General features: G+C 62.2%; 80 protein-coding genes and 2 tRNA genes (1 of these 82 only partly in view). 40 read left to right on the forward strand and 42 right to left on the reverse strand.

The features are described 5' to 3' along the window. The 3 genes from sbmA to HPQ62_RS14045 form a co-directional block, all read right to left on the reverse strand. On the reverse strand, nucleotides 1-881 hold the 5' portion of the coding sequence (gene sbmA / locus HPQ62_RS14035; RefSeq protein WP_174803191.1) for a peptide antibiotic transporter SbmA. Its footprint begins 394 nt before the window's first position; the window shows 881 of its 1,275 coding nt (coding positions 1-881); it begins with the start codon at nucleotides 879-881; the stop codon falls past the left edge of the window. Between the two features lie 337 nt (nucleotides 882-1,218). Next, nucleotides 1,219-1,974 (reverse strand): type I methionyl aminopeptidase, encoded by a 756-nt coding sequence (map, locus tag HPQ62_RS14040; protein WP_174803192.1) that lies wholly within the window; start codon nucleotides 1,972-1,974, stop codon nucleotides 1,219-1,221. A 24-nt stretch (nucleotides 1,975-1,998) separates the two neighbouring features. Further along, nucleotides 1,999-3,045 (reverse strand): LLM class flavin-dependent oxidoreductase, encoded by a 1,047-nt coding sequence (locus tag HPQ62_RS14045; protein ID WP_174803193.1) that lies wholly within the window; start codon nucleotides 3,043-3,045, stop codon nucleotides 1,999-2,001. 203 nt (nucleotides 3,046-3,248) lie between these two features. Between HPQ62_RS14045 and HPQ62_RS14050 the strand changes: the two genes are divergently transcribed. From HPQ62_RS14050 to HPQ62_RS14085, 8 genes are all read left to right on the forward strand, one after another. Further along, a complete protein-coding gene (locus tag HPQ62_RS14050) occupies nucleotides 3,249-3,767 on the forward strand; it encodes a hypothetical protein (protein WP_174803194.1) in 519 nt (172 codons plus the stop codon). Nucleotides 3,768-3,956: 189 nt separating this feature from the next. Further along, nucleotides 3,957-4,733: a 3-hydroxybutyrate dehydrogenase gene (locus tag HPQ62_RS14055; RefSeq protein ID WP_174803195.1), complete on the forward strand. Its 777-nt coding sequence runs from the start codon at nucleotides 3,957-3,959 to the stop codon at nucleotides 4,731-4,733. Between the two features lie 30 nt (nucleotides 4,734-4,763). Then, a complete protein-coding gene (gene xdhA / locus HPQ62_RS14060; protein WP_174803196.1) occupies nucleotides 4,764-6,227 on the forward strand; it encodes a xanthine dehydrogenase small subunit in 1,464 nt (487 codons plus the stop codon). 3 nt (nucleotides 6,228-6,230) lie between these two features. Next, the gene (gene xdhB, locus HPQ62_RS14065; protein WP_174803197.1) at nucleotides 6,231-8,576 is read left to right on the forward strand and encodes a xanthine dehydrogenase molybdopterin binding subunit; all 2,346 of its coding nucleotides are present in this window, start codon (nucleotides 6,231-6,233) and stop codon (nucleotides 8,574-8,576) included. A 3-nt stretch (nucleotides 8,577-8,579) separates the two neighbouring features. Then, nucleotides 8,580-9,419, forward strand: coding sequence for a xanthine dehydrogenase accessory protein XdhC (xdhC, locus tag HPQ62_RS14070; protein WP_174803198.1), 840 nt, complete (start codon nucleotides 8,580-8,582; stop codon nucleotides 9,417-9,419). A 97-nt stretch (nucleotides 9,420-9,516) separates the two neighbouring features. Then, the gene (locus HPQ62_RS14075; protein WP_174803199.1) at nucleotides 9,517-10,755 is read left to right on the forward strand and encodes a urate hydroxylase PuuD; all 1,239 of its coding nucleotides are present in this window, start codon (nucleotides 9,517-9,519) and stop codon (nucleotides 10,753-10,755) included. After that, nucleotides 10,752-12,059, forward strand: coding sequence for a guanine deaminase (gene guaD / locus HPQ62_RS14080; protein ID WP_174803200.1), 1,308 nt, complete (start codon nucleotides 10,752-10,754; stop codon nucleotides 12,057-12,059). Before HPQ62_RS14075 ends, guaD begins: the two co-directional genes overlap by 4 nt. Before the next feature lie 93 nt (nucleotides 12,060-12,152). Further along, nucleotides 12,153-13,301 (forward strand): alpha-hydroxy acid oxidase, encoded by a 1,149-nt coding sequence (locus HPQ62_RS14085; RefSeq protein WP_174803201.1) that lies wholly within the window; start codon nucleotides 12,153-12,155, stop codon nucleotides 13,299-13,301. A gap of 6 nt (nucleotides 13,302-13,307) precedes the next feature. Here HPQ62_RS14085 and HPQ62_RS14090 read toward each other — a convergent pair whose 3' ends face one another. The 8 genes from HPQ62_RS14090 to HPQ62_RS14125 form a co-directional block, all read right to left on the reverse strand. After that, nucleotides 13,308-14,048, reverse strand: coding sequence for a metallophosphoesterase family protein (locus HPQ62_RS14090; RefSeq protein WP_174803202.1), 741 nt, complete (start codon nucleotides 14,046-14,048; stop codon nucleotides 13,308-13,310). Beyond that, nucleotides 14,048-14,404, reverse strand: a complete 357-nt coding sequence (uraH, locus tag HPQ62_RS14095) for a hydroxyisourate hydrolase (RefSeq protein ID WP_174803203.1) — start codon at nucleotides 14,402-14,404, stop codon at nucleotides 14,048-14,050. The genes HPQ62_RS14090 and uraH overlap by 1 nt, the downstream gene beginning before the upstream one ends. Then, nucleotides 14,401-14,898: an ureidoglycolate lyase gene (locus tag HPQ62_RS14100; protein ID WP_174803204.1), complete on the reverse strand. Its 498-nt coding sequence runs from the start codon at nucleotides 14,896-14,898 to the stop codon at nucleotides 14,401-14,403. Before HPQ62_RS14100 ends, uraH begins: the two co-directional genes overlap by 4 nt. After that, the gene (alc, locus tag HPQ62_RS14105) at nucleotides 14,895-15,926 is read right to left on the reverse strand and encodes an allantoicase (RefSeq protein WP_174803205.1); all 1,032 of its coding nucleotides are present in this window, start codon (nucleotides 15,924-15,926) and stop codon (nucleotides 14,895-14,897) included. Before alc ends, HPQ62_RS14100 begins: the two co-directional genes overlap by 4 nt. A gap of 3 nt (nucleotides 15,927-15,929) precedes the next feature. Next, nucleotides 15,930-16,424, reverse strand: coding sequence for a 2-oxo-4-hydroxy-4-carboxy-5-ureidoimidazoline decarboxylase (uraD, locus tag HPQ62_RS14110; RefSeq protein WP_174803206.1), 495 nt, complete (start codon nucleotides 16,422-16,424; stop codon nucleotides 15,930-15,932). After that, the gene (gene puuE, locus HPQ62_RS14115) at nucleotides 16,421-17,356 is read right to left on the reverse strand and encodes an allantoinase PuuE (RefSeq protein WP_174803207.1); all 936 of its coding nucleotides are present in this window, start codon (nucleotides 17,354-17,356) and stop codon (nucleotides 16,421-16,423) included. The genes uraD and puuE overlap by 4 nt, the downstream gene beginning before the upstream one ends. 135 nt (nucleotides 17,357-17,491) lie before the next feature. Next, nucleotides 17,492-18,208: a DUF1045 domain-containing protein gene (locus HPQ62_RS14120; protein ID WP_174803208.1), complete on the reverse strand. Its 717-nt coding sequence runs from the start codon at nucleotides 18,206-18,208 to the stop codon at nucleotides 17,492-17,494. Between the two features lie 140 nt (nucleotides 18,209-18,348). Next, nucleotides 18,349-19,491, reverse strand: coding sequence for an NAD(P)/FAD-dependent oxidoreductase (locus tag HPQ62_RS14125; RefSeq protein ID WP_174803277.1), 1,143 nt, complete (start codon nucleotides 19,489-19,491; stop codon nucleotides 18,349-18,351). A 59-nt stretch (nucleotides 19,492-19,550) separates the two neighbouring features. Between HPQ62_RS14125 and mnmC2 the strand changes: the two genes are divergently transcribed. From mnmC2 to HPQ62_RS14150, 5 genes are all read left to right on the forward strand, one after another. After that, the gene (gene mnmC2 / locus HPQ62_RS14130; RefSeq protein ID WP_174803209.1) at nucleotides 19,551-20,255 is read left to right on the forward strand and encodes a tRNA (5-methylaminomethyl-2-thiouridine)(34)-methyltransferase MnmC2; all 705 of its coding nucleotides are present in this window, start codon (nucleotides 19,551-19,553) and stop codon (nucleotides 20,253-20,255) included. 279 nt (nucleotides 20,256-20,534) lie between these two features. Then, a complete protein-coding gene (locus HPQ62_RS14135) occupies nucleotides 20,535-21,893 on the forward strand; it encodes a DEAD/DEAH box helicase (protein WP_174803210.1) in 1,359 nt (452 codons plus the stop codon). Between the two features lie 485 nt (nucleotides 21,894-22,378). After that, entirely contained in the window at nucleotides 22,379-23,800 is a 1,422-nt protein-coding gene (locus tag HPQ62_RS14140) for a circularly permuted type 2 ATP-grasp protein (protein WP_174803211.1), read from the forward strand. 2 nt (nucleotides 23,801-23,802) lie between these two features. Beyond that, nucleotides 23,803-24,741, forward strand: coding sequence for an alpha-E domain-containing protein (locus tag HPQ62_RS14145; protein WP_174803212.1), 939 nt, complete (start codon nucleotides 23,803-23,805; stop codon nucleotides 24,739-24,741). A gap of 22 nt (nucleotides 24,742-24,763) precedes the next feature. Then, nucleotides 24,764-25,582 carry a transglutaminase family protein gene (locus HPQ62_RS14150; protein WP_174803213.1) on the forward strand — a complete coding sequence of 273 codons (819 nt, stop codon included), beginning with the start codon at nucleotides 24,764-24,766 and terminating at the stop codon, nucleotides 25,580-25,582. A gap of 5 nt (nucleotides 25,583-25,587) precedes the next feature. On the opposite strand, the gene HPQ62_RS14155 is transcribed toward HPQ62_RS14150, so the two are convergent. From HPQ62_RS14155 to HPQ62_RS14170, 4 genes are all read right to left on the reverse strand, one after another. After that, nucleotides 25,588-25,905 (reverse strand): addiction module antidote protein, encoded by a 318-nt coding sequence (locus HPQ62_RS14155; RefSeq protein WP_174803214.1) that lies wholly within the window; start codon nucleotides 25,903-25,905, stop codon nucleotides 25,588-25,590. After that, nucleotides 25,905-26,198, reverse strand: a complete 294-nt coding sequence (locus HPQ62_RS14160; RefSeq protein WP_174803215.1) for a type II toxin-antitoxin system RelE/ParE family toxin — start codon at nucleotides 26,196-26,198, stop codon at nucleotides 25,905-25,907. The genes HPQ62_RS14155 and HPQ62_RS14160 overlap by 1 nt, the downstream gene beginning before the upstream one ends. Before the next feature lie 106 nt (nucleotides 26,199-26,304). After that, nucleotides 26,305-27,807, reverse strand: coding sequence for an IMP dehydrogenase (gene guaB, locus HPQ62_RS14165; RefSeq protein WP_174803216.1), 1,503 nt, complete (start codon nucleotides 27,805-27,807; stop codon nucleotides 26,305-26,307). Nucleotides 27,808-27,989: 182 nt separating this feature from the next. Beyond that, nucleotides 27,990-28,976 carry an MBL fold metallo-hydrolase gene (locus HPQ62_RS14170; protein ID WP_174803217.1) on the reverse strand — a complete coding sequence of 329 codons (987 nt, stop codon included), beginning with the start codon at nucleotides 28,974-28,976 and terminating at the stop codon, nucleotides 27,990-27,992. Between the two features lie 190 nt (nucleotides 28,977-29,166). Here HPQ62_RS14170 and HPQ62_RS14175 point away from each other — a divergent pair, with 190 nt between their 5' ends. The 3 genes from HPQ62_RS14175 to glpK all read left to right on the forward strand — a co-directional run bounded on the left by HPQ62_RS14175 (nucleotide 29,167) and on the right by glpK (nucleotide 33,665). Continuing rightward, nucleotides 29,167-30,552 carry an MFS transporter gene (locus HPQ62_RS14175; RefSeq protein ID WP_174803218.1) on the forward strand — a complete coding sequence of 462 codons (1,386 nt, stop codon included), beginning with the start codon at nucleotides 29,167-29,169 and terminating at the stop codon, nucleotides 30,550-30,552. Between the two features lie 91 nt (nucleotides 30,553-30,643). After that, on the forward strand, nucleotides 30,644-32,146 hold the full coding sequence (gene glpD / locus HPQ62_RS14180; protein WP_174803219.1) for a glycerol-3-phosphate dehydrogenase: 1,503 nt from the start codon (nucleotides 30,644-30,646) through the stop codon (nucleotides 32,144-32,146). A gap of 28 nt (nucleotides 32,147-32,174) precedes the next feature. Further along, a complete protein-coding gene (gene glpK, locus HPQ62_RS14185; RefSeq protein ID WP_174803220.1) occupies nucleotides 32,175-33,665 on the forward strand; it encodes a glycerol kinase GlpK in 1,491 nt (496 codons plus the stop codon). 267 nt (nucleotides 33,666-33,932) lie between these two features. On the opposite strand, the gene HPQ62_RS14190 is transcribed toward glpK, so the two are convergent. The 6 genes from HPQ62_RS14190 to HPQ62_RS14215 all read right to left on the reverse strand — a co-directional run bounded on the left by HPQ62_RS14190 (nucleotide 33,933) and on the right by HPQ62_RS14215 (nucleotide 39,256). Further along, nucleotides 33,933-34,445 carry a GNAT family N-acetyltransferase gene (locus HPQ62_RS14190; RefSeq protein WP_174803221.1) on the reverse strand — a complete coding sequence of 171 codons (513 nt, stop codon included), beginning with the start codon at nucleotides 34,443-34,445 and terminating at the stop codon, nucleotides 33,933-33,935. A gap of 82 nt (nucleotides 34,446-34,527) precedes the next feature. After that, nucleotides 34,528-35,049: a lysozyme inhibitor LprI family protein gene (locus tag HPQ62_RS14195; protein ID WP_174803222.1), complete on the reverse strand. Its 522-nt coding sequence runs from the start codon at nucleotides 35,047-35,049 to the stop codon at nucleotides 34,528-34,530. 213 nt (nucleotides 35,050-35,262) lie between these two features. Beyond that, nucleotides 35,263-37,080, reverse strand: coding sequence for a DEAD/DEAH box helicase (locus tag HPQ62_RS14200; RefSeq protein WP_174803223.1), 1,818 nt, complete (start codon nucleotides 37,078-37,080; stop codon nucleotides 35,263-35,265). Between the two features lie 324 nt (nucleotides 37,081-37,404). Then, nucleotides 37,405-37,725: a TraR/DksA family transcriptional regulator gene (locus tag HPQ62_RS14205; protein ID WP_174803224.1), complete on the reverse strand. Its 321-nt coding sequence runs from the start codon at nucleotides 37,723-37,725 to the stop codon at nucleotides 37,405-37,407. A 31-nt stretch (nucleotides 37,726-37,756) separates the two neighbouring features. Then, on the reverse strand, nucleotides 37,757-38,167 hold the full coding sequence (locus HPQ62_RS14210; protein ID WP_174803225.1) for a universal stress protein: 411 nt from the start codon (nucleotides 38,165-38,167) through the stop codon (nucleotides 37,757-37,759). Between the two features lie 72 nt (nucleotides 38,168-38,239). Continuing rightward, nucleotides 38,240-39,256: a LysR family transcriptional regulator gene (locus HPQ62_RS14215; RefSeq protein ID WP_174803226.1), complete on the reverse strand. Its 1,017-nt coding sequence runs from the start codon at nucleotides 39,254-39,256 to the stop codon at nucleotides 38,240-38,242. 261 nt (nucleotides 39,257-39,517) lie between these two features. On the opposite strand from HPQ62_RS14215, the gene ytfQ reads away from it, so the two are divergent. The 8 genes from ytfQ (at nucleotide 39,518) to HPQ62_RS14255 (ending at nucleotide 49,130) form a co-directional block, all read left to right on the forward strand. Beyond that, nucleotides 39,518-40,468 carry a galactofuranose ABC transporter, galactofuranose-binding protein YtfQ gene (gene ytfQ / locus HPQ62_RS14220; RefSeq protein ID WP_174803227.1) on the forward strand — a complete coding sequence of 317 codons (951 nt, stop codon included), beginning with the start codon at nucleotides 39,518-39,520 and terminating at the stop codon, nucleotides 40,466-40,468. Nucleotides 40,469-40,612: 144 nt separating this feature from the next. Then, nucleotides 40,613-42,121 (forward strand): sugar ABC transporter ATP-binding protein, encoded by a 1,509-nt coding sequence (locus tag HPQ62_RS14225; RefSeq protein WP_174803228.1) that lies wholly within the window; start codon nucleotides 40,613-40,615, stop codon nucleotides 42,119-42,121. Next, nucleotides 42,121-43,134, forward strand: a complete 1,014-nt coding sequence (locus HPQ62_RS14230) for an ABC transporter permease (RefSeq protein ID WP_174803229.1) — start codon at nucleotides 42,121-42,123, stop codon at nucleotides 43,132-43,134. The genes HPQ62_RS14225 and HPQ62_RS14230 overlap by 1 nt, the downstream gene beginning before the upstream one ends. Then, nucleotides 43,131-44,102, forward strand: coding sequence for a galactofuranose ABC transporter, permease protein YjfF (gene yjfF, locus HPQ62_RS14235; RefSeq protein WP_174803230.1), 972 nt, complete (start codon nucleotides 43,131-43,133; stop codon nucleotides 44,100-44,102). The genes HPQ62_RS14230 and yjfF overlap by 4 nt, the downstream gene beginning before the upstream one ends. Before the next feature lie 65 nt (nucleotides 44,103-44,167). Then, nucleotides 44,168-45,829: a ribulokinase gene (locus HPQ62_RS14240; RefSeq protein WP_174803231.1), complete on the forward strand. Its 1,662-nt coding sequence runs from the start codon at nucleotides 44,168-44,170 to the stop codon at nucleotides 45,827-45,829. Between the two features lie 37 nt (nucleotides 45,830-45,866). Further along, nucleotides 45,867-47,375, forward strand: a complete 1,509-nt coding sequence (araA, locus tag HPQ62_RS14245; RefSeq protein WP_174803232.1) for an L-arabinose isomerase — start codon at nucleotides 45,867-45,869, stop codon at nucleotides 47,373-47,375. Continuing rightward, on the forward strand, nucleotides 47,372-48,073 hold the full coding sequence (araD, locus tag HPQ62_RS14250) for an L-ribulose-5-phosphate 4-epimerase AraD (RefSeq protein ID WP_174803233.1): 702 nt from the start codon (nucleotides 47,372-47,374) through the stop codon (nucleotides 48,071-48,073). The genes araA and araD overlap by 4 nt, the downstream gene beginning before the upstream one ends. A gap of 262 nt (nucleotides 48,074-48,335) precedes the next feature. After that, complete coding sequence (locus HPQ62_RS14255) at nucleotides 48,336-49,130, forward strand: metallophosphoesterase (protein WP_174803234.1); 795 nt, start codon at nucleotides 48,336-48,338, stop codon at nucleotides 49,128-49,130. A 30-nt stretch (nucleotides 49,131-49,160) separates the two neighbouring features. On the opposite strand, the gene HPQ62_RS14260 is transcribed toward HPQ62_RS14255, so the two are convergent. Further along, nucleotides 49,161-50,351 carry a surface lipoprotein assembly modifier gene (locus tag HPQ62_RS14260; protein WP_174803235.1) on the reverse strand — a complete coding sequence of 397 codons (1,191 nt, stop codon included), beginning with the start codon at nucleotides 50,349-50,351 and terminating at the stop codon, nucleotides 49,161-49,163. Between the two features lie 228 nt (nucleotides 50,352-50,579). Further along, complete coding sequence (locus HPQ62_RS14265) at nucleotides 50,580-51,392, reverse strand: transferrin-binding protein-like solute binding protein (RefSeq protein ID WP_174803236.1); 813 nt, start codon at nucleotides 51,390-51,392, stop codon at nucleotides 50,580-50,582. Nucleotides 51,393-51,570: 178 nt separating this feature from the next. Between HPQ62_RS14265 and HPQ62_RS14270 the strand changes: the two genes are divergently transcribed. After that, nucleotides 51,571-52,323, forward strand: coding sequence for a SapC family protein (locus HPQ62_RS14270; protein ID WP_174803237.1), 753 nt, complete (start codon nucleotides 51,571-51,573; stop codon nucleotides 52,321-52,323). Between the two features lie 8 nt (nucleotides 52,324-52,331). On the opposite strand, the gene HPQ62_RS14275 is transcribed toward HPQ62_RS14270, so the two are convergent. The 4 genes from HPQ62_RS14275 to HPQ62_RS14290 all read right to left on the reverse strand — a co-directional run bounded on the left by HPQ62_RS14275 (nucleotide 52,332) and on the right by HPQ62_RS14290 (nucleotide 54,657). Then, nucleotides 52,332-53,096, reverse strand: a complete 765-nt coding sequence (locus tag HPQ62_RS14275) for an SDR family NAD(P)-dependent oxidoreductase (RefSeq protein ID WP_174803238.1) — start codon at nucleotides 53,094-53,096, stop codon at nucleotides 52,332-52,334. A gap of 110 nt (nucleotides 53,097-53,206) precedes the next feature. After that, nucleotides 53,207-53,710: an invasion associated locus B family protein gene (locus tag HPQ62_RS14280; protein WP_174803239.1), complete on the reverse strand. Its 504-nt coding sequence runs from the start codon at nucleotides 53,708-53,710 to the stop codon at nucleotides 53,207-53,209. Nucleotides 53,711-53,933: 223 nt separating this feature from the next. Continuing rightward, complete coding sequence (locus HPQ62_RS14285) at nucleotides 53,934-54,311, reverse strand: YkvA family protein (RefSeq protein WP_174803240.1); 378 nt, start codon at nucleotides 54,309-54,311, stop codon at nucleotides 53,934-53,936. Nucleotides 54,312-54,351: 40 nt separating this feature from the next. Next, nucleotides 54,352-54,657 carry a 4a-hydroxytetrahydrobiopterin dehydratase gene (locus tag HPQ62_RS14290; RefSeq protein ID WP_174803241.1) on the reverse strand — a complete coding sequence of 102 codons (306 nt, stop codon included), beginning with the start codon at nucleotides 54,655-54,657 and terminating at the stop codon, nucleotides 54,352-54,354. A gap of 46 nt (nucleotides 54,658-54,703) precedes the next feature. On the opposite strand from HPQ62_RS14290, the gene HPQ62_RS14295 reads away from it, so the two are divergent. Next, nucleotides 54,704-55,174, forward strand: coding sequence for a low molecular weight protein-tyrosine-phosphatase (locus tag HPQ62_RS14295; RefSeq protein ID WP_174803242.1), 471 nt, complete (start codon nucleotides 54,704-54,706; stop codon nucleotides 55,172-55,174). On the opposite strand, the gene thpR is transcribed toward HPQ62_RS14295, so the two are convergent. Both thpR and HPQ62_RS14305 read right to left on the reverse strand, forming a co-directional pair. Further along, nucleotides 55,126-55,719: an RNA 2',3'-cyclic phosphodiesterase gene (gene thpR, locus HPQ62_RS14300; RefSeq protein WP_174803243.1), complete on the reverse strand. Its 594-nt coding sequence runs from the start codon at nucleotides 55,717-55,719 to the stop codon at nucleotides 55,126-55,128. The two genes, HPQ62_RS14295 and thpR, sit on opposite strands and share 49 nt — an antisense overlap. Nucleotides 55,720-55,784: 65 nt before the next feature. Continuing rightward, nucleotides 55,785-56,426 carry an arylesterase gene (locus tag HPQ62_RS14305; RefSeq protein WP_174803244.1) on the reverse strand — a complete coding sequence of 214 codons (642 nt, stop codon included), beginning with the start codon at nucleotides 56,424-56,426 and terminating at the stop codon, nucleotides 55,785-55,787. 111 nt (nucleotides 56,427-56,537) lie between these two features. Between HPQ62_RS14305 and HPQ62_RS14310 the strand changes: the two genes are divergently transcribed. Together HPQ62_RS14310 and HPQ62_RS14315 are read left to right on the forward strand one after the other, a co-directional pair. Then, nucleotides 56,538-57,230, forward strand: a complete 693-nt coding sequence (locus HPQ62_RS14310; protein WP_206678078.1) for an ABC transporter ATP-binding protein — start codon at nucleotides 56,538-56,540, stop codon at nucleotides 57,228-57,230. Next, entirely contained in the window at nucleotides 57,227-59,776 is a 2,550-nt protein-coding gene (locus tag HPQ62_RS14315; RefSeq protein ID WP_174803246.1) for an ABC transporter permease, read from the forward strand. Before HPQ62_RS14310 ends, HPQ62_RS14315 begins: the two co-directional genes overlap by 4 nt. A gap of 95 nt (nucleotides 59,777-59,871) precedes the next feature. Here the strand turns inward: HPQ62_RS14315 and HPQ62_RS14320 are convergent, their stop codons facing one another. Beyond that, complete coding sequence (locus HPQ62_RS14320; RefSeq protein WP_244629694.1) at nucleotides 59,872-60,102, reverse strand: YqaE/Pmp3 family membrane protein; 231 nt, start codon at nucleotides 60,100-60,102, stop codon at nucleotides 59,872-59,874. A gap of 240 nt (nucleotides 60,103-60,342) precedes the next feature. On the opposite strand from HPQ62_RS14320, the gene HPQ62_RS14325 reads away from it, so the two are divergent. After that, nucleotides 60,343-61,098, forward strand: a complete 756-nt coding sequence (locus HPQ62_RS14325) for a Bax inhibitor-1/YccA family protein (RefSeq protein WP_174803247.1) — start codon at nucleotides 60,343-60,345, stop codon at nucleotides 61,096-61,098. A gap of 144 nt (nucleotides 61,099-61,242) precedes the next feature. Further along, a complete protein-coding gene (locus HPQ62_RS14330) occupies nucleotides 61,243-61,776 on the forward strand; it encodes a GNAT family N-acetyltransferase (RefSeq protein WP_174803248.1) in 534 nt (177 codons plus the stop codon). Nucleotides 61,777-61,919: 143 nt separating this feature from the next. On the opposite strand, the gene dnaJ is transcribed toward HPQ62_RS14330, so the two are convergent. The 7 genes from dnaJ to HPQ62_RS14365 form a co-directional block, all read right to left on the reverse strand. Continuing rightward, on the reverse strand, nucleotides 61,920-63,065 hold the full coding sequence (dnaJ, locus tag HPQ62_RS14335; RefSeq protein WP_174803249.1) for a molecular chaperone DnaJ: 1,146 nt from the start codon (nucleotides 63,063-63,065) through the stop codon (nucleotides 61,920-61,922). Between the two features lie 87 nt (nucleotides 63,066-63,152). Then, nucleotides 63,153-65,081 carry a molecular chaperone DnaK gene (dnaK, locus tag HPQ62_RS14340; RefSeq protein ID WP_174803250.1) on the reverse strand — a complete coding sequence of 643 codons (1,929 nt, stop codon included), beginning with the start codon at nucleotides 65,079-65,081 and terminating at the stop codon, nucleotides 63,153-63,155. A gap of 293 nt (nucleotides 65,082-65,374) precedes the next feature. Then, nucleotides 65,375-66,574: a serine hydrolase domain-containing protein gene (locus HPQ62_RS14345; protein ID WP_244629695.1), complete on the reverse strand. Its 1,200-nt coding sequence runs from the start codon at nucleotides 66,572-66,574 to the stop codon at nucleotides 65,375-65,377. A 76-nt stretch (nucleotides 66,575-66,650) separates the two neighbouring features. After that, nucleotides 66,651-67,754 (reverse strand): adenosylhomocysteinase, encoded by a 1,104-nt coding sequence (locus HPQ62_RS14350; protein WP_174803251.1) that lies wholly within the window; start codon nucleotides 67,752-67,754, stop codon nucleotides 66,651-66,653. 22 nt (nucleotides 67,755-67,776) lie between these two features. Next, nucleotides 67,777-67,983: a hypothetical protein gene (locus HPQ62_RS14355; protein WP_174803252.1), complete on the reverse strand. Its 207-nt coding sequence runs from the start codon at nucleotides 67,981-67,983 to the stop codon at nucleotides 67,777-67,779. Further along, a complete protein-coding gene (locus HPQ62_RS14360; protein WP_174803253.1) occupies nucleotides 67,976-68,668 on the reverse strand; it encodes a GNAT family N-acetyltransferase in 693 nt (230 codons plus the stop codon). The genes HPQ62_RS14355 and HPQ62_RS14360 overlap by 8 nt, the downstream gene beginning before the upstream one ends. 59 nt (nucleotides 68,669-68,727) lie before the next feature. Continuing rightward, nucleotides 68,728-69,369, reverse strand: a complete 642-nt coding sequence (locus HPQ62_RS14365) for a 2-dehydro-3-deoxy-phosphogluconate aldolase (protein WP_174803254.1) — start codon at nucleotides 69,367-69,369, stop codon at nucleotides 68,728-68,730. Nucleotides 69,370-69,551: 182 nt separating this feature from the next. Here HPQ62_RS14365 and HPQ62_RS14370 point away from each other — a divergent pair, with 182 nt between their 5' ends. The 4 genes from HPQ62_RS14370 (at nucleotide 69,552) to HPQ62_RS14385 (ending at nucleotide 72,620) form a co-directional block, all read left to right on the forward strand. After that, the gene (locus tag HPQ62_RS14370; RefSeq protein ID WP_174803255.1) at nucleotides 69,552-70,028 is read left to right on the forward strand and encodes a CYTH domain-containing protein; all 477 of its coding nucleotides are present in this window, start codon (nucleotides 69,552-69,554) and stop codon (nucleotides 70,026-70,028) included. 1 nt (nucleotide 70,029) lies between these two features. Beyond that, nucleotides 70,030-70,944, forward strand: coding sequence for a CHAD domain-containing protein (locus HPQ62_RS14375; RefSeq protein ID WP_174803256.1), 915 nt, complete (start codon nucleotides 70,030-70,032; stop codon nucleotides 70,942-70,944). A gap of 81 nt (nucleotides 70,945-71,025) precedes the next feature. Further along, nucleotides 71,026-71,931 (forward strand): oxygen-dependent tRNA uridine(34) hydroxylase TrhO, encoded by a 906-nt coding sequence (gene trhO, locus HPQ62_RS14380; protein WP_174803257.1) that lies wholly within the window; start codon nucleotides 71,026-71,028, stop codon nucleotides 71,929-71,931. A 116-nt stretch (nucleotides 71,932-72,047) separates the two neighbouring features. After that, nucleotides 72,048-72,620 carry a hypothetical protein gene (locus HPQ62_RS14385; RefSeq protein ID WP_174803258.1) on the forward strand — a complete coding sequence of 191 codons (573 nt, stop codon included), beginning with the start codon at nucleotides 72,048-72,050 and terminating at the stop codon, nucleotides 72,618-72,620. Between the two features lie 201 nt (nucleotides 72,621-72,821). Here HPQ62_RS14385 and HPQ62_RS14390 read toward each other — a convergent pair whose 3' ends face one another. Further along, on the reverse strand, nucleotides 72,822-73,973 hold the full coding sequence (locus HPQ62_RS14390; RefSeq protein WP_174803259.1) for a GNAT family N-acetyltransferase: 1,152 nt from the start codon (nucleotides 73,971-73,973) through the stop codon (nucleotides 72,822-72,824). 250 nt (nucleotides 73,974-74,223) lie between these two features. Between HPQ62_RS14390 and HPQ62_RS14395 the strand changes: the two genes are divergently transcribed. The 3 genes from HPQ62_RS14395 to recF are packed head-to-tail and all read left to right on the forward strand — an operon-like array spanning nucleotide 74,224 to nucleotide 76,052. Then, nucleotides 74,224-74,613 (forward strand): DUF2794 domain-containing protein, encoded by a 390-nt coding sequence (locus tag HPQ62_RS14395; RefSeq protein ID WP_174803260.1) that lies wholly within the window; start codon nucleotides 74,224-74,226, stop codon nucleotides 74,611-74,613. A gap of 38 nt (nucleotides 74,614-74,651) precedes the next feature. Beyond that, complete coding sequence (locus tag HPQ62_RS14400) at nucleotides 74,652-74,885, forward strand: hypothetical protein (RefSeq protein ID WP_174803261.1); 234 nt, start codon at nucleotides 74,652-74,654, stop codon at nucleotides 74,883-74,885. 33 nt (nucleotides 74,886-74,918) lie between these two features. Beyond that, nucleotides 74,919-76,052 carry a DNA replication/repair protein RecF gene (gene recF / locus HPQ62_RS14405; protein ID WP_174803262.1) on the forward strand — a complete coding sequence of 378 codons (1,134 nt, stop codon included), beginning with the start codon at nucleotides 74,919-74,921 and terminating at the stop codon, nucleotides 76,050-76,052. On the opposite strand, the gene HPQ62_RS14410 is transcribed toward recF, so the two are convergent. After that, on the reverse strand, nucleotides 76,046-76,249 hold the full coding sequence (locus HPQ62_RS14410; RefSeq protein WP_174803263.1) for a SlyX family protein: 204 nt from the start codon (nucleotides 76,247-76,249) through the stop codon (nucleotides 76,046-76,048). The genes recF and HPQ62_RS14410 overlap by 7 nt on opposite strands. 66 nt (nucleotides 76,250-76,315) lie before the next feature. On the opposite strand from HPQ62_RS14410, the gene HPQ62_RS14415 reads away from it, so the two are divergent. Further along, on the forward strand, nucleotides 76,316-77,086 hold the full coding sequence (locus HPQ62_RS14415) for a molybdopterin-synthase adenylyltransferase MoeB (protein WP_174803264.1): 771 nt from the start codon (nucleotides 76,316-76,318) through the stop codon (nucleotides 77,084-77,086). On the opposite strand, the gene HPQ62_RS14420 is transcribed toward HPQ62_RS14415, so the two are convergent. Beyond that, nucleotides 77,072-78,847 (reverse strand): sugar phosphorylase, encoded by a 1,776-nt coding sequence (locus HPQ62_RS14420; RefSeq protein WP_206678079.1) that lies wholly within the window; start codon nucleotides 78,845-78,847, stop codon nucleotides 77,072-77,074. The two genes, HPQ62_RS14415 and HPQ62_RS14420, sit on opposite strands and share 15 nt — an antisense overlap. Before the next feature lie 523 nt (nucleotides 78,848-79,370). On the opposite strand from HPQ62_RS14420, the gene HPQ62_RS14425 reads away from it, so the two are divergent. Next, nucleotides 79,371-79,703, forward strand: coding sequence for an ArsR/SmtB family transcription factor (locus HPQ62_RS14425; RefSeq protein WP_174803265.1), 333 nt, complete (start codon nucleotides 79,371-79,373; stop codon nucleotides 79,701-79,703). 141 nt (nucleotides 79,704-79,844) lie between these two features. After that, a tRNA-Phe gene (locus tag HPQ62_RS14430) sits at nucleotides 79,845-79,920 on the forward strand. Between the two features lie 167 nt (nucleotides 79,921-80,087). Here the strand turns inward: HPQ62_RS14430 and HPQ62_RS14435 are convergent. Together HPQ62_RS14435 and HPQ62_RS14440 are read right to left on the reverse strand one after the other, a co-directional pair. Beyond that, nucleotides 80,088-80,765, reverse strand: a complete 678-nt coding sequence (locus tag HPQ62_RS14435) for a DUF2726 domain-containing protein (protein WP_174803266.1) — start codon at nucleotides 80,763-80,765, stop codon at nucleotides 80,088-80,090. 574 nt (nucleotides 80,766-81,339) lie between these two features. Beyond that, nucleotides 81,340-81,416: transfer RNA gene (locus HPQ62_RS14440), tRNA-Met, on the reverse strand. Between the last annotated feature and the right edge of the window lie 135 nt (nucleotides 81,417-81,551).

Here is an 81,551-nt window from a genome sequence, read left to right on the forward strand (position 1 = left end):
TCATGGTCCTCGCCATAGACGAGTTCCTTACGATAGGCGGCCTCGACGCGCTGGTTGCGGAATTCCAGCCCCGGCAGCTTGATCCCGACCACCACCATCAGCACCGTGCCGAACAGCGACCAGAAGATGGCCGCCGTGAACAGCGGCGCCGGCACCGCACCGATGATCGGCAGTTCGGTGACATATTGCGACAGCGAGAACAGCACCGGCAGGAACGCGATCAGCGTCATCACCGCATCGATCATCGAGACGCCGAGGCCTTCCATGATCGAGGCGAAGCGCATCGTGTCTTCCTGCACACGCTGGGAGGCGCCCTCGATATGGCGGACCCGATCCCACATGCCGGTGTAATAATCGTTCATCGCCGTGCGCCAGCGGAAGATATAATGGCTGATGAAGAAGCGGGTGACGATGAAGAGCGTCACGGAGAGGAACGCGATCTGAAGGAAGATCAGCATCAGCGTGTAGAAATTCTGCGCCGTGATCCCTTCTCCACCCTGAAGCGCGGCCTGCAGCGTATCACCGAAAGGTCGCCGCCAGTTGTTGATCGCGACAGAGATCTGCACCGAGAAATAGGTGATGAAGATGATCAGCTGCGAACCCCAGACCGACCAGCCCTGCCATTTGCGGTTATCGCCGACCACCCACCAGAACACGCCGAAGATCACCGAGAATACGGCGTAATAAAGATAGAACCAGAGGAAATCCGGCGTGATGAAGTGCGCAAGCCCGATCGGCTGGTCCCCTTCCGGATAGGGCGCGAAGCCCATCCCCACGCCGAGTTCGCGGACCACGCCGTACCATGCAGCGATCGCGACCAGCGTCCAGACGAGGGCGGACAGGAAAAACAGCTTCGGCCGGGGGAAGAATGACTGGAACAAGGGATCGCCTTCCGGATTGGTTGCGCTGACTGCGTTTTAAGGCATGAGACTTAGCAAAGAGAAATTAAAGATAATTAAGCTTGGTCACGATCCTGCGAGGGTGGTGGTGAATTGCGATGCGCTTTGGACAACGACGATGCCATGTTAGACCTCACCCCGCCCACAGACGTCATGCTCGGGCCCGTCCCGAGCATCTAACCACGAGAATGCGCGATAGGAGCCCACGGTGATGCGACATAGGTGGCGTTGCCCGCTCACGCCCGTGGAGATGATATGTGCTTAGATCCTCGGCACAAGGCCGAGGATGACGGAAGAGAAGGTGGAAACGCGTTGCTTCTCAAGCCCCCTCGCCCATCGTCAACACCAGCGGCCCGTTGCGGGTCGCGACAATAGTGTGTTCGAACTGGACGGTGAGCGCCGGGGGAACCGAATAGAGCACCCATTCCCGGTCCTCTTCCTCCGCCCATTCGCCGCCCAGCGACAGGAACGGTTCGACGGTAAAGACCTGGCCTTCGGCAATCACCCGCCTTTCGCTCCTGTCGGGCCATGTCGATAGCTCCGAAGGCTCTTCATGCAGTGAACGGCCGATGCCGTGGCTTGCAAGGTTCTGGATCAGCGAATAGCGGTTCTTGCGGGCGAAATCGCCGATGGCGTTGCCGATCGCGGCAAAGCCTGCGCCGGGCTTCACCTGATTGATGCCGGTCCACATCGCGCGCTTGCCATCGCGGCAAAGCCGCTTGACCTTGGCTGTGACCGGCGGCACGGCGAAGGAGGCGCCGGTATCGGAAAAGAAGCCGTTCTTTTCCGCCGAAACATCGATATTGACGAGATCCCCGGGGCCGATCACCCGGTCGCCCGGAATGCCGTGGGCGACCTCCTCATTGACGGAGATGCAGGTGGCGCCGGGAAACCGGTAGGTCACCTCCGGCGCCGATTGCGCGCCGTTCTCTTCCAGATAGGCGCGACCGATATTGTCGAGTTCCAGCGTGGTGATCCCGGGCTCAAGCGCCGCCGCCATCTTCTCGATGGCGGTCGCGCATATCCGGCCGATATCCTTCAGCGCCTCAAGCTCTTCTTCGGTTTCGACAATCATCGCAGCTCACTATCAGTTCGGCCGTCAGACCTTCTTGTCCGTGGCCAGCATGTCCTTCACCATCGGCGCAACCTTCGTGCCGAAGAGGTCGATGGCATGCAACACTTCCTCGTGCGGCACAAGCCCCACGGCGAACTGGATCATGAATCGATCAAGCTTCAGGATGCGCTGATGGGCAACGATCTTTTTCGCAAGCTCCTCGGGTCCGCCGACAAACAGCGCACCGTCCGGCGCCCTCGTCGCATCATACTGGGCCCGGCTCTGCGGGCCCCAGCCGCGCTCGCGGCCAATCCGGTCCATCACCGCCTTCTGCGGCTCGAAAAAGGCATCCGCGGCCTTTTCGGTCGTGTCCGACAGGAAGCCGTGAACCGAGATCGCGCGCTTCAGCTTCGCCGGGTCGTGACCGGCCTGCTCGCCTGCCTGGCGGTGGATATCGAAGAGCGGCGCGAAGCGTGCCGGCTGGCCGCCGAGAATGGCAATGATCAGCGGCAGGCCGAGGAAGCCCGCTCGCGCCATGGATTGCGGCGTGCCGCCAGCGGCGATCCAGACCGGCAGCGGGTCCTGCGCCGGGCGCGGATAGACCGGAAGATTGTTGATCGGCGCGCGGGTCTTGCCCGACCATGTAACTTTCTCGTTGTCGCGGATCTTCAGAAGCAGATCGAGCTTTTCGTCGAAAAGCTGGTCATAGGCTTCGAGCGGATAGCCGAACAGCGGAAAGCTTTCGATGAAGGAGCCGCGGCCCGCCATGATCTCGGCCCGGCCACCCGAGAGCAGATCGACGGAAGAAAACTGCTGGAACACCCGGACCGGATCGTCGGAGGAAAGGATGGTGACGGCGCTGGTAAGGCGGATCTTCTCGGTGATCGTCGCAGCACCCGCAAGCACGGTTGCAGGCGAGGACACGAGATAATCCACGCGGTGATGCTCGCCGACGCCGAAGACATCGAGCCCGACACTGTCGGCAAGCCTGATCTCCTCCATCAGGTTCTTCATCCGCTTTTCGGCCTCGCGGCCACGATCGATGCCATCGGCCGGATCGACATCGGCAAAGGTGAAAACGCCCAGTTCCATACTCATCCTTTCAAGCGCGTCGTGTCGCTTCAGCTTGGTTTCCCCAGCATATGGAGCAATCAGGGGCGAATGTCATGGCCCTGCGCGGGGTGACGGATTGTTCAGGCTTTGTGACCGCACACATCTCCGCGCCCCTTCAGGTTGCGCTGCCTGCCTTTCCGGCACAGGATGGCGAATGAGAGGGCTCTTCGGGAAAAATCGAAATGGCGTATACGGAGTGTCAGGCGTCTATGAGCTGCAGCAGCTTCATGGCGCCGATGTTCGGCCTGGTCGCGGGTGTGCTTTACATTATGTTTGTCGCCATCCTCGACATCGCACAGGCCAATCTGCATTCCTATTTCCGGGCCGTCATTGCCGCGCTATTGCCTTGGGTTGACGCGTCCAGGGATATTCCCGAAAAGCACGGCCACCTTCGCTACGCGCTTCGCCCTGTCCTGGGCGCGATCGCCATTATGGCAACGACCGCGACGACCCTGTTTCTATTCGGGTTGGATTCCGACAGAATAGCTTTGACCACCTTGCTCGCTGCCAGCCTGCTTGCCATTGGCACGCTGGCCAGTAGAAGAAAGCTTACAAGCTTCTCAGTTCAGCTAAAATGGCCTTCTCGCGGCTTCGAGTGGCGCATCTATCCAATAGAGTCCCTGGTCTGGCATTTACGGGCAGGAGTGTGGTGCGCACTCTTTTACGGGTTCATGCGGTTCGCTCAGGAGGTCGATCTCTAGGGGACGCACCGGCGACGACATGTGCATTATCCAAGCGCGGAATCCGGCTCAGACCTCTCGGCGACATTCTCGAACCGTTTGGTCAATTTTTTCCGGACCTGCTGCATTCACGCGGCTTCAGCCGATTGCATGGATTGCTGATTGCGCATAACCTTTCCGGCAAAACACCAAGAACGGGAACGGACATTTATGGCACGCACGGTCGTGATCACCGGCTCCACCAGCGGCATCGGGCTCGGTATCGCTGAAGGTTTTGCAGCGGCGGGCGACAATGTCGTCCTGAACGGCTTCGGAAAGCAGGAAGACATCGACGCAGCGGTGGAGCGGATCGGCGCACTCGGCAGCGGATCGGTGATCTACCATCCCGCCGACATGACGAAGCCGGAAGAGATCGAGGCGCTGATCGCGTCCGCCGCCGACACGTTCGGCAGCATCGACGTGCTCGTCAACAATGCCGGGATCCAGCATGTGGCAGCGATCGAAGATTTTCCGCCGGAGCGATGGGACCAGATCATCGCGATCAACCTGACAAGCGCATTCCACACCATCCGCCACACCGTGCCGGTGATGAAGACGGCGGGGCGCGGGCGCATCATCAATGTCGTTTCCGCCCACGGCCTTGTCGCCTCGCCCTACAAGTCCGCCTATGTTTCGGCCAAGCACGGCATGATGGGGCTGACCAAGACGGTGGCGCTGGAGCTTGCGGAACACAAGATCACCGTCAACGCCATCTGTCCCGGCTATGTGCTGACCCCGCTGGTGGAAGCGCAGATACCCGACACGGCAAAAGCCCGCGGCATGACCGAGGAGCAGGTGAAGACCGAGGTGCTGCTTGCTGCCCAGCCCACCAAGGAATTCGTGACCGTGGAGCAGATTGCCGCGACCGCGCTCTATCTGGCAAGCGATGCCGCGGCCCAGGTGACGGGCACCCATATTTCGATCGATGGCGGCTGGACCGCAAAGTGACGCCGCCCCTGAGCGGAATGAGGATAATTGATGACGCTACGGTTCATACTGAACGACCAGGAAATCGCGCTTGAAACCCTGTCGCCATCGCAGACGCTGCTCGATTATCTGAGGATCGGCCGGCGGCTGACCGGCTCCAAGGAGGGCTGCGCGGAAGGCGATTGCGGCGCATGCACCGTTCTGGTCGGAAGGCTCGCGCGCGGCAAGCTCGTCTATGAAACCGTCAATGCCTGTATCCGGTTCACCGCGTCGCTCAACGCCACCCATGTGGTGACGATCGAGCATCTGGCGGCAAGGGACGGCACGCTGCATCCCGTGCAGCAGGCCATGGTCGACCTCAACGGATCGCAGTGCGGCTTTTGCACCCCCGGTATCGTGATGTCGCTTTATGCGCTGTGGATGGAAAACGAAAAGCCGTCCCGGTTTGAGATCGAGAAGGCGCTGCAAGGCAATCTCTGTCGCTGCACCGGCTATGAACCGATCGTGAAGGCGGCGGAAAAAGCATCCGCGATCCGCCCCGATGCCGCCTTCGACGCGATTGCCCGCGAACGCGACCGGGTGATGGAAAAGCTTGCGGCGATGAAGACCGGCGAGACCATCACGATCGGCGATGCCGACAGCCGCGCGATCATTCCGGGTTCCGTCGCAGCGCTTGCCGATGTGCTGAAGGAGTACCGCGACGCGACCATCGTATCCGGCTCCACCGATGTCGGGCTCTGGGTCACCAAGCAGATGCGCAAGCTCAACCCGATGGTGTTCATCAACCATCTCGAAGAGCTGCAGACCCTGACCGAAACCGATACCGGCTTCATCATCGGCGCGGGCGTGACCTATACCGAGGCGCTGCCGGCGCTTGCCGAAGCGATCCCGGCCTTTTCCCGGCTGATCTTCCGCATCGGCGGCGAGCAGGTGCGCAATATGGGCACGATCGGCGGCAATGTCGCCAATGGCTCGCCGATCGGCGATACCCCGCCGGCGATGATCGCGCTTGGCGCAACGCTGACGCTGCAATCGGCGGACGGCACCCGCACCATCGCGCTGCAGGACTATTTCCGCGATTACGGCAAGCAGGACAGGAACCCCGGCGAATTCGTGCTGTCGCTGACGGTGCCCAAGCCCGTGCCCGGAAGCCATTTTGCCGTCTACAAGGTTGCCAAGCGCCGCGAGGAGGACATCTCCGCCGTCTGCGGCGCCTTCTATCTGAAACGGGCAGAGGACGGCACGGTCGATAGCATCCGCATCGCCTATGGCGGCATGGCGGGCATTCCCAAACGCGCCACCGCCGTCGAGGAAGCCCTTGCCGGCAAGCCGTGGAACGCCGACACGGTCGAGGCCGCACGCGCCGCCTTCGAGGAAGACTACAAGCCGATGACCGACATGCGCGCCACCGCCGCCTACCGGATGCTTGCGGCGAAGAACCTTCTGACCCGCTTCCTGCTCGAAACCATGGGCGACGCGCAGGAACTGCGCCGCTTTGCCGAAGAGGAGGCGTGAGCGATGGACCAGCGCACCCACGACAATATTGATCTTAAGTCCGAGATTTCCGGTGGCATCCACAAGCCGCGCGTTCATGATTCCGCCCACAAGCATGTGGCCGGCACCGCCGAATATATCGATGACATGCCCGAGCCCGCCGGCCTGCTCCACGCCGGCGCCGGCCTTTCCGACCGGCCGCATGCGAAGATCGTGGCGATGGACCTCTCCAAGGTCGAGGCAGCGCCCGGCGTCGTCTGCGTGCTGACCGGCAAGGATGTGCCCGGCGTCAACGACATCTCCTCGGGCGGACATCACGACGAGCCGCTGTTTGCAGACACCGTCGTCGAATATCACGGCCAGCTGATCTTTGCCGTGATCGCCGAGACCCGCCATCAGGCCCGCGCTGCGGCGAAACTGGCCGAGATCACCTATGAGGACCTGCCGTTCTGGACCAGCGTGCGCGATGCGCTTTCCCATAATGCGCCGGATGTGGTGACGCCGCTCAGGCTTCAGCGCGGCGATGCCAGGGCCGCGCTCGAGACCGCGAAAAACCGGATCACGGCGGAAATGGAGATCGGCGGCCAGGAGCATTTCTATCTCGAAGGCCAGATCGCGCTCGCCATTCCCGGCGAGGATGACGAGGTCGCCGTCTGGTCCTCCACCCAGCACCCGAGCGAGATCCAGCATATCGTCGGCCATGTGCTCGACATTCCGTCTAACGCCGTCACCGTCTACCAGCGCCGCATGGGCGGCGGCTTTGGCGGCAAGGAGACGCAGGGCAATGGCTTTGCAGCCGTCGCGGCACTTGCGGCCAAGAAGCTGAACCGCGCGATCAAGTTCCGCCCGGACCGCGACGAGGACATGATCATGACCGGCAAGCGGCATGATTTCGTGGCCTTCTACGATATCGGCTACGATGATGACGGCGTCATCGAGGCCGTCGATGCCACCTTTGCCGCGCGCTGCGGCTTTTCCGCCGATCTTTCGGGCCCGGTCACCGACCGGACGCTGTTTCACGCCGACAGTTCCTATTTCTATCCGAACGTCCATCTGGTGACGCGGCCGCTCAAAACCCACACCTGCTCCAACACCGCCTATCGCGGTTTCGGCGGGCCGCAGGGCATGCTGGCAGCCGAGCGCATGATCGAGGAGATCGCCTACGCCCTCGGCAAGGATCCGCTCGATATCCGCAAGGCGAATTTCTACGGGCCTGCCGGCTCCGGCCGCGATGTCACGCCCTATCACCAGACGGTGGAGGACAACATCATCCTGCGCGTCGTCGAGGAGCTGGAGGAGAGTGCGGACTACCGCGCCCGCCGCCAGGCGATCGTCGACTTCAACAAGACGAGCCCGATCATCAAGAAGGGCATCGCGCTGACGCCGGTGAAATTCGGCATCTCCTTCACCATGACCGCCTTCAACCAGGCCGGCGCGCTCGTCCATGTCTATCAGGATGGTTCTGTGCAGCTGAACCATGGCGGCACGGAGATGGGCCAGGGGCTTTACATCAAGGTGGCGCAGGTGGTGGCCGATGTGTTCCAGATCGACCTGGAACGGGTGAAGATCACCGCGACGACCACCGGCAAGGTGCCCAACACCTCGGCGACCGCCGCCTCCTCCGGCTCCGACCTCAACGGCATGGCGGCCTATAATGCGGCGAAGGAAATCAGGGACCGGCTGATTGCCTTTGCGGCGAGCCACTATCAGGTGGACGCCGGCGACATCGCATTCCTGCCCAATCGCGTGCGGATCGGCACCCGGGAAGTCCCCTTCCCCGAACTGGTCAAGGCCGCTTATTTCGGGCGTATCCAGCTTTCGGCGGCGGGCTTCTACAAGACACCGAAAATCCACTGGGACCGGGCGGCGGGCAAGGGCAGGCCCTTCTACTACTTCGCCTATGGCGCGGCCTGCACCGAGGTGTCTATCGATACGCTGACGGGCGAATATATTTTCGATCGCACCGACATTCTCCACGATGCCGGCCGCTCGCTGAACCCGACCATCGATATCGGCCAGATCGAGGGCGGCTTCATCCAGGGCATGGGCTGGCTGACGACGGAGGAGCTCTGGTGGAACGACAAGGGCGTCCTGCGCACCCACGCGCCATCCACCTACAAGATCCCGCTCGCCTCCGACCGGCCCAAGATCTTCAATGTCCGGCTCACCGATTTTTCCGAAAACCGGGAACCCACCATCGGCCGTTCCAAGGCCGTGGGCGAGCCGCCCTTCATGCTGGCGATCTCGGCTCTCGAAGCAATCTCGATGGCGGTCGCGAGCGTTGCCGACTATCGCATCTGCCCCCGCCTTGATGCACCGGCGACGCCGGAACGCGTGCTGATGGCGGTGGAGCGGATGAAAAAGGCCTGAGCGATGGACGAGGCGACGCGCTACCGGCGTTTCTTCGAGAGCCATGACCGCGCGGTGATCGTCTCCGTTTCGGCGGTCAAGGGCTCGACGCCGCGCGAGGAAGGCGCGGCGATCGCCGTTTCGGCAAGCGCCACCTGCGGCACGGTGGGCGGCGGACAGCTGGAATTCATGGCGATCGACCATGCCCGTGCGCTGCTTTCCGGAAACACGGACACGATGCGGCTCGACATTCCGCTCGGGCCGGACATCGGCCAGTGCTGCGGCGGGCGCACAGAACTTTCCTTCGAGATCGCGGACGCCTCTGCAATCGCCGCCTTCCTCGCAAGGCTTGACGCCGAGGCGGAGAGCGCGCCGTCCGTCTTCATCTTCGGCGGCGGCCATGTCGGTTCGGCGCTTTCGGCAGCGCTTGCGCCGCTGCCCTTCAACACCGTGCTGATCGAAACCCGCAGCGACATGGTGGAAGCGCTGGCAGACGGCGTCAGCCTTCGCCTTACCCCCATGCCGGAGGCCGAGATTGCCGGCCTTCCTTCCGGAAGCGCCGTCGTCATTCTTACCCACGACCACGCGCTCGATTTCCTGATCGCGACCGAAGCCCTCAAACGGGCCGATCTCAGCTATTGCGGCATGATCGGCTCGAAAACCAAACGCGCCACCTTCTTGAATTATGCCCGAAGGCAGCGGCTGACGGAGCGGGAATGCGCGCGCCTCATCATGCCGATCGGCGGCACTCCGGTCGCCGACAAGCGCCCCGCCATCATTGCCGCCCTGGTTGCAGCTGAACTGATTTCAGTCATTCATGCCGCAAAAGCGGGCAGGCTGCACACCGCCGATGCAGCCCGGTGACAACTTCCTATCTATTTGCGATCATTTGCAAAACATCTCTTTTTTTTCGCGCGGAAATTGCGCATCATCACGCTGATTTTAGTTTTGGGGACACTTTATGTTTGAACTCGCCATCATGTGGGAGTGGGCGCAATTTGCCGTGCGCTGGCTACATGTCATCACCGCCATCGCCTGGATCGGCTCCTCCTTTTATTTCATCGCGCTCGATCTCGGCCTGGTATCGCGCCCCGGACTGCCGGAAGGCGTTTCGGGCGAGGAGTGGCAGGTCCATGGCGGCGGGTTCTACAATATCCAGAAATATATGGTTGCGCCTGCGCACATGCCGGAGCACCTGATCTGGTTCAAGTGGGAATCCTATTTCGCCTGGATGTCCGGCTTCCTGATGCTGGTGCTGGTCTATTACGGCGGCGCCGATCTTTTCCTGGTCAACCGCAGCGTGCTCGACGTCTCGGCCCCGGTCGCCATCCTGATCTCGCTCGCCTCGCTGTCGGTCGGCTGGCTGTTCTACCACTATCTCTGCAAGTCCCCGCTCGGCAAGCATACCGTCGGGCTGATGCTGCTGCTCTACATCCTGCTGGTGTTCATGGCCTGGGGCTATTCGCACCTCTTCACCGGCCGCGCCGCCTTCCTGCATATGGGCGCGTTCACGGCGACGATCATGACCGCCAACGTGTTCTTCGTGATCATTCCCAACCAGAAGATCGTGGTCGCCGACCTGAAGGCCGGCAAGACGCCGGATCCGAAGCTCGGCAAGGAAGCCAAGCAGCGCTCGCTCCACAACAACTACCTGACGCTGCCGGTCATCTTCTTCATGCTGTCGAACCACTATCCTCTGGCGTTTGCGACCACATACAGCTGGATCATCGCCTCGCTGGTGTTCCTGATGGGCGTCACGATCCGGCACTATTTCAACACCGTCCATGCCCGCAAGGGCGAGCCGAACTGGACCTGGCTGCTGACAGCGCTCATCTTCATCGTGATCATGTGGCTTTCCACCTCGCCGCAGCTCTTCAAGGCGGAAAACCCCGACATGGCGGTGGCGCCGGCATTCGAGAAGTTTGCGCAGGACCCCCATTTCGCCGATGCCAAGCAGGTGGTCTCCACGCGCTGCTCGATGTGCCACGCGGCCGAGCCGGTCTATGAAGGCATCCACCGCCCGCCGCTCAATGTGCGCTTCGAGACCGACGCCGAAATCGCGTCCCGCGCCAACCAGATTTACTTGCAGGCCGGGCGCAGCCATGCCATGCCTCCGGGGAATGTGACCGGCATGACGCCGGACGAACGTGCAAAGCTGGTGGCATGGTACAGATCGAGCATCCAGACGAAGGCGGAATGACGAGACTTCTGCGCGGACGGCTTTTGTCGTTCAACCGCCGCCCCGACAGCCTTTCGGATACGGCGAGCTACAACTACGAGGACGATGGCGGCCTGCTGCTTGAGAACGGTCGCATCGTCGCGATGGGCGCCTATACTGATATCAGAGCCAAAGCGCCGCGGGACTGCGTGACCGTCGATCACCGCCCGCATCTGATCCTGCCGGGGCTGATCGATACCCATCTGCATTTCCCGCAAATGCAGGTGATCGGCTCCTACGCCGCAAACCTGCTTGAATGGCTCAACACCTACACCTTCGTTGAAGAGCAGCGCTTTGCCGATCCCGCCCATGGCGCGCGGATCGCGGTTTCGCTGTTCGATGAGCTGATCCGCAACGGCACGACCACGGCGGTGGCCTATTGCTCCGTTCACAAGGCCTCCGCAGACGCCTATTTCGCCGAGGCGGAGCGCCGCCACATGCTGATGCTTGGCGGCAAGGTGATGATGGACCGCAATGCGCCGGACGCGCTCACCGATACGCCGCAATCGGGCTATGACGACACGAAGGCCGTGATCGACACCTGGCATGGCAGGGGCCGCAACCACGTGGTGATTTCGCCGCGCTTTGCGATCACCTCGACGCCGGAGCAGATGGAGATGGCGGGGGCGCTTGCCCGCGAACACCCCGACCTGCACATCCAGACCCACCTGTCGGAGAACCTCGCGGAGATCGAATTCGCCTGCTCGCTTTATCCTGCGGCGAAAGACTATACCGATATCTATGCGCATTATGGCCTGCTCAGGGACAATATGCTGCTGGGCCACGCGATCCACCTATCCGAGCGCGAGCGCGACGCGCTGTCTGAAACCGGGGCGGTTGCCGTCCATTGCCCGACATCGAACCTGTTTCTGGGCTCCGGCCTGTTTCCGCTCAAGGAACTTGAACGGCGGGAAAAGCCGGTTCGCATCGCGGTTGCCACCGATATCGGCGGCGGCACAAGCTATTCGATGCTGAAGACCATGGACGAGGCTTACAAGATCCAGCAATTGCGCGGCGAACGGCTGACGCCGCTGGAGAGCTTCTTCCTGATGACGCTCGGCAACGCCGATGCCCTTGGGCTTGCACACCGGATCGGCACACTCTCGCCCGGCAGCGACGCAGATCTGGTGGTGTTGGATGCGCGCGCCACGCCTGCCATGGCGCTGAAGATGGAGGCGGTTACCTCGCTTTCCGAAGAGCTGTTCCTGCTGCAGACGCTTGGCGACGACCGGACGATCGCAGAAACCTATATCGCCGGCAAGCCCGCGAAGTCAGCTCTGCGATGACTGCGGCGCACCCGATTCCGCCTGCGCTTTTTTCAGGCTTGGCGCGGGCAAGCGGATTTGCCATAAGCGAAAACATGTTGACGGGAGAGGCCTATGTTTTCTGAGCCACTGACGATTGCCGACCTGAAGCGGCGTGCGAAATGGCGGGTGCCGAAGATGTTCTACGACTACGCCGACAGCGGCGCGTGGACGCAAAGCACCTACAAGGCGAACGAGGCCGATTTCGCAAAGGTTCACCTGCGCCAGCGGGTTCTGGTCGACATGTCGGATCGCTCGCTTGCAAGCACCATGGTCGGCCAGGATGTTTCGATGCCGGTCGCACTCGCGCCCACCGGGCTTTGCGGCATGCAGCATGCCGATGGCGAGATCCTGGCGGCACAGGCGGCTGAGGATGCGGGCGTGCCCTTCACGCTCTCGACCATGAGCGTCTGCTCGATCGAGGATGTGGCGGAAAACACCTCGAAGCCCTTCTGGTTTCAGCTCTATGTGATGAAGGACCGCGGCTTCGTCGAAAGCCTCATTGGCCGCGCCAAGGCTGCCGGCTGCTCGGCGCTGGTGCTGACGCTCGACCTGCAGATCCTCGGCCAGCGCCACAAGGACATCGTCAACGGCCTGTCGACGCCGCCGAAATTCACGCCGAAACATGTCTGGCAGGTCGGCACCCGCCCCTTCTGGGCGCTGGAAATGCTGCAGACCAAGCGCCGATCATTCCGCAATATCGTCGGCCACGCGCCAGCCTCCTCCGATCTCTCCTCGCTTGCCGTCTGGACCGCCGAGCAGTTCGACACGCGGCTTTCCTGGTCGGATGTGGAATGGATCCGCGAACGCTGGGACGGCAAGCTGATCCTCAAGGGCGTGCTCGACGTCGAAGACGCGGAAATGGCTGCGAAGACGAGCGCCGACGCGATCATCGTTTCCAATCACGGCGGCCGCCAGCTCGATGGCGCGCTGTCGTCGATTGCGATGCTGCCGAAGATCGTCGATGCCGTCGGCAATGACGTCGAAGTACACATGGATGGCGGCATCCGCTCCGGACAGGACGTGCTGAAGGCCCGCGCGCTCGGCGCCAGGGGCACCTATATCGGCCGGCCCTATCTCTACGGCCTCGGCGCCATGGGCAAGAAGGGCGTCACCCGCGCCCTCGACATCCTCCGCAAGGAACTCGACGTCACCATGGCACTCTGCGGCAAACGCGACATCGAGGAGATCGACCGGAGCATTCTTGCTAAGGTCGATTTCTGACTGGCCTCACCCCACCCGCCCGGTCGCAAGCACACGCGCCCAGTCCGCATAGCCCCGTTCGTCCGCCATTCCAACCATGCGCTGCGTGTCATAGCGGACCTGGTGGAATGTCGGCGTCCAGCCGATATCGGTCTTTTCGATGATCGCATAGCAGGCAAACGGCGTTGCGATTTCCAGCTTGTGGTCGATGGGAAGGTGGTAGGCAAAGCCCGGACAGCCGACGGAGCCCGGATTGACGATCAGCCGGCCATCGCCAAGCATCACCGAGCGGGCAACATGGCTGTGACCGCACAGGATCAGCGGGTAGGAAATGCCGGCGGCAAACGCTTCTATTTCGGCCTGGGAGCGGAGCGCGAAATGGCCATTGTCCATCAGCGTCTCCAGCCACATCACCTCATCATTCTTCGGCGTGGCATGGCAGAGATAGGCCTCATGCGCCACCACTGCTGCGGTCGGCATGTCGCGGATCCACTGGAGGTGGTCAGCCGAGAGCGCGCCGAAGACCGGTCGCTCCCAGTCGCCCATCTCCTCGAACGGGCGATCGACGAGCGCGCGGTCGTGATTGCCGCGCACCGTGGTGAGATCGAGCGCCAGGAGGCGGTCAGCGGTTTCGGCGCCGGCAAGCGGGCCCGAGAGACTGTCGCCGAGATTGACGATCATATCCGGCTGATGCCGTCCGATGTCGGCAAGCACGGCTTCCAGCGCATCGATATTGCCATGAATGTCGGCAATCGCGGCGAGCTTCATCAGCTGCCCCGATAGGTGGAGTAGGCATGCGCCGAGATCAGAAGCGGCACATGGTAATGCGCGCTCACATCGGAGATCGCAAAGCGCAGCGGTATATCCTCGAGGAAAGCCGGTTCCGTCAGCGTTGCCCCGGTTCTGCGCAGATAATCGCCGGCAAAGAAGACGAGTTCGTACTGGCCCGGCTCGACGTCAGCAGCCGTGAGGATGGCGCCGCCGTCGATCCGGCCGTCCTCATTGGTGTAGACCGTCTTGAGGAAGACGCGCTCCGCGCCGTTGAGGCGGTAGAGGTCGATCTTCATGTCCGAGGCCGGCTGGCCAAGGGCGGTGTCGAGAACATGGGTGGTCAGGCCGGTCATGGATAAGCCTCCTCGATGACGAACGGGGTCGGATAAAAATACTCGTCCAGATTGTTGCCCGGTCCGGCGCGATCCACAACCAGAAAATCGCTCGCCTCACCCAGCGTCATCAGCGGATGGTGCCAGACATTGGCGCGGTAATTCACCCCCTGGCCGCTCTCGGCGAAGAACACGCGCGGCGTTGCTGGCACGCCTGCGTCATCTTCGGCCACGATCACGAGAAACGGCCGGCCCGACAGCGGCGAGAAACTCTGGCTGCCGAAGGGGTGTCGCTCCATCATGTCGACCTTGTAGGGAAAGCGGCGCGCCTCGCCCCGGAAGATATTGATGATTACGCTTGCCCCCTCGCCCAGCGCTTCCGCCCGGGCGAGTTCATGAAAGCGCGTCGTGGTGCCGCCATTGATCAGCCGCGCTGTCGCAGGATCCGGCGCAATCACGTCGCCGAAGGGCGCAAAGGCTTCCGGCGTCAGCGGCTCGGGCTGAAGGCGGATCACGCCTTGACCCCGTAGAGGCGCAGCCGGCTGACCCCGCCATCCGGGAAGATCGCAAGCCGGACATGGGTCACGGGGCCGATATCGCTGACGGCGTCGCCGCTGAATTCGTGAATATTATCGGCCTGCAGCTTGGTCTGCACGAGCAGTGGCTGCCATTTTTCGGAAGCCTCGATCTCTTCCATGCTGAACACATCGTTCTGGTCCGGCAGGTTGGCGCCGAGCAGCATGCAGGTATCGGGATAATTGCCCTTGAAGTGTGCGGTATCGGCGACGACGCGACGGATGATGCCGGGATGGCCGAGCTTGAAGATCACCCAGTCGTGACCCGGGCCACGCCGGCGCGCTGTTTCCCAGCCATCGCCCATATTGATGCCGCGACCGGGCGCCAGCATGCGGTCGGGATGGCCGTAATGGGCATCCGACCAGTGCAGCGCATGGGTGCCGCCGAAGATATAGGCAAGATCGATCTCCTCGTTGGCGCCGACCTTTTCCCAGTTGAAATAAGCAGAGCCATAGACCCTGAGACGCGCAACGCCGCCATCGGGGAAGATGTGCAGCCTCAGATGGGTAAACACCTTCTGCCGCGTGTCCTGGTCCATCTCGAAATAATGATGGCGGTCGGGGCCGAGATCGGAGCGCGACAACACTTCCTGCCAGTCGGCGGTCTCATCCGGATCGCCGCTTTCCATAAAACAGCCCTCGATCGAGCACTGCGGCGGATAATTGCCGGTAAAATGCGAGGTATCGACATCGAAACCGCGAATGCGGCCGGGCATGGCAAGGCGGATGATCGCGAAATCATGGCCCGGCACGCGCTTGCGCCGGCTTTCCCAGCCGTCCATCCACTTGCCGTGCTCATCATATTCGCCGGGCAGGAACACGGCGGCATCGTCCTTCAGCATCCGGGAAAGCGGCGCGAAGAACTGGTCGGTTGCATAAATGGCCCGGGCGCCGAGGCGGGCGGAGGCGAGGTTGATTGCGCCGACCGCGAAATCCGGCAGGGCAACAGACTTTTCTTGTTCTGACATAAATTACTCCGCGAGCATGTGAGCGAGCCTGAGACCGGCGATCTTCTCGACCTGGGCACAGGCTGTTTCAAGCTCCTCGGCAGCGGAATTTCCGATCCGTAGCCTGAAGGCGGAGAGAATATCGTCCTTGTTTAGGCCGGCGACCGCAATGATAAAGGGAAACCGGAATTTTTCTATATAATCAGAATTGAGCTTCGTAAACTCCGCATGCTCTTCGGGCGAGAGCCTGTCGAGGCCGGCGCCGGCCTGTTCCCGGCGGCTTTCCTCCGTCAACTCTCCGGCAATCGCAAGCTTGCCGGCAAGATCGGGATGGGCTCTGAGCACGCCGAGACGCTCGGCTTCGCTTGCATCGCGAAACACGGTGCGGAAGGCCTTGCCCACGCCGTCAGCCGTCAGCGGCTCTGAGACCATCCCGCGATCAAGGGCGCGCTCTGCGATGAAGGGGGAATGTTCATAGACGCCGCCGAAGCGGTTGACGAAATGTTGGCGGTCGATCATCGCTGAGCCTCCTCGGGCAGGTGGTTTTCATACCAGTGGCGGGCGATCTCGATGCGCTTTGCAAGCCACACCTTGTCGTGGTTCTGCACGTAATCGAGGAACCGCTTGAGACCGGCCAACCGGCCCGGCTTGCCGACGAGCCTGCAATGCAGCCCGATCGACATCATCTTGGGCGCGCCGTTCAGCCCTTCGTCATAGAGCGTATCGAAGGCGTCCTTCAGATAGGTGAAGAACTGTTCGCCGGAGTTGAAGCCCTGCGGGGTGGCAAAGCGCATGTCATTATTGTCGAGCGTGTAGGGTATGAGCAGGAAAGGCTTGCCGTCGGGGGTATGCGTCCAGTAGGGCAGATCGTCGGCATAGGTGTCGGAGGAATAGAGGAAACCGCCCTCTTCCATCACCAGATCGAGCGTGTTGTCGGACGGCTTGCCCTGATAGAGCCCGTAGGGGCGCTCGCCCGCGACTTCTTCATGAAGCCGCACCGCCTCGCGAATATGGGCGCGTTCGGTCTCAACGTCGAAATCCTTGTATTCGAGCCATCGGAGGCCGTGGCTGGCGATCTCCCAGCCGGCCTCCTTCATCGCGGCAACGGCCTCCGGATTGCGCGCCATCGCCTGCGTGACGCCGTAGACGGTGACCGGGATGTCCATGCGGGTGAAGAGCCGCCACAGCCGCCAGAAGCCCGCACGCGAACCATACTCATAGAGCGATTCCATGTTGCGGTTGCGCTGGCCGGGCCAGGCTTCAGCACCGACGATTTCCGACAACAGCCGTTCGGAGGCCGGGTCGCCATCGAGAATGCAGCTCTCGCCGCCCTCTTCGTAATTGATGACGAACTGCACCGCGATCCGGGCGTCGTTCGGCCATTTCGGATCAGGCGGGTTGCGGCCATAGCCCACAAGGTCGCGCGGGTAATCGCTTGTCTCGGCAGTCATGCTTCCCTCATTTCATGTATCGCCAGACGGTAGACCACCTCTGGTGACGCGAAAAGAGGAAAGGCGGCAACTCACAGGAAACGGTTGACGCGATCGCGGCATGCAAGGCAAAGGCGAGACGCCGGTTTCAGCCCCTCAGGCCGACCTGCGCGCCCGCAGCTCTCCCATCGGATGCAGCGAATGGACGCAGAAGGGCGCGCCGGGCTCTTCCTCGATGAACAGTGCAATGTGATCGACCTCAACGGGCTCCAGCAGGATCGGCCCGAAGAAGGCGGCGAGGAAGCGTTCCATGCGCGGCACTTCGCGCGCTGTCAAAGGGCCGGTCAGCGGCATGTGGAAGGAGAAGGCCGACAGCACATCCGGCTCGCCCCAGCGGTGCAGATTGGCAAACTGCTCCGGCGTCAGGCTGCCGGTATCGCGCCGTTCGATCTCGGCCTCGGACAGGGGCGCGCGCAGATGATCGAATTCGATGACGATGCTCTCGGCAAGCTGATTGAGCGAGGGCACCGAAACCATGGTGGCAAGCGCCAGCGTATCGCGGCGCTGGACGATCTTCAGCGGCGGCAGGGTGAAGGGCGCAAACCGCGCGGCAAAGCGCATCAGCTGCTTCAGAAGCAGCGACTCGCTGACACCATCGGCGAGATGGAACGGCGATTTCAGCATGCCGTGAAAGCCGTAGCGGCGCGGAACGGCGGTGTGAAACGCGATCTCGGAGAGCGGCAGGCCGACGATCGTCGGCGGCTCTACCGGCGCGCCTGAAAATGCATTGCGGCCGATCCAGTTCGCGCCCACGATCGCAAGCCCGTCATGCGGCGACGGCGTAAAGCAGATGGCATAGCGTTCGGCTGGCATCGGGTGTCACTTATCGCCGTCTATCGGCGTCCTCGCCCATGCGATATCCGATTCCGATGACACTGGTACGACGCATCCGGAGCGGACCGGATTTAGGCACGCGCGGCGGTCAGCCGGGATCCGGACGACATCGCATGTCTTCAGCGTGTGCCGCCGTGGGCGCGGCGAATATAAATGCCGAGATCGTAGATCTCCGGAAGCCGTTCGACCGGCTTCGCGGCGGCAAGGGCGACCGCATGCCGTGCAAGCCGGGCGGCAATGCCAAAACTGGTCTTGAAACCGCCGCCAAGCGCAATGATGGAAGGATGCTGATCCACGACGCCGATCATCGGCTCGCGGTGGACGCCGCGGGGCCTGAGGCCCGCCCACCGCTCCACCACCGGTGCATCGGCAAGCGCGGGCACCCGTCTGCGGGCTTCCTCGACCAGAGCATCGATCTGATGATCGGTCGAGAAGGGATCGTCATAGGCATCTTCGGTGGTGGACCCGATCGCCACCCGTTCGCCTTCATGGGCGACCACGTAGAGCCCGTTGTCAAAGATCAGCGGCCATGACGGATCGCAATCGGCTGCAAGCAGCGCCGCCTGGCCCTTGACCGGCCGCCCAAGCGGCTTGCCCTCGGGCGCAAGCAGCGGCTGCAGCAGGGGAAAGGCGCCTGCGCCGGCTGCAACGATGAGCCTGCCAAAACCGAACTTTCCGCCATCGGCGAGCCTGAGAGCGGAGCCCGCGGCATCGATGGCCGCGACCCCTGCCTCGTGCCTGCGCACATGGCGCGCGCCCTTCAGGAAGGCTTCGAGTGCCGACATGACGCCGCGCGGGAAGACATGGGCCGCGAAGGTTTCGTGGACATAGGCAAGCGCTGCGGGATCGGCCGCCGGCCAGTTCTCAAGCGGCGGCCGATCGACCACGCGCCAGTGATAGCGCGTCGCGCCATCGCGCCAGTTGAGCGCCGCAGCCTCTGCGCGCCGCCGTGCCGTCTCCACCTGCTGTTCGCTTGAAAGCGGCATCACCCTTCCGGAGCGGCGATAGCCGGTCGAGATGCCGGTTTCCGCCTCCAGCGTGCCGATCTCGGCTTCAAGGGCCGAAAGCGCCTCGAACTGGAACTGCTTCTTTTCGTCCCACTGGTCCGGCATATAGGCCATCAGCGCGCCGAGCAGGCCATTGCTGGTGGCAGGCGCGCCGCTGTCGATCAGCACCGTGTCGATGCCGGCCTTTTCCGCATGATAGGCAGCCCAAAGGCCCATGATGCCGCCGCCGACGATGGCGAGATCGGCATTCATCATTTGACGGAGAGTGGTCGGCGCGTCATTCATGCCCGCGATGGACCACAAATGGCGGACGCATGCAACAGCCTCTCAACGACGCGATCACCTGGCAGGACGGCGAAAGGCCGTTTTCTGAAGCCTTTCAGGACCATTTCTTCTCGATCGCCGACGGCCGCGCCGAATGCGGCCATGTCTTCATCGACGCCAACAGGCTTGCCGAACGCTTTCCGGCTTGCGGGCGCTTCAGCATCGGCGAGCTGGGCTTCGGCACGGGGCTCAATTTCTGCGAGACGTTCCGGCAATGGAAGACCTGCCGCAAGCGGGATGGGCATCTCAGCTTCACCTCCTTCGAGCTTTATCCGATGACACGGGACGACATCGTCCGCGCGCTGGCGCACTGGCCGGAAATCGAAGCGGAGCGGCAGGCGCTCGTCGCGGCATGGCCGGACCGCCCGGACGGCATCATCACGCTTGCGCTCGACCCGCAGACCAGCCTCACCGTCATCTGCGGCGATGCGCTCGCCTCGCTTGCGGCGCTGCACGATACATTCGACGCCTGGTATCTCGACGGTTTCGCGCCGGCGCGCAATCCCGACATGTGGTCGGAAAGCCTGATGCGGGCGGTGTTTGACCACACCGGTCCCGGCGGCACCTTCGGCACCTACACGGCCGCCGGCTTCGTGCGCCGCAATCTCCAGGCCGCCGGATTCTTGGTCGAGCGCCGTCCGGGCTTTGCCGGAAAGCGCGAAATGCTCGCCGGTTACCGACCTGGCGAAAGGTAACGCTTGACTTTTGATGGTTCGCGCATCATGTAGTGCCCAGCTTTCCACCTGTTCGCATGCCGCGTGAGCATGCCTGTCGCAGATGTCCCGAACTTGGGCGCGGCAAGTCCAGGGCAAGCGCCTGTTGATAAGACCGGGTTTCCCGCCCGGCGCGCGGAAGGCAATTTCCACCGATAAGTTCCCACTTCACGCGGGGTTCTTGAAACCGAAAACACCGGCATCTGCGATTTGCGCAGAGGCGCGGAGTGCTTTCGGCATGCCTTGAAAGGCGCTTTAGATTTGACCGACTTCAATACACTTGGACTTTCCGAACAGCTCGTTGCCCGCATTGCCAGCGAAGGCTACGAAACCCCGACGCCGATCCAGGCGAAGGCGATCCCGCTGGTTCTCGAAGGCCGTGACATCATGGGCCTTGCCCAGACCGGCACCGGCAAGACCGCCGCGTTCGGCCTGCCGATCATCGACATGCTGCTTGCCAATGGCGGCAAGCCCGCCCCCAAGGCCGTCAAGACGCTGATTCTCGCGCCGACGCGCGAACTGGTGAACCAGATTGCAGAAAACCTGCGCATCTTTGCCCGCAAGACGCCGCTCAAGGTCAACATCGTCGTCGGCGGCGCTTCCATCAACCGCCAGCAGCATCAGCTTTCCGGGGGCACCGATATTCTCGTCGCCACCCCCGGCCGTCTGCTGGACCTGCTCGACCGCAAGGCGCTGAACCTTTCGGCCGTGCGCTACCTCGTGCTCGACGAAGCCGACCAGATGCTCGACCTCGGTTTCATCCATGACCTGAAGAAGATCGCTTCGATGGTCCCGGACGAGCGTCAGACCATGCTGTTTTCGGCCACCATGCCGAAAACCATCGCCGAGCTTTCCAAGCGCTTCCTGACCAATCCGGAGCGCGTCGAAGTGAGCCCGCCCGGCAAGACCGCAGACAAGGTCGAACAGGCCGTCCACTTCGTCTCCGGCAAGAACGACAAGGTCGAGATCCTGCGCCAGGAACTCACCAACAATCCGGAAGGCCGTGCGATCGTATTCCTGCGCACCAAGCACGGCGCCGAGAAGCTGATGAAGCATCTCGAAAGCCGCGGCTTCGCCACCGCCTCGATCCATGGCAACAAGAGCCAGGGTCAGCGCGAGCGCGCGTTGAAGGCATTCAAGACCGGCGAGATCAACGTTCTGGTTGCAACCGACGTTGCCGCACGCGGCATCGACGTGCCCGGCGTGACCCATGTCTACAACTACGACCTGCCGGAAGTGGCCGACGCCTATGTGCACCGTATCGGCCGTACCGCACGCGCCGGCAAGGAAGGCAAGGCGATTGCATTCTGCACGCCGGAAGAAACCGCGCTGCTGCGTGACATCCAGAAGCTGACGGGCATCGAGATTACGATCGCCAGCGGCGAGCCTCATGCCACCATGGAGCGCCCCGCACGCGGCAACAGCCGCGGCCGTGGCCGTCCCGGTGCAAGCGGCAAGCCTGCACGCCGTGCACGGCCTTCGGCCAATGGCGCGCCGCGTGACAACGGTCAACGCGATGGCCAGCGCGACGGCCAGCCGCGCGATGCGGCAAACCGCAGCCGTCCGGCCAAGAACCGCCGCCCGCGCAACCGCCAAGGCGACCGTCGCCAGAGCGCGTAACACCCTTTGATGACCCGCCGCTTCGGCGGCGGGTCATCTATCTGCCGGCCCTTTTCCGGGCTTGCGCCCACTCCCTTCCCGTCCCTGACAAGAACGCGCCCCCCCCCCGAAACGCCTCTGCAAACCGGGGATGGCCCATGCCGCTGATGATGGCGAAGCATCGCCAGCACAATCGACGAGCAGCCATCTCGAATGCGATCGCGCCGCGCGCTCCTTGTACCGCCGGCCCCGGCCTGCGGCATGTTTCCGCACCGATTATGCCGCAACATCGGCTGACCGCGTGCACAAACTCCCGATCGAAAAACCTGAGATTGCACCCCCCACCATCGCAGGCTGCATATTAAAGCGGCGCAGTTTCTACGGAACTGCCTGTTTTTCAGCGCGTTCCTCTCATCAAGGACCGTAAAAAACAATATCGTTCGGACAGGCATGCCGCTTGCATTACTGTCGATGTTGTATTGATATGAGAGAATAACAATCGGGGGATGAACGCTTTGGCATTCGATGAAATGATGAACGCGGGAAACCAACCGCGCGAGCCCTACAAGGACTATTACGACTGGTACAGCCAGCAAAACCCGGCCTCATTGATCGCCAAATCCAGAGATGCCGAGAACATATTCCGCAAGACCGGCATCACCTTTGCCGTTTATGGCCATGCGGACTCGTCTGAGAAGCTCATTCCTTTCGACATTGTGCCGCGCATCATCGCCGGCAAGGAATGGCGCAAGCTCGCCGCCGGCATCGAACAGCGCGTGATTGCGCTGAACGCCTTCCTGAAGGACATCTACCACAAGCAGGAAATCATCAAGGCTGGCCGGCTTCCGCGCCGCCTGATCGAGGAAAACGACGCCTTCCTGCCGCAGATGATTGGCTTCGAGCCGCCCGGCGGCGTCTACACCCACATCGTCGGCACCGATATCGTGCGCACCGGCGAGGACCAGTTCTACGTTCTGGAAGACAATGCCCGCACCCCGTCCGGCGTTTCCTACATGCTGGAAAACCGGGAAACCATGATGCAGATGTTTCCCGAACTGTTTTACAAGAACCGCGTGCGCAGGGTGGAAGACTATCCGCAGCTTCTGCGCCAGAGCCTTGCCACGCTTGCCCCTCCCGGCTTTTCCGGCACAAGGCCGCGCGTGGCGGTGCTCACCCCCGGCATCTACAATTCCGCCTATTACGAGCACTCCTTCCTGGCCGACATGATGGGCGTGGAACTGGTCGAGGGCTCCGACCTGCGCGTCATCGACGGCAAGGTGAAGATGCGCACCACCCGCGGCTACGAGGCGATCGACGTGATCTATCGCCGCGTCGACGACGACTTCCTCGACCCGCTCACCTTCCGACCCGACTCCGCGCTCGGCGTCCCGGGCATCATGGACGTCTACCGCGCCGGCAACATCACGATCGCCAACGCGCCCGGCACCGGCATTTCCGACGACAAGGCGATCTATTCCTACATGCCGGAAATCGTCGAATTCTACACTGGCCAGAAACCGCTTCTGGAAAACGTGCCGACCTGGCGCTGCTCCGAGCCGGACAGCCTTGCCTATGTGCTCGACAACATCGCCGATCTGGTGGTCAAGGAAGTGCACGGCTCCGGCGGCTACGGCATGCTGGTGGGTCCGGCGGCAAGCAAGAAGGAGCTGGAGGATTTCACGGCCAAGCTGCGCGCGCGGCCTGCCAACTACATCGCCCAGCCGACGCTTTCGCTGTCGACCGTTCCGATCCTCGTCAAGAAGGGCATTGCGCCCCGCCATGTCGACCTTCGACCCTATGTTCTGGTCTCCGACCGCGTCAGGATCATGCCCGGAGGGCTTACCCGCGTCGCGATCAAGGAGGGCTCCCTGGTGGTGAATTCCAGCCAGGGCGGCGGAACCAAGGACACCTGGGTGCTGGAGGACTGATCATGCTCGGAAAAACCGCCAATGGCCTGTTCTGGATGTTCCGCTACATCGAGCGCGCCGAAAACATTGCCCGCCTGATCGATGCCGGCCAGCGCGTGTCGCTGACCCGATCCAAGGGGGCCGACGACTGGGACGGCATTCTGCAGAGCGCCGGCGTCCAGGAAGCCTATTTCGAGGTCTACGACAAGCTGACCGCGGAAAACGCGATCGACTTCCTTCTGCGCGATCGCCGCAATCCGTCGAGCGTCGTCTCCTGCATCGATGCGGGCCGCAACAATGCCCGCCTGGTGCGCACCGCGCTGACGCGCGAGACATGGGAGGCGACCAATGAGTGCTGGATCGAGACGCGCGCCCTTCTCGGCGCCAAGGTGAAGCCCGCGGATCTGCCGAAGGCGATCGACGCGATCAAGCTCCGCACCGCGCTGATCCGCGGCACCTTCCATGGGTCGATGCTGCGAAACGAGATCTACAATTTCGCCCATATCGGCACCTTCATCGAGCGTGCGGACAATACCAGCCGCATTCTCGACGTGAAATATTACGTGCTCCTGCCCTCGGTGCATCATGTCGGCACCTCGCTCGACAATCTGCAGTGGGAGTCGATCCTGCGCTCGGTCTCGGCCCATCGCGCCTATGGCTGGGTGCACAATGGCGAGTACAAGCCGAGCCAAATTGCCGAATTCCTGATCCTCGATGTGCAGCTGCCCCGCTCGCTTGCCTATTGCTACGAGAAAGTTGCGCTCAATCTCGACTATCTGGCCGCCGATTACGGCGTGCGGGTGCAGGCACACGAGACCGCCCACGCGATCCGCAACACGCTCAGAAGCCAGAAGATCAAAACCATCATGGATAATGGTCTGCACGAGTTCCTAGAGGATTTTGTCACGCGCAACAACACGGTGAGCCAGCAAATCAGCGAGGGGTATCGCTTCTACGTCTGAAGCGAAGAGAGGACAGAAGACGATGCTTTTGAACATCAATCATGTGACTGAATACAGCTATGACGAGCCGGTTCAGTTTTCGCTGCAGCGGCTGCGCCTCACGCCCGTGGACTCCAGCGGCCAGACCGTGCGCGACTGGACCGTCTCCATCGAGGGGGCCAAAAGCGAGGTCGCCTATGTGGACCAGTACGAGAACCATGTGCGGCTGGTCTCGGTCGAGGGCGAACAGAACACGGTGCGCCTGACAGCCACCGGCACGGTGGAAACGCGCGATACCGACGGCATCTTCGGCCCGGCTTCGCCGGACATTCCGCTCTGGCTATTCCTGCGGCCAACGCCGCTGACGGTTGCCGAGGAGCCGATCAGGGAACTCGTGGAACGGCTCGAGGGCGATTCTGAACTTGCGCGCCTGCACGATCTGATGGCGATCATGGACAAGACCATGACCTTCAAGCCGGGCTCCACCTCCGTGGCAACGACTGCAGCCGAAGCGCTCGAAAACAAGGCGGGCGTGTGCCAGGATTACGCCCACATCGTCATCGCCTGCGCCCGCGCGATGAAGGTGCCGGCACGCTACATCTCGGGCTACCTCTTCATGGAGGATATGCCGAACCAGACCGCGAGCCACGCCTGGGCCGAATGCTATCTGGAAGGCCTCGGCTGGGTGGGTTTCGACGCCGCCAACAAGGTCTGCCCCGACGAACGCTATGTCCGCGTGGCATCCGGCCTCGACTACAAGGACGCCGCTCCCGTCTCAGGCATGACGATCGGCGGCGGTCGCGAGACGCTGGAAGTCAGGTTGAAGGTCGCCGGCCAGAGCCAGTCGCAGAGCCAGAGCTGAGGGCCTTATGCCGCATCGTCATGCGGCATCACCGACTTGACCGAGAGGTGCAGGCCGAGCGCCTTGAGAACCCCAAGCAATGTCGAAAGCTTGGGGTCGCCCTTCTCGCTCAATGCCTTGTAGAGCGCTTCGCGCGTCACCCCGGCCTCGCGCGCAACCGCCGTCATGCCCTTGGAACGCGCCACATCCCCCAGCGCCACAGCAATGAGCGCGGCGTCCCCCTCCTCCAGAACGGCATCAAGGTAGAGCGCAATGTCTTCCGGCGTTTCGAGGTAGTCCGCAGCATCAAACGGCATGAGTGCGCCGGTCTTTTCAGTTTCCATTACGCCAATCCCTTCATCAACGCGCGCGCCTTGCCGATATCTCTCTGCTGCGTGGATTTGTCGCCGCCGCACAAGAGGATAACGATGGTTTCGCCATCGCGCGAAAAATAAATGCGATAACCGGGTCCATGGTGAATGCGGATTTCCGAAAGCCCCTGACCGAGATGTTTCACGTCACCCAGGTTGTCCTGCTCGATACGGCGGATGCGTGCGATAATCCTTGCGCGCGCCGGTCGGTCCCGGAGCTGCGACAGCCATTCGGAGAATGTTTCCGTTTGCAGCACGTTCGCCATATGTGAACTATAGTTCACAGTCCTGTCTGGTCAAGATGCAGCTTTGCCCAAAAGCAAATCGGCGGGATTTCCATCCCGCCGATCCGACTTTCCTACCGCAATAAAATCAAACGCCGCCCGGATAATTCGGGCTTTCGCGCGTGATCGTCACGTCGTGGGCGTGGCTTTCGCGCAGGCCTGCGTTCGAGATCTGCACGAAGGTCGCCTTTTCCTGAAAGTCGATGATGTTCTTGCCGCCGACATAGCCCATGGCGGCGCGCAGGCCGCCGCCGAGCTGGTGCAGCACAGCACCCGCCGGGCCCTTATAGGGCACCTGTCCTTCGATGCCTTCCGGCACCAGCTTCAGCGTATCGCGCACTTCCGCCTGGAAATAACGGTCGGCCGAGCCGCGCGCCATGGCGCCAACGGAGCCCATGCCGCGATAGGCCTTGAAGGAGCGGCCCTGATAGAGGAACACTTCGCCCGGGCTTTCATCCGTGCCGGCCAGCAGCGAGCCGACCATGACGGCGGAGGCGCCCGCGGCAATCGCCTTGGCCAGATCGCCCGAGAACTTGATGCCGCCATCGGCGATCACCGGAATGCCGGCGGCGCGCGCGGCATCAGCGGCTGCCATCACGGCTGCCAGCTGCGGCACGCCGACGCCTGCGACGATGCGGGTGGTGCAGATCGAGCCCGGCCCGATCCCGACCTTGACAGCATCGGCACCGACATCGATCAGCGCCTTGGTGCCATCCGCCGTCGCCACATTGCCCGCCATGATGCGCACCGAATTCGACAGCGTCTTCACCCGGCCGACGGCGTCCAGCACCTTCTGGGAGTGGCCATGCGCGGTATCGATGACGATCAGGTCAACGCCGGCATCGACCAGCATCTCGGCGCGCTGATAGCCGTCATCGCCGACCGAGATCGCCGCAGCAGCACGGAGCCTTCCCTGCGCATCCTTCGAGGCATTCGGGTTCAGCTGCGACTTTTCCATGTCCTTGACGGTGATCAGCCCCACGCAGTGGCCGCGATCATCGACGACGAGCAGCTTTTCGATGCGATGGCGGTGCAGCAGGCGCTTGGCTTCCTGCTGGTCGACTGTTTCGCGGACCGTGATGAGGTTCTCGCGCGTCATCAGCTCATAGATGCGCTGCTCGGGCTTGGAGGCGAAACGGACATCGCGGTTGGTGAGAATGCCGACGAGACGGCCGGAGCTGTTGCCGTCGCTGGTGCCCTGCTCGACCACCGGAATACCGGAAATCTTGTGCGCCTTCATCAGCGCCAGCGCTTCGGCGAGCGTTGAATCGGGGCCGATCGTCACCGGATTGACGACCATGCCGCTTTCGAACTTCTTGACCTGGCGAACCTGATCGGCCTGTTCGAAGGGGGACAGGTTGCGGTGGATGACGCCGATGCCGCCAGCCTGCGCCATGGCAATGGCAAGCCGGGCCTCGGTGACGGTATCCATTGCGGAGGAAAGGATCGGAAGGTTGAGGTGGATGTCCTGGGCGATCGTGGTGGAAACATCCACCTGCCCCGGCATGACCTCCGAATGACCCGGCTGCAGCAGCACGTCATCGAAGGTGAGTGCCTGCACGCCGGTCGCGGCCTGAATAATCTGCGCCATGGCCAATTTCCTTTTCAAAATACGAAATGGCCCGGATGGCTTTTTGCCGCCCGGTCCCTTGCAAGATAATCCTGGAAGTTGGCGAGTGCTCGTAACACGAAGATGACGGGATGGAAATAGCAATCCGCAACGATCGCTGCGGATTGCAGCTTTTTCCAACGATGCTCTCCGGCGGGCCGGGATCAGAGCCTGAACTGATAGGTCTTCGGCATGAAAACGTAGCCCTGATCAGTCTTTTCGACATAGCCGACCGAGGGGAACGGCATGTGATAGCCGAGGAACGGGATCCTTTCTTCCGCAACCATGTCGAACACCTGTTTTCGTGTCGCGGCGGCCATGTCCTTGTCCATGTCGAAACGCACCTGCCAGTCCGGCCGCTGCAGCGAGAGCACGTAGTGGTTGGCGGTGTCGGCCGTCAGCAGCAGCTTGCGGCCGCCGGATTCGAGCATGAACACCATGTGCCCCGGCGTGTGGCCAAAGGCCTCGATCGCCGTGATGCCCGGCGCCACCGTGTCCCCGCCCTTGATGAAGGTCGCCTTGTCGACAAGCGGCACGATCAGCTTCTTGACGCTCTCGTGCCCGCCTTCGGCAGGCGTGCCCATCCGCGACTCGTCGCTCCAGAAGGCATATTCCTTGTCGCCGAACACATAGCGTGCATTGGGAAAGGCCGGGCCGACTTCTTCCATCAGCCCGTTGATATGGTCGCCATGCATGTGGGTGATGACGACGACGTCGATATCGCCCGGCTGATAGCCATTGGCCTTCAGCCCCTCGATCAGCCGGCCGGCGCCCCAGGAGCGGCCTGCGGGGCCCATCCCGGTGTCGAACAGGATCGTCTGTTCGCCCGTATCCACCAGCACCGGCGCAAAGCCGTTGACCATCTTGTCTGCGGGCAGGAAGTTCTCTTCGAGAAGCGCGCCGACGGCTTCGGGCGCCTGGCCCGTGCCGAAGGTCTCGCCGGGATTTTCCATGACCCGGCTGCCATCCTCAACCACGACGAGCTTGAAATCGCCAAGCGGGAAGCTGTCGGTGCGCGGCCCCTCGGCCTGCGCCATCGTCTCATCATCGGCCGCGTGCGCGCTGCCGCGCGCTGCAAAGGGCGCGGCAAGTGCGGTCAGACCTGCTGTCGCCATCAGGCGGCGGCGGTGGATACCCTTCATTTCTGCCATGATCGTCCTCTCTTCAAACAAACACCTGACCTTGGGCAGATTCGGGACGTTTCAAGCGCATCGGCTCGATTTCACGCCGTCACGGGTCTCACTTTTACGTGAGGCCCTGGGGAGAATGACCATTGGCAATTGCAGCCAAGGGGTTTAAGAAACATGCCTTTCGCACATGATTTCGAGAAAAGCGCATTCCATGAATCCCGTCGTACCGCTCATCATGGCCGTAGCCCTGTTCATGGAGAACATGGATTCGACGGTGATCTCCACCGCCCTTCCCGCCATTGCGAAAGACCTAGATGTCGGACCGATCACGCTGAAGCTGGCGCTGACGACCTACATGGTGGCACTTGCGATCTTCATTCCGGTCTCGGGCTGGATGGCGGACCGTTTCGGGGCGGCACGGGTATTCCGCTCGGCGATCGTGGTCTTCCTTGCAGGCTCGATCTGCTGCGCGATCTCCGGCAACCTGCTGGAATTCGTGGGCGCCCGCTTCCTGCAGGGCATGGGCGGGGCGATGATGACGCCCGTCGGCCGCCTCGTGATCCTGCGCACGACCGACCGGTCCCAGCTTGTGCGGGCAATGGCGCTTCTGACGATCCCCGCTCTGGTCGGGCCGATGGCGGGGCCGCCCGTCGGCGGCTTCATCACCACCTATTTCTCCTGGCACTGGATCTTCCTGATCAATGTGCCGATCGGCATTCTCGGGCTGATCATGTCCGCCATCTTCCTGCCGGTGATCAAGGACGAGCCGCCCTCCAACCTCGACTGGATGGGCTTCTTCCTGGTGGCGACGGCGGCCGCCGGGCTGGTCTTCGGCCTGTCGGTGATCTCGCTTCCGGCGCTGCCGCCGGCGACCGGCCTCATCACCACGCTGATCGGTGTCGCTGCCGCCATCACCTATCTTTTTCACGCGCGCCGCAAGCAGAACCCGCTCCTGAACCTCAACCTGTTCCGGACGGCAAGCTACCGCGCGGGCGTCAGCGCCTCCGCCTTCTTCCGCATGGCAACCGGCGCGTTCCCGTTTCTGATGCCGCTGATGCTGCAGCTCGGCTTCGGCCTCAACCCGTTCCAGTCCGGCATGATCACCTTTGTGGGGGCCGCAGGCGCCTTGATGATGAAGTTCATCGCGCCGCGCGTCTTTGCCGCCTACGGTTTTCGCAACGTGCTCATCACGGCCGCGATCGGCACCTCGGTGCTCACCGTGAGCTTTGCGTTTTTCGAGGCGACCACGCCACGCGTGATCATTCTTCTGATCCTGTTCGGCACCGGCCTTTGCCGATCCTTCTTCTTCACCGGCGTCAATGCGCTCGGCTATGCCGATATCGAGCCTGCCCAGGCAAGCCAGGCCACCGCCTCGACCTCGATGTACCAGCAGGTGAGCCTTGCCCTTGGCGTCGCCTTTGCCGCCACCATCCTGGAAGTGACCGGCTGGATCAGCGGCGAACAGCTGACCGTCCAGCACTTCCACATCGCCTTTGTGGTCGTGTCCTTCGTCTCGCTCGCCGCCGTCCTGCCGTTGCTGCGGCTCAGCGCAGACAGCGGCGCAGCGGTCTCCGGGCACAAGCAGCCAGCGGAATAGCAAAAACTCAAAACGAATAATTACGAACATTACCTTTGACAAAACGAAAATGAAGGCGCAGGATCACGCTTTACAAAAGCGGGAGACTTGCATGTCAGAACCTGTCGACATTTTCGTCATCGGCGGTGGCGTCAACGGTGTTGGCGTCGCCAGAGATGCTGCCGGGCGCGGGCTGTCGGTGGCACTTGCCGAGATGCACGATCTGGCATCGGCAACCTCTTCCGCCTCCACCAAGCTCTATCACGGCGGCTTGCGTTATCTGGAATATTACGAGTTCCGGCTGGTGCGCGAAGCGTTGATCGAGCGTGAGGTGCTGTTGAAGGCGATGCCGCACATCTCCTGGCCGATGCGCTTCGTGCTCCCGCACCACAAGGGCCTGCGTCCCTGGTGGCTGCTCCGGCTCGGCCTGTTTCTCTACGATCATCTCGGCGGCCGCAAGATCCTGCCGGCGACCAGCACGCTCGACCTTGCGCGCGAAAACGCCGGAAAACCGCTCAAAAGCGAATATCGCCGCGCCTTCGAATATTCGGACTGCTGGATCCAGGATGCCCGTCTGGTCTCGCTGATGGCCCGCGATGCGGCCTCCCGCGGCGCGACGATCATGACGCGCACCCGCGTGACCGGCGCCGAACAGGTGAAGGGCGAAGATGGCAAGACGCTGTGGAAGGTCGCGCTCGAGGGCGCTTCCGGTCCGCTTCCGCCGGTCCACGCCCGGGCGCTGGTGAATGCCGGTGGTCCCTGGGTTGCCGATCTGCTGAAGGGCCAGCTCGACGTCAACACCAAGGAAAAGGTGCGGCTGGTGCGCGGCAGCCATATCGTCACCCGCAAGCTCTACGACCACGACCGCTGCTATTTTTTCCAGGGCTCGGACGGGCGGATCATCTTCACCATTCCCTACGAGCAGGATTTCACGCTGATCGGCACCACCGATCAGGATCATCACGGGCCTGCAAGCGAAGCAAAGTGCACGCCGGAGGAGGCAGACTATCTCTGCCGCTTCGCCTCGGAATATTTCGAGACGCCGGTGACGGCCGACGATATCGTCTGGACCTATTCGGGCGTGCGCCCGCTCTATGATGACGGCGCCTCTTCCGCCACCGCCGCCACGCGCGACTACGTGCTTTCGCTGCGCGATGACGGCGCGCCGCTGCTCAGCGTCTTCGGCGGCAAGATCACCACCCACCGCAAACTGGCGGAAGCCGTTATCCACAAGTTGTCCCGCTATTTTCCACAGGCTGGCGGCGACTGGACCGCTACCTCAACGCTTCCGGGCGGCGACTTTGCCGTTTCGCAAACGTCTGCCATGCCGGGAAAGCTTGCGGCCGACTACCCCTTCCTCGATCACGCTGCCGCGCTGCGCCTGATCCGCACCTATGGCAGCGAGTGCTGGGCGCTTCTGGGCGATGCCCGGACCGCAGCCGATCTCGGCCGCGATTTCGGCGCAGGCCTTTATGAAGCAGAAGTGCGCTGGTTGATGGAGAAGGAATTTGCGCAGACGGCCGAGGATATCGTCTTCCGCCGCACCAAGCGCGGCCTTAGGATGAGCGCCGAAGAAATTGCAGCGCTTGATGCCTTCATGCGGGGCGAAGGCTGACAAGACAATAAAAGCGGGAGGAAAAAGCATGGGCCATATTCTGGCAATCGATCAGGGCACGACGTCGAGCCGCGCCATCGTCTTCGACGATCAGATGCGGATCGTCGCGTCCGCTCAGGAGGAATTTCCGCAGCATTACCCGGCCTCCGGCCATGTCGAGCACGATCCGGCCGATATCTGGTCGACGGTGGCGGCGACCTGCCGCGAGGCGATCGAGCGCGCGGAGATCGCCGCCAGCTCGATTGCCGCCATCGGCATCGCCAACCAGCGCGAAACCGTGATCGTCTGGGATCGCGACACCGGCCGGCCGATCCACAACGCCATCGTCTGGCAGGACCGGCGCACCGCAGACCACTGCGCGAGGCTCCGCGAGGAGGGCCATGAGGGCTTCATCACCGAGGCCACCGGCCTGCTGCTGGACCCCTATTTCTCCGCCACAAAGCTTTCCTGGCTGCTCGACAATGTCGAGGGCGCGCGCGAAAAGGCCGAGGACGGCAAGCTCGCCTTCGGCACGGTCGATACCTATCTGATCTGGCGGCTTACCGGCGGAAGGTCGCATGTGACCGACGCCACCAATGCCGCGCGCACCATGCTCTACAATATCGCGCGCGGCGAATGGGATCAGGACATCTGCAAGCTTTTGAAGATTCCGCAGGCGATCCTGCCGGAGGTGAAGGACTGCGCGGCCGATTTCGGCATGACCCGCGCGGACCTGTTCGGCAAGGAGCTTCCGATCTTTGGCGTTGCCGGCGACCAGCAGGCGGCCACCATCGGTCAGGCCTGTTTCGAACCCGGCATGCTGAAATCAACCTATGGCACGGGCTGTTTCGCGCTGCTCAACACCGGCGACAAGATGGTGAAGAGCCGCAACCGGATGCTGACCACGATCGCCTATCAGTTCGATGGCACGCCCACCTATGCGCTGGAAGGTTCGATCTTCATCGCCGGCGCCGTGGTGCAATGGCTGCGGGACGGCCTCAAGGTGATCCGCCACGCCCGCGAGACCGATGCGCTGGCAAAATCCGCCGACACGAAGCAGACGCTCTACATGGTTCCCGCCTTCACCGGCCTTGGCGCGCCCTACTGGGATGCGGAAAGCCGCGGCGCGATCTACGGCCTCACCCGCAATTCTGGCCCGGCGGAATTTGCCCGCGCGGCTCTCCAAAGCGTCGGCTACCAGACCCGCGACCTGCTGGAAGCCATGCATGACGACTGGGGCGGATCGGACAGCGCCAATATCCTGCGTGTCGATGGCGGCATGAGCGCCAATGACTGGACCATGCAGTTCCTTTCCGACATCCTGGGCGTGAAGGTCGACCGTCCCGAAGTGGTTGAAACCACCACGCTCGGCGTCGCATGGCTTGCCGGAAGCCGCGCCGGGCTCTATCCGGATCGCGCCGAATTCGCCCGCACCTGGGCGCTTGAGCGCCAATTCACGCCGGCAATGGACGCAGACACCCGCGAACGGCTCTACAAGGGCTGGAAAAACGCCGTGAACCGGACGCTCGGCGCAATCTGAGGTCAGTCATCGGGCTTCGCCAGAACCGGAAGCCGGAAGCCGGAAGCCGGAAGCCGGAAGCCGGATGAGAACCCAGTTTTCATCAAAGAACCAGCCCATATTATGGGTCATCCTCGGGCTTGACCCGAGGGTCCAGGCCGCCCGGCAAGGCCGTTCCGGATCAACCATCCTGCATCGCCGATACGCCCGGGCCTGGCCGACAGCACGACGCCTACCGCCCGGTGCTGCGGGACCGGCAACACGCTCGGAATGACCGAGCCAAAACCCTCAGCCGGCCGCGCCAGTCTTTTCCGCAAACCGGTACTGCATCGTCACCAGATCCAGCCAGCGGCCGAACTTGGTGCCGACTTCGGGATAGCGGCCCGTATGGAAGAAACCAAGTTTTTCGTGCAGCGCGATCGAGCCTGTATTGCCAGCCTCGATCGCGGCGATCATCGCATGAACGCCCGCCTCTTGCGCCCTGGCGAGCAGCGCTTGCATCAGCGCCCGGCCGATGCCGCCGCCACGCACGTCGCTCCTGACATAGACCGAATGCTCCACCGTGTGACGATAGCCATCAAAGGCGCGCCAGTCGCCATAGCTTGCGTAGCCGAGAACGGCGCCGTCGCGCTCGGCCACCAGCACCGGAAAGCCCTTGTCCCGGCGCGCGGCAAGCCATGCCTTGCGGTTGTCCAAATCGACGACGATCTCGTTCCAGATCGCCGTCGAATGGATCACGGCGTCGTTGTAGATCTCGAGCACGGCCGGAAGATCGGCCTCAACGGCATCGCGTATCATCATGGGCACACCTGTCTTTCAAAAATGCCGCAATCGCACGCAGCACGGCAGGCGAGCCATTACAATGCCGCAACCGGATCGTCCATCAGTTTCCAAGCGGCTCCCAGGCATGCGTCAGATAGATGAACTGCTCGGCCGTCATGTCGAGTTGGCAATGGGAGGCGAGCGTCGAGGCGATCGTGCCGCCCATGCCGAGCGAATACTGGAAGGTGCAGGTGGCATCGCGATAGGGGATCCAGGCGCGCTGCATGGCGCGCAGGCTGTCGGCGATCTTTTCGACAATGCGTGGATCATCCGCATTCATCTTGTCGAACTTTTCGGCGCGCGCCATCAGATCTTTATAGGTCGCATTCAGCTTGCCATCCCAGAAGGCCGTTTCCTTCTCGGCGCATTGCATCATGCCGATGGTCGTCGAGCCGTAATCCGAGGCATCGACGCATTTCGCCGTCGCAAGCCCGATGCAGGCGCGCATTGCCTCCGCCGTCTCCGCGCCGGCAAGACAGTCTGCCGTCGGCGCGTCGGAATACTGGACCTGCTCATCCTCAGCCAACACCGGCCCGGCCATCATCAGCGCCGCAGCCAAACCCAGACCCAATAGTCTCACCATAAAATCCTCCTCGGTTTTCTAGTCGCACCATAGTGGGCGAGCGCCAGGCGCGTGTCAAAGCGGGTTTCGCAGGGAACCGGCTTTGAGCGGCATGACTTCGGCGACGAGCGCCCGTTCCCGCTTGGAAAGTATTCCTGAGAGTATGACCTGCTGCCGGCAACGCGGCCTGGACCGTTCGGTGGTCCAGGGCAGCGTACAGCCGATCCGCCCGGATCAGGCGGGACGCTTCGGTTTGCGGCTCTTGTTCTTCGGCGGCTTGCCGCGATCGGCAGAAGGGGCCTTGTGTTTGCGGTTGGGCTTGCCGTCCTGCTTGAATTTCGGCTTCGCCTGACCCGGCTTCGCTTGTCTCGGCTTCTCGCGCATTTCGCCGGAAGGCGCAATCATGATGCCTTTCTCAAGGCTGCCGGGCTGCCTGATCTGCTTTGCAAAGGCACTGGCCTTTTCGGCCGAAATCTCGAAACGGGTTTCGGTATCATCGATCCTGATTGCACCGACATCGCGTTTGGTCACGCCGCCGGCATTGCAGATCATCGGCAGCAGGAATTTCGGATCGGCGCGCTGCTTGCGCCCGAGCGAGATGGTGAACCATACGCCGTCCGGCATGTCCGTGGGGCGCGGCTCGCGAACCGACGCGTTTCGGTCTGCGGAGCGGCGGTCACGCCCGGATGTCCGGTTTTCAAGCGCATCGGCGCGAAGCGGCACGAGCTCCTCGGGGACCGGGTTTGCAGCCACTTGCTGGCGCAGGAACGCTGCGGCGATGCGCTCGGGCCCCACCCGCTCCAGCAGCTCGGCCACGAATTGCGCCTCCGCGTCTTCCGGGGGTGCTGCAGAAGCTGCGGCATCGATGATCCGCCGGCGATAGCGCGCCTCGATATCGGCAATGCCGGGCGCGGCACGAACGGTCGCCGTCAGCTTCGCCAATGCCAGCACACGCTGGGCAGCGCCTCGCCGGTTTTCCGGCACGATCAGCACGCAGACGCCCTTTCGACCGGCACGGCCGGTTCGGCCGGAGCGATGCAGCAGGGTCTCCGGGTTGCTCGGCACATCGGCATGGACCACGAGGTCGAGGTTCGGAAGGTCGATGCCGCGCGCTGCGACATCGGTCGCCACGCAGACCCGCGCGCGTCCGTCGCGCATCGATTGCAGCGCATTCGAGCGCTCCGATTGCGCCATCTCGCCCGAAAGCGAAACCACCGCGAAGCCGCGATTGGCGAGCCGGGCCGTCAGATGACGAACCGCTTCGCGCGTGTGGCAGAACACCAGCGCGCTCGCGCTGTCAGTATCGAGAAGCGTATTGATGATGGCATGTTCGCGCTCGTCGCGCCGCACCAGCATCAGCTGGTATTCGATGTCGGCATGCTGGGCGGTCGGCGCCGTCGTCTCGATGCGCACCGCGTTCTTCTGCACGGTCCTCGCAAGCTCGGCGATGCCGCGCCGTACGGTCGCCGAAAACAGCAATGTGCGGCGTTCCTGCGGCGCGGCGCCGAGGATGAATTCCAGGTCGTCGCGAAAGCCGAGATCCAGCATCTCGTCGGCTTCGTCGAGAACAACGGCGCGGATGGCGCCAAGGTCCAGCGCGCCGCGCATGATGTGATCGCGCAGCCGCCCGGGCGTGCCGACGACGAGATGGGCGCCGCGCTCAAGCGCCCGGCGTTCGTTGCGCATGTCCATGCCGCCGACGCAGGTTGCGATCCTGACATCCGCGCCTGCGTAGAGCCACTCGAGTTCCTTCTGGACCTGGACGGCAAGTTCGCGCGTGGGCGCGATGACAAGACCGAGCGGCGCGGCAGCGGCGTCGAAACGCGCGCCGTTTCCAAGCAGCGTCGGCGCGATGGCGATGCCGAAGGCAACCGTCTTTCCCGATCCCGTCTGCGCCGAGACCAGCAGGTCGGCGTCGGCGTGATCTTCATCCGTCATCGCCATTTGCACCGGCGTAAGCGTGCTGTAGCCTTTCGCCGCGAGGGCGGAGGCGAGCGCCGGATGTATGGCGGCGATCGCGGATTGGGCATTGAATTCGGTATTCGGCGTCATGGTTACCACCTTTGCTGGTCGCCGAATATCATCATGTGTGCGCTCTGGATAGCGATAGTTTGCCCGGATCGACGCCCCCGAAATGCTTGGCTGACACCGGGGTCCGGCGAAACTGAAGGGATGCGGCGCAGGCGCGCGCCCGGGCAGCGGCCGGATATACCGGCCATAAAAGGCGGCGAACGGATTGATGGGACAATCATCGCGCCATCCGCCACCCCGGACATGAACGCCCAGACCGGCCTTTCCGCTGCTGGCCGCTCAGTCGCCCTGCGCGCGCTTTCCGCCGGCTGAGGAGCCCTCGAAAGCGCCCGCGATCAGCCTTCGTCAATGTGCCGTAGCACATGCCTTGCAGAACGGCGTCTGCGGCACGGCCTCAAGCCGCTCCTTCGAGATCTGCGCGCCGCAGCTGACGCAGATGCCGTAGGTGCCGTCCTCGATGCGCTTGAGCGCAGCGGTGATCGCCTTCATTTCATCGGAGCCGACATGGCCGAATTCTTCGAGAACCTCGTCGTTTTCCGATTCGGTTGCCCGTTCCGCGCTGTCGGGATTGCGGGCGCGACCGAGGTCGCCGTCGATCCGGCGGAGCCGGTCCATGATCTCGGCCTCGCGGCCTTCAAGCATTGTCTTGTAACGGTTGACGTCCATTTCATCCTCCATAAGCTTCAGTTGGCAGCGCTTATCTGCGGACCAGGACCGAGCATTTGGCATGGCGCACGACGCGATCGGCCGTAGAGCCGATCAGATAATTCGAGAAATCAGGCCGATGCGAGGCGATGATGATGAGGTCTGCGCCCTGCTCCTCGGCGCAGGCAAGGATTTCGCGCGCAGGCGGGCCGATCCGAAGTTCGATCGTCGCGTCGATGCCGGTGCGGGCACGCAGCTCTGTCAGCCGGTCCTGCGCCTCGTTCGCGGCGTTTTCGATCATGTCGACAGGAATGTCGATCGCGAGATATGTGGGCACTTCCTCGACCACGTGAAGCAGCACGATCTGGCCGCCCTCATCCATGAGACTTGCGGCCTTGGTGAAAATGTCGAGGCCTTTTTCGGGCGTTGCGATATCGACCGGCACGATGATCTTCTTGAACATCTGTTGTTCCTCCTGTGTGCAGGATTGATGGGGTCAGTCTGCGCTTTTCGGATCAGCGCGCATTGACCATGATCAAGTCTGCTTGCGAAGAGGGACCCCGCTTTGGGGAAATGCCTCCGGATCGAGCGCCACCTGCCGCTCGATCAGCGCCAGCACCCGTTTGACCGGCGGCGGCTGCACGGCGGTCACCCGCTGGATGATCGAATAGGCGCTGACCTCGATACGCTCACGCACCGGAAGCTGGCAGATGGCGGCGCCGAGCTTGCCGTCCTTGTGGAAGAAATCGGCGACCGGCTGTGCGACAGGCGTCACCGCATCGGTCTCGGCGATGATGGCAAGCGACAGAAGCGGCGATGTCGTCACGAAAACGTGGCGGGGAAGCTGGAAGCCATGGGCCATCAGATAGGCTTCGACCGAGCGGCGCATCAGCGCGCCCACGGGCTGGAGCACCCAGTCGTAATCGAGGCAGTCGCCGATCGAGACCGTCTCCCTGCCGGCAAGCGGGTGGTTCAGGCCCGCAATCATGGTGACCGGTTCGACGCCAAGCGGGCGCATGGTCACGGATTTGGCATCCATATCCTCGGGCAGACGGCCGATGTAGAAGTCAATGTCATGCGAGAACAGGGCCTCGGCAAGCTTGTCGGATGTATCGACCAGCACCGAGACCTCGATCTCCGGATAATGCTCGCGCAACTGCCGGATGACAGGCATCATCAGCTGCAGCGACGGCCCGGTCACCGCGCCCATGCGCACCAGACCGCGCGCGCCCTCGACGATCTGGGCGATTTCCCGGTGGGCATTGTCGAGCTGGTTGAGGATCAGCAGCGCCTGCTCCGCCATCGCCTGGCCGGCTTCCGTCAGTTCCACGCCGCGGCCATGGCGCTCGTAGAGCTTGGCGCCGACGGTATGCTCCAGTTCCGACAGCAGGCGCGAGGCCGCCGACTGGGTCATGCCGAGCTGGGCGGCGGCCGAAGAAATCTGGCCCTTGCGGTCGAGAAGCGCGATCAGGCGCATCTGCGAAAACCGCAGTCCTCGCCGGATGAATTCGTCCTGTCCGCTATACCGCTCGCCGCTGCGCATCATATCCATACCATTTCTGCTATATCAGAAACACGATTATTCATTTGTCTCTATCACGGTAAATTGCAACACTCTCCCAATCGCAAGGATAAATTTGCTGGCAACCAAAACGGGAAACCCTGAGGCGGCCTTCAAAACCAAACAGCCGTGGCGGGAGGACATGCCCCCGGCTCGATGGTTCATCTCGGCGATTTTCCGGGCGGCGCGATCACGCGCCATCCGTGCATGCGGCTGCCTTGCCGCAATGATGTAAACGGGAGGACATAATACATGAAAAAGCTACTTCTTACGACTGTGGCCGCACTCACGATGACGGCTGCTGCCGCTTCGGCCCAGACCGTCGGCTTCTCGCAGATCGGCTCGGAATCGGGCTGGCGCGCGGCTGAAACCACGCTCACCAAGCAGCAGGCTGAAGAGCGCGGCATCGACCTGAAATTCTCCGATGCCCAGCAGAAGCAGGAAAACCAGATCGCCGCCATCCGCGCCTTCGTGGCCCAGGGCGTCGACGCCATTCTTCTGGCACCGGTCGTCGCAACCGGCTGGGACAGCGCTCTGGAAGAAGCCAAGGACGCCGACATTCCGGTGATCCTGCTCGACCGTTCGGTCGACAGCTCCGACGACCTTTATCTGACGGCAGTCGGCTCCAACCTCGTGCATGAAGGCGAAGTGGCTGGCGGCTGGCTGGTCGATACGGTCGGCGACAAGCCGTGCCGCGTCGTCGAGCTGCAGGGCACCACCGGTTCGTCGCCTGCGATCGACCGCGCCACCGGCTTCCGCAACGCGATCGATGGCCATTCCAACATCGAGATCGTCCGCAGCCAGACGGGTGACTTCACCCGCTCGCAGGGCAAGGAAGTCATGGAGAGCTTCCTCCAGGCTGAAAACGGCGGTGCAGACATCTGCGCACTCTATGCCCACAATGACGACATGGCCGTCGGCGCCATCCAGGCGATCAAGGAAGCAGGCCTGAAGCCCGGCACGGACATCCTGATCGTCGCGATCGACGCGGTTCCGGACTACTTCCAGGCCATGGCTGCCGGCGAGGCAAATGCCACGGTGGAACTGACGCCGAACATGGCAGGCCCGGCCTTTGATGCGCTCGAAGCCTACATGAAGGACGGCACGATGCCGCCGAAGTTCATCCAGACGGAATCGAAGCTTTATACCCAGGCTGACGATCCGCAGGGTGAGGCAGAGCGCCGCAAGAGCCTCGGCTACTAAGCCTTCCTCCCGGGTGCGGTCGGGGTCATCGGGGCTCCGGCCGCCTCGGCATGCCTAGCGCATATCGCAATCGGGCACGCGCCCGGTTCCGCGATGATGCGCGTTGACAACAGGCGCCGCGCGTTCGTTCCAAGGTGCTCGATAATGCTTCTGACAATTCAAAATCTCACCAAGAGCTTCATCGGCATGAAGGCGCTCGACAATGTCGATTTCGAGCTCGCAGCCGGCGAAGTCCACGCCCTTCTCGGCGAAAACGGCGCAGGAAAATCCACGCTGATCAAATGCCTGACCGGCGCCTACAACCGCGACGACGGCATCATCAGGCTGGATGGCGAAACCATTTCTCCCCAATCGACGCTGGAGGCCCAGGATCTGGGCATCGGCACCGTCTATCAGGAAGTGAACCTGCTTTCGAACCTGACGGTCGCCCAGAACCTGACCTTCGGGCGCGAACCGCGCCGGTTCGGGATCATCAACGGCGCGGCCATGCGGCGCGAGGCCGAGGCGATGATTGCAGGCTACGGCCTCGATATCGACGTCTCGCGCGATCTCGGCAGCTATTCCGTCGCCGTCCAGCAGATCGTCGCCATCGCCCGCGCAGTTGCCCTTTCCGGCAAGGTGCTGATCCTGGACGAGCCGACCGCAAGCCTTGATGCGCGTGAAGTCGAAATGCTGTTCGACGTCGTGCGCAAGCTGCGCGACCAAGGTCTCGGGATCATCTTCGTCTCCCACTTCCTCGATCAGGTATTCTCGCTGACGGACCGCGTTACCGTGCTCCGCAATGGCTGCAAGATCACCACCGAGAAGACCGCCGAACTCGACCGGGTGCGGCTGATTTCCCATATGCTGGGCCGCGAACTTGACGAGGCCGAAACCGATGGCGAACGGCGCGGCACCGAAGGCCGGGTCAGTGCCGAACCGGTGCTGACGGTACGCGGTCTCGGCAAGCGCAATGTCGTCGAACCCTTCGATCTTGATATCCGCAGCGGCGAGGTCATCGGCCTTGCCGGTCTTCTCGGCTCGGGCCGCACAGAAACTGCCGAACTGATGTTCGGCGTGCGCAGCGCCAGCAGCGGCTCTGTTTCGGACAAGAATGGCAAGGTCAGCCTTTCAAGCCCGCGCGATGCGATTGCGGCAGGCTTCGGCTTTGCCCCGGAAGACCGCAAGACCGACGGCATCATCGCCGATCTCTCCGTGCGCGAGAACATTGCGCTTGCGCTTCAGGCGCGGCGCGGCTGGGCGCGGCCGATCAGCCGGACGGAACAGGACCGGCTCGCAGCCGAATACATCAAGAAACTCGATATCCGGACCTCGAGCGCGGAAAAGCCGATCGGCGAACTGTCCGGCGGCAACCAGCAGAAAGTCGTGCTTGCCCGCTGGCTCGCCATGAACCCGCGCTTCCTGATCCTCGACGAACCGACGCGCGGCATCGATGTCGGCGCGCACGCCGAAATTCTGAACCTGATCCAGGACATCACCAAGGAGGGCATGGCGATCCTCATCATCTCATCCGAACTTGACGAGCTGATTGCAGCGTCGGACCGCGTGATCGTGGTGCGCGACCGCCGTCATGTCGCAGAACTGACCGGAGCCCAGATCGCCACCGAAAACATCGTCAAGGCGATCGCCTCCGACGAGCGGGAGGCCGTGTAATGCCTAAGGGTCTGAAACGCGTCATTCCCCAGCTGATCACGCTGGCGGTGCTGGTCGCTCTGGTCAGCCTGTTCTTTCCGAGCTTCCTGCAGATCGACTATTCCGGCGGCCGCTTCGTCGGCCCGGTGATCGACGTCTTGAAACGCGGCGCGCCGGTCGCACTTCTGGCGATCGGCATGACGCTGGTGGTTGCCACGCGCGGCATCGACCTTTCGGTCGGCACCGTGATCGCGATTGCGGGCGCCATGGCGGCGGCCACGATCGGCGCCGGCTACGGCCTTGCGGCAGCGATTGCCATGGCCATCATCGTCGGTCTTATCGCAGGCCTCTTCAATGGCGTGCTCGTTGCCTTCATCGGCATCCAGCCGATCGTGGCAACGCTGATCCTGATGATCTCCGGCCGCGGCATCGCGCAGTTGATCACCGAAGGCCGCATCCTCACCTTCAACCTGCCGAGCTTTGCCTATCTCGGCTCCGGTTCGCTTCTCGGCATTCCGGTTCCGGTCTGGATCTGGGTCCTGGCCGCAGCGCTCGTCATCCTGCTGGTGCGACGCACTGCACTCGGCCTGCTGATCGAGGCGATCGGCGTCAACCGCAAGGCATCGGCGCTGGCCGGTATCAACGCGCACGTGCTCTTGATCGCCGTCTACATGGCGTCCGGCTTCTGCGCGGCGCTTGCCGGCATCATCATTACCGCCGATATTCGCGGCGCCGACGCCAACAATGCCGGGCTCTGGCTCGAGCTTGATGCCGTGCTCGCCACCGTCATCGGCGGCAACTCGCTGATGGGCGGACGGTTCTCGATCTCGGCGGCCGTGATTGGTGCGATGATCATCCAGACCATCGATACCGGCATCCTGCTGGCGGGCTTCCCCTCCGAATACAATCTCGTGATCAAGGCTGTTCTGGTGGTCTTCATTCTGGTTCTGCAATCGCCGAACATCACCGGCGATCTGAAATACATGCGGCGCAATCTGTTTGGCGGCAAGCAGGCAGGGGAGGCAGGCAAGTGAAAAATCCGCGCCTCTACCCGCTCTATGCCACGATCGCGATCTTCATCGTCGCCTATGCGATATGCTACATCCAGTTCCCGTTCATGCTGTCGACACGGGTTGCCGGTAACCTTCTGACGGACAATGCCTATCTCGGCATCGTGGCCGTCGGCATGACGGTGGTGATCCTGTCGGGCGGCATCGACCTGTCGGTCGGTTCGGTGATCGCCTTTGCGGGCGTGTTCATCTCCGTGCTGCTGCGCGATACCGGGCTTCACCCGCTTGTGGTCTTCGTGCTGCTGCTGGTCATTACAACCGTCTTCGGCGCAGCCATGGGCTGGCTGATCCACACGCTCGGCATGCCTGCCTTCATCGTGACGCTCGCCGGCATGTTCCTGGCGCGCGGCGTCGCCTACATGATGACCATCGATTCCGTGCCGATCAACAACGACTTCTTTGCCATGCTGCAGAAGACCTATTGGGTTCTGCCCGGCAAGGGTCGTCTGACGCTGATCGGCGTGGTGATGCTTCTCTGCTTCGTCGCCGGCCACTTCGTCGCGCACAAGACCCGCTTCGGCACCAATGTCTTCGCGCTTGGCGGCGGCGAGCAGACGGCGCGCCTGATGGGATCGCGGATCGGACGCACCACGGTATCGATCTACGCCTTTTCGGGCTTGATGGCGGGGCTTTCCGGGATCGTGTTCGCGATCTATACCGGATCCGGTTATCCACTCGCGACCGTCGGGACGGAGCTTACGGCCATCGCCACCGTCGTCATCGGGGGCACGCTTTTGACCGGTGGCGCAGGCTATGTGTTTGGAACGCTGTTCGGTGTGCTGACAATGGGCCTGATCCAGACCTATATCGTGTTCGATGGCACACTTTCGAGTTGGTGGACCAAGATTGCAATCGGTGTTCTGCTGCTCCTGTTCATCGTGCTGCAGAAGGGACTTCTGCGATTGACCATGGACCGTGCCACGGCGCATTGAAAAACATAAAGGTTGCCGGTCGAACGCCGGCAACCCAATACGAATTGGAATAGGGCGAAGCACTCATGTTCTCCATCGGAATCGATTACGGCACAAACACCGTCCGCGCGCTCGTCGTCGGCTGCGATGACGGCTTTGAATACGGCACCCATGTCTTCGCCTATCCGAGCGGCGAAGATGGCGTTCTTCTGGATTCCGGCGACCCGTTGCTTGCCCGCCAGAGCCCGGCCGATTATCTCAAGGGTCTTGAAGCCAGCATCCGCGGCGCGCTGGAACAGGCCGCCCGCCACGAGAAATTCGATGTTTCGAAGGTCATCGGGATCGGCGTCGATACCACCGGCTCGAGCCCCCTTCCCGTCAATACCCAGAACGGCGCCCTTTCCATGGACGCAGGCTTCGAGGACAATCTGAACGCCTATTGCTGGCTCTGGAAGGACCATACCAGCTGGCGCGAGGCGGAGAAGATCACCGCGCTCGGCAAGGCCGAACGCCCGCATTACCTCGCCATGGTCGGCGATACCTACTCGTCGGAATGGTGGTGGTCGAAGATCTGGCACTGCCTCAATGTCGACCGCAAGGTCTTCGATGCCGCCCATTCCTGGGTCGAACTTGCCGACTGGATTCCCTCCGTTCTTGCCGGCGTGAAATCGCCCGCCGACATCAAGCGCGGCGTCTGCGCTGCCGGCCACAAGGGGCTTTACAATCCGAAATGGGGCGGCCTGCCGGACAAGGAGTTCCTCTCAAGCCTCGATCCGGCGCTCGCCGATCTGCGCGACCGGCTTTATGACACCGCCCAGGACATCTCCGTTCCCGCCGGCAAGCTTTGCCCCGAATGGGCCGAAAGGCTCGGCCTGCCGGAAGGCATCGCGATTGCCACCGGCGCCTTCGACAACCACCTGGGCTCGATCGGCTGCGGCATCGAGGAGGGCATGCTGGTCAAGGTCATCGGCACCTCCACATGCGATTGCGCGATCGTCGATCTTTCGAAGTCCGACACCATTCCCGGCGTCTGCGGCATCGTCGAAGGCTCGATCCTGCCCGGCTATTACGGCATCGAGGCCGGCCAGTCGGCGGTCGGCGACATCTTCAAATGGTGGGTTGAACGCGTCTGCCAGGGCGGCGCGGCGCTCCATGAGGAACTGACGCGCGAAGCGACCACGATGAAACCCGGCCAGAGCGGCCTTTTGGCGCTCGACTGGAACAACGGCAACCGCACCATTCTGGTCGACCAGCGCCTGACCGGGCTGATCCTCGGCCAGACGCTCTATTCCAGCCGCGCCGAGATCTATCGCGCACTGGTGGAGGCGACCGCCTTCGGCGCGCGCGCCATCGTCGAGCGCATGACCGATTACGGCGTGCCGATCGACAAGGTGGTCTGCGCCGGCGGCATTGCCGAGAAGAACCCGATGCTGATGCAGGTCTATGCCGACGTGATGAACCGCACCATGCTGGTGACCCGTTCGGCCCAGACCTGCGCGCTCGGCGCGGCGGTGGCTGCAGCCGCCGTCGGCGGCGCCCATGCCGATATCAAGACCACGACCCGCGCCATGACCGGGCTCAAAGACATCCGCTATGACCCCATCCCGGAAAACGTCGCGGTCTACGAGGAACTCTATGGTCTCTATCTGACGCTCCATGACGGCTTTGGCGGCATCACCCGCGATGCCGACCTGTCGCGCGTCATGAAAGACCTGATCGACATCCGCGACAAGGTTCGCGGCGCATAACAGACGGCGCAACGTCGCCACTCCCAGGAGGATACACATGATCGGCCTCAAGCCCCTCAAGATCTGGTTCGTCTGCGGCTCGCAGCATCTTTATGGTCCGGAAACGCTCGCCCAGGTGGATGCGCAGTTCAGCGAAATCACCGCTGCACTTTCCAAGGATGGCAAGCTGCCGCTTGAAATCGTGCAGCAGCCGGTGGTGAAGAGCCCGGCAGAAGCCACCGAGCTCGCGGTCCGCGCCAATTCCGACCCTGAATGCGGCGGCCTGATCCTGTGGATGCACACATTCTCGCCGTCGAAAATGTGGATCCGTGGCCTGTCGCAGCTCAACAAGCCGTTCCTGCATCTCCACACCCAGTATGCCCGCGAATTGCCGTGGGATACGATCGACATGGATTACATGAACCTCAACCAGGCCGCCCATGGCGACCGCGAGGCAGGCTTCATCCACACCCGCATGCGCCTTGGCCGCAAGGTCGTGGCCGGCCACTGGTCGGACCCGGAAGTCCACGCCCGCATCGACGCCTGGATGCGCGCTGCCCGCGCCTGGGACGACTGGCAGGGCGCCCGCTTCTGCCGCTTCGGCGACAATATGCGTGAAGTGGCCGTCACCGACGGCGACAAGGTGGCCGCCGAAATGAAGCTCGGCTTCTCGGTCAACGGCTACGGCATCATGGATCTCGTCGATGTCATGGAAACGCTCGCAGACAGCGACGTCGCCGATCTCGCCGCAAGCTACGAGAACGAATACAATGTCGTCGACGCGCTGAAAAAGGGCGGGGACCGCCATGACAGCCTGCTGAATGCGGCGCGCCAGGAACTCGGCCTCAAGACCTTCCTCGAGGCCGGCGGCTTCAAGGGCTTTACCGACACCTTCGAGGATCTGCACGGCATGGAGACCCTGCCGGGCATGGCGACCCAGCGGATGATGGCCGCCGGCTACGGCTTTGCCGGTGAAGGCGACTGGAAGACGGTGGCGCTGGTGCGCGCGCTCAAGGTGATGGGCCACGGCATGAGCGGGGCGACCTCGTTCATGGAGGACTATACCTATCACATGGCGCCCGGCCAGGAGCAGGTGCTGGGCTCCCACATGCTGGAAATCTGCCCGACGATCGCAGACGGCAAGCCGAACATTGAGATCCATCCCCTCGGCATCGGCGGCAAGGCCGATCCGGTGCGCATGGTCTTCAACGCGAAGCTTGGCCCGGCGCTGAATGCCAGCCTGATGGATATGGGCAACCGCTTCCGCCTGCTCGTCAACGAAGTCACGTCCGTCGAACATCCCGACCTGCCGAAGCTTCCTGTTGCCCGCGCCGTCTGGGAATGCAAGCCGGACTTCAAGACCGCGCTTTCGGCCTGGATTCTGGCGGGCGGCGCCCACCACACCGCCTATTCCAACGATGTGACGACCGAGATGCTGGAAGATTTCGCCACCATGGCCGGGATCGAACTTGCCGTCATCAATGACGACACCAGGCTCGACCGCTTCAAGCAGGATCTCAGGACCAACGAGATCTACTGGCATCTGGCGCTTGGAGTGAAGGCGTGAGCGGACTTTACGACGACATCCGCCGCCAGGCTTACGAGGCCAATATCGCGCTGCCGAAACAGGGGCTGATCAACCTCACCTTCGGCAATGCAAGCGCGGTCGACCGCGACCGGGCCGTGTTCGCGATCAAGCCGAGCGGCGTCGATTATGGCGACCTGTCGCCCGAAAACATGGTGATCGTGGATTTCGAGGGCAAGATCGTGGAGGGCAATCTGCGCCCCTCCTCCGATACCCCCACCCACCGCCGCCTGTTCCTCGCCTTCGAGGAGATCGGCGGCGTGGTCCACACCCATTCGACCCGCGCGACTTCCTTCGCACAGGCCGGCCGTGCGATCCCGAATTTCGGCACCACCCATGCGGACTATTTCTACGGCGAAATCCCCGTAACCCGGAAGATGACGCCGGAGGAGATCGCATCCGCCTATGAATGGGAAACCGGCAATGTCATCGTCGAGCGCTTCAAGGATCTGAACCCGCTCGATTTTCCGGCCGTGCTGGTCAACCGCCACGCGCCGTTTACCTGGGGCAAGACGGTTGCGAAGGCGGTCGAAGTCGCCGTTGCCGTCGAATGCATCGCCGACATGGCGCTGATGTCGCTGCAGCTGGAGCCGGGACTGAAGCCGATCGAACAGGAGCTGCTCGACAAGCACTTTCTGCGCAAGCATGGCGCCGGCGCCTATTACGGCCAGCCCGAATAGGAAAATCGTCCTCTCTCCCGGCCATCTTGCTCTGGCCGGGAGCCGCCTTCCCGCCAGCGCTTGCGCGCAACAGGCTGCCCGCCCTTCGGTCGTGGGGAAGATGTCAAGGGAGCACGCCAAGGGAACCAGCGGTCCGTCCCTTGCGTTTGCGTGTGGCCACAAACTGCTTTAGCTTCGCCCGAACCATCACGCTGCCTGCTCCCGCGCGATGCTGGAGCCATGAACCACGCAGGCGCAGAGCGCCCTGGCATTGGAGCCGCCGATGAGATCTTTGCGAAGCCTTTTTACCAGCCCCAAACCGGAAGCGCGGGACGAGGAAGCGCCAGCTCCGTTTCGCGGTGGCCTGCCGGCACCAGAGCAAGGCTTCGTGGCGATCGGCGACATCCACGGCTGTTCCGAAGCCCTTGCCCTGATGTGGGAAAAGATCGCTGCCGCCGCTCCCGGCCTCACCATCGTGCATGTCGGCGACTATATCGACCGTGGCCCCGATTCGGCCGGCGTGTTGCGGATGCTTTCCGAACGCCAGGCGAAAGCCGGCGATATCGTCTGCCTCAAGGGCAACCATGAGGACATGTTTCTCGACTTTCTTGAGGCGCCGGAAGAAAAGGGCGAACGCTTCCTGCGGTATGGCGGACTGCAGACGCTTGAAAGCTTCAAGGGAATGGCGCTTTCGGGCGTTCGCGGCCCGGAGGAACTGCGCAAGACGCGCGACGCGGTGGTCGAACAGATCGGCCCCGAAACCCGCCAGATGCTGGGCGCGATGCAGACGCTCTGGAAAAGCGGCAATGTTGCCGTGGTCCATGCCGGCGCCGATCCGCGCAAGCCCATCGAAGGCCAGCGCGCCAGCAATCTCACCTGGGGCCATCCGGCCTTCGGAAAGCTCGCCCGCGCGGATGGCATCTGGATCGTCCACGGCCACACCATCGTGGACCGGCCGACCATGGCCAACGGCATGATCTCGATCGATACCGGCGCCTATGCCAATGGCAGGCTCACCGCCGCCATCATCCGCCCCGACCAGGAGGTCGAGTTCCTGCAGGTTGCAGCCGGCAAATGATATCCGGACGCACTTGCGTCCACCACGCCGTCAGAACTCCTTGGTGATGAACAGCGAAATCGTGCTCTTGTTGTACTCGTAGAGCTCGACATTCGAGAAGTTCTGCGAATAGGCATATTCGAGCCGCGGCGCGAAACCCTTGGCCGCGAGCGTGCGGAAGGTGGCGCCGACCTCGACATCGATCCGCCGGTCGAGACGCGGCTTGGTCATCAGCGGAAAATCGCCGACATAATCGCGCAGCGTGCCCGACACGGCGATATCCGTGAGAATTCCGCCCGACCATTCCCGGGCATATTTGGCATTCACATTGTAGCCGTCATAGGAGTTGATGTCGTTTTCGGCATGGACATGATTGTAGCCGCCGCCGAAACGGATGCTGCTGGCTGCCGTCAGCGCATAGCGGTGATTGAGGCTGAAGCCCGCCTCATAGCCGTCAAAGGCGTCGATCTCGTCATAATCGAGCAGCTGATAGGACACGCTTGCCGAGGTGACGCCGAACGGGCCGAAGGAACGGCGCACGGAAAACACCGGGCCATAGCCGGTGCGGTAGGGCTCGTTGCCGATGAGCACGCGCTCGGCGGCAATGCCGCCGCTGAAGATCCACGGATCCATGCGCCAGGACAATTGGGAGAAACCGCCGAACTGGGTCTGGTTGTACTGGGTTTCCCTGTAGGCAAGACCGGTTACCGAGCCGCCGAAGGTCAGCGACAGGTCGTCGACGAGTTCAAATGTGTAGGTACCGTTCGCGCCGTAATTCAGACCGACGCCGCTTTCGGCCTTTTCGCCGGGCGCAAGCGCCACGCCGCCGACATGAACCAGATCCTCGTCGGTCGCATCGGAAATGTTCGAGCTCGGCGCAATCGCCACATAGCCGCCCAGCGTCCAGGGCCGGTCGAGGTTCACCCGGTCGATGAAATCCTCATAGAAGGAGCGGAGCGATTCGCTTGGCGCGGTGTCGGCCAGAAGCGAGAAATGATAGATCGCCGCCTTTTTCTCTCCCATGAGCGACAGCGTGTGGGCAAGTTCCTGGCGCACGCGCGTCAGATCGGGCTTCTGGGTGAGGATTTCACGCATGATGGCGGCCGCCTGCGTCAGCTTCCCCTGGCGCTTCAGGATCAGCGCATAGGTAAACTGCTGCGAGATCACCGACATCTCGGGATCGCTGGTGAGATGGGCCGAGAGCGCCATCGCCTTGTCGTATTGTCCCGATTCGATCAGCATCTTGATCTCGGGAAAGGGATTGGCCGCATGCGCCTGACCAGCGCCAAGCCCAGCACAAATCACAGCGTAAAACACAGCGAAAAAAGCGACGTCAGCCGCCAGTTTCGACCAACAGGAGAACAAACGCGCGATCTGCATGCGATTACCAGTCACTCATTACATTTTCGGCCGGGCAGCACCCGGCATTGGCAATCACGGGCCGGCGGCCGGCCCGTGATAACGCGTTCTTCATCGGTCGGCAATGAATGTACCAACGGCGCCGGATCCTGTCAGATCGCCTGCACCATTCAGCAGATAGGTACCCGCCATGCCGGCCGCCGCCGGGCCGTAAAACCCGCCTTCAACCCCGGAAGCACCCTGATTGATCAAACCATAATCATTGGCGATCGCAATCGAATTGGGGTTGGAGTTGAATTCCGAGCCCTGGATCGTGGCATCGAAGGTAATGTCGCCCATATCGCTCTGCATCGCGCCGGCGAGCTGGCCGGTCCCGAAGTTCACGTTCGCCTGGAAGCCGCCCTCGATATAGTCGAGCGTGGATGGCGGGAAGGGCAGCGAATAGTCGGTGACCGCTGCGCCGCCGAGATGGTTGCCGCGATAAACGGCCGTGCCGGTCAAGGGCATCTGGGAAGCGGGCGTCATGCCGTTGGTCGAGCGCACCGCCGTGAAGGTCAGGTCATCCCCACCCGGCTCCACCTCGATCAGCGCGACAACGGGCCCTTCCTTGATCGCCGGATTGTTGAAATAGCCAAGCTGCAGATAGGCGTCGGCGTCGTCGCTGACAAAGCCGCCGGAGCCATCGGCATAGAAATTCGCCGATTGGCCGGCATCCGGCCCTTCCGTCATCACGACGGTAACCGTATCATCGCCATTGACGCTGATATTGGCGGCGGCGCCGCCAGAGCCGGTGACCTGCGCCGTGCGCATGTTGACGTCCCCAAAATAGCCAACGGCATTGGTCGAAATCACATCATTGCTGTCACTGCCACAGCCGGCAACGACTGCGGCCGCGCCAAGCACGGCCACGCTCAAATACTTCATCGTCCCCACTCCCCCTTGCCGAAAAATTAACAAGTAGTTAACTGTTGCAACGGCAGCGGATCGTGTCAACGGGATCGAAAGTATATTAGCTTAATATTTCAAGAGATTGCCAAACCCCTGCAACCGATCGGGCAGGGCGAGCGTTTTAGGTCACAGTGCCTTTAGGAGACCGGAATATATGACGACCCAGACTCAATTGCCGCTTTTTTACAAGAAACCCGAGGTCCTGCGATTTGAAGACCACAAGGGAATGGGGCTTGCGAAAGAGCGCGACTTTTCGTTCACGGCCGAGGCGACCGCCATTCCCCTTTCCGTCAGCGAATTCATGCCGGCCATCCGTCACTATCCGATCGTGTTTGTCGGCGAAAAGGATCCGTCCCCGGTCGCGATCGTCGGCTTGAAGCAGGGGCACAATCTCATGCTTGAAGAGAACGGCGGCTGGGCGGCGCAGACCTATGTGCCGGCCTATATTCGCCGTTATCCCTTCATTCTGGTGCAGTCGCAGGACCAGGACACGCGCTATCTGGCCTATGACAGCGGCAGCGACATGGTAAAACCGCTCGAAGAGGCCCCCGATGCCGCGCCGATCTTCAACGAGGACGGGACCGCGAGCAAGGTGGTCGAGCCGATGCTCAATCTCTGCGAGGCCTATCACCAGCACCGGGCGCAGGACACGGCGTTCCTGAAGGCCGTTGCCGAAGCAGACCTGCTGGTCGCCCGCCATGTCGACATGGATTTCCCCGACAAGTCGCGCTACCGCCTGGATGGCTTCCGCGTGATCGACATCGAGCGCTATCGCGCGCTGTCGGCCAAGACGCTGAAGCACTGGACGGAAAAGGGCTGGGCAGACGCGATTGCGCTCCACCTTGCCTCCGCCCAGAACTGGGGTCTGCTGATGGAGCGCAACCAGCGCTTTCTCAAAAGCGCCTGATCGCGGCCTTACGGCATATATTGCCCGCCATTGATATCGATGACCTGTCCGGTGATGTAGCCGGACATGGTCGGCGAGGCGAGAAACGCAAAACTCCAGGCGCAATCCTGAGCCGTTCCGAGCCTGCCGAGCGGGATCGTGTTGAGGGCGGCATTCATGGCTGCATGCGGGGTTTCATCGTGGAACGGCGTTTCGATCACGCCGGGCGCCAGCGCATTGACCCGGATCCCGTCACCGGCAAGTTCCTTCGCGAGCGAACGGGTCAGCGAATGCGCCGCCGATTTCGCCGCTGCGTAAATGCCTGATCCCATCGCGCCGCCATTGCGTGCCGCGATCGAACCGACATTGATGACGGAGGCCCGGTCGCTCGCCTTCAGGGCGGGCAGCGCCTGGCGCACAAGCCTCAGGATCGAACGGGTGTTGAGATCGAACACCTGTTCGTAGACGGCCTCGTCGAATGCGCCAACGCTGGTGCGGCCGATCGCGCCGGCATTGTTGATCAGACAGTCGAGACCGCCCATGATCGCGACCGCCTCGTCCACGATGCGCTGCGCCTCGTCGGCCTTTGCGACATCGCCGCCCACTACATGCGCCTTTCCGCCTGCCCTCTTCAGCCGGTCGGCAAGCGCTGCCGCCGCCTCCTTGCCGCTGTAATAATGCACGCACACCTCGGCACCACAGCGCGAGAGCGCCTCGGCAGCCGCGGCACCGATACCGGAGCTTGCCCCGGTCACGAGAACCTTCATTCCAACGAGATCATCTACGGGGATCATGGACCTGCCCTCTTTGTTTCTGGCCGTGTTTTCATACACAGCTTGTCTTCACCGCGCACGCGAAAAACCCGGCCGGAGCCGGGTTTGGAAACTTGGAACCTGACTGAGGTTTACTTGCAGGTGCTGATCTTGTTCAGCGCCGCAGTAACGCCGATCAGCGAATAAGTATGGCTGGTGACCGTACCGCGCGCCGAGGTTGCCTTGACTTCCATGGTGCGACCCGCCTTCAGAGCTGCAACCAGCGTCGGCTCCTGGGCCGCATTTTCAAGCCAGCCGCCCTTGCCCTTGTGATACATCGCGAAGCTCTTGCCGTCGACGATCACGTTGATGGTCGAGCCTTCCTTCAGCGTGAAACCCATCATCGCCTGCGGCTCGAGCGAAACGCTCTGGCCCGGATATTTCGTGACCACGAAGAAGTTGTCGCCGTGATCCACATTGGCCGGCTCCTTCTTTGCCGGCACGGAAAGGGCGTAGCACACCTTGCCTGCATCCGACTGGTAGGAATAGGCGACCCATGCATCGAATTTCTGGATGGGTGTCGGCGTCTGCGCGGAAGCGATCGAGGCGCCGGTGAATAGAAGTACCAGTACGAGGACGATTCTTTTTGCAAACATGTGATCCTGCCGATTTTCTCTGCTTGGTGCCGGGCGCGCGACCTTGCCTCGGCGCGTCCCGCTACTTTGAGATTGAGCCAATTACATACGCAATCGAGGTTACCAAAATCTCAACGTTGGAACGGTTAAGGCCCGGCCGCCCATTTCAGTGGCTCATTGATTATGAGACAGACAAATGCCGCCAATCACGGCGAGAATGCGGCAAGAGCGTCCGAAAACCAAATCAGCCCTTCCGGATCGCCGTCAGCGCCGCATCTGCGCGATCATAATGGTCGTCGCTGACATTGCGCCGGATCATCGTCAGCGCGGCAGTGAGCACCGCCAGGTCGTCGGTAAAGCCAACGAACAGGAAGATGTCGGGGATCAGATCTGCCGGCATGATGAAATAGGCAAGCGCCGAATAGAGCACGACCTTTGCGCCGAGCGGCGTATCCCTGTCGGTCGCGCAGTAATAGGCTGCCACCGCATCGCGGGCGAACGGAATGCGCGCGGCCGTCTTGGTCAGCTTGTGCCAGAAGCCAGCGCGCACGATCCGTTCATTTTCAGCCCGGGTCTCGTCGTCTTCGGGCTCCAGAATGTCACCATATTTGATGTCGCTCATGAAAAACTCCCTGTTACCCCGCGATATAGGGCGTCAGCACTCAAATACCATAGCGGCCGGCTGCCTTGTCCATGATCTCGCCGAGTGCGAGATCGCGGGCGCTGACGCCTCCGGACGAATGGGTGGTTAGCGACACGCCGACCCGGTTATAGACATTGTTCCAGACCGGATGATGATCGAGCCGCTCGGCTGCCAGCGCGCATTCGCTCATGAAGGCGAAGGCCTCGCGAAAATCGGCAAACCTGAAATCGCGGGTGATCGCCGTGCCGTCTTCGGCAAGCGACCAGCCGGCGCGCTCGCCAAGCGCCCGGTCGAGCGCTTCGGGTTCCAGTCGGGCGTCATCCATGGCATCCTCCCTCGCACTCATACCGTCAGAAAATTGCGAATACATCATGGCACAACCCGAAAAACCCGCAATCCTGTTCGTCTGCAGCGGCAATATCTGCCGTTCGCCGCTGGCCGAAGGGGTGTTTGCGCACCTTGCCGGCGAGGCCGGCCGCGGCGATGACTTCCTCCTTGATTCAGCGGGCATCGGCAACTGGCACGCGGGAGAACGCGCAGACCCGCGCTCAAGGGCGACAGCGAAACGCCACGGCTTCGACATCGACCACCAGCGCGCCCGTCAGATCAGGCCGGCGGATTTCGACCGGTTTTCCCTGATCCTGGGCATGGATTTCAACAATGTCACGGCGCTCAAACGCCTCGGAGGTCACAGCCCGAAAGCTGAAATCGCCCTGTTTTCAGACTACACGCTCGGCCGGCACGAAGAGGTGCCCGATCCCTATTATGACGAGGATGACGGGTTCGAGACCGTCTACCACATGCTGTTGGCGGGCTGCCAGTCGCTGCTGTCGAAGCTGTAGGCGTCCATCGGATCGTAAAGGTCGAACGCCTCTTCGACCTTGTAGGGTCCGCCGCCAACGGAATCGCGCGATGACAGCAGAACGAAGCGGCCCGCCGTAAATGGCAGCGTCTGGAAATTTCCGCGTGCGGAAAGATAATCCACCACATCCGGCACCTTGGTGCCGCGCAGCCGCGCGAGCGTGACATGCGGCATGAACTTGCGTGGATCGGCGCGCAGCCCGAGCCGCTGGCACATGCGGTCGATATCGCCCTGCAGCGCGAAAAGATCGGGCGCGGGCGAAACGCCGGCCCAGATCGCATGGGGTTTCTTGGAGCCGAAATGACCGGTTCCGGACAGCGAGAGCTGGAAGGCGGGACGATCGATCCGGTCGAGCCATTGCACGACTTCGTCGGCTGTGCGGAAGTCGACATCGCCGATGAACCGCAAGGTGATGTGGTAGTTCTCCACATCGATCCAGCGGGCCCCGGGCAGGCCGCCGCGCAGAAGCGAAAGACTTAACGCCTGTTCGCGCGGGATTTCGAGGGCGGTGAAAATTCTCGGCATGGCGAGCTCCCCGAATCTGCTTGTCGTACCCTCAGCGAATCACTTAACCCGGTTTCTGGCAAGCGTTATTTTGTTTCTCCCCTGATGGATTGGAGGAAGGCCTCCACGCTCGGGAGCGTTTTCTCCACCATCACCTCAACGCCCCTGGCATTGGGATGCATGCCGTCGGCAAGCTGCAGATCGGCGTGTGTGGCAACGCCGTCGAGAAAGAACGGATAGAGCTCCAGCCCGTATTCGCTCGCAAGTTCCGGATAGATCGGATTGAACTCGGCACCATAGGATGCCCCCATGTTCGGCGGCGCCATCATGCCCATCAGCATCACCGGGATCTCGCGATCCTCCAGACGCTCGATGATGGTCGAAAGGTTTTTAGCCGCCTCTTGCGGTGCAATACCGCGCAACGCATCATTGGCGCCGAGTTCCAGAATCACGCCATTGGTGCCATCCGGCACCGACCAGTCGAGCCGTGCAAGCCCGCCGCTGGTGGTGTCGCCCGACACGCCGGCATTGGCGATCTTCACATCGTAGCCGGCTTCGGTCAGTGCAGCCTGCAGCTTTGACGGATAATCCTCGCCCGGTCCGAGCTCGTAGCCAGCCACCAGGCTGTCGCCGAGCACGACGATCTCGAGCGGCGTTTCCGCCCGGACGGCCCCGCCTGCCAACATGGAAATTGCAAAAACAATCGGCAGTGTCGCTTTCAATCGCATGGTCGAACTCCTAAATCGGGTTTTCTGCCGCAAGATCGGTCCACTGGTGCGGAAACGGCGTAGTCCCTTATGTGTTGCGCCGACCTCATGATTTCAAAGCGGGAAACAAATTTGTCTGAAAACCTGATTGCACTTGAAGACGCCCATCTGACGCTCGGACGCGGCTCTGCCGCCGTACATGTGCTGAAGGGCATGTCGCTTGAAATCGGCCGCGCGGAATCCGTCGGCATTCTCGGCCCCTCCGGCTCCGGCAAGTCCACGCTGCTGATGGTGATCGCAGGGCTTGAACGGCTCGACAGCGGCGAGATCACGATCAACGGCACCGCGCTTTCAAAACTCACGGAAGATGCGCTTGCGGCGTTCCGCGGCGAAAATGTCGGGATCGTTTTCCAGTCGTTCCACCTGATCGCGAACATGACCGCGCTCGAAAATGCCGCGATCCCGTTGGAGCTTGCCGGCCGCGCCGATGCCTTCGAGCGTGCCCGTGCGGCGCTGGAAAGCGTCGGCCTCGGCCACCGCCTCACCCATTATCCGGGTCAGCTTTCCGGCGGCGAACAGCAGCGCGTGGCGATTGCCCGCGCACTTGCCCCCGAGCCCTCGGTTCTGATCGCGGACGAGCCGACCGGCAATCTCGATGGCGAAACCGGCAGCCAGATCGCCGACCTGCTGTTTGCCCGTCAGCGCGAAATGGGCACGACGCTGGTGCTCGTCACCCATGATCCGGCGCTTGCCGCGCGCTGCGACCGGCAGGTGCATGTGCGCTCCGGTGAGATCGTCGCGCCTTCGGAAACGCCTGTCCGATGAAAGCAAACCGTCTCAACCTTCCCCTCGCGCTGAAATTTGCGCTGCGCGAAATGCGCGGCGGGCTTTCCGGCTTCTACATCTTTCTCGCCTGCATCGCGCTTGGCGTTGCCGCGATCGCCGCCGTCAACTCGGTCTCCACCGCCGTCAATGACGGCATTGCAGAGCGCGGCCGCGAAATCTTGGCCGGCGATATCCGCTTCGAACGTGATAACCAGCCGCTTGACGGCGCGGCGCTTGCCTATATCGAAACCCTGGGGCCGATGTCGCAATCGGTGACGATGCGCTCCATGACGCGGCTTCCAGATGGCTCCGACCAGGCACTTGCCGAGGTGAAGGCCGTTGACGACGCCTATCCGCTCTACGGCACGGTGATCTCCGATCCGGCCATGCCCGTCGACATGGCGATCGCCGAAAAGGACGGCCGATATGGCGTGCTGCTGGCGCCGCTGCTGGCGGAACGGCTGAAGCTTTCGCCCGGCGACACGCTGCTCCTCGGCAATACCGAACTCGTGGTATCCGGCACGCTGGTTCAGGAGCCGGATGCGCTCTCGGAAGGCTTTGCCTTCGCGCCCCGCATCATGATCAGCCGCGCCGCCCTCGATGCTTCCGGCCTTGTCCAGACCGGAAGCCTCACCGAATACGGCTATCGCATCCGGCTTGCAGATCCGGCGGCCAGCCCGGACGCGGTGAAAACCGAGGCGGAAACGAAATTCCCCGATACAGGCTGGCAGATCCGCACCAGCGACCGCGCCGCGCCATCGCTGTCTGAAAATGTCGACCGGCTTTCGGAATTCCTGACGCTTGTGGGGCTTGCAACGCTGATTACCGGCGGCGTCGGCATCGCCAACGCCGTCAGCGCCTATCTCGAAAGCCGCCGCCGGGCGATCGCCGCCTTCAAATGCATGGGCGCGCCTGCCGATATGGTGGTCGCGATCTACTTCCTGCAGATCATGCTGGTTGCCCTGATCGGGATTGCGATCGGCGTGGTCTTCGGCGCGATCATTCCGCTGATCGCGCTGCCTTTGCTCTCCTCGCTGCTGGATATCGCGATCCCCGCCGGCATCTTTCCACTGGCGCTTGCGCTTGCGGCCCTTTTCGGCCTCCTGACCGCGCTCGCCTTTGCAATCCTGCCGCTTGCCTCCGCCCGCAATGTTCCGGCGACAGCACTGCTGCGCGAGCATGGCTTTGACGAGGGCCGCCGGCCGTCCTGGCCGTTTCTGGCGGCAACCGCAGCGACCCTCGCCATTCTGTCTGCGCTGGCGATCGTCACCGCGGAGGAAAAATTCGTGGCGGGCGTGTTCCTCGCCGCGGTCGCCGGCGCCTTCGTGGTTCTCAGGCTCGTGGCGGTAGCAATCAAATGGGCGGCGGCAAGGGCGCCGCATCCGCGCGCGCCATCGCTGCGGCTTGCTCTCGGCAACATCCACAGGCCCGGCGCGCTGACCGGCTCGGTCGTGCTCTCGCTCGGTCTTGGCCTCACGCTTCTGGTCGGCCTTGCCCTCATCGACGGCAATCTCAATCGCGAGCTTTCGCGCTCCCTGCCGGAGCGTGCCCCCGACTTCTTCTTCATCGATATCCAGGGCAATGAGGTCAATGACTTCAAGGCGCTGATCGGCGAGCAGGCGCCGGATGGCGAACTGACGCTGGTGCCGATGCTGCGCGGCAGGATACTGGCGCTCAACGACATCCGGACCAGCGAGTGGAAGGCGCCCACCGAGGACGCCAAATGGGTGCTGCGCGGCGACCGCGGCATCACCTATGACGCGACGTTGCCAGAAAACGCCAAGCTTGCGGAAGGCGAATGGTGGCCTGAGAATTACAGCGGCAAGCCCCTGGTCTCGTTTTCCGCCGATGAGGGCCGCGAACTCGGCCTGAAGCTTGGCGATACGGTGACCATCAGCGTGCTCGGCCGCGACATCACCGCGACCATCGCCAATTTCAGGACGGTGGAATGGGATTCGCTGGCGATCAACTTCGTGATGGTATTTTCGCCCAACACCTTTGCCGGGGCGCCGCATAGCTGGCTCGCCACGCTTTCCGACCCCGGCTCCGACAACGCCAGGAATGCCGGGATCCTCGGCGCCGTGACCCGCACCTTCCCGACCGTCACGACGATCGAGGTCAAGGCGGCGCTGGAGGTTGCGGGCGATCTTGTCAGCCAGCTTGCGACCGCGATCCGGGCGGCCGCCGCAATCGCGCTCATCGCCTCGGTCCTGGTGCTTTCCGGTGCGCTTGCCGCAGGCAACCGCAGGCGCGGCCATGATGCGGTGATCATGAAGACGCTCGGCGCGACGCGCCCGGCGCTGATCCGGGCCTTCGTCTACGAATATCTTCTCTTGGGCTTTGCCACCGGCGTGTTCGCGCTTGCGGCTGGCTCGGCGGCGTCATGGTATGCGTTGACAAAGATCATGATGCTGCCCTTCGCGCTGCTGCCAACCGTGGCGATCGGGACGATCTGCGGCGCCGTGATCGTGACGGTTGCGATCGGCCTTGCAGGAACCTGGCATCTGCTTGGCCAGAAGCCCGCGCTTTATCTGCGCGAGCTGTAAAGCAATTCGAGGCGAACCGGTTTTCCGTCTGGAACCGCGAAACAAATAGCTTTGGAGCGGCGCGTTGAAAAACGGAGCCGCTCCGGGAGCCACCATCACTTGTCGCGGCGAAGCGCGTCCATCAACTCGTTGTTGCGGCGATCGGCCCAATAGTTCTGGACCGCAAAAAGCGCCCAGAGCGCCGCGATCGGCCAGCCGATAAGGGTAATCTGCAGGATCAGGCAGAGGACGCCGGAAAAGGGTTTGCCGATGGTGAAAAACGACAGCCACGGCAAGATGACGGCAATGAAATAGCGCATGAGTATCCTCGCTGCTTGCGACCGCATCTGCGGCCTCCTGGCAATAAAGATGGTGAAGCGCTTGATGGTTTTGCAGGTCAGGGCATGCGATTCTTACGAAAATTTGAGCAATAGGTGACGGATTTCAACCGGATATGCCTTGTATCGCCTGTCCGTTCCCATCATATTGAAGGCAGGCTTGCTGGAGCCCCCCAGCGGCGCCTGGATGTCCGCCCCATGGCGATTTCCGACACCGTGAACCACGAGGGGCTTTTTTAGAGGAACTCAATGGCTGATCTTCGCAATTATCAGAATCGCGCGCATGCAGGAGCGCAAGCGAGTGCTGAAATCGATCAGGGCCTGCGCGCTTACATGCTGCGCGTTTACAATCTGATGGCTCTTGGCCTCGTGATTACCGGCATCGCGGCCTATGGAATCTTTACCCTGTCGGTTGCCGGCGACGCCAGCGGCCAGGTGCAGCTGACCGAATTCGGTCAGGTCATGTATGCCTCGCCGCTGAAATGGCTGGTGATGTTTGCCCCGCTGATCGCCTTCTTCTTCCTGGCGTTCCGCATCAACAAGATGTCCGTTGCCGCAGCCCAGACCGCTTTCTGGGTGTATGCCGCACTGACGGGCATTTCGCTCTCGACCATCTTCCTGGTCTATACCGGTCAGAGCGTCGTCCAGACCTTCTTCATCACCGCGGCGTCCTTCGGTGCGCTGTCGCTCTACGGCTACACCACCAAGCGTGACCTGTCGGCGATGGGTTCGTTCATGGTCATCGGCCTGTTCGGCGTCATCATCGCCATGGTCGTCAACATCTTCCTGCAGTCGAGCGCGCTCGGCTTCGCGATCTCGGTCCTCGGCGTGCTGATCTTCGCTGGCCTGACCGCCTGGGATACCCAGAAGATCAAGGAAATGTACTATGAGGGCGATGGCCATGAAGTGGCTGGCCGCAAGGCCGTCATGGGTGCGCTGACGCTGTACCTCGACTTCATCAACATGTTCCTGTTCATGCTGCGTCTGCTCGGCAACCGGAACTGATTCCTTCGTGGATGAACGTGCTCAAGGCGGCCTTCGGGCCGCCTTTTTTTGTGAGGATGGGCTTCGAAACAAGGCCCTTGCCTTTTTGGGGAAAAGCGCGCTTCGATTGCGGTGTTCCAGAGCCTGACGAAGCACCACCCGACGATGACCATCACCCTCAGACCTGCCACCCCCGGCGATATCGCCGCCATTACCGAGATCTATGCCGAAAGCGTGCTGAATGGCGTTGCAAGCTATGAGCTTGACCCGCCGGACCGGGCCGAAATGGAAAGGCGCATGGAGACGATCACCGCTGGCGGCTATCCCTATCTTGCGGCAATCGAGGATGGCGCGCTGGTCGGCTATGCCTATGCCAGTGCCTTCCGCACCCGCCCGGCCTACCGCTTCCTCGTCGAAAACTCCGTCTATCTGTCGCCGCTCGCGCGCGGCAGGGGTGTCGGAAAGCTGCTGCTTGCAGCGCTTGTTCGCGAATGTGAACAGCGCGGCTTCCGCCAGATGGTCGCCGTCATCGGCGGCGCAAGCCCCGCCTCGGTCGCGCTGCACAAGGCCATCGGCTTCTCGGAGGCGGGGCGATTGACAGGCACCGGCTTCAAGCATGGCCGCTGGCTCGATACCGTGTTCATGCAACTGAGCCTCGGCGAGGGCAACACCAGCGATCCGCTGCCGCTTTCGGTGTGATTGCACGAGAAAGGCTACAGAGTTGGCCCGAGAATGACATTCGTGGACAAGGCCAGAGGATCCCCAAAGCTTTGATACCCAGCAGCAGCAAAAAGGCGCCGGGTTGCCCCGACGCCTCTTGGATAGCCTGCGATTTTCAAACCTCATTCCGTCCCGAAGAAATCCTTCATCTTCGAGAAGAACCCGTTCGATTCCGGATTGTTCTCGTTCGATGACAGCTCTTCGAATTCCTGCAGCAGCTCGCGCTGGCGCTTGGTGAGCTTCTGCGGGGTTTCGACCCGGACCTGGATATAAAGGTCGCCGCGATGGGAGGAACGCAGCACCGGCATGCCCTTGCCCTTCAGACGGAACTGCTTGCCGGTCTGGGTGCCTTCCGGCACCGATACCCGCGATTTCGCGCCTTCAAGCGTGGTCACTTCGAACTTGCCGCCGAGCGAGGCCTGCGTCATCGAGATCGGAACGGAACAATGCAGGTCCGCGCCGTCACGCTGGAAGAACGGATGCGGCTTTACCGACAGGAAAATATAAAGATCGCCCGAAGGCCCGCCGCGCAGACCCGCCTCGCCTTCGCCCTGAAGACGGATTCGGGTGCCATCCTCGATGCCGGCGGGAATGTTGACCGACAGCGACCGCTCCTCGATGACGCGACCTTCGCCGCGGCATTTCGGGCACGGGTCGGAGATGGTCTCGCCGCGACCGTGACAGGTCGGGCAGGTGCGCTCCACCGAGAAGAAACCCTGGGCCGCACGCACGCGGCCGGCGCCGTGACAGGTCGCACAGGTCGTCGGCGAAGAGCCGGGTTTCGCACCCGAGCCCGTGCATTCGTCACAAACGACGGAGCTAGGCACGCGGATCTGGGCGGTCTTGCCATGGAACGCCTCTTCCAGCGTGATTTCCATGTTGTAGCGCAGATCGGCGCCGCGTTCGCGACCGTTCGGCTGACGCCGCCCACGGGCGCCGCCCATCATCTCGCCAAAGATGTCCTCGAAGATGTCGGAGAAACCACCGGCGCCGCCGAAACCTTGGGCACCACCGCCGAAGCCGCCGGCACCCGGCCCGCCATTCTCGAACGCGGCATGGCCGAAACGGTCATAGGCCGCGCGCTTCTGGGGATCCTTCAGCGTCTCATAGGCTTCGTTGATTTCCTTGAACTTCTTCTCGGCGTCGGCATTATCCGGATTGCGGTCCGGGTGATACTTCATCGCAAGCTTGCGGAAGGCGCTTTTCAGCTCCTTTTCGTCAGCCGAGCGACCGACGCCGAGTGTCTCGTAATAATCCGCTTTTGCCATGGAGTTGCCAAACCTCTTCAAAAAGAGTGGTCCGGCCGCCAGGAGACGGCCGGAATCGTGTCAGTTCAGGGATGCTCGATCGTCAGATCAGGCCGACTTCTTCTTGTCGTCGTCATCGCTGACGTCTTCGAAGTCGGCATCAACAACGTCATCCGCCTTGGCGTCGCGGGCCGCATCCGCCGAGGCCTGCTCGGTTTCGTCGGCCTGCTGGGCCTCATAGATCGCCTGACCGAGCTTCATGGAGGCTTCCATCAGCGTCTGGGTCTTGGCCTGGATGTCGTCGGCGTCCGGCGTCTCTGCGGCAACGGCTGCCTTGAGATCGTCGATCGCGGTCTGGATCGCCGTACGGTCCGCCTCGGAAACCTTGTCGCCATGCTCCTTGAGCGACTGCTCGGAGGAGTGGATCAGGCTTTCGGCCTGGTTCTTGGCTTCCACGCCGGCACGACGCTTCTTGTCGGCTTCGGCGTTGGCTTCGGCATCCTTCACCATCTGGTCGATATCGGCGTCGGAAAGACCACCCGAAGCCTGGATACGGATCTGGTGCTCCTTGCCGGTGCCCTTGTCCTTGGCCGACACGTTGACGATGCCGTTGGCGTCGATGTCGAAGGTGACTTCGATCTGCGGCACGCCGCGCGGGGCCGGCGGAATGCCGACGAGGTCGAACTGGCCGAGCATCTTGTTGTCGGCCGCCATTTCGCGCTCGCCCTGGGCGACGCGGATGGTCACGGCGGACTGGTTGTCCTCGGCTGTCGAGAAGGTCTGGCTCTTCTTCGTCGGAATCGTCGTATTGCGGTCGATCAGGCGGGTGAACACGCCACCGAGCGTTTCGATACCGAGCGACAGCGGCGTCACGTCGAGCAGCAGAACGTCCTTGACGTCGCCCTGCAGCACGCCGCCCTGGATCGCAGCGCCGAGTGCCACGACTTCATCCGGGTTGACGCCCTTGTGCGGGTCCTTGCCGAACAGCTGCTTGACGGTTTCCTGCACCTTCGGCATGCGGCTCATGCCGCCGACGAGAACGACTTCATCGATCTCGCTTGCCGAAACGCCGGCATCCTTCAGAGCGGCCTTGCACGGACCGACGGTGCGCTTGACCAGATCGTCGACCAGGTTTTCGAACTTGGCACGGGTCAATTTCAGCGTCAGGTGCTTCGGGCCGGAAGCATCCGCCGTGATGAACGGCAGGTTGATTTCGGTCTGCTGCGAGGACGAGAGCTCGATCTTGGCCTTTTCCGCAGCTTCCTTCAGGCGCTGCAGGGCAAGCTTGTCGGAGCGCAGGTCAATGCCGTTTTCCTTCTTGAACTCATCGGCAAGGTATTCGACGAGACGCATGTCGAAGTCTTCACCGCCGAGGAAGGTGTCGCCATTGGTCGACTTCACTTCGAAGACGCCATCGCCGATCTCGAGGATCGACACGTCGAAGGTGCCGCCGCCAAGGTCGTATACGGCAATGGTCTTGCCGTCGTTCTTGTCAAGACCATAGGCAAGGGCAGCAGCCGTCGGCTCGTTGATGATGCGCAGGACTTCAAGACCCGCGATCTTGCCGGCATCCTTGGTCGCCTGGCGCTGGGCGTCGTTGAAGTAGGCGGGCACCGTGATCACGGCCTGCTCAACCTTTTCGCCGAGATAGGCTTCGGCGGTTTCCTTCATCTTCTGAAGCACCATGGCCGAGACCTGCGAAGGGGAATAGGACTTGTCGTTGGCCTTCACCCACGCATCGCCATTGTCGCCCTTGACGATCTCGAAGGGAACGAGGCCCTTGTCCTTGGTCACGGTCGGATCATCGAAGCGGCGGCCGATCAGGCGCTTCACTGCGAACAGCGTATTGGTGGGGTTGGTGACGGCCTGGCGCTTGGCGGGCTGGCCGACGAGGCGCTCGCCATCTTCGGAGAAGGCCACCATCGACGGGGTCGTGCGCGCGCCTTCGGCGTTTTCAATCACCTTTGCATCCTTGCCATCCATGATGGCGATGCAGGAGTTGGTGGTTCCCAGGTCGATACCGATTACTTTAGCCATTTTACTTCTCTCCTTTTAAGCAGGCCATCAGAACCCTTCAGGCATTCCTTGACGGCCCCTTGAGCATGGTCTTGATTTGATTTCCGAACCGGCGATAACGCCGTTGTGATCGGTATATAATAAGCACCAAAACGCTCTGCAAGGCGCTGTTTCACCCTTATCTGAGCATTTTGGAGCCAATTTTCGGGCTTTTTGCCGGGTGGTTTACGATTTCCACCCCGGCCTTCCCGCGCATGCCCAAGACGCCGGCACTGCGGGGCACCGGCGCTGATATAAGCGCGATCGCGAAGCGATCAATCGGGCGTCGAATATTCGGTATAGAGCTTTTCAAGAACCGCTCCGCCCGCTTCCTGCGCGGCCTGACCCGGACGGTTGAGGAGAACCGCGATCGCGAGGTCCTGCTCGGGATCGATGATGATCCGCGCAAGGTTCATCGAATTGGAGCCGTTATGGGTCACCAGCGGCTCAGGCGCGAAGTCAAACGGAACCACGCCCCAGCCAAGCGCATAGGCACCGGTGGTGGGCGTTCCGGGCGGCGCGTTTTCCAGAACCGGCGTTTCGACCTGCGGCTGATGCAGGAATTTCAGCGTCTCGGCCGAAACCAGCGCAGGCCCGCGCTTTCCCTCGCCGGCATTCCAGCCCGCCCATTGGGCATAGTCGCCGATCGACATATGCGCATTGCCGGCGGGTCCGATTACCGGCGGCACATCTGAGGCAGGCCCCCAGTAGATCGGCTTCAGCGATCCGTCCTCTCGAAGACGGTGGCTGACCGGCGCGTCGATGACGCCAAAGGTCGCCTGTGGACCGAGGCCCGCCGTCTCAAGGCCGAGCGGCGCGAAGATCCGCTCGTTGATCATGGTTTCCCAATGCGCGCCGGAGACCTTTTCCACCATCATCGCGGCGATGACGTAACCGAAGTTCGAATACTGGAAGGGCGAGCCTTCCGGCACAGTGATCTCATGCGCCTTCCAGGTGTCGAGCAGGTTATGGCGGCGTTCCCACGGATTGTAATCAAAGGTTTCTGCCGAGAAATAGAGGTCGACCAGTTCGGCATCGTCAGAGGGAATGCCGCTTGAATGCGACAGCAATTCGACAAGGGTCGCGTTGCGGAGGCTTTCGCTCATGCCCGGAAAGTCTTCGCCGAGCACGTCGCCGACGGTGACATCCCAGTCGAGCTTGCCCTCTTCCACCATCATCGCCGCAAGCGTCGCGGTCATCGCCTTGGTGTTTGAGCCGAGATGAAAGCGGTCATCGATTGCGACCGGAATATCCTCGCCCGCGACCCGTGTGCCGACAGCGGCAATGGCGACGGTCTCGCCATTCTTGACGACCGCAGCCGCAATGGCGGGGACATCATAGTCCGCCCGGATGGTCTGGAGGTATGCCGGAAGATCGAAGGCTGCGGCAGGCATTGCTGCAAGCGCGAGCGGCAGGCCCGCAAGCATGGCTCTGCCATTGCGCCCCAGAAGGCGTGCGAAAAATCCGTTCAGCATCATGTTTCCCCTGTTTCCGGCCAGGCCGGGTTTCATCTGCCGCCCGCAGACGGCATGAGGTCCGGATACGCGCCGATCAGGCGCAGGCGCGTTCCCAGACAGAACGCGGCAGAAGATGCACACCGGACGCGGCGTCTTCTCCCGCCCCGACAATGTGGCCGATCCCCTCGGCCATCACCGCAAGCGTCATGTCGAATGCGTTCAGACTGTCGCCCTCGCCGCCCACCAGATTGGCCATGGCGCCATTCACGAACAGATGGATGCTGTTGCCGGAGACAAGCCTGTAGGTCGTGACGGCCGGCAGTGCATCGACCTTTTCAAGCCCCGCAAGCGGCGACAGCTCGATCTCGTCGATCCGATGCCCGGCATTCAGCAGGAAACAGCCATCCTTCAGGTCTTCGATTACCGAATACGGCACGACATGATGTGCGCCGGTACCGGTCACGATCACATCCGCAAGCGGCGCGACGTCCGGCACCGACCCTGCAAGGAAACCATCATAGCGCGCCTGCAGAAGCCGCGCAGGATCAACTTCGGCCACCATCACCGTGCCGCCGAAGGCCCGCGCGCTTGCCGCAAGGCCCTGGCCCACAGAGCCGTAGCCGACCACAAGCACGTTCTTTTCATGGAGGCTCAGCAGCGTGCGGGTGAAGAAGGCGTTCCAGGTGGTCAGGCCCACCATGTGGCGGTTGTGGAGCCCTTCCTTCACCGGCAGGTCGTCCCAGTTGAAGATCGGCCAGGGCGGCAGCGCGCCCTTGAGGCGGTTGATCCCCGATCCGGTTGCCTCAAGCCCAGCCCTGATCGGCGGCATGTCCATGCCTTCCGACAGCAGCATATGGGTGAAGTCCGAGCCCATCTCGCAAAGATGCGTCGGCTGCCAGTCGAGGCCGGTGCGGATCGCCGTCATCCAGTCGTCTTCCGGCATGTTCTTGTAGGCATCGACCCGGGCGCCGGCGGCGCGCATCGCATCGACGACCTCGTTGCGCACGGTTGCAGGATTGCAGGTGGTCACGAAAAGCTCCGCGCCCCGGCCTGCAAGCCCTTTCACCAGCGGCAGCATCTTCATGTCGAGATGCATGCTCATGGCGAGCCTTACGCCCGTCATGTCCGGCAGTGCGGCCACCGCGCGCGCGGTGCGCGGCATGTGGGCCGCGGCCCAGTTCGCTGTAATCTCGGTCATCGCCTCGCCTTTTCTGAGCCCTTTATCCGTGGCGCTTCTGGTAGCGGGCGCGCAGCCAGAATATCATGAAGACCGCAAGCACGAACAGAACGCCGACGCCGATGGCAAGCCACACTGAAAACTGTGAGAGATAGAGCACCGCATCGGGCAGGAAATAGCCCCCGATCAGGAGGCCGAGAAAGATCACCGCTGCGGCTATGATCGCGGAGCGGTTGTTCGATTCAGCCATGGACGGCTCCCTCCCGGATCGCTGCAAGCGAACGGATCTGGCCGCCACCCGCATCGAAATTCGCCGGTGACAGAAAGGCCTCGAATGCCGCCTTCAGCCCCGGCCAGTCGCTGTCGATCATTGCATACCATGCCGTGTCGCGGTTCTTGCCCTTGGCCACCATATGCTGGCGGAACACGCCTTCATAGGCAAAGCCGAGCCGCTTCGCGCTCGCATGGCTTTTTGCGTTGTCGTTGTTGAGCTTCCACTCATAGCGCCGGTAGCCGAGATCGTCGAAGACGTGGCGCGCCATCAGGTAATGGACTTCGGTGGACATGGTCGAGCGCTGCATCGCCGGGCCGTGGGCAACCGCGCCGACCTCGATCACCCCGTTCTTCTCGTCGAGCCGCATATAGCTCGCCATGCCAACGAGCTTGCCGCTGTCCACGGAACGGAAGACGCGGGTCACGTAGCTGCCGGACGCGTTTTCGCGGTCGAGCCAGGCGCGGAAATCCGAGACCCCCTCGAACGGCCCGTTCGGAAAATAAAGCAGGAGCGCATTGATCGCATCCGCCGTACCACCAAGCCCCTCGAAGAGCTCTTCCCCGTGGCGGGCCCCGTCATAAGGCTCCACGGCAACGCTTGCGCCGTTCTGGACGATCGGCTGCGGACGCGCGCGCGGCGGAAAATCGGACAGATCCTGCATTGCATCCCCTTATGCAAGGGCCCCGACCGCAAGGCCGGGGCCGGAAAAAGCCGGTGGCCTCAGACCTTCAGCTTGGCGCAGGCCTCTTCGGCGAGCCTGCGGATCCCGTCCCAGTCACCACGCGCGACCATGTCCTTCGGCGCAACCCAAGAGCCGCCGACGCAGACGACGTTCGGAAGCTTCAGGTAATCCGCCGCATTCTCGAGCGATACGCCGCCGGTGGGGCAGAACTTGATATCGGGCAGAGGCGAAGCAAGCGCCTTCAGATAGGGCGCGCCGCCGGCCTGTTCGGCGGGGAAGAACTTCATCACCCGGTAGCCTTCCTCGCGCAGCGACAGCACTTCGCTTGCCGTTGCCGTGCCGGGCAAGAGCGGCACTTCGCTGTCGTCTGCGGCGTCGAGGATATCGCCGTTGATGCCGGGCGAGACGATGAACTGTGCACCGGCCTTTTCGGCTGCGGCATAATCGCGCGCAGACAGGATGGTGCCGGCGCCGATAACCGCGCCTTCGATCTCGTCCGTCATGGCCCTGATGGCATCAAGGGCCGCATCGGTGCGCAGGGTAATCTCGAGGGTCTTCAAGCCGCCTTCGACCAGTGCGCGCGCCAGCGGCACGGCATGTTCGATCGATTCGACGATCATGACCGGGATCACGGGCTGCGCCGTCAGCGCCTTGAGGAGGGTTTGTGTTTTCGCTTCCATCTTCCAACCGGTGCCTTCATTGATAGTGTGTCTGGGATACCGCGCCGACGGCTGCAAGTCGAGCCCCGAAGCGGGCATAATCGAAGCGGGCCATTGCCTGCGGACGAAGACATCTCCATAACGTGTGTTCATGTGCGCAGAATGACTGCTGCGCGCCGTCTCGACAGATGCGGAAAGGGACGATGGCCAAGGAAATCGAACGCAAGTTTCTGGTCGATGGAGATGGCTGGAAACACCATGCGACAAAAGGCGCAAGGCTGACCCAGGCCTATCTGATGAGCGGCCCGGAACGCTCTGCGCGCGTGCGCATCACCGATGGCGCGACCGCGCGGCTGACGATGAAGTTCGGCGGCGCCGGCCTTTCCCGCGACGAATACGAATACGACATTCCCCTTGCGGATGCGAAGGAACTCGCCTCCCATGCGCTCGGCGCTGTCATAGACAAGACCCGCTACCGCGTCCCGGACGGCGATTTCGTCTGGGAAATCGATGTTTATCATGGCGCTCATGCCGGCCTTGTGGTGGCCGAGGTGGAACTGCCGGACGAAGCGGCGATCCCCGCCCTGCCGGAATGGCTCGGCCGCGAGGTGACCGGCGATCCGCGCTATCTCAACCAGACGCTCTCGCAGACCGGCACGCTACCGACGGAGACAGACTGACATGGCCTTCACGCTCGACCCCGACCGTCCTTTCGACGAAGCCGTCAGGAAGGTGGCGATCTCCCAGCTCGAAGATGCCATGCGGGCGCTGAAGAAGCAGCCGGACGGCATCCATGAGGCGATCCACGACGCGCGCAAGAAATTCAAGCGGGTCCGCGGCCTCTACCGCCTGATACGCCCTGCCGCCAAGGCGTTTGCGCGCGAGGAGAATGCCCGCATCCGCGAACTTGCACGAACCCTGTCCGCCGACCGCGATGCCGCCGCCATGATCGAATGCCTGCATTATCTGAGGCAGAAGGCGGCCGATGGCGATACCGACATGGCGCTGGCCCGCCTTGAGGCAGCGCTTGCAGCACGCCGCGACCGGATGGCATCGGGCGACGATGCGCTTCAGAAGAAGGCGAAGGATGCGATCACCGTCTGCCGCGATGCGATCGCGGCGGTGGAGAGGCAGGATTTCGATGACGTGAAACCGCAAAAGGCGCTCGCAAAGGCCTGGGAGAAGCAGCTTGACGCCGCCCATGTCGCCGTGATGGCGGTGCGCGCGGAAGAAAGCGACGAGCACTTCCACGAGTTGCGCAAGGAGGCCCAGACCTACTGGATGTTCTGCGCGCTGGTTTCGCCGCTCTGGCCGTCCGCGCTGAAGGCGAAGCGCGCCGATGCCAAGGCGCTTGCCGATCTCGTCGGCCACGAGCACGACCTCAGCGGATTGATCGCGCTGCTTGAAAGCCAGGATGCACCCGACATGCCGCTTGACGTTCTCGGCCTATGCCGCAAGGCAGCCCTTGCCGAACGGGCTCTGCTGCGCCGCCGTGCGGTAAAATCCGCCCGCAAGGTGTTCGACGATGATGCCGACATGGAGGCAGCGGTGATCCGCACGCTCTGGAAGAAGCACCAGGCGCGGGACGAGGCCTGAGAATTGCAAAGCCCTGCCAATGGGTGTATTGGGCGGGCCACCAATTTACCTGATAGACCGAACGAACCGCGGAGGCAGACCATGTCATATCTGGTCGCAGCGCTTTATCATTTCGCCCGTTTTCCCGATTTCGCATCGTTTCGCGCGCCGCTGCAGGCTGTCGCCGACGAAAACGGCGTGAAGGGCACGCTGCTGCTTGCCCATGAAGGCATCAACGGCACGATCGCCGGCACGCCGGAAGGCATTGCCAATGTGCTCGCCTTCATCCGCGCGCGGCCTGAGCTTGCCGGTACCGAGCACAAGGAAAGCACCGCTTCGAAAATGCCTTTCATCCGCATGAAGGTGCGGCTGAAGAAGGAAATCGTCACCATGGGCGTGGAGACGGTCGATCCGCTGCAATCGGTCGGCACCTATGTCGAGGCGAAGGACTGGAACGCGCTGATCTCCGATCCGGATACGATCGTGATCGACACCCGCAATGATTACGAAACTGCGATCGGCACCTTCCGCGGCGCCGTCGACCCCAAGACCAGGACCTTTCGCGAGTTTCCGGCCTGGGTCGCGGAAAACCAGGGCCTGCACAACAAGCCGAAGATCGCGATGTACTGCACCGGCGGCATTCGCTGCGAAAAGGCAACCGCCTTCATGAAGCAGCAGGGCTTCGATGAGGTCTACCACCTGAAGGGCGGCATCCTGAAATATCTCGAAGAGGTTCCGGAAGAAAACAGCCTCTGGGACGGCGCCTGCTTCGTGTTCGACGAGCGCGTTTCCGTGACCCACGGGCTCAAGGAAGGCGAGCATGAGCTCTGCCACGCCTGCCGCCATCCGGTGACGCCGGAAGACAAGCTTTCGGCCGATTACGAGGCAGGGGTTTCCTGCCCGCATTGCGCCGAGACCTACTCGGAAACCGACCGCGCCCGCTTCCGCGAACGCCAGCACCAGATTGCGCTGGCAAAGGCCCGCGGCGAACGGCATCTCGGCGCCTGAAGGCGGATTGTCGCGCCTGGATTGAAAGCGTCTGTACGCGACACCGATTTTACCCGGCATTAATCCTGCTCGGGTAAGTTCGCCGTCACCGAACTTCAAGCAGGACGACCGGCCTCATGCGTTTTCTGGCAACTTCCCTGGTAATTTCCGCAGCAGCGCTGCTTTCGGCCTGTTCGACCTTTTCGTTCATGCCCGGTGGCAGCGATCCGATCCCCACACCGATCGCCGCCAATCCGGCATCGCTCCGGATTGCGGTGCTCGCGCCGGAGGAATTCAGCCTCCCGAAAAACCAGATCGAGCTCACCGTCTATCAGCGGGGTGCAGGCGGCGATATCAGCCAGAACTACATGCTGGTCGACGCAGCGCCTGAAAATGCCTCGAGCGCCGTTGCCGAGTTCCGCAAGCCCGGCCAGGTCGTGACGCTCCTGCGCCTTGCGCCGGCCGATGCGTTGCGCCTGCGCGATCAGCAGGAGCTGATGGCGGCCGCGCGCGACGCCGGCAGCGCCAAGCCGGGCTTCGAAGTCGACCTCGATGCCGCCTGCTGGAAGGGTGCCATGGTGGCGCCGGTGGTTCCGCTCGAAGTGCTGATCCGGGCGGATTCCGAGCAGGACTTCCACCCGCTCCTTTCCGACATCGACATCTTCACCCTGATGAACCGCCCGGAAGGCTCGCGCCTGAAGGCGTGCTGACGAGACGGCCAGCCTCTCCGGTCCCCATCCGGATGTCACGCCGGCCTACAGCCGGCGTCTCCGCTTGTTGACAGGACGCTTCGCCCAAACTCTGGTCATCCTCGGGCTTGGCCCGAGGATCCAGGCAGATCGGCACTGCCAAAGAAAAGCGATTCACATAATCAAAAAACGCGATCGGAAAGCGCGCACCGCCCGGGAAATCTACCCGCGATGGTCGCGCGCAAGGGCGTCGAGCGCGCGTTCCATGCCGGGGCGGATCGCGACCATCAGCGTCGCATAGCCTTCATCGACCGGCCAGAAACGTTCGGCGAGATAGGGCCCGGCGCCGGGCGCCGTGCGGGTGATTGCGATATTGGCATCGCGGCCGTTCCATTCCGTCAGCCGCATGATCAGCTGCTCGTCGACGGCGTCCTGCGCCATGTCGGGCCGCACGAAGACCTGCCAGATCCAGGCCTCGCCATTGGTGAGCGGCTGGACAGCAGCCGCGATCATGTCGCCGTCGAGATAGAGCGCATGGATCCGGAGCTGATCGTTCAGCGCGAGCTTTCGCGCCGTTGGCAACAAGGCTCTAAACCGGGCGCGGTCCTCGTCGACGACTTCGGTCAGCGCCGAAAGGTCCTCGAGCATTCCGGCCGCTTCCGAGGGATTGCGGGCAATCCGGTAGCCGACCTTTCCGCGCCTGTTGAGCGCTTCCCACTTTTGGAGATGCTCCTGCCACAACGCGCGCTCCGATGCGGAAAGCCCGGCATTGGGCTGAAGCGTTCCGGAAAGCGCACGGCGGCGGCGGGCATGGGTCACGCGAAAGGCAAGGCCGCGGGCGGCAGCGACCGCTCGGGCAAACCGCATGAAGGCGCCATCGGCAAGCAGATGCGGGAACACCGCTATGCCCGGCAGGTTGACGAGCGAGCCGGCCAGCGCCTCGAACAGCTGGTCGAGCGTTGCCATCGGCCGATGCCGGGAGATCAGCGGCGCGTGATAGCCGATATCGCCAATGGCATGAGCAAGCAGGTGCGAGCCGTTGCCGCGCACCGAAAACGTCATCAGCGCGGTCAGGCTGTCATCGCTGTCGCTGCCATCTTCCATCAGCGCGACGCGCAGCAGCGAATGGCTTTCGCCAAGGGCGGGCAGCAGAAAGGCGGGCGTCTGGAAGATGTTGCGCTCGATGGCGGTCTCGGCGAGACGATCCATCGCCGCTTCCATATGATCGGGCGCCTGCGAATAGAGCGAGAACTCACCACCGCTTCTGACCTCCAGACGGATATCGGGAACGGCCTTGCCGGGCTGGACGACGGAGAGCTTGGATTTGAGGCGGGCGGGCGGGCGTTGACCGAGGTCCTTGCGAATGATGCTCATCGCCACCCCGCTCTCAAAAGCGCGAGATTGTACGCCGCCGTTACCCAAGGCTTTGCCGGCATGCCGGAAACGGACGGCTTTGAGGGACCATGACGCATGGATACTGAACTCTTACAAACGCACTTAACAAGGGATAACCCGTTTCAGTTAACAAAGCGTTGGCCGGACCATGCCGCGAAACCGGTCTTGCAATTTTACCTGATAAGGGCAGACTGTCTTTCAACTGTCATGTTTGCGAAGCGGAGACGCTATGGCCGAGAAGCCGGAAACGCAACGCGGTCGGGGCGATGCCAACATCGTGGATATCACCCAGTATCGCGCGGGTCAGAAGAACGAAACCCTGCCGATCACATTCCATCGACGCGAACTCGATGCAATCCTCTGGATCTACGGACGTATGGTCGGCGAAGGCGAGTGGCGCGATTACGCCCTCGATCACATGAAGGACAAGGCCGTATTCTCGGTGTTCAAGCGCGCCGGCGAACTGCCGCTTTACCGGATCGAGAAGAACCCGAAACTTGCCGCCAAGCAGGGCGCATTTTGCGTGACCAACACCGCCGGCATGGTGCTGAAACGCGGCCATGACCTTCGACAGGTGCTGAAGGTCTTCGACCGGAACCTGAAACTGGTCGAGAAATAGCGCACGTTTTCCAAGGCCGCCAGACTGCTGACATCCTGTTGAATGAGCAGGACGATTTCGCTGACACGCTCACAGGGGTCATGCTCGGACCGAGCATCCAGGCGGCCAAGGCTGTTGAATTTCAGAAAGCGCATTGCAAACCCTTGCCGCGCTGCAGTTTTTTCAACGAACTGACGGCTTTCGAAAACGACCCGCCCTGCTCCCGGCTGATGCCACTGGCTTCGGAAAGCAATGCCCGACAGGCTTTCGCCGTCGTGTCTTTTGGCCCATAAGGGGCGGACCGATGATTTGAGCCGAACCGCATCATGCTGCCCCTGATCTTCCTGACATCGCTGAAGCTGACCGACTTCCGCAATTACGCGCATGCAGCGCTCTCCTTCGACGGGCGGCATGTGGTGCTGACGGGCGACAACGGTTCGGGCAAGACCAATCTTCTGGAAGCCGTCTCCTTCCTGTCGCCCGGCAGGGGGCTGAGGCGCGCGGCCTATGGACAGGTGGTCCGCAAGGAGGCTTCAGCCGGTTTCACCGTCTTTACCGAGCTCGAAGGCATGGAAGGCGGCGTCGCGATTGGCACCGGGACCGATGGCGCGGAAGGGGCGGCCCGCAAGGTACGCATCAACGGCACCCAGGCGGCAAGCGGCGACGAACTGCTCGACCACGCCCGCGTGATCTGGCTGACGCCTGCGATGGACGGGCTCTTTACCGGTTCGGCCTCCGACCGGCGCCGCTTCGTCGATCGCATGGTGTTGTCGATCGACCCCGCCCACGGACGCCGCGTCGCCGATTTCGAACGCGCCATGCGCTCGCGCAACCGGCTCCTGTCGGAGCGGCGAATGGAACCCGCCTGGCTTTCCGGGCTCGAAGCGCAGATGGCAAGCCTCGGCGTGGCGATGGCGCTGGCGCGGCGCGAACTGGTATCGCTTCTCGCCGCGCTGATTGCCGAGACCGCCGGCGGCTCGCCCTTCCCGATCCCCGAAATCAATCTTTCCGGCTTCTTCGCCGATCACGCCGAAGCCCCTTCGATCGATCTCGAGGACCGCTACCGCGCGCTTCTGGAGGAAGAACGCTACCGCGATGCAGGCGCCGGGCGCACGCTCGACGGCCCGCACAGGAGCGACCTCGACGTGCGCCATGCGGCAAAACAGATGGAGGCGGCGCTCTGTTCGACCGGAGAGCAGAAGGCGCTACTGATCGGGCTGGTGCTGGCGCATGCGGAGTTGACGCGCCGGATCAGCGGATATCCGCCGATCATGCTGTTTGACGAGGTGGCGGCCCATCTCGATGCCGGCAGGCGCAAGGCGCTGTTCGAGCGGATCGACGATATCGGCGGACAGGCCTTCATGACCGGCACGGACCGTGCGCTGTTCGACGCGCTCGGCGATCGCGGCCAGTTCTTCAACGTGACCGCGGGCAGCATAGTGGGCGAAGCCGATCAGTAATGCGGCGGCTTGGTGATCGCCGGGCGTTCGCCGGCGGTTTCTTCCAACGTCAGGAACCGGTCGGTCAGAACCTCGAACTGCTTCTTGAGCCGGTCGATCTCCTTCCACTGAAGGGTCAGTTGCTCGGACAGTTCGTCTATGGTCTTCGCCTGATAGGCGAGGGTTTCTTCCAGCTCTACGATGCGCGCGTCACTCATGGAATTTTCCGCCACCTTTTAAAAAACGGGCATGTCCGCCCCGATTGCCCCTGCTATAGTCCGCAGATGATCGACAGTGAACCCCTCTCCTCCGAGGAAATCGAACGCTACGCCCGCCACATCGTGCTGCCCGAAATCGGCGGCGCGGGCCAGCAGGCGCTGAAGCGGGCCCGCGTGCTGGTGATCGGGGCCGGCGGGCTCGGAAGCCCGGTGCTGGCCTATCTCGCCGCCGCCGGGGTCGGCACGCTCGGCATTGCCGATGATGACGGCGTCAGCCTGTCAAACCTGCAGCGCCAGGTGATCCACGACAGCGGCACGATCGGCGCGGCAAAGACCGAAAGCGCGGCCCGGGCGATTGCCCGGATCAACCCGCATGTGATCGTGAAGCGGCATGACGCCCGGCTCGACGATGGCAATATCGATGCCATGCTCAAGGGCTATGACATCCTGATGGACGGCTCGGATAATTTCGACACCCGTTACCTTGCGGCAGATGCCGCCGAGCGGGCGGAAATCCCGCTGGTCACAGGCGCGGTCGGCCGCTTCGACGGCTCGCTCACCGTGCTCTGCCCGCATCGGCACGATGCGGACGGCAAGCCCAATCCGCGCTACCGCGACCTCTATCCGAAGCAGCCGCCCGCAGGGCTCGTGCCGTCCTGCGCGGAAGCCGGCGTCATCGGCCCGGTTACGGGCGTGATCGGCACGCTGATGGCGATGGAGGCGATCAAGCTGATCACCGGCGCGGGCGAACCGCTGATCGGCAGGCTCCTGCTCTATGACGGGCTTGGCGCCCGGTTCGAGACGATCCGCTATAAGCGAAAGTCACGCCCGGTTTGAAATCCACCGGCACTGGTAGGGCGCAAAGCTGATCTTGTTGCCGCCGCCCGTAATCGGCTCTCCGGAAATCAGGTCGGTCCAGTTCTCGCCGCCGATCAGGTTGAGCGACATGGCCGGAATTTCCAGCGTTTCGTCCGTTACGTTGCCGATCGCGAAGATGCTCTGCGAGCGATCGACGCTCTGGCGCCAGAAGCCGAACAGCTTTTCGCCGAGATGGAGCGTGAACTGGGTGGCGTTCGGGTGGAAGGCCTGCTGCTGGGTGCGGATGCCGATCAGCCGGCACATTTCGTTGAAGACCTGCGCATGCTGCGTGGTTTCATCGGCAAGCGCTTCCTGCAGCCTGTCGTAATTCCAGCGATGGCGATTGATGGCGCGGTTGTGGCCCGATTTTTCCACGCCCTCCTGATCATTGCCGGTCGCCAGCAGCGAGTGGATGTAGAAGGCCGGAATCCCTTCCAGCGCCATGGCGATCGTCTGGCTGCAGAGGAAGCGCGGGATGTTGTATTCATCCTCGCCCTTGACGGTGCCCTTCAGCGCATCGAACAGCGACACATTCATCTCGTAGGGCCGCATCGTGCCATCGGAGAGCTGGCGCATCGACACCCGGCCGCCGAATTGCTGGATGGTATCGACCATGCCGGTGATCGCCTCTTCCGACAAAAGGCTCTCGGCAGGGCGGAGTCCGATGCCGTCATGAGAGGCGGTGAAGTTGAAATAGGCGCACCCCATCTGGGCCGGCGGCATCGCCATCTGCCAGGCATTGAGATAGTGCGACGTGCCGTTCAAGAGCGCGTGCAGCATCAGGGGCGGCAGCGAGAAATTGTAGATCATGTGCGCTTCGTTGCGATTGCCGAAATAGGAAAGGTTTTCGACATTCGGAACATTGGTCTCGGTAATGAGAACCACGCTTTCCTCGCTGAAGTCGGCCAGCACCCGCATCAGCCGGATGATTTCATGGGTCTCTGGCAGATGGATGCAGGAGGTGCCGACCTCCTTCCACATGAAGGCGCAGGCATCGAGCCGGATGGTGCGCACGCCGCGATTGATATGGAAACGCATGATCCGGAGGAATTCGAGCAGGACTTCCGGATTGGAGAAATCGAAATCCACCTGATCATGGCTGAAGGTGCACCAGACATGGCGTTCGCCATCGGCGGTCTCGACAGTGCGCAACAGCGGATGGGCGCGCGGGCGCACCACCTGCGACAGGTCGTCGTCGAGTGAGGCGGTGAAGAAGAAGTCCTTGTAGGGCTCGTGGCCCATGCGGAATTCGTTGAACCAGTGGCTCTGGCTCGAACAATGGTTGAGCACGAGATCCGACATCAGGCGGAACTCGCGGCTGATCCGTTCGATATCCTCCCAGCCGCCAAGCCCGGAATCGACCACGCGGTAATCGGTGATCGAGAAGCCGTCATCGGATGTGTAGGGGAAATAGGGCAGGATATGCACGCCCTTGATCACGCCCTTCAGGTTTTCGGTGAGAAAATCCTGTAGCAGCGAAAGCGGCTTGTGCTCGCCGTCGATGATCGAATTGCCATAGGTGATGACATAGGTGTTGTCGGCACTCCACATGGCGTTGCCGGCGGTACGGCCGCGCTTTCGCGGCACCACGCCATCGCTCCAGAAGGCTTCGAGAACCTGCCGCGTCAGCGCGCGCGAGTCCTTTTCGGGATAGATGTTTTCCAGATGGAGCCTGATGCTTTCCCGCAACCGGCGGGTGATGACCATGGGCTTTTGCGGCGTCTCGGCAACTGTCGTCATTCTTACCTGCTTTCCCTATTTGACAAGGTTAGCACGTCGGAACCGATTGGCAATTGTGAATTGCACTGCAATATGAACCGGCGACCTTCTGTTGCGCTGCCGCATGCGCTTGTCGAGCCGCGACAAGGGGCGCCAGGCTTCGCCCGAGCGCCGGCATCTCCCATCCCGACCGGCTACAGACGGGACTTCGAAGGATATTCAGTCAGGATCGCATCGACAGACGTACCTTGCCGGCATGCAGCCACAAGCCCTCTCCTGCAATGCGTCCCGGCCTGCAACATTGATGAAAGTCTTCACCCGGCTAACTGACCCGATGACCGGAGAGTTAAGCGTCAGCAAAAGATGGCCGCCCTCATGCCGGACCATCAATCCGCCACGATCTCAATACAGAAAAGTCCGAACTAACGTTGAAAAACATTCGACAAAGCCACTCCGAAAAAATAAAGATGCCTGAAAATCAGACTATAAAAGTAAAACTAATGACTAAATTAGATTTTACTACAATTAAAAACGGGTCAAGATCATGAACATTACTGGAGACGTCGTCCACTTCCCGACGGCAAGCGAGCCCGATGCTCGACTGATGTGGGCTGCGGAAATTCTGTCGCTGCTTGCCGCCGATCACCGCCTGAAGATCGCGCGCGCACTGCAGACCGGGTCTCGCACCCTGAGCGAACTCAGCCAAGCGACAGGCCTTGCATTCAAGCCCTTGGTCACATCGATATCGACCCTCCTCCACGAACGGCTCGTGGCCGTGCGGCGGCGTGGTGACGACGTCGTCTACGAGCTCGGAAATGCAAGGATCGGGGCCGTGATTCTGCTTGCAGACGCGTTCGTCACGGACCATTCGTCCTGAGGCACGGGCTGTCCCGCAGCCAGCGCTGGCCCGACTGAATTTTTCTTCAAATTTCCGCAAATCGGCGCTGGACTTGAAAAAACAAGATGCTATAAACGCGCTCACCCAAGGGCGCTTGCCCGACCCGCCCTCGCGGCGGAAGCCCAGATAGCTCAGTTGGTAGAGCAGCGGATTGAAAATCCGCGTGTCCGTGGTTCGAATCCGCGTCTGGGCACCACTTCCCCTATATCGTTTTCAAGGCGTGCCGAGCGGTTGGTTGTGCGCATTGCCAGTGATGTGTTTCGACCGTGTCGTCGTGGCGCATTCGAACGTGCTCAGCACTTTGTCGCTCAAGGCGCCGCTTGCGACCCAATCAACGCCGTCTTTCACTTCGAACCTGGACTGTCACCCCGCAGGCGCGAGCCCGAGAGGCAGAGCTTGTTCCACCATGGAGAGAATGTCCGCCCTCTGCATACCGGCAGGAATTTCGACGAGTGGGATGCCCGCGCGCTCCAGCGCCAGTCGCTTGACCTCCATACGCGCCGAGGCATCATCTGAGAGATCGTGCCCAGAGCCGTGGTATTCGACGACCAGCCGGGGGGCGCCCTTCTTATCAATCAGAAGAAAATCCACCCGCTTGCTATTATAGGAACTGAAAGCGGCCTTTTGCATCTCATCCTTCTGATCAAAGGCGGTCTTGATAAAGGCCCCCATCGAAACCTCGAAGGCGACGCGCCAGCCGGAACCGCTTGCCCTAATCCAATTTTCAAGCGCATAGAGGACCATCACCGCCTCCTTGTTGACCGGCGCTACCGCCCGCAACCTGGCCTGACGGATGAACTTCACCTGGTTCTCAACGTCAGATATGTCATTCTCCGCGAAGAAGCGTCTGGCGCTTTCCATCTTCGCCAGCCGAATCGCTTCGCTCTTATGCAGGGCGCCGTTCTCGGCTTGCAGCTGTTCCAGCTGCTTGCGCATCGCCATCTCAGTCGTGAGGGCATTGACGGCCTGCTTTCGGCCAAGGGAAGCACGAACGAAAAATCCAACCGCAGAACCAAATACGAGTAGGAAAATGGTCTCCATCGGCACTTCCATTCCTGTCTATTTCAATCAGCCAGAACGGCCTGCCGCCGCGTACTTTTGAATCATCAGGCGCTGCGAGACCCCGCGATGCCGCTGCTTGTGTCGTTCCGGAACAGTTTCCGCATTGCGCGCCCATCTCGTCCGCCGTAGCGATGCAGGCCACTTGAACGCTCCCCGTCTTTCGCGCCCAAAGCGGACAGGCAGTTCCATGCGGCTACGGAAGCTCTCGGAAAAAGTTGCCGGCCTGAACAGCCTGCCCCCTCCTATCGGCAGCGGGGCCATGCGATCGGCTCCCAACCATCTCTCGGCCGCCACCAAAGATTTCATCGGAGACGCTGCAAGTGTCGAGAAAAGGAAAGTGCCAGCCGATATGAATTCACCACGGTTTGGGAGCCAACGTTCAGACGAGGCGACACAGAACCATCTCATCAGATCTCCAGAAATTCAACCCAGAATAGTTTGCCTTTAACTATACTCGCATGAGCGGCAATGTCCACCGCAACGTTTCCTCGACGCTATTCCTCCTTGCACAAAAAAGCCCCCTGACTTTGTCAGGGGGCTATATTTGTAGTTTTGGTTGCGGGGGCAGGATTTGAACCTGCGGCCTTCAGGTTATGAGCCTGACGAGCTACCGGGCTGCTCCACCCCGCGTTATGCTTTGAGCGACCGGGGGGACCTGCGTTGGACGGATTGTCCATTGGGTCGCCCGGTGTTTTGTATTTTGTCGGTCCTCGAAGGCTTCGCCTTCTGCGGTCCGACGGGGGCTGCTCCACCCCGCGTTATGCT

The organism is Martelella limonii, assembly GCF_013344475.1.
Lineage (GTDB): Bacteria > Pseudomonadota > Alphaproteobacteria > Rhizobiales > Rhizobiaceae > Martelella > Martelella limonii.

Bases quoted from the DNA above. Each gene is read 5' to 3' on its own strand.
- HPQ62_RS14410 (WP_174803263.1), bottom strand. From the start codon at position 76,249: ATGAGTGACGCGCGCATCGTAGAGCTGGAAGAAACCCTCGCCTATCAG.
- HPQ62_RS14055 (WP_174803195.1), top strand. From the start codon at position 3,957: ATGGCACGCACGGTCGTGATCACCGGCTCCACCAGCGGCATCGGGCTC.
- HPQ62_RS14090 (WP_174803202.1), bottom strand. From the start codon at position 14,048: ATGAAGCTCGCCGCGATTGCCGACATTCATGGCAATATCGATGCGCTG.
- HPQ62_RS14345 (WP_244629695.1), bottom strand. From the start codon at position 66,574: ATGCTGAACGGATTTTTCGCACGCCTTCTGGGGCGCAATGGCAGAGCC.
- alc (WP_174803205.1), bottom strand. From the start codon at position 15,926: ATGTCAGAACAAGAAAAGTCTGTTGCCCTGCCGGATTTCGCGGTCGGC.
- HPQ62_RS14285 (WP_174803240.1), bottom strand. From the start codon at position 54,311: ATGAGCGACATCAAATATGGTGACATTCTGGAGCCCGAAGACGACGAG.
- HPQ62_RS14150 (WP_174803213.1), top strand. From the start codon at position 24,764: ATGCTTTTGAACATCAATCATGTGACTGAATACAGCTATGACGAGCCG.
- HPQ62_RS14330 (WP_174803248.1), top strand. From the start codon at position 61,243: ATGACCATCACCCTCAGACCTGCCACCCCCGGCGATATCGCCGCCATT.
- guaB (WP_174803216.1), bottom strand. From the start codon at position 27,807: ATGGCGCAGATTATTCAGGCCGCGACCGGCGTGCAGGCACTCACCTTC.
- mnmC2 (WP_174803209.1), top strand. From the start codon at position 19,551: ATGCAACAGCCTCTCAACGACGCGATCACCTGGCAGGACGGCGAAAGG.
- HPQ62_RS14360 (WP_174803253.1), bottom strand. From the start codon at position 68,668: ATGCAGGATCTGTCCGATTTTCCGCCGCGCGCGCGTCCGCAGCCGATC.
- xdhC (WP_174803198.1), top strand. From the start codon at position 8,580: ATGGACGAGGCGACGCGCTACCGGCGTTTCTTCGAGAGCCATGACCGC.
- HPQ62_RS14295 (WP_174803242.1), top strand. From the start codon at position 54,704: ATGGCACAACCCGAAAAACCCGCAATCCTGTTCGTCTGCAGCGGCAAT.
- HPQ62_RS14155 (WP_174803214.1), bottom strand. From the start codon at position 25,905: ATGGAAACTGAAAAGACCGGCGCACTCATGCCGTTTGATGCTGCGGAC.
- HPQ62_RS14225 (WP_174803228.1), top strand. From the start codon at position 40,613: ATGCTTCTGACAATTCAAAATCTCACCAAGAGCTTCATCGGCATGAAG.
- HPQ62_RS14075 (WP_174803199.1), top strand. From the start codon at position 9,517: ATGTTTGAACTCGCCATCATGTGGGAGTGGGCGCAATTTGCCGTGCGC.
- HPQ62_RS14280 (WP_174803239.1), bottom strand. From the start codon at position 53,710: ATGTTTGCAAAAAGAATCGTCCTCGTACTGGTACTTCTATTCACCGGC.
- HPQ62_RS14160 (WP_174803215.1), bottom strand. From the start codon at position 26,198: ATGGCGAACGTGCTGCAAACGGAAACATTCTCCGAATGGCTGTCGCAG.
- HPQ62_RS14125 (WP_174803277.1), bottom strand. From the start codon at position 19,491: ATGATGAATGCCGATCTCGCCATCGTCGGCGGCGGCATCATGGGCCTT.
- HPQ62_RS14290 (WP_174803241.1), bottom strand. From the start codon at position 54,657: ATGGATGACGCCCGACTGGAACCCGAAGCGCTCGACCGGGCGCTTGGC.
- HPQ62_RS14085 (WP_174803201.1), top strand. From the start codon at position 12,153: ATGTTTTCTGAGCCACTGACGATTGCCGACCTGAAGCGGCGTGCGAAA.
- HPQ62_RS14260 (WP_174803235.1), bottom strand. From the start codon at position 50,351: ATGCTGATCGAATCGGGACAATACGACAAGGCGATGGCGCTCTCGGCC.
- dnaK (WP_174803250.1), bottom strand. From the start codon at position 65,081: ATGGCTAAAGTAATCGGTATCGACCTGGGAACCACCAACTCCTGCATC.
- HPQ62_RS14140 (WP_174803211.1), top strand. From the start codon at position 22,379: ATGAACGCTTTGGCATTCGATGAAATGATGAACGCGGGAAACCAACCG.
- ytfQ (WP_174803227.1), top strand. From the start codon at position 39,518: ATGAAAAAGCTACTTCTTACGACTGTGGCCGCACTCACGATGACGGCT.
- HPQ62_RS14215 (WP_174803226.1), bottom strand. From the start codon at position 39,256: ATGGATATGATGCGCAGCGGCGAGCGGTATAGCGGACAGGACGAATTC.
- HPQ62_RS14435 (WP_174803266.1), bottom strand. From the start codon at position 80,765: ATGGAGACCATTTTCCTACTCGTATTTGGTTCTGCGGTTGGATTTTTC.
- araA (WP_174803232.1), top strand. From the start codon at position 45,867: ATGATCGGCCTCAAGCCCCTCAAGATCTGGTTCGTCTGCGGCTCGCAG.
- map (WP_174803192.1), bottom strand. From the start codon at position 1,974: ATGATTGTCGAAACCGAAGAAGAGCTTGAGGCGCTGAAGGATATCGGC.
- HPQ62_RS14240 (WP_174803231.1), top strand. From the start codon at position 44,168: ATGTTCTCCATCGGAATCGATTACGGCACAAACACCGTCCGCGCGCTC.
- HPQ62_RS14415 (WP_174803264.1), top strand. From the start codon at position 76,316: ATGATCGACAGTGAACCCCTCTCCTCCGAGGAAATCGAACGCTACGCC.
- HPQ62_RS14175 (WP_174803218.1), top strand. From the start codon at position 29,167: ATGAATCCCGTCGTACCGCTCATCATGGCCGTAGCCCTGTTCATGGAG.
- HPQ62_RS14390 (WP_174803259.1), bottom strand. From the start codon at position 73,973: ATGAGCATCATTCGCAAGGACCTCGGTCAACGCCCGCCCGCCCGCCTC.
- HPQ62_RS14255 (WP_174803234.1), top strand. From the start codon at position 48,336: ATGAGATCTTTGCGAAGCCTTTTTACCAGCCCCAAACCGGAAGCGCGG.
- xdhA (WP_174803196.1), top strand. From the start codon at position 4,764: ATGACGCTACGGTTCATACTGAACGACCAGGAAATCGCGCTTGAAACC.
- trhO (WP_174803257.1), top strand. From the start codon at position 71,026: ATGTCATATCTGGTCGCAGCGCTTTATCATTTCGCCCGTTTTCCCGAT.
- HPQ62_RS14045 (WP_174803193.1), bottom strand. From the start codon at position 3,045: ATGGAACTGGGCGTTTTCACCTTTGCCGATGTCGATCCGGCCGATGGC.
- recF (WP_174803262.1), top strand. From the start codon at position 74,919: ATGCTGCCCCTGATCTTCCTGACATCGCTGAAGCTGACCGACTTCCGC.
- HPQ62_RS14195 (WP_174803222.1), bottom strand. From the start codon at position 35,049: ATGGTGAGACTATTGGGTCTGGGTTTGGCTGCGGCGCTGATGATGGCC.
- HPQ62_RS14420 (WP_206678079.1), bottom strand. From the start codon at position 78,847: ATGACGACAGTTGCCGAGACGCCGCAAAAGCCCATGGTCATCACCCGC.
- HPQ62_RS14375 (WP_174803256.1), top strand. From the start codon at position 70,030: ATGGCCTTCACGCTCGACCCCGACCGTCCTTTCGACGAAGCCGTCAGG.
- HPQ62_RS14395 (WP_174803260.1), top strand. From the start codon at position 74,224: ATGGCCGAGAAGCCGGAAACGCAACGCGGTCGGGGCGATGCCAACATC.
- HPQ62_RS14370 (WP_174803255.1), top strand. From the start codon at position 69,552: ATGGCCAAGGAAATCGAACGCAAGTTTCTGGTCGATGGAGATGGCTGG.
- HPQ62_RS14145 (WP_174803212.1), top strand. From the start codon at position 23,803: ATGCTCGGAAAAACCGCCAATGGCCTGTTCTGGATGTTCCGCTACATC.
- HPQ62_RS14305 (WP_174803244.1), bottom strand. From the start codon at position 56,426: ATGCGATTGAAAGCGACACTGCCGATTGTTTTTGCAATTTCCATGTTG.
- HPQ62_RS14120 (WP_174803208.1), bottom strand. From the start codon at position 18,208: ATGCCAGCCGAACGCTATGCCATCTGCTTTACGCCGTCGCCGCATGAC.
- xdhB (WP_174803197.1), top strand. From the start codon at position 6,231: ATGGACCAGCGCACCCACGACAATATTGATCTTAAGTCCGAGATTTCC.
- HPQ62_RS14355 (WP_174803252.1), bottom strand. From the start codon at position 67,983: ATGGCTGAATCGAACAACCGCTCCGCGATCATAGCCGCAGCGGTGATC.
- HPQ62_RS14210 (WP_174803225.1), bottom strand. From the start codon at position 38,167: ATGTTCAAGAAGATCATCGTGCCGGTCGATATCGCAACGCCCGAAAAA.
- HPQ62_RS14425 (WP_174803265.1), top strand. From the start codon at position 79,371: ATGAACATTACTGGAGACGTCGTCCACTTCCCGACGGCAAGCGAGCCC.
- thpR (WP_174803243.1), bottom strand. From the start codon at position 55,719: ATGCCGAGAATTTTCACCGCCCTCGAAATCCCGCGCGAACAGGCGTTA.
- HPQ62_RS14265 (WP_174803236.1), bottom strand. From the start codon at position 51,392: ATGAAGTATTTGAGCGTGGCCGTGCTTGGCGCGGCCGCAGTCGTTGCC.
- glpD (WP_174803219.1), top strand. From the start codon at position 30,644: ATGTCAGAACCTGTCGACATTTTCGTCATCGGCGGTGGCGTCAACGGT.
- HPQ62_RS14190 (WP_174803221.1), bottom strand. From the start codon at position 34,445: ATGATGATACGCGATGCCGTTGAGGCCGATCTTCCGGCCGTGCTCGAG.
- HPQ62_RS14205 (WP_174803224.1), bottom strand. From the start codon at position 37,725: ATGGACGTCAACCGTTACAAGACAATGCTTGAAGGCCGCGAGGCCGAG.
- puuE (WP_174803207.1), bottom strand. From the start codon at position 17,356: ATGACTGCCGAGACAAGCGATTACCCGCGCGACCTTGTGGGCTATGGC.
- HPQ62_RS14200 (WP_174803223.1), bottom strand. From the start codon at position 37,080: ATGACGCCGAATACCGAATTCAATGCCCAATCCGCGATCGCCGCCATA.
- guaD (WP_174803200.1), top strand. From the start codon at position 10,752: ATGACGAGACTTCTGCGCGGACGGCTTTTGTCGTTCAACCGCCGCCCC.
- HPQ62_RS14350 (WP_174803251.1), bottom strand. From the start codon at position 67,754: ATGACCGAGATTACAGCGAACTGGGCCGCGGCCCACATGCCGCGCACC.
- HPQ62_RS14315 (WP_174803246.1), top strand. From the start codon at position 57,227: ATGAAAGCAAACCGTCTCAACCTTCCCCTCGCGCTGAAATTTGCGCTG.
- HPQ62_RS14385 (WP_174803258.1), top strand. From the start codon at position 72,048: ATGCGTTTTCTGGCAACTTCCCTGGTAATTTCCGCAGCAGCGCTGCTT.
- HPQ62_RS14365 (WP_174803254.1), bottom strand. From the start codon at position 69,369: ATGGAAGCGAAAACACAAACCCTCCTCAAGGCGCTGACGGCGCAGCCC.
- HPQ62_RS14325 (WP_174803247.1), top strand. From the start codon at position 60,343: ATGGCTGATCTTCGCAATTATCAGAATCGCGCGCATGCAGGAGCGCAA.
- uraD (WP_174803206.1), bottom strand. From the start codon at position 16,424: ATGATCGACCGCCAACATTTCGTCAACCGCTTCGGCGGCGTCTATGAA.
- HPQ62_RS14270 (WP_174803237.1), top strand. From the start codon at position 51,571: ATGACGACCCAGACTCAATTGCCGCTTTTTTACAAGAAACCCGAGGTC.
- glpK (WP_174803220.1), top strand. From the start codon at position 32,175: ATGGGCCATATTCTGGCAATCGATCAGGGCACGACGTCGAGCCGCGCC.
- HPQ62_RS14170 (WP_174803217.1), bottom strand. From the start codon at position 28,976: ATGGCAGAAATGAAGGGTATCCACCGCCGCCGCCTGATGGCGACAGCA.
- dnaJ (WP_174803249.1), bottom strand. From the start codon at position 63,065: ATGGCAAAAGCGGATTATTACGAGACACTCGGCGTCGGTCGCTCGGCT.
- HPQ62_RS14320 (WP_244629694.1), bottom strand. From the start codon at position 60,102: ATGCGGTCGCAAGCAGCGAGGATACTCATGCGCTATTTCATTGCCGTC.
- uraH (WP_174803203.1), bottom strand. From the start codon at position 14,404: ATGACCGGCCTGACCACCCATGTTCTCGACACCGCCCTTGGCCAGCCG.
- HPQ62_RS14275 (WP_174803238.1), bottom strand. From the start codon at position 53,096: ATGATCCCCGTAGATGATCTCGTTGGAATGAAGGTTCTCGTGACCGGG.
- HPQ62_RS14230 (WP_174803229.1), top strand. From the start codon at position 42,121: ATGCCTAAGGGTCTGAAACGCGTCATTCCCCAGCTGATCACGCTGGCG.
- HPQ62_RS14050 (WP_174803194.1), top strand. From the start codon at position 3,249: ATGGCGTATACGGAGTGTCAGGCGTCTATGAGCTGCAGCAGCTTCATG.